The following is a 115,343-nucleotide window of genomic DNA, read 5'->3' as shown; positions in this document are numbered from 1 at the left end:
AGCAGTTTAGCGATAGCGCGGGCACGCACGACGCCACCGATATCCGGAGAAACCACAATCGGGTTGTCCAGGTTCAGCTGCAGCATGTCTTCTAACAGGATCGGGCTACCGAATACGTTATCAACCGGTACGTCAAAGAAGCCCTGGATCTGTTCAGCATGCAGGTCAACGGTGAGGACGCGGTCAACGCCAACGCTGGACAGGAAATCAGCGACGACTTTAGCGGTAATCGGTACACGAGCGGAACGTACGCGACGATCCTGACGTGCATAGCCGAAGTAAGGAATAACGGCGGTGATACGGCCTGCGGAAGCACGGCGCAGCGCATCAACCATAACGACCAATTCCATCAGGTTGTCGTTAGTAGGGGCACAAGTGGACTGGATGATGAAAATATCACCACCGCGTACATTTTCATTAATTTGTACGCTGACTTCGCCGTCGCTAAAGCGACCTACAGCGGCGTCGCCGAGTGAAGTGTACAGGCGGTTGGCAATACGTTGTGCTAGTTCCGGGGTGGCGTTACCAGCAAAAAGCTTCATATCAGGCACGAGAAGAACCTCAGGCATGCGTCCATTGGTGGAAAGAATCTGCCGAAAACTGTGCGGGCCAGGCAGTATCCTCTCCATGCGGTGTATTAAAGAGCGCGATGCAACGTCTGGAACAGGGTGACGTTGTCACCGCAACTCAGCTTGCCCGGCTTACTCTTTATCTTTCGCGTTTCATTTGCGCTGGCATCAATTCCTCACACCAGTTACATACTGAAGTTGTATGCACCTGGCGATTCGTCATTTCGCCATCTTCCTGAAATCCGAAGGATTTAGAGTAACGCTCTGTGCAATGGGGAGAGGTTGACGCCTTTCGCCACAAAGCCTTTGAGCCATTCCGGGGCTTGCTCAAGCACCTGGCGAGCACGAGACTCAGTGTCAAATTCAGCAAAGACACAAGCCCCTGTACCAGTCAGGCGCGACGGCGCGTATTCTAACAGCCAGGAAAGCGCCGCATCAACCTCGCGAAAACGTTTTCTTGCGATAACCTCGCAATCATTGTCGAATTCACATTTTAGTAACGTTTTTATTGACCTTTTTGGCGTGTTGCGCGGGAGGTCGGGATCGTTAAAAATCACCGGTGTCGGAATACTGACTCCCGGATGAGCAACCAGATACCACTTTTCCTCAGGCTCGACCGGCGTCAGAATTTCGCCAACGCCTTCGGCAAAGGCCGCATGGCCGCGCACGAATACGGGAACATCCGCCCCCAGCGTTAAGCCGAGTGCCGCCAGTTCATCAACCGAAAGTCCGCACTGCCAGAGATGATTCAGCGCCACCAGAACGGTTGCCGCATTAGACGAACCTCCGCCAAGACCGCCGCCCATCGGCAGGCGTTTGTCGATACTGATGTCAGCACCGCTCCCTTTGGGAAGGCGATTGCTTTCAGATGCCGCTTTCATCAGCGAACGTGCCGCACGGACGATCAGATTGTCTTCATGCGCAACGCCTTCCACTGGGGTTAACAGGTGAATTTCGCCGTCGCTACGCGGCGTAATATCTATCGTGTCGCCATAATCAAGAAACTGAAATAAGGTCTGCAGCGTGTGGTAACCATCCGCACGCTGTCCGGTGATGTATAAAAACAAATTCAGTTTTGCCGGAGAGGGCCAATGGGTCATCATTTCACAATCCAGTTATCCATTTTCAGCTTAATACGCTGGGAGCCGTCGGACAGCTCCATGTTTGCTGGCATCGCTGGCTGGGTTTTGCTGTCGTAGGCGCTATAGACCACTTTCCAGTTTTTACCGTCTTTGCTGTAGTTCACTTCACTCAGACGATATTGGTCGTCGAGCTTATAATCGGTGGCGTCACCTGGCAGTCCAAGGATCCACTGGCGCAGGCTGTTTAATGGGATAGGCATGCCGGTCAGTTTGCCGATCATCTCTTCAGCGTCGTCGGCGGTGTAATGTTTGCCTTTGTTATCGACCAGTTCGACGTTGCCAGGCTGCGCATTAAGTTCCAGTTCAGTGCTGCCCAGTGGGTTGGTCAGCAGGAGACGATAGCGATCCTGACCGGTTTGCTGCCAGAAAAATCGGGCATACACTTTCTGTTGATCGGAAATATAGGCAAACGCACCACGCGTCTGATACTGGTTCAGGGCGCGAACTTCCTGTTGGTGCTGGCGCCACTGCGGAGAATCGGGGCTTTTACCGGGACCTTTAGGCGCGTTGAGCGTACAGGCAGTAAGAACCAGGGCCGCCAGCGGCAGCAGGCGAATCAGGCGAAAATCAGGCAGGGTCATAATGATGACAAATCCTTGAGATACGTTGCAGTTATAACTCTTAATGCTAGCGCCGCCATCAGACATCGTCTACGTTCAAGTTATCTTAAATCGCTTAAATTTGTGCACTAAGCTATTACTCCAAAAGGGGTCAGTCTCTTTTATTGACCGCACGCATCCTGTATGATGCACCCAGTCTAACCTTATCAACGCTGGTACTATTCCCGCACACATGACCCTTTTAGCGCTTGGTATTAACCATAAAACGGCACCTGTATCGCTGCGAGAACGCGTAACGTTTTCGCCGGATACGCTCGATCAGGCGCTGGACAGCCTGCTCGCGCAGCCGATGGTGCAGGGCGGGGTAGTGCTGTCGACGTGTAACCGCACGGAGCTGTATCTCAGCGTTGAAGAGCAGGATAACCTGCAAGAAGCGCTGGTTCGCTGGCTGTGTGAATACCATAACCTCAATGAAGAAGATCTGCGCAACAGCTTGTACTGGCACCAGGACAACGACGCGGTCAGTCATTTGATGCGTGTTGCCAGCGGTCTGGATTCACTGGTGCTCGGTGAACCGCAAATTCTTGGGCAGGTGAAAAAAGCGTTTGCGGATTCGCAAAAAGGTCACCTGAACGCCAGTGCGCTGGAACGCATGTTCCAGAAATCATTCTCTGTCGCAAAACGTGTACGTACAGAAACTGACATCGGCGCCAGCGCCGTGTCGGTGGCGTTTGCCGCCTGTACGCTGGCGCGGCAGATATTTGAATCGCTCTCCACGGTAACCGTGCTGTTAGTCGGTGCAGGCGAGACCATCGAGCTGGTGGCGCGTCATTTGCGCGAACACAAAGTGAAGAAGATGATCATCGCCAACCGCACTCGCGAGCGTGCGCAGGTGCTGGCGGATGAAGTCGGCGCCGAGGTGATTTCACTGAGTGATATAGACGCGCGTTTACAGGATGCCGATATCATTATCAGTTCTACCGCCAGTCCGCTGCCGATTATCGGCAAAGGAATGGTGGAACGTGCGCTTAAAAACCGCCGCAATCAGCCTATGTTGCTGGTGGATATCGCCGTACCGCGCGATGTCGAGCCGGAAGTGGGTAAATTGTCTAACGCCTATCTGTACAGCGTTGATGACCTGCAAAGCATCATTTCGCATAACCTGGCCCAGCGCAAAGCGGCGGCGGTGGAAGCCGAAACGATAGTGGAGCAGGAAGCCAGCGAGTTTATGGCCTGGCTACGCGCCCAGGGCGCAAGCGACACTATCCGCGAGTATCGCAGTCAGTCAGAACAGATCCGTGATGAACTGACCGCCAAAGCGTTGGCCGCTCTTCAACAGGGCGGTGATGCGCAAGCCATTATGCAGGATCTGGCCTGGAAACTGACCAATCGCCTGATTCATGCACCAACCAAATCACTTCAACAGGCCGCCCGTGACGGGGATAGTGAACGCCTGAATATTCTGCGCGACAGCCTCGGGCTGGAGTAGCAGCACACCAATCTTATTTTTACAGGGTGCATTTACGCCTATGAAGCCTTCTATCGTTGCCAAACTGGAAGCCCTGCATGAACGCCATGAAGAAGTTCAGGCGCTGCTCGGTGATGCGGGTACTATCGCAGACCAGGATCGCTTTCGTGCGCTGTCGCGCGAATATGCGCAATTAAGCGATGTATCTCGCTGTTTTACGGACTGGCAACAGGTTCAGGAAGATATCGAGACGGCTCAGATGATGCTCGACGATCCTGAAATGCGTGAAATGGCGCAGGATGAACTGCGCGAAGCAAAAGAGAAATGTGAGCAGCTGGAACAGCATCTGCAGGTCCTGCTATTACCTAAAGATCCCGATGACGAACGTAACGCCTTCCTCGAAGTGCGCGCGGGAACCGGTGGTGATGAAGCGGCGCTGTTTGCCGGCGATCTGTTCCGCATGTACAGCCGTTACGCTGAATCGCGTCGCTGGCGGGTTGAGATCATGAGCGCCAGCGAAGGCGAGCATGGCGGGTTTAAAGAAGTCATTGCCAAGATTAGCGGCGAAGGCGTTTACGGGAGACTGAAGTTTGAGTCTGGCGGCCATCGCGTGCAGCGCGTACCTGCGACGGAATCGCAGGGGCGTATTCATACCTCTGCCTGTACGGTCGCGGTTATGCCGGAACTGCCGGATGCCGAACTGCCGGACATCAACCCGGCCGATCTGCGTATTGACACCTTCCGTTCATCAGGCGCGGGCGGTCAGCACGTTAACACCACCGACTCCGCAATCCGTATTACCCACTTACCGACCGGTATCGTAGTGGAATGCCAGGACGAACGTTCACAGCATAAAAACAAAGCCAAAGCGATGTCGGTGCTGGGGGCGCGAATTCGTGCGGCCGAAGTGGCAAGACGTCAACAGGCGGAAGCCTCTGAACGCCGCAACCTGTTGGGCAGTGGCGATCGCAGCGATCGTAACCGTACCTATAACTTCCCGCAGGGTCGTGTGACCGATCACCGCATTAACCTGACGCTCTACCGTCTGGATGAAGCGATGGAAGGCAAACTGGATATGCTCATTGAGCCGATTGTCCAGGAATACCAGGCCGATCAACTGGCGGCATTGTCCGAGCAGGATTAATGGATTATCAGCACTGGCTGCGTGAAGCGATTAGCCAATTACAGGCAAGCGAAAGCCCGCGCCGTGACGCCGAGATTTTACTCGAGTTCGTTACTGGCAAAGGGCGCACCTTTATTCTGGCTTTCGGCGAAACAGAGTTAACCGAGGCGCAGCGTCAACAGCTTGATACGCTACTGGAGCGGCGTCAGCGGGGAGAGCCGGTGGCGCACTTAACCGGCGTGCGTGAGTTCTGGTCGTTGCCGCTGTTTGTGTCTCCAGCCACGCTTATTCCGCGTCCGGATACCGAGTGTCTTGTGGAGCAGGCGCTGGCTCGCCTGCCGGCCTCAGCGTGTCGTATTCTTGATTTGGGAACCGGCACGGGTGCCATTGCGTTGGCGCTGGCAACCGAGCGTCCGGATTGTGCAGTGACTGCCGTAGACCGCATGCCCGATGCCGTGGCACTGGCCATTCGCAACAAGCAGCAACTGGGCATCGACAATGTTTGCGTGCTGCAAAGTAACTGGTTTAGCGCATTGCAGGGACAGCAGTTTGACTTGATTGTCAGCAATCCGCCGTATATCGACGAACAGGATCCGCACCTGGCGCAAGGCGACGTTCGCTTTGAACCGCTGTCGGCGCTGGTGGCGGGCGATCAGGGGCTGGCGGACATCGTGCATATCATTGACCAGTCTCAGTGCGTGTTAACGCCCGGCGGCTATCTGTTGCTGGAACATGGTTGGCAGCAGGGCGAGGCCGTCCGTGATGCCTTTACTCGTGCGGGTTACCTGGCGGTTGAAACCTGTCGTGACTATGGCGGCAACGAGCGAATTACGCTTGGACGCATCCCATCATGAGTATCTTCGGTGTGTTACTCAACGTCCATCTCATCAGCATTGCGCTTTCGGTTGGTTTGCTGACGCTGCGATTTTGGTGGCGTTACACCGACTCGCGCCTTGTCTGCGCGCGCTGGACGCGCATCGTGCCGCCGGTTGTCGATACCGTTTTATTACTCAGCGGCGTAGCGTTAATGGTTAAAGCGCACATCCTGCCATTCACTGAGCACGGGACATGGCTGACTGAAAAGCTGTTTGGGGTTATCATTTACATCGTTTTGGGTTTTATTGCGCTCGATTATCGTCGGGCGCGCAGTCAGCAGGCGCGATTAATCGCTTTTCCGCTGGCGTTGGTGGTGCTGTACATCATCATTAAACTCGCCACCACAAAAATACCGTTACTGGGGTAAGCATGAGGTCGTTAGCTGATTTCGAATTTAATAAAGCGCCATTGTGTGATGGGATGATCCTGGCGTCGGAGTCTATCCGTCTGGATTTTCCAACACAAACTGTCTATGACGAACTGGAACGTCTGGTCAGTCTGGCGCAAGAAGAAATTAGCCAGCTCCTGTCTCAGGATGAGCAACTGGAAAAACTGCTGGCACTTTTTTACGGCGAATGGGGGTTTACGGATACCCACGGCGTCTATCGTCTTTCTGATGCACTATGGCTTGATCAGGTACTGAAAAATCGTCAGGGCAGCGCCGTATCCCTGGGTGCGATCTTATTGTGGATTGCCAACCGACTGGAGCTGCCACTGGTGCCGGTGATTTTCCCGACACAACTCATCCTGCGTATTGAATCGCTCGATGGCGAAATGTGGCTAATCAATCCGTTCAATGGCGAAACGTTAAATGAGCACACGCTGGAAGTGTGGCTGAAGGGGAATATCAGCCCGGTCGCGGAGCTGTTTAACGAAGACCTGGATGAGGCGGATAATGCAGAAGTAATTCGTAAGCTGCTCGACACGCTGAAATCATCGCTGATGGAAGAGCGGCAAATGGAGCTGGCGTTGCGTGCCAGCGAAGCACTATTACAGTTTAATCCTGAAGATCCGTATGAAATACGCGATCGTGGATTAATTTACGCGCAACTGGAATGTGAACATGTTGCGCTGACAGATTTAAGTTATTTCGTTGAACAGTGTCCGGAAGACCCGATCAGCGAAATGATTCGTGCGCAGATTAATACTATTTCGCACAAGCAAATTGTATTGCATTGATTAATGACACTTTACCTACCGTTTAAGGCGATCCTATGAAACAAAAAGTGGTTAGCATTGGCGACATCAACGTGGCAAATGACCTGCCGTTCGTGCTGTTTGGCGGAATGAACGTGCTGGAATCCCGCGATCTGGCGATGCGCATTTGTGAGCACTACGTAACCGTTACTCAAAAGCTGGGTATCCCTTACGTGTTCAAAGCCTCCTTTGATAAAGCCAACCGTTCTTCCATCCACTCTTACCGTGGACCGGGCCTTGAAGAAGGGATGAAAATCTTCCAGGAACTGAAGCAGACTTTTGGCGTAAAAGTGATCACCGATGTTCACGAAGCCAGCCAGGCTCAGCCTGTTGCTGACGTGGTGGATGTGATTCAGCTGCCGGCCTTCCTCGCTCGTCAGACCGATCTGGTGGAAGCGATGGCGAAAACCGGTGCCGTTATCAACGTGAAAAAACCGCAGTTCGTAAGCCCGGGCCAGATGGGCAATATCGTGGACAAATTCCATGAAGGCGGCAACGACAAAGTAATTCTGTGCGACCGTGGCGCGAACTTTGGTTATGACAACCTGGTTGTGGATATGCTGGGCTTCAGCGTGATGAAGAAAGTTTCTGGCAACTCGCCGGTGATTTTTGACGTTACCCATGCGCTGCAATGCCGTGACCCGTTTGGCGCAGCAAGCGGCGGTCGTCGTGCGCAGGTTACCGAACTGGCGCGCGCAGGTATGGCGGTAGGTCTGGCCGGTCTGTTTATTGAAGCGCATCCGGATCCAGCCAATGCGAAATGCGACGGTCCATCCGCGCTGCCGCTAGCGAAACTGGAACAGTTCCTGACTCAGATTAAAGCGATTGATGACCTGGTTAAAAGCTTCGACGAGCTGGATACCGAGAACTAAGAAAGTATTGCAGTCCGGAGAGATATCTCTTCGGACTGCTGTTTGAGAAAAGTGTTAAGGGTGGCCGTCAGGCGCCAAACGCACCGTCAATTGTATGCATTGCCCCCGTCACAAACCCAGCCTCAGGGCCTGCAAGCCAGGCAACCATTCCCGCAACTTCCTCTGGACGGCCATGTCGTTTTAGCGCCATAAAACTGTGCATCACCTCTTTCAGTGGGCCATTTTCCGGGTTGGCATCGGTATCAATAGGACCCGGTTGAACCACGTTTACCGTAATGCCCCGCGGTCCAAAATCACGTGCCAGCCCCAGGGCCAGCCCTTGCAGCGCTGATTTGCTCACCGCATAAGAGGCCAGGCCAGCAAGAGGCATGCGGTCGCCATTCACAGAACCAATAATGATAATGCGTCCGCCGTCAGGCATCTGTCGTGCCGCTTCCACGGTCGCATAGTATGGGGAGTGAATGTTGATCCGGAACAGACGCTCCACGTCATCCGGATCCTGCTCCAGCGCATCACCAAACAGAATAATGCCTGCATTAACTACCAGCACGTCCAGCGGGCCGCTTTCGCGTACCCGGTTGATAACGGCGTTACGATCGGCGCTATCGGTTTGCGCTGTCTGGGTACCCGTCTCATCAGCAAGCGCTTTGGCAGCGTCAGGGGAGCCTGAATAGGTAAAGGTAACCGATGCGCCATCCGCGGCAAAACGGCGCACGATAGCCGCGCCAATCCCACGACTGCCGCCAAGAACCAGAACTGACTTGCCGTTAAAAGAAGACATGAGGTACTCCTTGAACAATTATGTAGTGATCGATATATAATTGGTGCACAGTTTTCTGTCAATGGATTTGTAATGAGCACTACAAAATGCACTCGTGCACCTGGACGCCCACGTAATTTTGATCCAGAAATGGCCGTTGCCAAAGTACAACCCTTGTTTCACGCACATGGCTATGACGCCGTTAGCGTGGCGGATGTCACCGCGGCGTTGTCGATCAACCCCCCCAGTTTCTATGCTGCTTTTGGGAACAAAATCGGTCTTTATGAACGTGTTCTTGACCGCTACGTACAAACTGAGGCGATTCCGTTTGATGATATTTTGCGCCCCGACAAACCCGTTTCTGCATGTCTTACCGATCTGCTTGAAGAGGCGGCGCGACGTTATGCCGCAGATCCGCATACGCCGGGATGTTTGGTCCTGGAGGGCACGCACAGTAACGATCCGCAAGCGCGGAAGGTCGCGCGGAATTTCTACTCGGCTGCCGAACATAAAATTCACGACTTTATCGCACAGCGGCATCCTAAAGAGGCTGACAGCCTGACTGATTACGTCAGTACCACAATGCTTGGCCTGTCGGGAAAAGCGCGTTGCGGGCATTCGTTCGAACGTCTGCTAGCCAGCGCACGAATCGCCATCGTAGCGGTGCGGCATCAGCTTTCCAGATGATCATCACAAGATAAGGTAGATAAATATGATGGGGAAAATGGGAACTTAATCAGGCGGTGCCTCATATCAACCCGCATCAGAGCAGGGGGGTATCGTTGTAGGTGGTACGGATGCGACGCGGATTGGCGTTGCAGGAGTATGGCATGCCATTGAATATCATGTAACAGGTAAAGCGCTCGACGGCACGGTACGCCATGATGCGTGCCAGTTAAGCCGAGAAGATGCATTAAAAATGTATACCCTCAATGCCGCCTGGATAGCTTTTGCAGAACAGCAGAGGGGAAGTTTGCAGGCAGGTAAGCTCGCCGATTTTGCGGTGCTTAATCAGGATATTATGGCTATTCCGGCAGACAAATTGCACCAAACGGAGTCGTTATTAACGTTTGTCGATGGTCAACAGGTTTATCCGGAGCTGTGAGCGGTAAAAGAAAACGGCCCTGAGAAGGGCCGTGGGTTCTATCAGAAAGACTAATCAGGCAAATATCGTCATCAGATAGGCGATAAACAGCGCCAGATGCGCCGCACCGTTAAGCACGTTGGTGCGTCCGGTGGAGAAAGAGATGTGACACAGTACCAGTGATGAAACCATCACAATCATCTCTGGTGCGCCCAGCGCAAAGACCAAATCATTCCCGGTTGCCCATGCGATCAGGGTCACTACCGGAACGGTCAGTGAAATGGTGGCTAATACTGAACCGAAGAACAAATTCATCGCCCGCTGTACCTGATTACTCAGAACCGCTTTCAGCGCACCTAGCCCTTCAGGGGAGAGGATCAGCAATGCGACCAGGAAACCGGTAAAGGCGACCGGCGCATTCAGTTCAGTCAGCAATGTTTCCAGCGGGCTGGCGTTCATTTTGGTCACGGCAATAACAGCGATCAGATGAATGATAAGCCAGGCGGCATGCCACATATTGCTGTGGGCTGACGGTTTACCGTGATGCGGATCGTCGTCGTCACCCTCGTCTTCATGCTCATAAATGAACAGGCTCTGATGCGTTTTAGTTTGTATCAGCAAAAATACGCCGTACATCGCCGCAGAAATTAATGCCACTAATAGCGCCTGGGCGGTAGTGAAATTTGCACCCGGTAAAGCCATCGGGAACACCAGTACAATAATGGCCAGCGGAAACAGGGCGATTAAATACTGCTTAATACCAAACAGATTCATATACTGAGTGGCAAATTTACGGCCACCTAACAGTAATGAAAAACCGACCAGGCCGCCGGTTACGATCATAATGATTGAATATAGCGTATCGCGCATGAGCGTAGGCGCTGCATCGCCGGTCGCCATTAATGCGGAGATTAAGCTGACTTCAAGAATAACAACGGACAGGCTGAGGATCAGCGACCCGTAGGGTTCGCCAAGTCGATGTGCTAATACATCAGCATGACGGACAACGCTGAATGCGCTGCTTAATATACCAATAAGGGCCAGCGCATTAATACCGATGACCACTGGTAGTGACTGACTGCTCCCCCAGAAGAACAGTACTACCAGCGCCAAAATCGGGAAGACGAGAGAGGTCTCCTTGTGGCGGGTTTTTACCGCCTCATGTACGTGTGTCATTGAATTAATTCTCCGTCTCTGCAGGTATTTATACCCGTCATACTTCAAGTTGCTTATGCGTTGGCTACGTTCGCTCACTCCAGTCACATAGTTATCTATGCTCCTGGGGATTCACTCCCTTGCCGCCTTTAAGCAACTCGAATTATTTAGGGTATATAATTATAAAAAGTATTAAAGAATGTAAAAAATAACAGAAAACCTGGTTTTGTAGGTGACATTTTACGAAATTTTACTACATCGCTTATTTTTCCTCTCAAAGCGGTCAAAAACAAAATTATTGTTTATAGACTGTTTAATTAACAGAAGGTTACATGAAGAAATTTTCTATAAATGTCCATTATTGGCGCATCGCCGCATTGTTAACCACACTTAAGGTTTAGCCTAAAAAGAGGAGTTCACAATGCCATATAAATCCAAAAGCGATCTGCCTGAAAGCGTGCGGCATGTTCTGCCAGCCCATGCTCAGGACATCTACAAAGAAGCTTTCAACAGCGCCTGGGAACAGTATAAAGATAAATCTGACCGTCGTGATGATGCTACCCGTGAAGAGACAGCACACAAGGTGGCGTGGGCCGCGGTCAAAAATGATTATCAAAAAGGTGATGATGATAAATGGCATAAAAAGGCGTAACAGTATCAATTATAATGCCTTTATGAACTAGCCAGCATCAGGCGTTAGCGAATCGTGCTACGCCGCGCCGTTGCTGGCTTGCAAGCGAGCGGTGAATTGCCTATTGTCCAGCTATTGGTTTCAAAATGAGCAGTAAAAAAGCCCGGAAGGCGTCAAAAAAGTTGTCGCAGGGAAGCAGCAGTGGCGGAGGTGTAAGGTGTTAACGCGTGATTTTTTATTGAATGCCGACTGTAAGACGGCATTTGGTGCTATTGAAGAATCACTACTCTGGTCAGCGGAACAACGGGCAGCCTCACTGGCCGCCACGCTTGCATGCCGACCAGATGATGGACCGGTGTGGATCTTCGGTTATGGATCGTTGATGTGGAACCCGGCCTTAGAATTTGAAGAGTCCTGTACCGGGACGTTAGTCGGCTGGCACCGTGCCTTTTGCCTGCGCCTGACGGCGGGGCGAGGAACGGCGTGTCAGCCAGGACGTATGCTGGCCCTGAAAGAGGGCGGACGCACCACCGGTGTGGCCTACCGTTTACCGGACGCGTCCCTGGAACAAGAGCTTTCACTGCTGTGGAAGCGAGAAATGATCACCGGCTGTTATCTGCCGACCTGGTGTCAGTTGGCGCTTGATGACAGCAGGACGGTGAACGCACTGGTCTTTATTATGGATCCGCGTCATCCGCTGTTTGAGTCAGACACGCGCGCGCAGGTGATTGCACCGCTTATCGCCGCGGCGAGCGGACCTTTAGGCACCAACGCCCAGTATCTGTTCTCACTGGAACAAGAACTGGTGAAGCTGGGAATGCAGGATGATTGTCTTAACGATCTGGTGATCACGGTTAAACGATTGTTGGGAGAGAATCTGCCGGAAGGTGTTATGCGTCCAGGATTTGCCTAATATCGCCCGATGTTGTATGCCCGATAAGCCAGGTGCTTATCGGGCGTTTAACGCTTAGGCTGCAATAAAACTTATCGAATGCTCGAGCGACTGGCTATGGCTGTCGATCAGCACATTCCAGACGCCGGTATACGGTACGGTTAACCATGCGTTATCACGATCCTGCACGCTTAAGATGTCGGACTGCGTGTCTTTGACGTGATTTTTCTCGCTCATCAGGTGGATGTGGCAGCGCTCAGAACAGCGCACTACCACCGTATCGCCACCAAATAACTTTAAACTCGCTTTCACTAATGCCATTTTTCACCCCGTTCTTGAAAACAACGTACTTTCTGTCGAAAGTGCTGCGTGATGTTGTTCACATTTCACTCATTGCATAACACCAAAGGGGGAGCAACAGGATGCTGATTTTGATCAAAAAATGGTATAACGATTAAACAAAAGTGACAAAATCCCTCAAAAGGGTTGAAAGGGCGTGCTAACGTTCAACGAAACCGCGCCCATCTACGATTAAATCCGGAAATTATCGACACTTTCAGTGTGCTTGCCTGAAAACGGTGTATCAGAAAGTCAGCACTTTATCTGCAGCCAGCGTCCATTGAGCCAGTTCTACCAGCGTGCCGACGGCTACTCCGTCAATTAACGGCAGCGTCGTGATCCCGCGGCCATCGGTGCAGGTTTTACACAGTTTGACTGGCACATTTTGCGCCGTCAGGATCTCCAGCATTTGCTGAATATTGTATCCTTCTGCAGGTTTCTGACCTCGTAATCCCGCGGTTACCGCGTCCGACATTAAAAACAGACGCAGGTCGAGATCCGCTTCCTGTTCGCGCAGGGCGATTGCCAGACGCAGGCTGTTAAATAACGATTCGCTTCCATAGGCCGCACCGTTCGCGACGATCACTATCTTTTGCATTTTTACTCCTGTTGTCAGGGGGGGGCATGGATATTGCTTGTCCTCAGGGATAACCCGTTATCGGTGAGGGCAGAGATGATGACAAATGCACAAAATTCCGGCGCGACGCAATGGTTTCGCCATGCCCGCCAGCTTGAGAACACCCAGCTTCGCCAACTGGCACAGTCCGGTAAGTTGGTAATGCGTATTAGCCATCTGGTGCATATGCTACAGTGCGAACGCGGTGCATCCAATATCTGGTTGTGTTCTCAGGGTACGCTTTATGAGCGGGAGGTCCGTGCCAGCCGGGCGCTGGTGGATGAAGAGTGTCGGCAACTGCATATCCTTTTCCAGCACATTATGCCGGTGGCGGGCAGTGCGTTGTGCCACCGCATTGCTGGCACCGTCTGGTGCCTCGATCAGCTAACGACGCTGCGTGAGTCTGTCAGCGGGCAGACTATCGATGCTCAGCAGGCGATGGAGCAGTACAGCCGGACGTTACGCCATCTGCTGGGTATTGTGCCGCAGCTTAACGACAGCATCGATTATCCCCATGTCGCAGGTGGGCTGGTGGCGCTATACAGTTTTATGCAGGGTAAAGAGCTGGTAGGACAAGAGCGGGCGTTAGGGGCCATTGGCTTTACCCAGGGCGAGTTTAACCCTCAAATGCGCCAGGAGCTGGTGGACAGAATAGATGGGCAGCAGCCGTGCTTTGATACCTTTATCTCCCTGGCTTCGCCTGTACTGGTGCAGCATTTTCGTCAGCAATGCGAGGCATCGGGCGCCATCGAACAACTGCGGCGCCAGGCCTGTACGCGACAACCTCAACTTGATAACGGTGAACACGCGCTACGCTGGTTTACCCTACAGACGCAGCGCCTTGAACAATTACGCCATCTCGAAGAGATGTTGATTACCGAATTGCTGAACGCCGTGGCGCGTCGGCTGGCGGAAGAAACCTACGCCTTGCCGCTCGACAACTGGCTTGACGACCGTGCTGACGAACCCCTCTCGCTGCGCCGGGATAAACAATTATTGTGGGTTGTTCGCCAGCAGGCTCGCCAGCTGGAGCAAATGAGCACCCAACTTGCCTCATTGCAGGATGCCTTAGAGGAGCGCAAGGTGATTGATAAAGCAAAAAGCATCCTGATGAATTACCAGCAGGTCAGCGAAGAACAGGCGTGGCAGCTATTGCGAAAAATGGCGATGGATAAAAACCAACGGATGGTCGATATCGCCCGGGCATTGCTTACCGTTAAATCCCTGATGCAGGGATAGCGACTGCACAACAGGCGGGCAGTGTCTGCCATATTTGGGTGCACCGCGGCGTCTGGTACGCGTCGAACCCGCTAAAACCGCCAGTGTAATTCTGGCATCTGAATTGCATTCACTCATACATACAATTTAGCAGCAGGCCAACGGCGGTCTGACTGTTTTGAGGATAAAGGCGTCCCGCAATGCTTCGGCATTGTTGGACGCCTTTTTTTATGGGGAGCATGTATGGGTGACAGAACAGTTTCGTTAACGCGGCGGCGGTTTTTACAGGCAAGTGCCGTGATGGGGGTCAGCTCGCTGATTCCAGGACTGATGTCTTCGGTCTGGGCGGCGGGGTCTGATGCGCCGGAGATGGCTACCGTTCGGGTCGGTTTTATTCCGCTAACCGACTGCGCGCCGCTGGTTATCGCCACGTTGAAAGGTTTTGATAAAAAATACGGCATTACGCTGGTGCCGACCAAAGAGGCCAGTTGGGCTGCAGTGCGTGACAAGCTGGTCTCTGGAGAGCTGGATGCGGCTCATGTTCTGTACGGCCTGTTGTATGGCCTGGAACTGGGTATTGCCAGTAAAGCGCAGCCCATGGCCAATCTGATGACGCTCAATCAGAACGGGCAAGCGATCACGCTCTCCGCAACGCTGCTGGAGCAGGGGATTACCGATGCGTCTGAGCTGAAGAAACTGATCGTCTCGCAGGCGCCTGGAACCTATACCTTCGCGCACACCTTTCCCACTGGCACACATGCCATGTGGCTCTATTACTGGCTGGCCAGCGCTGACATCAATCCTTTCACCGATGTTCGCACCGTTGTGGTACCGCCTCCGCAAATGGTGATGAACATGCGCATTGGCAATATGAGTGGCTTCTGCGTCGGCGAACCGTGGAATGCGCGGGCGATCAATGACCGCATCGGTTTTACCGCGGCGACGTCCCAGGATATCTGGCCCGACCATCCGGAAAAAGTACTCGGTACGCGCCGGGAGTGGGTAGAAAAATATCCACATACTGCCCGGGCACTGGTTAGCGCGCTGCTTGAGGCATCGCGCTGGATAGACGCCAGTGAAGCCAATAAACGCGAAACAGCACAAATTCTGGCGCGCCGGGCCTGGCTCAATACCAAAGAAGGCTATCTGACGGCGAGAATGCTGGGCGAGTACGACAACGGTGCCGGTCGTCGCTGGCAGGATCCGCATGCCATCCGCTTTTTTCGCGACGGCGAGGTGAGTTTCCCCTGGCATTCCGATGGCATGTGGTTTCTGACCCAGTTCCGCCGTTGGGGATTGTTGAAGCAGCAACCGGATTATGCAGCCATTGCCGCGCGCATCAACCGGACCGACATCTGGCGCGATGCGGCAGCGGCGGTTGGAGGGATAACACCTCCTGCGAAATTGCTACGAACCAGTACGCTGATGGACGGTTCCGTATGGGATGGCCGCAATCCAGAAGCCTATGCCAACAGTTTTACCCTCCACCGTACAGGAGCCTGAGATGAAACAAAATACGCAGCTTAAATCCCCTGAGCCGGTAGTCGGTGAGGTCATCACGCTATCAACGATGAAGGTCAGAAAGCGCAAAATGCCATGGTCAATGTGGCTTAGTACATGGCTAAGACGCGCCGTACCCGCTCTGTTGGGGATTGCCTTGCTGGTGGTGTGCTGGCAACTGGCCGCCATCAACAGCAAAGGCTTTCCGACGCCGCTGAGCACCCTGGATTCAGCCCTGACGTTGTTTGCCGATCCGTTCTATAACGGCGGGCCGAATGATATGGGTATCGGCTGGAACGTGCTGGCGTCGTTGCAACGGGTCGCGATCGGTTTCGGATTAGCGGCGCTGGTGGGGATCCCGCTGGGCTTTCTGATTGGGCGTTTCACCTTCTTTTCGCACATGTTTTCGCCGCTGATTGCGCTGTTGCGCCCGGTCAGTCCGCTGGCCTGGCTGCCGATTGGACTGCTGTTGTTTCAAAAAGCGGAACCCGCATCGAGTTGGACCATCTTTATCTGCTCTATATGGCCGATGGTGATCAACACCGCCGAAGGGGTGCGGAGAATCCCTGACGATTACCTCAACGTTGCTCGCGTACTGCAACTCTCTGAGTGGACGGTGATGCGGCGGATACTTTTCCCCGCCGTGCTGCCGGCGATCCTCACTGGCGTACGCCTGTCGATCGGCATCGCCTGGTTGGTGATTGTGGCAGCAGAAATGCTCACCGGCGGGTTGGGGATTGGTTTTTGGATCTGGAATGAGTGGAACAACCTTAATGTCGAAAACATTCTCATCGCTATCGTCATCATCGGCGTTGTCGGTCTGCTGCTTGAGCAGGGGCTAATGCTGGTGGCGCGTCGTTATAGCTGGCAGGAAAAATAAGGAGACAACATGAAACCCATTATTCAGGTCCAGGCGGTCAGCCAACGTTTTTCGACCGCCAGCGGTGAGTTCCTCGCGCTACACAATGTTTCTTTTGATATCCATGAAGGGGAGACCGTGAGTTTGATTGGTCACTCCGGTTGCGGAAAGTCGACGCTTTTGAATCTGATTGCCGGCATTACGCTGCCTACTGAAGGTGGCCTGATTTGCGATAACCGCGAAATCGCCGGGCCGGGGCCTGAGCGGGCGGTCGTTTTCCAAAACCATTCGCTGCTGCCGTGGCTGACCTGTTTCGACAACGTAGCCCTGGCCGTCGATCAGGTCTTTCGCCACACCATGAGTAAAGCCGAGCGACGTGAGTGGATCGAACACAACCTGCACCGCGTCCAGATGGGCCACGCGATGCACAAACACCCCGGTGAAGTCTCTGGTGGGATGAAGCAACGCGTGGGCATTGCCCGGGCGCTGGCGATGAAACCCAAAGTCCTGCTTATGGATGAACCGTTTGGCGCACTGGATGCGCTCACCAGGGCGCATTTGCAGGATACGGTGATGCACATCCAGCAGTCGCTGAATACCACCATTGTGCTGATCACTCACGACGTTGATGAAGCGGTGCTGCTTTCCGACCGGGTTCTGATGATGACCAACGGGCCAGCGGCGACGGTGGGCGAGATCTTGACGGTTGATTTACCGCGCCCACGCAATCGGGTCCAGCTTGCCGATGACAGCCGATACCACCACCTGCGACAACGCATTCTCCATTTTCTGTATGAGAAACAGCCGAAGGCGGCGTAAGGAGGGGAAGATGACGCGACTGGTCATTGTGGGTCATGGCATGGCGGCAACTCGTCTGATTGAGGCGCTTGTTATGTACAAAAACGGCGGCATTTCCGTCACCGTTATTGGAGAAGAGCCGCAGCTTGCCTACAACCGGATCCAACTTTCCCCGGTGCTGGGGGGAGAAAAGCCCTTTGCGCAAACTTTGCTTCATCCGGCGCAGTGGTATCTCGATCACGGCGTGACGGTTCTGAGCGATGAAGCTGTGTTGGCCGTTGATGCCACCAGCCGCAGCCTGACCACCACAAAACGGCTTTTGTTCTGGGATGAGCTGGTATTTGCCACCGGATCGTATCCGTTTATTCCGCCCATTCCCGGCGTCCAACAACCGCATGTTCATGCTTTTCGCACGATGCAGGATGTCGAGGCGATTCTCCAACGGTCTGGGCCAAAGGTGGTGTTGGGTGGTGGCGTTCTCGGTGTGGAGGCCGCGACAGCCTTACGTCTTCACGGTGACGATGTCACGTTGATTCATCGCGCGGGACGGCTGATGGAACAACAGCTTGATCAACAGGCCAGCGATCTGTTGCAGGCACAACTAACAGGACGCGGTATTCGCTGCGAGCTTAGTTCCGGGCTCGTCAGTATCGAAGCCGACTGCGTAACGTTGCTCGATGGCCAGCGTATTGCGGCGAATGGCGTGGTGATTGCCACGGGGGTCAAACCCAATATCACCCTGGCGCAGGCGTGCGGTGTTGTTTGTCAGCAGGGGATCGTGGTGGATGAACAGCTTCGCACCTCAATGCCCGGCATTAGCGCCGTTGGGGAATGCTGCGAGATTAACGGCCAGACGTGGGGACTGGTTGCGCCGTGCCTGAAACAGGCTGAGGTGTTGGCTGCGCGACTGGCGGGTTTTACCGGTGCTGGATTTGGCTGGCAGGCGAGCGGAACGCGCCTCAAGGTGACGGGAATTGATCTGTTTAGTGCAGGCGTAACGGACACGACGGCGACGGATGCCACCCTGAGCACATACGATCCGCTCAGCGGGCACTATCGCCGCTTGCTGACGCGTGATGGAAAACTCCATGGTGTGCTGCTGATGGGCGATTGCCATAGCGCAGCGCCATTAACCGATTTGCTGGCCCAGGGGGCGACAGCCCACTCCGACTGGCTCTTCGACCGCTTTGATACGCAGCCATCGGCTGCAGGACAGATGACGATGACAAAACCGACGCTGGCTGTTGTGGGACACGGTATGGTTGGCCACCATTTTCTTGAGCAATGCGTAAGCCGTAATCTGCATTTGCATTATCACATTGTGGTGTTTGGCGAAGAACGTTATGCCGCCTATGACCGGGTGCATCTGTCAGAGTATTTCGCCGGGCGCAGCGCGCAATCACTTTCGCTTGTCGCTGATGATTTCTTTGCCCGTAGTGGCATAGAGCTACGTTTGGGGCAATGCGTGACCGAGATCGATCGTGAGATGCGCGTCATCCGCAACGCCGACGGACATGAAACCCACTGGGATTCGCTGGTGCTTGCCACCGGATCGTATCCGTTTGTCCCCCCTGTGAAAGGTGGGGACTCACCCGCCTGCTTTGTTTATCGTACGTTGGACGATTTGGATGCCATTGCAGCGAAAGCGAAAAGTGCGCGCCGCGGGGTGGTGATCGGCGGTGGCCTGCTTGGTCTGGAGGCTGCGAACGCGCTGCGTCAGCTTGGGCTGGAAACGCATGTTGTTGAGTTTGCCGCTAATCTGATGGCGGTGCAGCTGGATAACGCCGGTGCCGCGATGTTACGAGAAAAGATAGAGGCGCTCGGCGTTGGCGTCCACACCGCAAAATCGACCACGGAAATTGAAAGCACCACTGACGGACTGGTACTGCACTTTGCCGACGGCGAAAAGCTGGAAACCGAAATGGTGGTTTTTTCTGCGGGTATTCGTCCGCAGGATGCGCTGGCGCGTCGCAGTGGTTTAGATATTGGCGAACGCGGTGGGATTTGTATCGATAGCCACTGTCGCACGTCAGATGACGCCATTTTTGCGATCGGCGAATGTGCGCTGTGGGAAGGGCGAGTCTTTGGCCTTGTCGCGCCGGGATATCAAATGGCGCGGGTAGTCGCCGCACAGCTGGCCGGAGAAGATGTCAGTTTTAGCGGTGCGGATATGAGCACCAAGCTCAAGCTGCTGGGCGTTGATGTCGCTTCTTTTGGCGATGCGCATGCCCGTACGCCGGGCGCGAAAAGCTATCAATGGACGCATGGTCCCGAGCAGATCTACAAAAAGATCGTCGTCAGCGCAGAGGGCAAAACGCTGTTGGGCGGAGTGCTGGTTGGCGATGCTGGCGATTACGCCACGCTATTGCAAATGATGTTGAATGGGATGCCGCTTCCTGGTCAGCCGGAATCGCTGATCCTGCCCGCGCTGGCGGGCGGTGCGCCAAAAGCGCTTGGGGTTGCGGCATTGCCCGATACAGCGCAAATCTGCTCTTGTCATAACGTCAGTAAGGCCGATATATGCCGGGCGGTAAGTGCTGGTGCGACGGACATTGGCGCCATCAAACAGTGCACTAAAGCGGCGACCGGTTGTGGCGGATGCAGCGCGCTGGTGAAACAGGTGATGGAGCACCAACTTGCGGCCCAGGGCGTTGAGGTCAAAAAGGATATCTGTGAACATTTTCCCTGGTCGCGCCAGGAGATTTATCACCTTGTACGGGTGAACCATATCCATACTTTCGAACAGTTGATTAGCCGTTACGGCCATGGTCACGGCTGCGAAATCTGTAAACCTCTGGTGGGGTCAGTGCTGGCGTCCTGCTGGAATGAGTATCTGCTTAAACCAGCGCACTTACCGCTGCAGGACACGAACGATCGCTATTTTGCCAATATTCAAAAAGACGGTTCCTATTCTGTGGTCCCGCGTATGCCTGCGGGAGAGGTCACACCGGACGGCCTGATCGCCATAGGACAGATTGCGAAACGTTATCAGCTGTACAGCAAAATCACCGGCGGGCAACGGGTGGATCTTTTCGGCGCGCGTCTGGAACAGTTACCCGATATCTGGCGCGAACTGGTGGCTGCGGGATTTGAAACAGGACATGCGTACGGGAAGTCGTTGCGAACGGTGAAGTCCTGCGTTGGATCGACCTGGTGTCGCTACGGCGTACAGGATTCAACGGCAATGGCGGTGATGCTTGAAAATCGCTACAAAGGGTTGCGTGCACCACACAAAATTAAAATGGCGGTGTCCGGTTGTACCCGGGAATGTGCCGAGGCACAGAGTAAGGATGTGGGCGTCATTGCGACGGATAAAGGCTGGAATCTCTATCTGTGCGGCAATGGAGGAATGAAACCACGCCATGCCGATTTGTTTGCCAGTGATTTAGATGATACCGCGCTGATGCGCACTATCGACCGTTTCCTTATGTTCTACATTCGCACCGCGGATCGTCTGCAACGTACCAGCACCTGGATGGATAACCTGGAAGGGGGCATTGCGTATTTGCGTGAAGTGATCCTCGACGACAGTTTAGGGATTGCCAGTGAACTGGAACAAGAGATGGCGCGGGTTGTGGAAAGCTACCAGTGCGAATGGCAAACCACGCTCAGTAGCCCGCAGCGTCTGGCGCTGTTTCGTTCATATATCAATAGTGATGAGGCGGATGAGACGGTTGCCCGTGCGCCTTTACGCGGGCAACCGCAGTTGGCTAAACCTGCATCCAGGGGCCGTGAGTCATTACCGACAAAACCCTGGCAGGAGATATGCGCCCTTGATGCTATCCCTGAGCAGGCGGGTATTGGCGCACGTCTGGGAGATGTGCAAATTGCATTATTCCGCTTTGGGCAGACGATTTATGCCCTTGATAACCTTGAACCCGGTAGCGCTGCGCAGGTGTTATCGCGCGGTATTCTGGGGGATGTGCAGGGTGAGCCGATTGTTATCTCGCCGCTGTATAAACAACGTATCCGTCTGCGCGATGGCCGCCAGTATGACAGCGGAGAACAGGCGGTACGCGCCTGGCCGGTGAAAGTGGAGGCGGGCAAAGTGTGGGTGGGAACTCAGGCGTTGATCCTGCGGGCGGAGGCATCATGAGTGAGACTCGTACAACGTGCCCGTACTGTGGCGTTGGCTGCGGCGTGATTGCGCAGGTAGACGATAATGGCGTCACCGTCAGAGGCGACCCCGAACATCCGGCAAACTTTGGCCGCTTGTGCGTCAAAGGCGCGGCGCTGGCTGAAACCACAGGACTTAGCGGCAGGTTGTTGCAACCGATGGTGGATGGCGAAACGGCGAGTTGGTCGCAGGCGCTGGACACCGCCGGTGAACGTCTGCGCGCTATCATCGCTCAGCATGGACCGCATGCCGTGGCCTTTTATGCCTCTGGGCAACTGCTGACGGAGGATTACTATGCGGCGAATAAGCTGATGAAAGGCTTCATTGGCGCGGCCAATATTGATACCAATTCGCGGCTTTGTATGTCGTCTGCGGTGACCGGATACAAGCGGGCGCTGGGAGCGGATGTCGTGCCCTGCAGTTATGAGGACATCGAACGCAGTGATTTGGTGGTATTGGTGGGATCGAATGCAGCATGGACGCATCCGGTGCTGTATCAGCGTCTGGTGCAGGCGCGTAATGCTAATCCGTCGATGAAAGTCGTGGTTATCGATCCTCGTCGCACCGCAACCTGTGATATCGCCGATCTGCATCTTTCCCTGCTGCCCGGTAGCGATGCTGGGCTGTTTGTCGGCTTACTGAACACGATTGTGGCTGAGGGTAATGCGCAAAGTGAATTTGATGACGCTGTAGAAACGTTTGCTATCGCGCACGACTGGAGCCTCGCGCGTGTGGCGCAGTTTTGCGGGCTGGATGTTGCCGATGTTGTCACCTTCTATGACTGGTTTATGCGCGCGCCAACAGCCATCACGTTATACACCATGGGCATTAACCAGTCTGCCAGCGGTAGCGATAAGTGTAATGCGATTATTAACGTGCATTTGGCCAGCGGTAAGTTTGGTCGACAGGGGTGCGGTCCATTTTCGCTGACCGGGCAACCCAATGCGATGGGCGGCCGGGAAGTTGGCGGGTTGGCGACGCAGCTGGCGGCGCATATGAATTTTGAACCCCAGGATCTTGCCCGCCTGTCCCGCTTCTGGGGGACTGAAAGGTTGGCGCAGACGCCTGGTTTGATGGCCGTGGATTTGTTTGAGGCGATCGGTAAAGGCGACGTTAAAGCGGTATGGATCATGGGGACAAACCCTGCGGTGTCATTACCGGACAGCCATGCCGTGTGCCAGGCGTTGGCAGCCTGTCCACTGGTGATCGTCTCTGAAGTCGTGGCAGACACGGACACCAGCCGCTACGCGCATATTCGGTTTCCGGCGCAGGCCTGGGGCGAAAAAAACGGTACGGTGACGAACTCAGAACGACGGATCTCGCGCCAGCGTGCATTTTTACCTGCGCCGGGTGAGACGAGGGCGGACTGGTGGATCGTTGCGCAAATGGCGAAACAGTTGGGTTTTGCCCATGCGTTTGGCTGGCAAAGCGCATGGGAGGTATTTTGTGAACATGCGGCGCTTTCCGGTTATGAAAACAGGGGGGAACGTGCATTTGATATCGGCGCGTTAGCGGAGCTGACGCATCAACAGTGGGATGAGATGACGCCGGTTCGCTGGCCAGTGAGTACCGGCTCATCAACGCTAAATTTTTGGCAGGGGTGGCGTGGTAACCAACGTTTACGCCTGGTATCTGTTACACCACAGGGGATGAAAACGGCCTGTGATGCCCTCTATCCATTGGTGCTAAACAGTGGTCGCATTCGCGATCAGTGGCACACTATGACGCGGACGGGGACGATTTCACGCCTGATGCAGCACATCAATGAACCGCTGGTAGAAATTGCACCAGAGGATGCCTATCGCTTCAAGCTGAATGAAGGTGCGCTATGCCGGGTTAACTCCCCGCTCGGCGTAATGGTTGGTAGGGTGACCATTCACCGTGGACAGCGGCCAGGGAGCGTCTTCACTTCAATGCATTGGAATAATCATTTTGCCCGTCAAGGGCGGGTAAATGCATTGGTGGCGCCGATTTGTGATCCTGACTCTGGACAGCCGGAAAGCAAACAGACAGCGGTGCGCATTATGGCATGGCAGCCCCGGTGGCTGGGAGAGCTGTTTTGTCGCTCCGCGCTGACGTTTCCGGGGTTCGTTCACTGGTGGCGCAAAAGTGCTGACAATGCCTTGCGTTATACGCTGGCGGGCGACAGCGATATTTCTACGTGGCTGCAACAATATTGTGTGACGCAAAGCTGGCAACTTCAGCAGGCGAAATGGGAGCAGGGACTGAATCTGTTGGCCTGGCATGAAGGAAAGCTGATGCTTGGGCTCTGGTCAGCGGCAACGCTGCCGCAGATTGATGATGCGGCGATCCTCAGCGCATTCGTGCAAACGCCGGAAAATGCTCAGACTCGTCACGCACTGTTGGGCGGGAAACCCGGTGGTATTACGGCTGATAAGGGCGCGACTATTTGTAGTTGTTATAGCGTAGGAGAAAAGGCCATTACCCAGGCTATCGCTAACGGTTGTGATACGGTTCAGGCATTGGGAAAAGCGTTACGTTGCGGGAGTAATTGCGGATCGTGTATTCCGGAACTGAAGACATTACTGGCACAAAAAATCACACTCAATGATTAAGGATATTCCTGAAAATTTGAGAAAAAGCTGCAAAGGGGACGTCGGACAGGTAGGATTTACGCTGTGGTCCCCAAATTCAATGATATAAAAGCCAGTAACGATTTGAGTCGTTTTGTTTGCTGCAGATTTTCTCTTCTCCTACTCTTGCCGCTGGCAGGCGGTATTGCCAGCGCGCAGCCATCTTTTGTGCACCAGGCTGAAAACCCTTTCGATAACAATAGTGATGGCTTGCCCGATCTCGGTATGGCGCCGGAGTCGCGGGCAGGCGAAAAGCACTTTGCCGAAATGGTCAAAGCGTTTGGTGAAGCCAGCATGACCGATAACGGGCTTGATACGGGTGAACAGGCGAGGCAGTTCGCGTTTGGTCAGGTGCGTGACACGGTCAGCGAACAGGTTAATCAGCAACTGGAATCCTGGCTCTCTCCCTGGGGAAACGCCAGCGTTGGATTGCAGGTGGATAACGAAGGCAGCTTTACCGGAAGTCGGGGAAGTTGGTTTATCCCATGGCAGGACAATCAACGATATTTAACCTGGAGCCAGTTGGGGCTGACGCAACAAGACGAAGGTTTAGTCAGCAATGCGGGGATTGGGCAGCGCTGGGTACGCGACGGCTGGTTTCTGGGTTACAACACCTTTTATGACAACCTGTTGGATGAAAATCTGCCCCGGGGAGGCCTTGGCGCCGAGGCGTGGGGCGAATACTTGCGCTTATCCGCTAACTATTACCAACCGTTGTCCTCCTGGCAGGAGCGTTCCACAACCCAGGAACAACGGATGGCCCGCGGCTACGACCTGACTGCGCAAATGCGCATGCCGTTCTATCAACACCTCAATACCAGCGTCAGCGTGGAACAGTATTTTGGCGACCGGGTGGATTTGTTTCATTCCGGAACCGGGTACCACAATCCTGTGGCGGTGAATCTGGGATTGAGCTATACGCCGGTGCCGTTGATTACCGTGACGGCACAACATAAGCAGGGCGAAAGCGGAGTCAGCCAGAATAACCTCGGCTTAACGCTGAATTACCGCTTTGGCGTACCGCTAAAAAAACAGCTGATGGTCAGCGAGGTGGCAAACAGCCGATCGCTGCGCGGCAGTCGTTATGACGATCCGCAGCGTAACAATCTGCCGACGCTGGAATATCGCCAGCGTAAAACATTGTCGGTATTTTTGGCCACGCCGCCCTGGGATCTCAAGTCTGGTGAGACGGTGGCGCTGAAGCTGCAGGTGCGTAGTTTGCATGGGATCCGCCATTTGACCTGGCAGGGTGATACCCAGGCGTTGAGTTTAACGGCGGGTAGCGATAACCGAAGCGCGCAAGGCTGGACGATTATTATGCCGAAGTGGGACAGCAGCGAAGGCGCGGCAAACCGCTGGCGGTTGTCTGTGGTGGTAGAAGATGAGCAGGGTCAGCGTGTCTCTTCCAATGAGATCACGCTATCACTGACCGAACCGTTTATTACCGTTTCGGAAAATGATCCTCGTTAGCAATGAAGCATCAACGCGTTATCAGAAAATGCGTTCCTGATGTACCCATACCGCGGCTTCGACGCGTGATTTGAGCTTCATTTTCTTCAACATATGCTTCACATGGACTTTTACCGTACTTTCAGTGATGTCCAGACGACGGGCGATCATCTTGTTCGGCAGCCCCTGGGCAATGAGCTTGAGAATGTCGCGCTCACGCGGTGTCAGTTGGGTGACATCACGGTCCGACGTTGCACGATTAGCACGCAGGCTGGCGGCGAGAACCGGCGTTAAGGCTTCACTCAGCACCATTTCACCGGCCGCTGACTGTTGTAAGGCTTTGAGTAAATCTTCAGGCTCCATATCTTTCAGCAGATAACCGTCAGCGCCGCGTTTCAGTGCGGTAACTACGTCTTCTTCATGATTGGATACGCTAAACACAACGATACGGCCCGACAGTGACTTTTCACGCAGCTTATCGAGAGTTTCCAGACCGTTCATGCCGGGCATGTTGAGATCAAGCAGGATCAGATCGGGATCAAGGGATTCAGCCAGCTCGATACCCTGCTCACCATTGCTGGCTTCGCCGACAACGGTAATATCGGGCGCCATGCTGACAAGCTGTTTTACACCGGTTCGCAGCATCGGATGATCGTCGATCAACAGGATGGTTGCCGGTTCCAGATTACTCATGGGTATCTCCTTGGACTTCTGTGAAGTTTGTTTCGGGAATAAAAGTGACAGCAACTTCAGTACCGCCCGTCTCGCGACGGCGTACGCGGCAATCGCCGCGCAAGCTCTGCGCACGATCGCGCATTATAATCATGCCGTAGTGGTTACTGCGTTCGGCGTTTTCCGGTACGCCGCAGCCGTTATCTTGCACTGTTAGTTTGACCTGCTTGCCATTTTGCACCACCGTCACGACCACTTCATTGGCCTGAGAGTGTTTAAGTGCATTACTCAGGGCTTCGCGCGCAATTTGTAGCAGGTGAATCGCCTGATGCGAAGGGACCAGGCGTGGCGGTAGCTGATAATCCAGCTTAACCGTAAATCCAAAACGGGCGCTGTACTCCTGACAGCTGGCTTCCAGCGCCGGCCGTAATCCAGGTTCCGTGAGCTGTAAACGGAAGGTGGTTAACAGCTCACGCAGTTGTGCCCATGAAGCATTCAGCTCGTTACGAATCTGGCTGAGCAACTCGCGACAGTTATCTGAAAGCGCATCGCCCTGCATCTGCAAACAGCTAACCTGCATCTTCATACAAGAGAGCGATTGTGCAATAGAATCATGAAGTTCGCGTGCAATGGTGGCACGCTCTTCCATCACGATCAACTGCTGCTGACGCTCCTGATGTCTGTCGAGCGCGAGCGTTGCGGTCAGTTGCTCAACCAGGGTATCAACCAGCTGTTGCTGATCGTGGCTGAGATGGCGTCCGTTCGGCAAGGTAGCGAGCAGAATACCATACTGGGTATGCGCATCGGTCAGCCGCCATTTCAATGTGATCCCGCCGTCAATCGCGGGCAGCGTTCCGCGAGGACACAGATGGCAACCTTTTTCATCACAGCTGGCATTGGACTGACAGGTAAATTCCTGATGATTGTCTTCATCTTCCAGGTCGTAAACCCGGAGTTCAATATCATGTAGCAAGGTCAAATTTTGCAGACCGTTCAGCACCGGAGAGAGGCGTTCGCACAACGGCACCTGAGAGTGCAGGCGGCGGTTGGCTTGCCACAGAAAAGAAAGGATCTGATTTTTGTGCTCCAGTCCCGCCGTTTTTTCCTGCACCCGCTGTTCCAGCACGGCATAACTTTCGGCCAGTTCTTCCGACATATTATTCAGTGCCGAGCCCAGAGCGGCCATCTCATTACGCCCGCTGATACGCGCGCGTTGGGTAAAATCACGTTGGCTGACGGCTCGCGCCATCGCCAGCAGCTGCTTCCACGGCTCTAACAGGCGCACGCGCAGCCAGATAATGGTGAAAACCAGCAGCAATGCCATAAATATGGCCATCAGGCGATGCAGCAGGACGACGCGTTCAATGCGTAATTCGGTGGTATGGTCAAAAGCGGTAACCAGCTTATCCAGACCGCCTACAAAGCGCGTCACATCCTGCGCTACCGCATCAGGCGTTTGCGCATGCGCAAGCCCCGGCGCCAGTTCAGTGTGCCAGTAATCCTGTAGTGCTTTTAACTGCGCCTGTTGTCCGTCTCGCTTTGCGGCACGCGTCAACTCCGGGCTAAATGCCGTTTTCTCCATTTCATCCAGAAGCGGTTGATCGCTAGTGTCCAGCGGTACGGCTGCCAGCAGGCGATAACTCTGCATGCGCAGCGATCCCGCTTTGTTGATTGCATGGGCGCTACCCTGAACGCCCTGAACCAGCCAGCCGGAGACAGCCATACCCGCCACGCCGATGGCTGTGGACAATAAAACAATCAGCGCCACCTGGTTGACCAGCGTAAGCGGGGAGAGACAACGTTTAAACATGGTGACTTGTTCCTTCGGGTTTTCGTCGAACAGAAAACCTTATTGAATGACGATTCTGCTGCAGGCAGTGGCGTTATTCTCGGCGATACACTGGAGTATACCCATACCTCAAACGGGCTACCTCTTAATTGCCAGTGGAGGGAGAGATCCTGGGCGAGGGGGAGTAGGGGGCGACAGAAGCGTGAAAAACCACATCTTTTTTACCGAAGTTATGTACTCATTTAGGGTAATGATAAATTTTAGGCATGAATAATGACACCTTTTCCTTTGATTTATATCAACTTACCCCCAGCTGTAAACCCTAATGTTGCAGGCATCGAAACAAGTATCAGAGGTGTCTATGAGTCACTCATCTGCCCCGGAAAGGGCATCTGGAGCTGTAATTACCGAATGGCGGCCGGAAGATCCCGCCTTCTGGCAGCAGCGTGGTCAACGAATCGCCAGCCGTAACCTGTGGATTTCCGTCCCTTGCTTGCTGCTGGCGTTTTGCGTGTGGATGTTATTTAGCGCCGTGGCGGTGAACTTACCGAAAGTCGGATTTGATTTCACCACTGAACAGCTGTTCATGCTGACGGCATTACCTTCGGTGTCCGGCGCGCTGCTGCGTGTACCGTACTCCTTTATGGTTCCCCTGTTTGGTGGACGTCGCTGGACAGCGTTTAGCACCGGTATCCTGATCATTCCTTGCGTATGGTTAGGTTTTGCGGTGCAGGATACCTCCACGCCGTTTAGTACCTTTATTATTATCTCTCTGTTGTGCGGTTTCGCCGGTGCGAACTTTGCGTCCAGCATGGCAAACATCAGTTTCTTCTTTCCAAAACAGAAACAGGGTGGTGCGCTGGGTCTGAACGGTGGCCTGGGCAACATGGGCGTCAGCGTGATGCAGTTGGTTGCGCCGCTGGTGGTTTCACTGTCAATCTTTGCCGCATTTGGTAGCCACGGGGTTGAACAACCTGATGGTACGCAGCTGTATCTGGCAAACGCCGCATGGATTTGGGTACCGTTCCTTGCGGTGTTAACGCTGGCTGCATGGTTTGGTATGAATGAACTGGCAACCTCAAAAGCGTCGCTGAAAGAGCAATTGCCGGTGCTGAAACGTGGGCATCTGTGGATTATGAGCCTGCTGTATCTGGCAACCTTCGGTTCATTCATCGGTTTCTCTGCCGGTTTTGCCATGTTGTCAAAAACGCAGTTTCCTGAGGTACAGATCCTGCATTACGCCTTCTTTGGACCGTTGATTGGCGCGCTGGCTCGTTCAGCGGGTGGCGCAATCTCTGACCGTCTGGGCGGAACCCGTGTAACGCTGGTGAACTTTGTGCTGATGGCTATTTTCAGTGCCTTACTGTTCCTGACGTTGCCATCAAACGGCGTTGGCGGCAACTTTATCGCCTTCTTCGCGGTGTTCCTGGCATTGTTCCTGACGGCTGGTCTGGGGAGTGGTTCAACCTTCCAGATGATCTCCGTTATCTTCCGCAAGCTGACGATGGACAGAGTGAAAGCTGAAGGTGGTTCAGAAGAGAAAGCAATGCGCGAAGCAGCAACCGACACCGCGGCAGCGTTGGGCTTTATCTCAGCCATTGGTGCGATTGGCGGCTTCTTTATCCCGAAAGCATTTGGTACGTCTCTGGCGTTAACTGGTTCGCCGGTCGATGCGATGAAAGTCTTTCTGATCTTCTATGTCGCTTGTGTGGTCATCACCTGGGCGGTATACGGACGTCATTCTAAAAAGTAAAAAAGTAGTAGCAGTTGATTATCCATTGCGCGGTGTTAGACCGCGCTTTTTTTTGCTCTAAATTAGTTACAACATACTTATATGTGAGCTCATGACGAAAGTCTGCGAAAACGGTGCTGGTAATATGCCTGGCAGGGGGGATACCCCTTAATACCCACTTATAAAGAATTTAACATATGTATGATAAGTGAATTATTTAAAATCCTTTAAATTCAGAATATTACGTTAAAAAACAATATCCCACTTTGGGGGTATGTAAAAACCAACCTTCATTTTTCATCCCTGTATGCCTTGATCGTTATCAATTCTCACGCCCTTTCAGAGCGTTACCTTCGCTCTCAATCAAGCAATGTCGATTTATCAGAGAGCCGTCAGGCTCCTACAGGAGAAAACCGATGAGTAAATTCCTGGACCGGTTTCGCTACTTCAAGCAGAAGGGCGAAACCTTTGCCGATGGGCATGGCCAGCTTCTCAATACCAACAGGGACTGGGAGGACGGATACCGCCAGCGTTGGCAGCATGACAAAATCGTGCGTTCAACCCACGGGGTAAACTGCACGGGCTCATGCAGCTGGAAAATCTATGTGAAAAATGGTCTGGTGACCTGGGAGACCCAGCAAACTGACTACCCACGCACGCGTCCAGATATGCCTAACCACGAGCCTCGCGGCTGCCCACGTGGTGCAAGCTATTCCTGGTATCTCTACAGCGCTAACCGTCTGAAATACCCGCTGATGCGCAAACGTCTGATGAAGATGTGGCGTGAAGCAAAAAGACTGCACAGCGATCCGGTAGACGCATGGGCATCCATCATCGAAGACGCCGACAAAGCAAAAAGCTTCAAACAAGCGCGTGGTCGTGGTGGATTTGTTCGTTCTTCCTGGCAGGAAGTGAATGAACTGATTGCTGCATCTAACGTTTACACCATCAAAACCTATGGCCCTGACCGCGTTGCAGGCTTCTCTCCGATTCCGGCGATGTCGATGGTTTCTTATGCTTCCGGCGCACGCTATATGTCGCTGATTGGTGGTACCTGCCTGAGCTTCTACGACTGGTACTGTGACCTGCCGCCGGCTTCCCCGCAAACCTGGGGCGAGCAAACCGACGTACCGGAATCTGCCGACTGGTATAACTCCAGCTATATTCTTGCATGGGGCTCTAACGTACCGCAGACCCGTACTCCGGATGCGCACTTCTTTACTGAAGTTCGCTATAAAGGCACCAAAACGGTAGCGATTACTCCGGACTACGCAGAAATCGCCAAACTTTGCGACCTGTGGCTGGCACCGAAGCAGGGAACCGATGCGGCGATGGCAATGGCGATGGGCCATGTCATGCTGCGCGAGTTCCACCTCGATAACCCGAGCCAGTACTTCACCGACTACGTTCGTCGTTATACTGACATGCCAATGCTGGTGATGCTCGAAGAGCGTGACGGTTACTATGCTGCTGGTCGTATGCTGCGTGCGGCGGATCTGGTCGACTCTCTGGGCCAGGAAAATAACCCAGAATGGAAAACTGTCGCTATCAACAGCAACGGCGAAATGGTTGCGCCAAACGGTTCAATTGGTTTCCGTTGGGGCGAAAAGGGCAAATGGAACCTTGAGCAACGCGACGGTACGTCCGGTGATGAAACCGAACTGCAACTCAGCCTGCTGGGTAGCCAGGACGATATCGCTGAAGTGGGCTTCCCGTACTTTGGCGGCGAAGGTACCGAGCACTTCAGTAAAGTAGAGCTGGAAAATATTCTGCTGCACAAACTGCCGGTTAAACGCCTGCAGTTGGCCGATGGCTCTACCGCGCTGGTGACCACCGTTTACGACCTGACCATGGCTAACTATGGCCTGGAACGTGGTCTGAACGACGAAAACTGCGCGACCAGCTACGATGACGTGAAAGCGTACACGCCGGCATGGGCAGAAAAAATTACAGGCGTATCACGCTCTCAGATCGTGCGCATTGCCCGTGAATTTGCGGATAACGCCGATAAAACGCACGGTCGTTCGATGATCATCGTCGGTGCGGGCCTGAACCACTGGTACCACCTCGATATGAACTATCGTGGCCTGATCAATATGCTGGTGTTCTGCGGTTGTATCGGTCAGAGCGGCGGCGGTTGGGCCCACTACGTCGGCCAGGAAAAACTGCGTCCGCAAACCGGCTGGCAGCCGCTGGCGTTTGCTCTTGACTGGCAGCGTCCGCCTCGTCATATGAACAGCACTTCCTACTTCTATAACCACTCCAGCCAATGGCGCTATGAGACGGTTACTGCGCAGGAGCTGCTGTCCCCGATGGCAGACAAATCCCGCTACAGCGGTCATTTGATTGATTTTAACGTTCGCGCTGAACGTATGGGCTGGTTGCCATCTGCGCCGCAGTTAGGGACTAACCCACTGCGTATCGCCGAAGAAGCGCAGAAAGCAGGTATGACGCCAGTGGATTACACCGTTAAATCCCTGAAAGAAGGTTCTATTCGCTTTGCTGCAGAGCAGCCGGAAAACGGTAAAAACCATCCGCGCAACCTGTTTATCTGGCGTTCTAACCTGCTCGGTTCTTCCGGTAAAGGCCACGAGTACATGCTCAAGTATCTGCTGGGTACTGAACATGGTATTCAGGGCAAAGATCTCGGCCAGCAGAGCGGCGTGAAGCCTGAAGAAGTGGAATGGCAGGATAACGGCCTGGACGGCAAACTGGATCTGGTTGTCACACTGGACTTCCGCCTGTCGAGCACCTGCCTGTATTCCGACATCGTGCTGCCGACCGCAACCTGGTATGAAAAAGACGATATGAATACCTCGGACATGCATCCGTTTATTCATCCTCTGTCTGCGGCCGTTGACCCGGCCTGGGAATCGAAGAGCGACTGGGAAATCTACAAAGCCATCGCCAAGAAATTCTCTGAAGTTTGCGTGGGCCATCTCGGTAAAGAAACCGACGTCGTTACGCTGCCAATTCAGCACGACTCTGCCGCAGAACTGGCACAACCGCTGGACGTGAAGGACTGGAAAAAAGGTGAATGTGACCTGATTCCTGGTGTTACCGCACCGCACATCATGACCGTTGAGCGTGATTATCCGGCAACCTACGAGCGTTTCACCTCCATCGGCCCGCTGATGGAAAAAATCGGTAACGGCGGTAAAGGGATTGCCTGGAATACCCAGAGCGAAATGGATCTGCTGCGTAAGCTCAATTACACCAAGGCTGAAGGTCCGGCAAAAGGCCAGCCTTGGCTTAATACCGCAATTGATGCAGCCGAGATGATCCTGACGCTGGCGCCGGAAACTAACGGTCAGGTAGCCGTTAAAGCCTGGGCTGCGCTGAGTGAATTTACCGGTCGTGACCATACGCATCTGGCGCTGAATAAAGAAGACGAAAAAATTCGCTTCCGCGATATTCAGGCGCAGCCGCGCAAAATTATCTCCAGCCCGACCTGGTCAGGACTGGAAGATGAACACGTGTCTTATAACGCCGGCTATACCAACGTTCACGAGCTGATCCCATGGCGTACGCTGTCTGGTCGCCAGCAGTTGTATCAGGATCATCAGTGGATGCGTGACTTTGGTGAAAGCCTGCTGGTTTACCGTCCGCCAATCGACACCCGTTCGGTGAAAGCGGTGATCGGCGAGAAATCTAATGGTAACCCGGAAAAAGCGCTCAACTTCCTGACGCCGCACCAGAAATGGGGTATCCACTCCACTTACAGCGACAACTTGCTGATGCTGACGCTGTCACGCGGTGGCCCGATTGTGTGGATGAGCGAAGTCGATGCGAAGGATCTGGGAATCGAAGATAACGACTGGGTCGAAGTCTTCAACAGCAACGGTGCGCTGACGGCACGTGCAGTTGTCAGCCAGCGTGTACCGGCCGGGATGACCATGATGTACCACGCGCAGGAACGTATCGTTAACCTGCCGGGTTCAGAAATCACCCAGCAGCGCGGTGGGATCCACAACTCGGTGACCCGTATTACACCGAAACCGACCCATATGATCGGCGGCTATGCGCAGCTGGCCTACGGCTTTAACTACTACGGCACCGTCGGTTCAAACCGTGATGAGTTCGTAGTTGTACGTAAGATGAAGAACATTAACTGGTTGGATGGCGAAGGCAATGACCAGGTACAGGAGAGCGTAAAATGAAAATTCGTTCACAAGTCGGCATGGTGCTGAATCTCGATAAGTGCATCGGCTGCCACACCTGTTCAGTGACCTGTAAAAACGTCTGGACCAGCCGTGAAGGTATGGAGTACGCCTGGTTCAACAACGTCGAAAGTAAGCCTGGCGTTGGCTTCCCGAACGACTGGGAAAACCAGGAAAAATGGAAGGGCGGTTGGATCCGTAAAATCAACGGCAAACTGCAGCCGCGCATGGGTAACAAAGCGCTGCTGTTGGGTAAAATATTTGCTAACCCGCATCTGCCGGGCATGGATGATTACTACGAGCCGTTTGATTTTGACTACCAGACGTTGCATAACGCCCCGGCAGACAGCAAAGCGCAGCCGATTGCTCGTCCGCGCTCGCTGATCACCGGTCAGCGAATGGATAAAATCACCAGCGGTCCGAACTGGGAAGAAATTCTGGGCGGCGAGTTCGAAAAACGCGCCAAAGACCAGAACTTCGAAAACATGCAGAAGGCGATGTACGGTCAGTTCGAAAACACCTTCATGATGTACCTGCCGCGTCTGTGTGAGCACTGCCTTAATCCGGCGTGTGTGGCGACCTGTCCGAGCGGCGCTATCTACAAGCGTGAAGAAGATGGCATCGTGCTGATCGACCAGGACAAGTGCCGCGGCTGGCGTATGTGTATCACCGGCTGCCCGTACAAGAAGATCTACTTCAACTGGAAGAGCGGGAAATCTGAGAAGTGCATTTTCTGCTACCCGCGTATTGAAGCTGGTCAGCCGACCGTTTGCTCCGAAACCTGTGTAGGTCGTATCCGTTACCTCGGCGTACTGCTGTATGACGCAGATGCGATCGAAAGTGCAGCAAGCACCGAGCACGAGAAAGATCTGTACCAGCGTCAGTTGGACGTGTTCCTCGATCCGAACGATCCGGTTGTTATTGAACAGGCGCTGAAAGATGGTATTCCGCTGAGCGTCATTGATGCCGCACAGCAGTCTCCGGTTTACAAAATGGCGATGGACTGGAAGCTGGCGCTGCCGCTGCATCCGGAATACCGCACACTGCCGATGGTCTGGTACGTGCCGCCATTGTCACCGATTCAGTCAGCTGCTGATGCGGGCGAGCTGGGTAGCAACGGTATTCTGCCGGATGTTGACAGCCTGCGTATTCCGGTTCAGTACCTGGCGAACCTGCTGACTGCAGGTGACACCCAGCCGGTACTGTTGGCGCTGAAACGTATGCTGGCGATGCGTCACTACAAACGTGCGGAAACTGTTGACGGCAAAGTTGATACCCGTGCGCTGGAAGAGGTGGGCTTAAGCGAAGCACAGGCACAGGAAATGTATCGTTACCTGGCAATCGCGAACTACGAAGATCGTTTCGTGGTACCGAGCAGCCATCGTGAACTGGCGCGTGACGCGTTCCCGGAGAAAAGCGGTTGTGGCTTTACCTTCGGCGACGGTTGCCACGGTTCTGATACTAAATTCAATCTGTTCAACAGCCGCCGCATCGACGCTGTCGATGTGACCAGCAAAACGGAGCCGCACCAATGATTGAACTCGTCATTGTTTCGCGTCTGCTCGAGTACCCGGATGCTGCCTTGTGGCAGCATCAGCAGGAACTTTTCGATGCACTCGCGTCATCTGAGAACCTGGATAAAGAGGATGCCCAGACTCTGGGCGTTTTCCTGCGCGATCTAACCGCGCAGGACATGCTGGATGTGCAGGCCGCCTACAGCGAACTGTTTGACCGTGGCCGCGCGACATCGCTGCTGCTGTTTGAACATGTTCACGGTGAATCCCGCGATCGCGGTCAGGCTATGGTTGACCTGATGGCACAGTATGAGCAGCACGGTTTACAGCTCGACAGCCGCGAACTTCCCGATCATCTGCCGCTGTATCTGGAATACCTTGCGCAACTGCCGAAAAGCGAAGCGCTAGGTGGCTTACAGGATATTGCGCCGATTCTGGCGCTGCTCAGCGCTCGTTTGCAACAGCGTGAAAGCCGTTATGCGGTGCTGTTCGATTTGCTGTTAAAACTGGCGAATACCGTTATCGACAGCGATAAAGTGGCTGAAAAAATTGCGGATGAAGCCCGTGACGATACTCCACAAGCGCTGGATGCGGTCTGGGAAGAAGAGCAGGTGAAATTCTTCGCCGATCAGGGGTGTGGCGAGTCGGAAATCTCCGCTCACCAGCGTCGTTTTGCCGGGGCCGTTGCGCCGCAGTATCTGAATATCACCACCGGAGGACAGCAATAATGCACTTCCTGAATACGTTCTTCTTTGACATCTATCCGTACATCGCGGGTTCTGTCTTTCTGATCGGCAGCTGGCTGCGTTATGACTATGGGCAATATACATGGCGTGCAGCTTCCAGTCAGATGCTGGATCGCAAAGGGATGAACCTGGCGTCAAACCTGTTTCACATCGGGATCCTGGGTATCTTTGCTGGGCACTTCCTTGGCATGTTGACGCCGCACTGGATGTATGAAGCCTGGCTACCGCTTGAAGTGAAACAAAAGATGGCAATGTTTGCGGGCGGTGCCAGTGGCCTGATGTGTCTGATTGGTGGTGTACTGCTGCTGAAACGTCGTCTGTTCAGCCCGCGCGTGCGGGCCACCACCACCGGGGCGGATATTCTGATCCTCTCACTGCTGGTGATCCAGTGTGCGCTGGGCCTGCTGACCATTCCGTTTTCCGCCCAGCATATGGACGGTAGCGAGATGATGAAGCTGGTGAACTGGGCGCAGACAGTGGTGACCTTCCAGGGCGGAGCGTCTCAATATCTCGATGGTGTTGCGTTCATTTTCCGTATGCACCTGGTGCTGGGTATGACGCTATTCCTGTTGTTCCCATTCTCTCGTCTGGTACACATCTGGAGCGTCCCGGTCGAATATCTGACACGCAAATACCAGATTGTTCGCGCGCGTCACTAATCGTATATTTGAGAATGACAAAACCCTGCTTCGGCGGGGTTTTTTTATGCCTGTTTGCCGGATGGCGGCGCAAGCGCCTTATCCGGCCTACGAAGGTATCAGCGAGCGCTGTAGGCCTGATAAGTGCAGCGCATCAGACAAATAGCGGGCACGTATCGAGTTCGTAGGCCAGATAAGTGCAGCGCATCAGACGAATAGCGGGCACGTATCGAGTTCGTAGGCCTGATAAGCGCAGCGCATCAGGCAAATTGCGGGCACGTGACGAGTTCGTAGGCCTGATAAGCGCAGCAGACAAATTGCGGGCACATGTCGAGTTTGTAGGCCTGATAAGCGCAGCGCAGCAGACAAATTACGGGCACATGTCGAGTTAGTAGGCCTGATAAGCATAGCGCATCAGGCAAATAAAAGGCATTGCTGAGGAATTGAGTGTGTTGCTTTATGAAGTGATGGTGGTGGGGGAAGGATTACTCAGCGCTACGCGCTTCGCCCTTCGGGTCGTTGCCTGTGGCAACGCTTTCTCGCTACGCTCGAATCGAACCTTAGTCGAAACTTCTCATCCTTCCCGCATGGGCGGAATATGGGGCATTAGAGATTGATTTACTGTTGGTGCTTTATGAAGTGATGGTGGTGGGGGAAGGATTCGAACCTTCGAAGTCGATGACGGCAGATTTACAGTCTGCTCCCTTTGGCCGCTCGGGAACCCCACCAGGGGTATACTAATTTTATGAATCTACAGGAATGAATGGTGGTGGGGGAAGGATTCGAACCTTCGAAGTCGATGACGGCAGATTTACAGTCTGCTCCCTTTGGCCGCTCGGGAACCCCACCACGGGGTAATGCTAATTACTGGCCTGCTTCCGTTGGAAGCGGGGCGCATCATATCAAATGATGCGCCCCTGTAAAGCATTCCGTTGATAAAAAAGAACTGGTTGCCTGATTTTTACACGTAAAGATGTAAAGGTAACCAATTAACTTATCAATCGATTACAGAATAATCGTTCGGTTACCGTAAACAAAGACGCGTTGAGCCAGAACCTGATACAGCGCACGGCTTAATACATTTTTTTCAACGTCGCGACCCGCGCGCATCATATCTTCGGCAGTGTAGGTGTGATCAACATGGATCACGTCCTGCATAATGATTGGGCCTTCATCGAGGTTATCATTCACGTAGTGGGCCGTCGCGCCGATGATCTTCACGCCACGCTCATAAGCCTGATGGTATGGACGAGCACCAATGAATGCTGGCAGGAATGAATGGTGAATATTGATAATTTTATTCGGAAAGCGTGAAACAAATGTCGGGGTCAGAACGCGCATGTATTTAGCCAGCACGACATAGTCCGGCTGGTGGGCGTCGATAGCATCAGCCATTTTCTGATCATGTTCGTCACGTGTTAAACCTTCATGGCTCACCAGCTCAAACGGAATATCAAACCGTTCAACCAGAGGACGCAAGGTCTCGTGATTGCCGATCACAGCGGCGATTTCAACATCCAGCCCGCCATAATTGGCCTTCATTAATAAATCGCCCAGGCAATGCGCTTCCTTGGTGACCAAAATGACGATACGGCGGCGGCCTGCTGGGGTTAATTCACGAATCGAGCCTTCAGGTAAGGCGCTGTCCAGATCGGCAAGCAGCGTGACGTCGTTAAAAATGCCCTCCAGTTCGGTGCGCATAAAAAAGCGTCCGGTACGGTGGTCCACAAACTCATTGTTCTGCACGATGTTCAGTTCATGCTTGTAACAGATATTTGTAATGCGCGCGATCAGACCTTTTTGGTCCGGGCAAATAGTACGCAGCACTTTTCGTTGTAATGAATGCATTTGCAGCGGTGATCCTGTTGAGAATGTTTGCAAAATTGATACTGTCGGGCGTTGATTAGCCGCAGCACTTTTTAAATTTTTTACCTGAGCCACAAGGGCAGGTATCGTTTCGTCCAATTTGAGGGCGTGTACCGTCTATATAGTACCACTGACCGTTTTCTTTTAAAAAACGAGAGCGCTCGATAATTGCACCTGTTTTACCTTGTTCAGAAAACCGTGCGACAAAACTGACGTAGCCGATATTTTCTGTGTCTGCCGTCTCTTGTTCAAAAACGGTCAGTCCAAGCCATTCGGTATGAGTAAATCCTGCGATAATGTCGTCGCGAAACTCGGCCGCATGACAATCCGGATGCCAGGTCCTGATAAGGTAATCTGCGTCTTTCATCACAAAAGCACAGTAACGAGAACGCATGAGGTGTGACGGCGTAGGTGCTACTTGCGCGCCGGACACATAACGGTAGCAACATAGGCTATACTCGACAGCGCTACCACAGGGACAAAGCTGAGACACAAAGTACTCCCTGGAATATAAAAACGGCGTAAAAACGCCAGAGTGGCACTATGTTAACTGAGCGGTAGCGATGTTGCTACGTCTGCAAGCCAGGGGAAGTTTGTACGTATAATGAGAAAAATAAAAATTGGGCTGGCGCTAGGTTCCGGCGCGGCGCGAGGTTGGTCGCATATTGGCGTTATTAAAGCCCTTAAGCATATGGGCATTGATGTTGATATCGTGGCAGGGTGCTCCATCGGTTCGTTGGTTGGCGCTGCCTACGCCTGCAATAAGCTGCCTGCTCTCGAAAAGTGGGTCTGTTCTTTCAGCTATTGGGATGTTTTACGGTTGATGGATCTCTCGTGGCGCAGGGGAGGTTTACTGCGCGGTGAACGGGTATTCAATCAGTACCGTAATGTGATGCCGGTAGAAGCAATTGAGCAATGTACTCGCCGTTTCGCAACAGTGGCTACCAATCTGAGTACGGGTCGGGAACTTTGGTTCACCGAAGGTGATTTACATCTGGCTGTCCGGGCCTCCTGCAGTATTCCTGGCTTGATGTCACCTGTGGCGCACAATGGTTACTGGCTGGTCGATGGTGCGGTGGTGAATCCTGTCCCTGTCTCCCTGACTCGCGCGTTAGGGGCCGATATTGTTATAGCGGTCGACCTGCAACACGATGCGCATCTCATGCAACAAGATTTACTCTCCTTCAACGTCAATAGCGATGCCGAATCGGGTGATGATGCTGACGAACTCTCATGGCATGCCCGTTTGAAAGAACGCTTGAGCAATATTACGGCCAGGCGTGCAGTAACTGCACCCACGGCGATGGAGATTATGACGACGTCTATTCAGGTTCTGGAAAACCGACTGAAACGTAACCGCATGGCCGGTGACCCTCCAGACATTCTGATTCAGCCGTTTTGTCCACAAATATCCACGCTGGATTTTCACCGCGCCAGTGCGGCAATTGCTGCCGGGCAGTTAGCGGTCGAGAAGAAAATGGATGAGCTTCTACCCCTGGTGAAAACCAACGTCTAACGCATTTTTTATCAACACTTAAGCTAATTCTGACAGGCGTGAGTGGCAATAGCATGCCACTATTTATTAAAGCCAGTCAGGGGGGAGAATATGACGCAGCCATTGGTCGGAAAACAGATTCTTATCGTTGAGGATGAGCCGGTATTTCGCTCACTCATGGACTCATGGTTTTCCTCTTTGGGAGCGACAACGGCGGTAGCTGGTGACGGACTTGAAGCACTGGACTTGCTTGGGCATTTTAAACCCGACCTGATGATCTGCGACCTGGCTATGCCAAGAATGAACGGTCTCAAACTGGTTGAGTATTTACGCAATCGTGGCGATCAGACCCCGATACTGGTGATTTCTGCGACGGAAAATATGTCCGACATAGCCAAAGCGCTACGACTCGGTGTGGATGACGTCCTGTTGAAGCCGGTGAAAGACCTTAATCGCTTGCGAGAAACCGTCTTTGCATGTCTTTATCCGAACATGTTTAATTCACGCGTGGAAGAAGAAGAACGGCTGTTTCGCGACTGGGATGCGATGGTGGACGATCCTGCTGCTGCTGCGAAGCTGCTAAAAGAATTACAGCCTCCAGTGTCGCAAGTGATCTCGCACTGTCGCATTAACTATCGACAATTGGTGGCAGCCGACCAACCGGGGCTGGTGTTGGATATTGCGCCGCTGTCGGATCATGACCTTGCATTCTATTGCCTTGATGTGACGCGGGCAGGGGATAATGGCGTGCTGGCTGCATTATTACTGCGAGCGCTATTTAATGGTTTACTGCAGGAGCAACTGACACAACAAAATCAACGGTTGCCAGAGCTAGGTACGTTATTGAAACAGGTAAATCATCTGTTGCGGCAAGCCAATTTACCAGGGCAGTTTCCCTTGCTGGTGGGGTATTACCACAGCGGATTAAAAAATCTGATTCTGGTATCGGCAGGGCTGAATGCGACATTAAATACAGGTTCCCACCAAGTGCAAATCAGCAATGGCGTTCCGCTGGGTACCTTAGGTAATACGTATCTTAATCAGCTGAGCCAACATTGTGAGTCATGGCAATGCCAAATTTGGGGGGCGGGAGGTCGCCTGCGCTTGATGTTGTCTGCAGAATGAACAATTGAGAGGCGTGTAAATGAAATTGGTTCACCCTCCCCATGCTGTGAGTGCTACTATCAGCGCCAGTTTTATTCGTATTTATCTTAATTATACCGACGCGCGTCCTTTTCAGACCAGAAGCTTGTCGCTGTACTGATATACTCGGATGCGATACAGAATGATGAACACGTTCAATACATGAACAGTCCAGGAGAGTTTTAAATGGCTGCCCTTAATTCAAAAGTCAAAAAAGCCGTTATCCCGGTTGCGGGATTAGGAACCAGGATGTTACCGGCTACGAAAGCAATCCCGAAAGAGATGCTACCGTTGGTTGATAAGCCATTAATTCAGTACGTCGTAAACGAATGTATTGCTGCGGGCATCACTGAAATTGTACTTGTAACTCACTCGTCTAAAAATTCTATTGAAAACCACTTTGATACCAGCTTTGAACTTGAAGCGATGCTGGAAAAACGTGTAAAACGCCAGCTTCTGGAAGAAGTGCAATCTATTTGCCCGCCACATGTGACTATTATGCAGGTGCGTCAGGGGCTGGCTAAAGGTCTGGGCCACGCGGTATTGTGCGCGCACCCTGTGGTTGGCGATGAACCGGTAGCTGTAATCCTGCCGGACGTAATTCTTGACGAATACGAATCTGATTTATCCCGTGACAACCTTGCCGAAATGATTCATCGTTTTGATGAAACAGGTAGCAGCCAGATTATGGTTGAACCGGTAGAAGATGTTACGGCTTATGGCGTTGTTGATTGTAAAGGCGTTGAATTATCCCCGGGCGAAAGCGTTCCGATGGTTGGCGTGGTTGAAAAACCAAAAGCTGATGTTGCGCCTTCTAATCTGGCCGTTGTGGGTCGTTACGTTCTTAGTGCCGATATCTGGCCTCTGCTGGCTAAAACCCCTCCGGGAGCGGGTGATGAAATTCAGCTGACAGATGCTATCGATATGCTGATTGAAAAAGAGACGGTTGAAGCTTATCACATGAAGGGCAAAAGCCATGACTGTGGTAATAAACTGGGCTATATGCAGGCGTTCGTTGAATATGGTATTCGCCATAATACTCTCGGCGCCGAATTTAAAGCCTGGCTGGAAGACGAGATGGGTATTAAGAAGTAACCTTCTGGTATTATCTGGTCAGAACGGCGCTGTATTAACAGCGCCTTTTTTTTATACCTAATCCGGGTAGGGTTGAACGAAGTACCGGTAAAAAAAATCCCGCCAGTGGCGGGATTTTAAGCAAACTATTTCTGAATTATTCCTTGATCAGGAAATCGTCCAGTTGTTTACCTTGTTCTTCCATCGCTTTTTTGATCACTGCCGGTGTACGACCCTGGCCAGTCCAGGTTTTAGTTTCACCGTTTTCGTCAACATAGCTATATTTAGCCGGACGTGCAGCGCGTTTAGCTTTGGTGCCAGATTTAACAGCAGCCATGCTATTCAGCAATTCGTTCGGATCAATGCCGTCAGCGATCAGCATTTCACGATATTGTTGCAGTTTACGAGTACGTTCTTCAACTTCAGCAGCAGCAGCGCTTTCTTCTTCGCGACGCTCGCTAACTACAACTTCTAATTTTTCCAGCATTTCTTCAAGCGTTTCCAGAGTGCATTCTCTTGCCTGCGCACGAAGAGTACGGATGTTGTTCAGAATTTTAAGTGCTTCGCTCATTGTAGTAATCTCAAACTTATATTGGGGGGGTTTGTTGAGCTAATAATAGAGCGATAAATTCAGTTGTGCAATAGCCAGGAATGTAAGGAATTCAAAATTGCGCTTTATTTAGTATCAGAATTAATTCTCCTGTCTTAAATTCCCCATGATGTTGGGCATAAAAAAGGCTTATTGGCGAGGGGGCTTCTCAGCGGCTGAGAGTAAAAATTCAAGATTCAGGTCACATTTTATGGTGTACAAATAGTATCTCTTTGCAGTGATTTCAACCTTTTGTATTAGTTTTGCTTACGTGAATTCGCTAATACATGGCGACAGTGGGTAGATTCAATAACAATATGGGAAGGGTTTCTTTATTGCCGTATGATGATAAGTGACATTGATAAATTTCATGAGCACTATTTGTGAAAGAGTGTGTATATACGCGTCCGAGCTCAGGCTGTTTGGTCGATGGTTGTATGCTCTCTCACTATCCGTTACTTAAATTCAGGCGGCACTGTGCGAGCTTGCCCGCTCATTTATACGCCTTTGTGGCCAACGCTACACCGACATGTTCGTGAAATATGATACAATCCAGCCCATATTTATTTCCCCTGGTGAGGGCCTTCGGTCAATGGCACAACTATATTTTTACTATTCTGCAATGAACGCAGGTAAGTCAACTGCATTGTTGCAATCTTCGTACAATTATCAGGAACGTGGGATGCGTGCCGTTGTATATACAGCGGAAATTGATGACCGTTTTGGTGCTGGAAAAGTAAGTTCACGTATAGGTCTGTCGTCACCTGCAAAATTGTTTAACCAAAATTCATCATTGTTCGAAGAGATTCGCGCCGAGAATGCGCAGCAAAGAATTCACTGTGTACTGGTCGATGAGTCTCAGTTTCTGACCCGACAACAGGTTTATGAATTATCTGAAGTTGTCGATCAACTGGATATTCCTGTTTTGTGTTACGGCTTACGCACTGATTTTCGTGGTGAGTTATTTGGTGGCAGCGAATACCTGCTTGCCTGGTCAGATAAACTGGTTGAATTAAAGACCATTTGTTTCTGTGGCCGTAAGGCCAGCATGGTATTACGCCTTGATCAGGCTGGAAGACCTTATAACGAGGGCGAGCAGGTGGTTATCGGCGGGAATGAACGCTATGTGTCGGTATGTCGTAAACACTACAAACAAGCGCAGTCTGAGGGCTCTCTGACGGCGATACAAGAACGACACAGCCACGATTAACCCTGTACGCTTCTGAGCGCTTATAAACACAGGGTAGGCCGGAACCTTCGTCAATGTTCTCTACCCTGTCAGACTCTCTTCTGCGGCTAGTCTCACATCTTCCTGAATACATCTCCTACACTGCCATTCTATTCACATGGTTAAATTGTGTACTCCCCGATTTTCATAACACAAGACGAAAAAAACGGCCCCAATTGGGACCGTTTATGATGAAACTAAAACTTATCTGAGCAAATTAAGCGGATTTCTTCGCTTTCTTTTCTGCTTTCGGTGCAGCTACTGCTTCAGTCTTAGCGGCGGTCTGACCTTCGCTATACTCACGACCGTAGTAGGTATCCAGCAGGATCTGTTTCAGTTCAGAAATCAGCGGGTAACGTGGGTTAGCACCAGTACACTGGTCGTCAAACGCATCTTCAGACAGTTTGTCCACGTGTGCCAGGAAGTCAGCTTCCTGAACGCCAGCTTCACGGATAGACTTAGGAATACCCAGTTCAGCTTTGATTTCTTCCAGCCAGCCCAGCAGTTTCTGGATTTTCGCGGCAGTACGGTCACCCGGTGCGCTCAGACCCAGATGGTCTGCGATTTCAGCGTAGCGACGGCGTGCCTGCGGACGGTCGTACTGGCTGAATGCAGTCTGTTTAGTCGGGTTGTCGTTCGCGTTATAACGAATAACGTTGCTGATCAGCAGGGCGTTCGCCAGACCGTGAGGAATGTGGAACTGAGAACCCAGTTTGTGCGCCATTGAGTGACATACACCCAGGAAGGCGTTAGCAAACGCGATACCGGCGATAGTTGCTGCACTGTGTACACGCTCACGCGCTACCGGGTTCTTAGAACCTTCATGGTAAGACGCTGGCAGGTTTTCTTTCAGCAATTTCAACGCTTGCAGAGCCTGACCGTCAGAGAACTCAGACGCCAGTACTGAAACGTAAGCTTCCAGAGCGTGAGTGACCGCATCCAGACCACCGAACGCACACAGTGACTTCGGCATATCCATAACCAGGTTGGCGTCAACAATCGCCATATCCGGAGTCAGCGCATAGTCTGCCAGCGGGTATTTCTGCCCAGTTGCATCGTCGGTAACGACCGCAAACGGAGTCACTTCAGAACCAGTACCGGAAGTGGTGGTAACTGCAACCATCTTCGCTTTTACGCCCATTTTCGGGAACTTGTAGATACGTTTACGGATGTCCATAAAGCGCAGTGCCAGTTCTTCGAAGTGAGTTTCCGGGTGCTCGTACATAACCCACATGATTTTCGCGGCGTCCATCGGGGAACCACCACCCAGTGCGATGATTACGTCTGGTTTGAAGGAGTTAGCCAGCTCAGCACCTTTGCGAACAACGGTCAGAGTCGGGTCAGCTTCAACTTCAAAGAACACTTCGGTTTCAACGCCAGCAGCTTTCAGAACGGAGGTGATCTGGTCTGCATAACCGTTGTTGAACAGGAAGCGGTCGGTCACGATAAGCGCACGTTTGTGACCATCGGTAATCACTTCATCCAGTGCGATTGGCAGAGAGCCACGACGGAAGTAGATAGATTTCGGAAGTTTGTGCCACAACATGTTTTCAGCTCGCTTAGCAACGGTTTTCTTGTTGATCAGGTGCTTAGGACCAACGTTTTCAGAGATGGAGTTACCACCCCAGGAACCACAACCCAGAGTCAGGGAAGGTGCGAGTTTGAAGTTGTACAGGTCACCGATACCACCCTGAGAAGCCGGGGTGTTGATCAGGATACGTGCGGTTTTCATCATCTGGCCGAAGTAAGCAACACGTTCTGGCTGGTTGTCCTGGTCAGTGTACAGGCAAGAAGTATGACCGATACCGCCCATCGCAACCAGTTTTTCAGCTTTAATGACTGCGTCTTCGAAGTCCTTCGCACGGTACATTGCCAGCGTCGGAGACAGTTTTTCGTGAGCAAACGGTTCGCTTTCGTCGACAACCTTCACTTCACCGATCAGAATCTTAGTGGTTTCTGGTACGGAGAAGCCTGCCAGTTCAGCAATCTTGTATGCCGGCTGACCAACGATAGCTGCGTTCAGCGCGCCATTTTTCAGGATAACGTCCTGAACAGCTTTCAACTCTTTACCCTGCAGCATGTAACCGCCGTGAGTTGCAAAACGCTCACGTACAGCATCATATACAGAGTCAACCACGACGACAGACTGCTCAGAAGCACAGATTACGCCGTTATCGAATGTTTTAGACATCAGAACAGATGCAACAGCACGTTTGATATCAGCGGTTTCGTCGATAACAACAGGGGTGTTACCTGCGCCTACGCCGATAGCCGGTTTACCGGAGCTGTATGCCGCTTTAACCATGCCTGGACCACCGGTCGCAAGGATCAGGTTGATGTCCGGGTGGTGCATCAACGCGTTAGACAGTTCAACGGAAGGTTGATCGATCCAGCCGATCAGATCTTTCGGTGCGCCAGCAGCGATTGCTGCTTGCAGAACGATGTCAGCTGCTTTGTTAGTTGCATCTTTTGCGCGCGGATGCGGAGAGAAGATGATGGCGTTACGGGTCTTCAGGCTGATCAGTGATTTGAAGATTGCAGTAGAAGTCGGGTTAGTGGTTGGAACGATACCGCAGATGATACCAATCGGTTCAGCAATGGTAATGGTACCAAAAGTGTCGTCTTCAGACAGCACACCACAGGTTTTTTCATCTTTGTAAGCGTTGTAAATGTATTCAGAAGCGAAGTGGTTTTTAATCACTTTATCTTCGACAATACCCATGCCGGATTCGGCAACGGCCATTTTCGCGAGAGGAATTCGAGCGTCTGCGGCAGCCAGAGCGGCGGCACGGAAGATTTTGTCAACCTGTTCTTGAGTGAAACTGGCATATTCACGCTGGGCTTTTTTTACGCGCTCTACAAGTGCGTTAAGTTCAGCGACATTAGTAACAGCCATGATGCTCTCCTGATAATGTTAAACTTTTTTAGTAAATCATCTGCTCGATACGAGAGTATAGACAGACCGACGAAAATTTGTGTAATGGTTTGAAAATCAAACGGTTAGTTAACGTCCACTTTACTTTGATTTACTAAAAGAGCTTATACGCTAGCGCCAGTTAACTCTAACGCGTTACCTCCAGGTGGCGTAAGAAAGATTACTCACTTCTGAGTAGTAATTGCGTGATCTGGATCAAAAATTCGCAAAGCTGACACCTTTCAGCAGGCCCTTTTAGCGTTTCTCGTTAAGTGTTAATAAATTGACGTAATGAATGCTAATAACATTAGCATATTTAATACATATTAATAACACTGAGTATTGGTAGCGTATTTACATTGATATACGAAGATAGAAGGTGAAGTATGCTGACAAAAGGCGTATCTTCAGCGCGGATTTTATCAATTTTTATGACTCATTTTATCCGGCTAACGCTTCGGAGCTAACCGTGATCCAAACGCTATTTGATTTTCCTGTCTATTTTAAATTTTTCATTGGGTTATTTGCGTTGGTCAACCCGGTAGGGATCATCCCCGTCTTTATCAGTATGACCAGCTATCAAACTGCCGCAGCACGAAACAAAACCAACCTCACGGCAAACCTATCAGTCGCAATCATCCTGTGGACTTCGCTGTTTCTTGGTGATGGTATTCTGCAACTCTTCGGCATCTCAATTGACTCGTTCAGGATCGCTGGCGGCATTCTGGTTGTGACTATCGCGATGTCAATGATTAGCGGAAAACTAGGGGAAGATAAACAAAACAAACAGGAAAAATCAGAAACCGCAATCCGTGAAAGTATCGGCGTTGTGCCGTTGGCATTGCCGTTGATGGCGGGGCCGGGGGCGATAAGCTCAACTATTGTTTGGGGTACGCGATATCATAGTGCGATTAACCTGTTTGGCTTTTTTGTAGCGATTGCGTTGTTTGCCCTGTGCTGCTGGGGGCTGTTCCGCATGGCACCATGGTTAGTGCGCCTGTTGGGCCAAACCGGTATCAACGTCATTACGCGTATTATGGGGCTGCTGTTAATGGCTTTGGGTATCGAATTTATCGTTACAGGCATCAAATCCATTTTCCCTGGTTTGCTGGCCTGAAACCTCTCTTCTGTGCAAACGGAGTCGTGTCCGGCTCCGTTTCCTTTCATTATCAGTAAAACTTCTCACTAAAGTTGAAAATCAGCAGAGCAATAATAAAAAATGCTGATGATTAACTCTCCTGTTAGCCATTGATTCTAAAGATATAACACGTCCCAGTACGCCCGGCGAAGACCGATACTGCTGTTATTTTATTAACATCATACTCTGGGGCTTGCTGAAGGATTATCGAAATGTTATTAGTTATTTCAGCCTTTATTTCAGATGAATGTGCTAATTAATAACCAATTGTTAAATTTATGTGCATTTTGACATGGCGTTGACTTAGGAAAGGATGGTTAACACCATGGTCGACATAATGCATTGATTTTTGTGAACTTCCCATAATAAATCTTCATTCGTAAGACTTTTTAAGTGAGATTTATTTCCAATAAAAGAGAATTGGTTAACAAATTTGTAAAATGTATTGGCGGTTAAGAAACGCATTTGATACTTTCCGGCCAAGTATTATGCAGAAGAATTCACGTTGATGAGAATCATTTGCAGTTAGTTTCTCTCAACAGGGTAATAGCGTGTTTCCGGCAGGGGAGGCACGTAGAGAATCGACGCAAGGCGATCATACGAATCGCCAGAATAAATAAAGTCGGTGATAGCAAGCAGTAAAACAATAAACCACCTGACGGCAGAAAATCTCCGGTGCCGTACAGGGATCCTAACAGGATTAACAGTCTGGTTAAAAAACCAGCCATAATAATGAGGGAGTACAACACAATGACTAACATCACTAAAAAAAGTTTAGTAGCTGCGGGGATCTTAACTGCGCTAGTCACAGGAAATGTTGCCACGGCGGCAGTAGTGCCAGCGGGTGTGCAGCTTGCTGAAAAGCAGACTCTGGTGCGTAATAACGGTTCGGAAGTGCAATCACTCGATCCCCATAAAATCGAAGGTGTACCTGAATCCAACATTAACCGTGACCTGTTTGAAGGTTTATTAATCAGTGATGTCGATGGCAAACCATCGCCTGGCGTGGCTGAAAAATGGGAAAATAAAGATTTTAAAGTCTGGACATTCCATCTGCGTAAAGATGCTAAGTGGTCTGACGGCACGCCTGTTACTGCGCAAGATTTCGTGTATAGCTGGCAACGTTTGGCTAATCCAAATACTGCATCACCGTATGCCAGTTATTTGCAGTACGGTCATATTGTCAACATTGATGATATTATCGCCGGTAAAAAACCGGTCACCGATCTGGGCGTAAAAGCTCTCGACGATCATACTTTTGAAGTTACCCTCAGCGAACCAGTTCCTTATTTCTACAAACTGCTTGTGCACTCTTCCGTTTCACCGGTTCCCAGAGCGGCTGTTGAAAAATTCGGCGAGAAGTGGACCCAGCCCGCTAACATCGTTACTAACGGTGCGTATAAACTGAAAGACTGGGTTGTGAACGAGCGCATTGTGCTTGAGCGTAATACCAACTATTGGGACAACGCCAAAACGGTTATTAACCAGGTAACCTACCTGCCTATTTCTTCTGAAGTGACTGACGTAAACCGCTATCGCAGCGGTGAAATCGACATGACCTATAACAACATGCCGATTGAGTTATTCCAGAAACTGAAAAAAGAGATCCCGAACGAAGTCCACGTTGACCCGTATCTGTGCACCTATTATTACGAAATCAACAACCAGAAAGCACCGTTCAACGATGTTCGTGTTCGTACCGCCCTGAAGCTGGCGTTGGATCGTGACATTATCGTCAATAAAGTGAAAAACCAGGGTGACCTGCCAGCATATAGCTTTACTCCTCCATACACCGATGGTGCGAAACTGGTTGAGCCAGAGTGGTTCAAGTGGTCTCAGGAAAAACGTAATGAAGAAGCGAAGAAACTGCTGGCTGAGGCCGGATATACCGCTGAGAAACCGCTGACCTTTGATCTGCTGTATAACACCTCAGACCTGCATAAGAAGCTGGCTATTGCCGCGGCATCTATCTGGAAGAAAAATCTGGGTGCTAATGTGAAGCTGGAAAACCAGGAATGGAAAACGTTCCTCGATACGCGCCATCAGGGCAACTATGATGTTTCACGTGCGGGCTGGTGTGCGGACTATAACGAACCGACGTCCTTCCTGAATATGGTGCTGTCCGACAGCTCCAATAATACCGTCCACTATAAGAGCCCGGCATTTGATAAGCTGATTGCGGATACGCTGAAAGTGACGGATGAAGCGCAGCGCAGCGAACTGTATTCGAAAGCGGAACAGCAGCTGGATAAAGATTCTGCGATTGTACCGGTTTATTACTATGTTAACGCCCGCCTGGTGAAACCATGGGTTGGCGGATACTCCGGTAAAGACCCGATGGATAATATCCACGTTAAAGACTTGTATATTATCAAGCATTAATGGCAAGACGTGGGGCAATCATATTGCCCCACAGTGTCTTTTTCTTCGAACTATATATACCTCTTTAGACAAAGAGAGGTATACCCTAAATAATTCACGTTGCAGGAAGGCGGCAACGCAGCGAATCGCCAGGAGCTTACTTAAGTAAGTGACTGGCGTGAGCGAGCAAAGCCAACGCACTTGCAGCTTGAAGTATGACGGGTATAAAGGCACACGCCAGAAGGTACGGGCAATGTTAAAATTTATATTACGTCGCTGTCTGGAAGCGATTCCGACGCTGTTTATTCTTATTACGATTTCATTCTTTATGATGCGCCTTGCGCCGGGTAGCCCATTCACCGGGGAACGCGCATTGCCGCCAGAAGTGCTGGCGAATATTGAAGCGAAATATCATCTCAACGATCCCATCTCGACGCAGTACTTCAGCTATCTGAAACAGCTGGCGCACGGCGATTTTGGACCATCCTTTAAATATAAAGACTACACGGTTAACGACCTCGTTGCCTCGAGCTTCCCGGTTTCTGCGAAGCTGGGTGCGGCAGCCTTTATTCTGGCGGTGCTCGTCGGTGTTAGCGCCGGAGTGATAGCCGCGCTGAAGCAAAATACACGTTGGGACTATACGGTGATGGGGGTGGCAATGACCGGGGTGGTTATCCCCAGTTTCGTGGTCGCTCCCTTATTGGTCATGATATTTGCCATAACCTTGAAATGGCTACCCGGCGGGGGCTGGAACGGCGGGGCGCTGAAATTTATGATCCTGCCGATGGTAGCCTTGTCACTGGCCTACATCGCCAGTATCGCCCGTATTACTCGCGGTTCGATGATTGAAGTACTGCACTCTAACTTTATTCGTACCGCACGCGCTAAAGGGCTGCCGATGCGGCGGATTATTTTCCGTCATGCGTTAAAACCAGCGCTGTTGCCAGTGTTGTCCTATATGGGACCGGCATTTGTCGGCATTATCACCGGTTCGATGGTTATTGAAACCATTTATGGTTTGCCGGGTATTGGCCAGTTGTTCGTCAATGGGGCGTTAAACCGCGATTATTCGCTGGTTCTTAGTCTGACCATACTGGTGGGTACGCTGACCATCGTGTTTAACGCGATTGTCGATGTGCTGTATGCCGTTATCGACCCGAAAATTCGTTACTGATACTGGAGCTCGCTATGATGTTAAGTAAGAAAAACAGCGAGGCGCTGGAGAATTTCAGTGAAAAGCTGGAGGTCGAAGGCCGCAGCCTGTGGCAGGACGCGCGTCGACGCTTTATGCATAACCGCGCGGCGGTAGCAAGCCTGGTGGTGCTGGTAATTATTGCGCTGTTCGTGACGCTGGCACCGATGCTGTCGCAGTTTACCTACTTCGATACTGACTGGGGCATGATGTCCAGTGCGCCGGATACGGAATCAGGCCACTATTTCGGTACTGACTCGTCGGGACGCGACCTGTTGGTGCGCGTGGCAATTGGCGGGCGCATTTCGCTGATGGTCGGTATTGCGGCGGCGCTGGTCGCGGTAGTTGTTGGTACGCTGTACGGTTCTCTGTCGGGCTACCTCGGCGGAAAAATTGACTCGGTAATGATGCGTCTGCTGGAAATCCTCAACTCCTTCCCGTTCATGTTCTTCGTGATCCTGCTGGTCACCTTCTTTGGGCAAAATATCCTGCTGATTTTTGTCGCTATCGGGATGGTCTCCTGGCTGGATATGGCGCGTATCGTGCGTGGGCAAACGCTGAGTCTCAAGCGCAAAGAGTTTATTGAAGCGGCGCAAGTGGGTGGGGTGTCTACCGTGCGTATCGTTATCCGCCATATTGTGCCGAACGTGCTGGGTGTGGTGGTGGTTTACGCTTCATTGCTGGTGCCGAGCATGATCCTGTTTGAATCCTTCCTGAGCTTTTTGGGACTAGGTACGCAGGAGCCGTTAAGTAGCTGGGGCGCGCTGCTCAGTGATGGTGCCAACTCTATGGAAGTCTCACCATGGCTGCTGCTGTTCCCGGCTGGTTTCCTGGTGGTCACTTTGTTCTGTTTTAACTTTATTGGCGATGGCCTGCGTGATGCCCTCGACCCGAAAGACCGTTAAGGAGTGCAGCCATGAGCGTAATTGAAACCTCAACCGCGCCGCTCGCGCAACAACAGGCTAACGCACTGCTGAACGTAAAAGATCTGCGCGTGACGTTTGCTACCCCCGACGGCGATGTAACTGCGGTCAACGATTTAAACTTTTCTCTGCGAGCCGGAGAAACGCTGGGTATTGTCGGGGAATCCGGTTCGGGTAAATCGCAGACGGCCTTTGCCCTGATGGGGCTGCTGGCGGCGAATGGTCGTATCGGGGGCTCCGCAACGTTCAACGGGCGTGAAATTCTGAATTTACCGGAACGTGAACTGAACAAACTGCGCGCCGAGCAAATCTCGATGATTTTCCAGGACCCGATGACGTCTCTCAATCCGTACATGCGGGTCGGGGAGCAGTTGATGGAAGTTCTGATGCTGCATAAAGGCATGAGCAAAGCGGAAGCTTTTGAAGAGTCGGTCAGAATGCTGGATGCGGTGAAGATGCCGGAAGCGCGTAAGCGTATGAAAATGTATCCTCATGAATTCTCCGGTGGTATGCGTCAGCGCGTAATGATCGCCATGGCGCTGCTGTGCAGGCCCAAATTACTGATTGCCGATGAACCAACCACTGCGCTCGATGTGACGGTACAGGCGCAAATTATGACGCTGCTGAATGAACTGAAAAGTGAATTCAACACCGCGATTATCATGATCACCCACGATCTGGGGGTTGTTGCCGGTATTTGCGATAAAGTCCTGGTGATGTATGCCGGACGTACTATGGAATACGGCAGTGCACGGGATGTCTTTTATAAACCCGTTCATCCGTATTCGATTGGTTTGCTAAATGCCGTACCTCGTCTGGATGCCGAAGGGGAAGAGATGCTCACTATCCCTGGCAACCCACCGAACCTACTGCGTCTACCAAAAGGTTGTCCATTCCAGCCGCGTTGCCCGCATGCGATGGAAATCTGTAGCAGTGCTCCGCCACTGGAGGAATTTAGCCCAGGCCGTCTGCGTGCCTGCTTTAAGCCGGTGGAGGAACTGGTATGAATACGGTGACCGAACAACGTAAAGTGCTCCTTGAGATTGCCGACCTTAAAGTCCATTTCGATATTAAAGATGGCAAACAGTGGTTCTGGCAACCGTCTAAAACCCTGAAGGCGGTTGATGGCGTAACCCTGCGACTGTATGAGGGCGAAACCCTGGGCGTGGTCGGTGAATCAGGCTGCGGGAAATCGACCTTTGCCCGTGCGATTATCGGCCTGGTGAAGGCCACCGATGGAAAGGTTGCCTGGCTGGGTAAAGATTTACTGGGTATGAAACCCGATGAGTGGCGGGAAGTGCGCAGCGATATCCAGATGATTTTCCAGGATCCTCTGGCATCGTTAAACCCGCGCATGACCATTGGTGAAATCATTGCCGAACCGCTGCGAACTTATCATCCGAATCTTCCTGGTCAGGAAGTCCGCGACCGTGTGAAGGCGATGATGATGAAGGTTGGATTACTGCCCAACCTGATTAACCGCTACCCACATGAGTTTTCCGGTGGCCAGTGTCAGCGTATCGGTATTGCCCGCGCGCTGATCCTTGAACCAAAGTTGATTATCTGCGATGAACCGGTTTCGGCGCTGGATGTATCAATCCAGGCCCAGGTGGTTAATCTGCTGCAACAGCTTCAGCGCGAAATGGGATTATCGTTAATCTTCATTGCTCACGACCTCGCGGTGGTTAAACACATCTCCGACCGTGTGCTGGTTATGTATCTCGGACATGCGGTGGAATTAGGGACTTATGACGAGGTGTACCATAACCCGCTGCATCCTTATACCAAAGCGCTGATGTCTGCGGTGCCGATCCCCGATCCGGATCAGGAAAGGAACAAGGTTATCCAGTTGTTGGAAGGCGAATTACCGTCCCCGATTAATCCTCCTTCCGGTTGCGTGTTCCGTACGCGCTGTCCGATTGCTGGACCGGAATGCGCAAAAACGCGCCCGGTTCTGGAAGGAAGTTTCCGACATGCAGTTTCCTGCCTGAAAGTAGACCCGCTATAATCCTGAGGGCTGACAAAGGTCAGCCCTTTTTTTGGTGAGGTATCTGTGCCAGGTTTAGTCTCTTCTGTCCGCCGTGCGCTCTATCGCAAATTATTTGATTTAAACACCCGTTCAGGGCGTCGCTTTGAAGGTATGTGTGCGCTATTTGCCTTGCTCAGCGTTATCGTTATCTTCATTGAGTCCGGAGTAGGGACGCAATACCATTTAACCTTTGAGGAATGGCGCGTTTTTGTCTGGCTGGAGATCTTTATTACTCTGGTCTTCACCCTCGAATATCTTCTGCGCTTATGTTGCTGGGCTAACCCTGCTAAATATGTGTTCAGCTTCTGGGGGATAATTGACCTTGCCACCATTCTGCCGCTGTATGTGATGTGGCTATGGCCGGAAATCAGTCTGAGCTATGTTTTCGCCTGGCGAGCGATGCGTGTCCTGCGCGTCCTGCGTATTCTCAAGCTGCTGCGCTTTATGCCTTCTCTACGGGTGTTCTGGAATGCGTTAAAAAGCGCCCGACATCAGCTGATGCTGTTCTATTCCTTTATCGCCATCCTGATGGTGGTTTTTGGCGCGATGATGTATCTGATTGAAGGGCCAAAATATGGGTTTACTACGCTGAATGCGTCGGTGTATTGGGCGATTGTTACTGTAACCACCGTCGGCTATGGTGATATCACGCCGCACACACCGTTGGGGCGCATGGTGGCGTCTGTGCTTATCCTGATTGGTTACTCGGTGATTGCAATACCGACGGGATTGATTACCACGCACATGAGCAGTGCGTTCCAGCAGCGCGGGCACCAACGAAAATGTCCGCAGTGCCAGCAGGCGCAGCACGAACATAGTGCGCAATTTTGTAACCGCTGTGGAAGTAAACTGCCGGGTTAAAAATGAAAAAAGCTGCGAGAGCAGCTTTTTTGTTTGATTATTCGCGCCAGAGAATATGGCAGAGCTTATGATCTTTTTCGCGACATAATAAAACGCGCGCGAAAATATCGTTAATCTCGCCGTCTTCTGTATCTGCCAGACCAATCACCACCTCGGCAAAGAAGTCAGGGTTCAGGTCAAAATCAACATGCTCCTGCCAGTCTTCTGCCGGATCGAACAACTCGGCACCGCCACGCTCTTCAAACTGCAAATTGAACAGAATGATGTCGGCTGGATCCAGATTGTCCGCAGCCAGTTCGAGAAAAATGTCGTAAGCCTGCTCAAGCGTTTCGTCTTCGGTCAGGCGATTGTTCAAATCCATATCCATAATGACTACCTGTTTACTGTCTGATGGGCACGTTTTACAGCAACGGACTAAAGAAGTAAAACAGTCGCTCTGCTATCCGCTGCCAGAGTGGTCGTTTTACCCACAAACGGGCATCAAGCAGGCGGGAACGCGAAATATAATCATCCTGCACTGCCGCGAGATCGCCACCGAATCCGGCATCATCAATGACCAGCGTGATTTCAAAATTGAGCCACAGACTGCGCATATCCAGGTTAACCGTACCGACCAGGCTCAGCTCGCCATCGACCAGTACGCTCTTGGTGTGCAGCAAGCCACCTTCGAACTGATAAATTTTAACGCCAGCCGCCAGCAGCTCGGTGAAAAAGGCCCGGCTTGCCCAGCCAACCAGCAGGGAGTCATTTTTACGTGGAAGAATGATACTGACGTCAACCCCACGCTGCGCTGCCGTGCAGATCGCGTGCAACAGATCGTCGCTGGGGACGAAGTAGGGGGTGGTCATAATTAAATATTCACGCGCTGAATAAGCAGCGGTTAGCAGCGCCTGATGAATCAAATCTTCAGGGAAACCAGGACCCGAGGCGATAGTGTGAATGGTGTGGCCGCTGGCCTGCTCAAACGGCATGATATTGACGTCCGGTGGCGGAGGCAAAATGCGCTTTCCGGTCTCAATTTCCCAGTCGCAGGAATAGACAATGCCCATAGCAGTGGCGACAGGACCTTCCATTCTCGCCATTAAATCAACCCATTGCCCGACGCCCGCATCTTGTTTGAAGAAACGCGGGTCGACCATGTTCATGCTGCCGGTATAAGCAATGTAGTTATCGATCATGATCATTTTGCGGTGCTGACGCAGGTCCATACGGCGTAAAAATACACGCATCAGGTTCACCTTCAGCGCTTCTACAACCTCGATACCTGCGTTACGCATCATCGCCGCCCAAGGGCTGCGGAAAAACGCCACGCTGCCGGCGGAGTCCAACATCAGGCGACAGTGAATGCCACGCCTCGCGGCAGCCATTAACGACTCGGCTACCTGATCGGCCATACCGCCTGGCTGCCATATGTAGAACACCATTTCGATGTTGTGGCGCGCCAACTGAATATCACGGATCAGCGCCTGCATCACGTCATCTGAACTGGTGAGCAACTGCAGCTGGTTTCCCTTTACGCCAGCTATACCCTGACGACGCTCGCACAGTTTAAATAACGAAGAGGCGACGCTGCTGTTTTCCTGGGCAAAAATATGCTTGCAGGCCTTGAGGTCGTTCAGCCATTTGGCGGTTGAAGGCCACATCGCCCGGGCGCGTTCGGCACGTCGCTTGCCCAGGTGAAGTTCACCAAAGGACAGATAAGCAATAATTCCTACCAATGGCAGAATGTAGATGATCAACAGCCAGGCCATTGCGGAGGGCACTGCGCGTCGCTTCATCAGAATGCGTAACGTTACGCCAGCAATGAGTACCCAGTAACCCAGAATGACCAGCCAACTCACCACGGTGTAGAAGGTTGTCATAAATTTAAAAATCCTTTTGAAAGCGTATTGTTAAGAGTTTACGCATCAGGATTAATCTGGCAAATAAAAACACGGGAAAACCACTGGTCTGCATTCGGTCTGGCGTTATAATGGCCGCTCAGTGACTGGAAGAGTAGTTAACATGAAGCGTAGTAGAACGGAAGTGGGACGCTGGCGGATGCTGCGTCAGGCTAGCCGCCGTAAAGCACGTTGGCTTGAAGGACAATCGCGTCGTAATATGCGTATCCATACCATCAGGAAATGCGTTCTCAACCACCAGCGTAACTCGTTGTTGTTTGCGATCCACAGCATCTGATCCCAAAAGGGCACCGCTGGCGGTGCCCAATGTCTGTTTTCCCGTATTGATTCTTAAATACTTTCCTGCCGTCATTATTGTTTTTGGTCCAGGTAAGAGATAACCATTTCATTATTTATATTATTGTCATCTTTCAGGTGCCGTATCTACTCGAAAAGAAGAATGCTGGTGACAAGAAAATATGTTTTTATTTCAGTGAGAACTGATACATTTTAACGATTAAACAACGAGACAGTATGATGGCATTCGACAAAATTAAAGCCGATACCCACCGTGAATTTGGTTATTTCTCATGGAGTAAACTAATAATTGGTACAGTAATTAGCAGAACATTCCGTATCATTGTGATGATGCGTTTATGCCAATACTGTGCGGTTTCGCGCACACCGCTGCGTATCATGCTCTATCCATTTAAGATCTTGCATCGGTGTGCTGCTCACATGGGCTCGATGGATTTTCCATCGAGCACACAGGTTGGTGCCGGGTTGGCTATCACTCATGGCTGGGGGATAGTGATATCGCCGAGTGCAAGAATTGGAAAGAACGTTACCTTATTTCATGGTGTAACTATCGGTCAGCGAGATACTATTCAGGGAGCAGGAACCCGCATCACGGGTTATCCCATTATTGAAGATGAAGTTTGGATTGGTCCAAATGCTGTCATCGTCGGCGGGGTTATCATTGGGCAAGGGAGTAAAATTGCTGCCGGGGCGTTTGTGACCGAAAGTATCCCGCCTTTTTCTGTCGTTGTTGGTAATCCTGGTGTGATTGTTAAAACCGGGTGCATCCCAGACGTAATGAATAAAGCACCGTTGTTTCAAGAAAGAACTGTTGAAAAAACGGCAGCGTAAATTTCTCGCTGATTATACTTTTCTTTTTATTATCAATGCGATGATTCTACTTTCTGGGGCTAATGGTTCATAATAGTGTGGTCAGGTATTACCCGTTATCCTATTCTGTTATTTTATTGTCTTTTGAGGGAAGCCATTATGTGTACAAATCTTTTTGACAACGCTCGTCGCTACACTGACGAGAAAAAGTAACAACCAAAGCCGCTATCTGCGGCTTTTTTACTTGAGTGAATATTAGTATCCGAATGGATATGATTCCCATATTTCTGGTCAAGCATCAAAGTTGCAGGGCGTTAGTTGCCTCGGTATGTTCTGCTTGTTTAAATGCGCGTTGAAACATGGGGAGTAAAAGCGTACTGCCAAATGCACTTAGGTGGTTACTGTCTGAGTAAAGTGGACGTCCACCAGCATCTCCCCAACACCGCCCATCCTTGCAAAGATAGGGTAACGGATTGAGAATATTGACGCCGCAGCGCAGGGCCGCCTCATCTTGTGCTGCCCAAATGGCTGTTTGTCGCTGGTAATATTCATCGAGAGAAATAGATACTGTACTGTCTGACTTACCAAACATCAGTGCCCTAGCCATTGTATTAGGCACATCGACTGCCATTTCAGGAATAGGGCGGACCAGAAATACCCTCTGACTATTCTCTATGGAACACAGAGTTTTTACGAGTTGCTGGCTAAACTGCTGTGTTAAATTCTGATTGGGGTGTTCATTCGGTGTATCAAAAAATCCCATAGGAATATTAAAAAAATCGTCCTTTTCATTTTGTCCCAGGATAGCGAGGCTACTTCTGTTGGCGATAAAGACGAGTTTATTTTTATATTCATTATTTAGTAAATTAATAGCTCGATCATTAAATAGTTTACAGTCATCATTAATATCTTCTCTTCGTTTCATGCCTAACACTGTCGGACAGCTCGCATAGGTCATCTCAACAACCGCACCGGGTGCAGCCTCTGCGACAGCTGAAACCAGCATGCTTGCATGACTGTCTCCCAGGACAATGGCCGTTAACTCTCCTTTGCCATATCTGCACATAGGAGACTCGCTTCCTTTACCCGGCGCGAGCAGACATTTTTCAAATCGGACTGCGTAATCAAGTTTCGGGATCATCGCTAATTCAATTGCCGGGTTAATTCTGCCATCGACTTGCTGATAACGAGCCCCTGCGGCCATTCCACCAGTGCTCAAAATTAACAGTAATAGTACCCAGCTCTGTTTGCGTGCAGGGGTTAGCGCAAGCTGTTTGCGTGTCGGAATCTCTACGAGCAATAAAGAGATCTTTCCCAATAGCACACTCATTACAATGCCAGTAGCAATCCACCAGGGATTGTGATGTTTGTCGGCATAACTAAGCAGCACCGCAAGCGGCCAGTGCCACAGATAAATTGAATAAGAACTGGCACCTATCTGGCGAAAAATTGCCGTAGATGTAAAAAATGATCGCTGGCGATTAGCCGCAAGAACCAGCACGGTCCCCAGCACAGGGACCACGGCATAACTTCCCGGCCATGGTCGTGTCGCATCCAGGAGTGTGACTGACAGGGCAATTAAAATAAAACCCACCAACTCTAGTATCCGGGCTGGGCGTTGCGACATAGAATGCCGACGAGTTAGCCACCATACACCTCCTCCAGCTAATAATTCCCAAATGCGGGTGGGGAGTAGATAAAACGCACTACCTGGGAGTCGAGGGCTCACGTAAATTGATAGAGCTAATGACAGTACGCCTGCGGCGATAAGTGCAAACTTAACACCCTGCCGGCCAAACCAGCGCCAGAGTAAAATGCAGCCAACAGGCAACAAAATGTAAAATTGCCACTCCACCGAAAGAGACCATGTGTGCAGCAACCAGTTTTCTCTGGAAGTGATATCGAAATAACCCGCTTCACGCCAAAACTTGAGATTGGAAACAAAAGTAAGCGCTGTGATCGCATTGATTGCCAGCACATGATAATCAGCGGTGGGCAACCAAAACCAACCCAAGAAAAGTAACGTGCTGCAAAATGCAATTAAGGCAGGAATAATTCGTCTGGCACGTGCCAGATAGAAACTCCATAATGAAAAATTGCCACGTTCAAGGCCGTTCACGATGATGGCGGTCATCAGGAAACCTGATATAACAAAAAAAACATCAACGCCGATAAAGCCACCGCTAAATCCGGGTACGCCAAAGTGATAAAATACGACCGCTAATACAGCCCATGCTCGCAGTCCATTGATATCATGGCGGAATGTTTTAGGAGAGGGAGAGGCGGGACGGAACGAATCAAAAGCCATAATTGACTAAAATCCCGTATATCGTGACAACGCAGCCTGTCTGCATTGTGACAAATTAATCTCGACAGATAATAAAATACACTGAGGTTGAGTAAGAAACAATCAATGACACGCTAATAAACGGTCGTAGCTACCTTTTATAAGGGTACTTATCATTGCTTTGATATGCTGAATTAATGCATAGATACGAGAAGTGAGGGCGTTTAGACTAATGTGCACCTAAATGCGCCCTCAATGGCTATGTATTTTGCTTACTGTTCAGTATTTTTATAAATGAAAATGGCTTTTTGTTTTGTCAAAATACTTTCTTGTAAGGTTTTACTGAAACCTGCGCATAAACGCCCGCCGCAACATACGGATCGGCATCTGCCCACGCCTGTGCCGCCTCCAAAGATTCAAATTCGGCAATCACCGTCGAGCCGGTAAAACCCGCCGCACCGGGATCGTTACTATCGACCGCTGGCATGGGGCCTGCCGTGAGCAAACGACCTTCGTCATGAAGGAGTTGCAGGCGAGCCAGATGAGCAGGGCGCACGGAAAGACGTTTTTCGAGAGAGTCTGCGATATCTTGAGCGTAAATAACATACAGCACGGGTAGAGCTCCTTGAACGGTAAAAGTCGTTAATAACGTTATTGGAAAGGCCTAACAACTGCAACGGAAAGATAACTGATATGTTAAGGCCATACTCTGAAAGTGGTTTTTTATCATAAAATCGCGTTTTAAATGTCAGTTAGCATCACGGGCTTATTGAATATGATTGCTATTTGCATTTAAAATCAGGGTCTGGTTTTTTTACTGAAACGATTATGACTTCAATGACCCTTGATTTACCTCGTCGCTTTCCCTGGCCAACGTTACTGTCTGTCGGCATTCATGGTGCCGTAGTGGCTGGTTTGCTGTATACCTCGGTACATCAGGTTATTGAACTACCTGCGCCAGCGCAGCCGATCTCTGTCACGATGGTCGCGCCTGCCGATCTCGAACCGCCTCAGGCCGTTCAGCCGCCGCCGGAACCCGTTGTCGAGCCTGAACCGGAACCTGAACCGATTCCAGAGCCACCAAAAGAGGCGCCGGTGGTGATTGAAAAACCGAAGCCCAAGCCTAAACCGAAGCCAAAACCGGTGAAAAAGGTGGAAGAGCAACCGAAACGCGATGTTAAACCAGCAGAACCGCGCCCGGCCTCCCCAGTGGAAAATACGGCACCTACGCGCACAATGACCAATACCGCGCCGGCAACTACCAGCAAACCGGTGGTCAGTGCGCCATCGGGTCCACGCGCTTTAAGCCGTAATCAGCCTCAGTATCCGGCGCGAGCTCAGGCGCTGCGCATTGAAGGCCGGGTAAAGGTCAAATTTAACGTAACGCCGGATGGTCGGGTTGAAAATGTGGAGATCCTGTCTGCACAGCCTGCCAATATGTTTGAACGTGAAGTGAAAAACGCGATGCGTAGGTGGCGTTATGAGGCAGGTAAACCCGGTTCCGGACTCGTGGTGAATATTGTTTTCAAATTAAACGGCACTACGCAGATCGAGTAAGCATCAGGCCGTCCGGCAATGATCAAGAGTGATGATTGCCGGATAGCATTACTGGCGTGTGCTATCAGGCCAAAGTGGGAATTGGACGCGGTTTCCCGTCTTTATCAACGGCAACGTAGATAAACAGAGCTTCGGTGGCCTTATAGCGCTGCCCAATTGGTTCAGAAGCGACTTTCTTCACCCAAACTTCAATATTGATGCTGATTGAGGTTGTCCCGCGTTTCACACAGCGCGCATAGCAACACACTACATCACCTACGGCGACCGGGCGCAAAAAGCTCATTCCTTCAACCCGCACCGTTACCACACGACCATGTGCGATCTCTTTGGCCTGAATCGCGCCACCTATATCCATTTGCGACATCAGCCAACCGCCAAAAATATCACCGTTCGCGTTGGTATCTGCAGGCATGGCCAGAGTACGTAAAACCAGTTCACCCTGGGGAGTGTTATTCGTTGTTGTCATTGTAGAACCGACTATAGAGAATGATTACAGGCGCGATGCTACTAGAATTTGTGCGTTGAGAACAGAGGGGATGCGGCGTGCAGAGCAGATGTAAGTCAGGTTGTCAGCACAATGGAACGCGAGGGGATAAAAATTCGCCAGATCCGCAGATCTGGCGAGCATGTATTACGATTTATCTTCTTGCGGCAGATGACGGTAAATATAGACTCCACTCAGCAGCGTAAAGAATAAAGTCAGGGCGGTCAGGCCGAACACTTTGAAGTTGACCCAAATGTTCTGCGGTAGCCAAAATGCAATATAGATATTCGCCAGGCCACACAGGATGAAAAAGACGGCCCAGGCTAGATTAAGTTTCGACCACACCGGCTGCGGCAGGGTCAGCTCTTTACCTAACATGCGTTGAATCAGCGGCTTTTTCATCACCCACTGGCTAACCAGCAGAGCACCAGCAAACAGCCCGTAAATCACCGTTACTTTCCACTTAATGAATTCATCGTTGTGGAAAAAAATAGTCAAACCACCAAATACGGCCACCAGGACAAAGGTGATTAACGCCATCTTCTCGACCTTGCGATAGCGAACCCAGCTGTAAATCAACACCACAGCCGTCGCGACAATCAGCGCCGAGGTCGCCGCATAGATGTCGTAAAGCTTATAAAAAGCAAAAAAGACAACCAGCGGTAAAAAATCAAGAAACTGCTTCATTCTTCGATTCCGTAATCAAAAGCACCGGGTACAAGCCCGGAATGCGTTCAGGGTTTATTGGCGAATCAGCATGTACAGGCGGAACAAATAGATCAGCAACACGGCGGAGATCATATTGCTCAGCGTATTCGCCAATACCGCGCCTACATTCGGCGTAAGTACTGCAAAACTTGGCGCAAAAAGCAACAGCAACGTTTTTGCCAGCAACCAACCGATCACTGCCGGCGCAACTAGTCGCATATTCGACCACGCCAAACGCATACTGTTGCGCATCGCGGCAAAGACACCCATTTTGTCCTGTACCAACATCACCGGTGCGAGTGCCAGCAGGATCGCCAGCAGAATACCGGGAACAACAACCAGCATAATACCGATTTGCACTAGCAGAGTAGTCAAAAAAATCAGAATAAACAGCTTCGGTAACACTGGCGCACTGGCGCCGATAGCACGTAATGCGCTGACGCGATGACCTGCTGAAATCAGCTGAATCATCAGGATGACGCCCCCGGCGAGGATGGCATTACCAATCAGACCGGAAAACGTCGACGCCGCGGAAGCGCGTAGCAAAATTTGCTGTTGCTCCGGGGTCATGTTTTGCACCAGATCGAACAGCCCCACGCTGCTGGTTAACTGATCGCCTTCACTGAGTTGCGCAATTTGTGCGTCAGTGGGGGAAAAGGCATGCCCTAACACCACTGTGATAAACGCGCACAACAACGATACCAGCAAGATGGTAATGAATTGATTACGGAAAAAGTTTCCCGTGTCACGGTAAACGGATTTCGCCGTGATAGACATGCACTCTCCTTGAGTTTTGCAGGTGTTCATTTGCGGGCAATTGTACCCTGGATAACTCTACAGTGGCAGCATCGCGCGATGTATGGAAAAGCATATCTTTGTAAAGCTGCAGTAATTTTTGGCTACGACTTCAGCGTCGTGCATGAACGCTGTTTGTTATCTGCACATCACGCGCAGATATCCATCACCCATCAGCAATGTGCTGGAGGTACTTGCACATTGAAAATATATCAAAATTGATCTGAATTAATTTAACCTAGATTTTGAATGCAAGTTCTAACTTAATCTGGATCAATAAATGTTAAATTATCAAAGTCAATGTGATCCATGTTAGATCACTTATTACTCCAATGTGGGTATATTCGTTCCGCTTTTATAACCATAACGATGGAGCGGACATGAAAAAATTAACAGTTGCAGCATTGGCTTTAACAACTCTTCTCTCTGGTAACGCATTTGCGCATGAAGCTGGAGAATTCTTTATTCGTGCAGGTTCAGCCACCGTCAGGCCGACGGAAGGTGCAGGTGGTACGCTGGGCAGCTTAGGTGGCTTTGATGTCAGCAATAACACGCAGTTGGGTCTGACATTTACCTACATGGCAACCGACAATATCGGTGTTGAATTACTGGCAGCTACGCCGTTCCGCCATAAAATCGGCACTGCTGCAACGGGTGATATTGCCACCGTACATCATTTACCGCCGACGTTAATGGCGCAGTGGTACTTCGGTGACTCCAGCAGTAAACTGCGTCCGTACGTAGGTGTTGGGGTGAACTACACGACCTTCTTCGATGAAGGCTTTAACGATAACGGCAAAAAAACGGGGTTATCGGACCTGAGCCTGAAAGATTCCTGGGGTGCAGCAGGGCAAGTCGGTATGGACTATCTGATTAACCGCGACTGGCTGATTAACATGTCGGTCTGGTACATGGATATCGATACCACCGCAAGCTATAAAATGGGTGGCGTCCAGCAGCGAGACAGTGTACGCCTCGATCCGTGGGTGTTTATGTTCTCTGCGGGTTATCGTTTCTGATATTTACTGTAAAACACTTCTGCAAAACTGGTCGTCAAATGGCCAGTTTTTTTCCATTCTTTTCCTCGCGTATCGTTGTCTTGATCGGCCATTATTTTGCTCATCTGGCCTGACAAAATTTGTGTGTCGATACCTCGCTATAAGCAGTGCAGTAGCAACTTTAATAGTAGAAGTGTTTGTCTGGAATATTACTTTTGTTTCTCTTTTCTTATGCATTATTGCTGCGGACCATTTATTAAGAACAAAAAAGAACCAGAGGATAATTTATCAATAATGTTAACTATTGATAAATTTAAAGTAACATATCGTAAAATTCGAATATTTTTATTTTTAATAGACGAGGATTTATACGTCATGATATAATGTAATGCTAGGTTATTTACCTGTCGGCTATGTAAATGAATTTTTGAGGAGATCATTCCAGTGGGACGTAAGTGGGCAAATATTGTTGCTAAAAAAACAGCTAAAGACGGTGCAACGTCTAATGTATATGCAAAATTCGGTGTCGAAATTTATGCTGCTGCTAAACAAGGCGAACCAGACCCAGAATTAAATACATCTTTAAAATTCGTTATTGAACGTGCTAAACAAGCGCAGGTTCCAAAACACGTTATTGATAAAGCCATTGATAAAGCCAAAGGCGGCAGTGATGAAACGTTCGTGCAAGGGCGTTATGAAGGCTTTGGTCCCAGTGGCTCACTGATTATCGCTGAAACATTGACTTCAAATGTTAACCGTACGATTGCTAATGTCCGCTCAATTTTTAATAAAAAAGGCGGGAATATCGGAGCGGCTGGTTCTGTCAGCTATATGTTTGACAATACCGGAGTGATTGTTTTTGAAGGGACAGACCCTGACCACATTTTTGAAATTTTGCTTAATGCTGAAGTAGATGTTCGTGATGTAACCGAAGAAGAAGGAAACATCGTTATTTATACAGAATCTACAGATCTTCACAAAGGCATTGCAGCTTTAAAAGCCGCAGGGATTACTGAATTCTCTACCACAGAATTAGAGATGATTGCTCAATCAGAAATTGAACTTTCACCAGAAGATTTAGAAGTCTTCGCAGGGCTTGTTGATGCCCTTGAAGATGACGATGATGTTCAAAAAGTATATCATAACGTTGCAAATCTCTAATGATAGATTAAAAGAATCTGTCAATATGGCAGATTTTTTTAACTCATAAAGTTGTTATGGATAAGAATGTCTGGCCAGGTATGGCAATTCTAAAAAACAGATAAAAACCACTATCTTAAAAAATGTAATAATTAAAACCTCTGGTCTTAACTTCTTAGGTACGCGATAAACGTTATACGTCCAATATGCCCCGCGATATCCTGCATCCACTCAGCGCCGCTATGAACAATTGAGATGTTAACTCCATCATTCCAGATAATCCTGGTGTAAGCACAACGTGAGTTTCTCACTCATCACTGTCCCGACATTATCAGTGAAGCTTTACATCAGATTATGTGGTCCGCTTCTTGCTCAGAATAGTCCAATGATTGACAGTCTCAGACAGTATGGAAAAAATGAGTGCACCATTATTACAAACTCGGATATTTTCCATCGTCATCAACTAAATTTTCTGATCTTCGCCAGAGATTCGCACGGAGCTGTCTGTTACCGTTTTCAGACAATATCCTTACCTCGACCCATCGTTTAAACAATCCCATCCTACCTTTCTCCCTTTGATGTAGTGCTACTCTTTAAGCAAAACAACTTTGAGGGTATTGCTGATGATGTTGACCCGTCATCTGCTACAGCAAAAAATCACACTTCTGGAACCGTTCTCCGAAGATCAAACGGCAGCGTTTGCCGTGAGTGCTGCTCGTGAGTTATTGCTTTGCATGGATAAAATTGAGGCGCTGGAGAAACTTATTGCGACTCCGGTTACACTACCTTATTGCAGCGCCAGTCCGGTTTGTGAGATTGAGGCGGGCTATGCCGCAGGCGTAAACGACTGCCGCGAGGCCATTCGACGGGCAGGGTATCCTATTGAAGGTGATGATTAGTTTGCGAGTATGTTAACAAATATGTGCTTTTGTTGTATAAAACTGTAACCTAAGCGCGCGACTGCGGGCTGCATCAACTTACCTGCTTCGGGGTGGCGAACATTCTCTATCAACGTACAACGCTGTTATGCAACAACATAAACGGGTAACCGATTTGGCAATACTGTTAACTATCAGGGTGGACTCGTGAAGATTGTGCAGGATAAGCTCAGAAACAGGCAGGCACTGCTGGTATCAGGGCTCATTACGTTGGTATTTACGTCGTTGTTTCTGTTTATTATTTATGAACAGCGAATGGCCGCTGCCAGCGAAGGTGTCAACCGCCTGCAAGCGCGCATGATGGACATTTTTAACGATAATGAGCTGATCGCTGATGCGATTGGTGAGCGCTATCACCACATCAAAAATGGCGAGCAATGTGGCGATATGTCTCGATTTGTTCCTCGGAATGATCAGGAATGGGGAATTAACGCCGACCCAAAGCGGCTGCATTCAGCGACCGGGACAATGGTTGCCCAGCAAACCAGCCACAATGCGCTGTGTATGTATACAGCGGCTGAATTTATTCGTGGTATGGTCAATGAGCTAAACCCGGGCAGTTTTGATGCACATCGTTATATTATCGCCAAAAACTCAGATTATTTTTACTGGTTTATGGCTTCCGATTCGCGCAATTTCAGTTTCTCTAATTCTGAAATGGCACGGGATATCACCAACTTTTTCTATCCTCCGGTCGATTTCTATACTCGATTACTGCAAAAAAACGTCAAAAACAAAGCCCTTAGTTCGACGAATTTTTATACCGATAAAATTACCGGTGAAAAAGCTTATAGCGTGGTGAGTTATATCTACGATCTGTCTGGCAAAGAGATATCAGACCAAATCGTAGCCTATCTGGTCTATGACCATTCAAAGCCCGAATTGCAGGAAGCGTTAGCCCAGGCATTTGACAACCAAATTCCACCGGAGCTGAATGTGGAGTTGGTGAATTTAACAAACCATGAGAGTCTCTGTTTATCCGGTAAATGTACCGGTCAATCCCGCTTTATGGTGCGCAATTTTTCGGAGAAATATGCGCTGCACTATTCGCTTTCATTAGGCCGTTTTATGGCGCGCGACGCACATGCCGGGATTGTTATCCTGCTGGCGCCGTTCTTTTTCATCATCATTAGCTTCTCGTTAAAGTCATGGCTAAACGAAAGCGACCTAAAAGTTTATATCGATACTCTGACCGGCTGTTTTAACCGCCGAATTCTCGACATCATCAAGCGTCGGGATTTATCACACTGCTCGGTGGTGCTACTTGACTGTAATAAGTTCAAGGCCGTCAATGACACCTGGGGCCACGCGGCAGGCGATCGTGCGCTGCAAATTATCGCCAACAGAATGCTGTCAAACACCCGCACCAGTCACGATATTGTGATTCGTACCGGCGGGGATGAATTTATGATCCTGCTGTTTCGATCGCAGGCAACTGACGCTATAGCAATCGCGCAACGTATTAGTGGGCAGGTGACCAGCCATGTGTTTGTGGTGGATGGCCATACCGTGCCATTGTCAGTATCGTGGGGGATTGCAGAGGTGAATGGTGAACTTGATGTGGCCATTCAGAATGCGGATAGCGCTATGTATAGAATGAAGCACACGAAAGAAGGATAAAACCGCCAGAAATTTCTGGCGGTTGATTTAGCTTATTGGTGGGTGGCGGCTTTCATCGCGCTGACAAACGCTTTCAGCTCAGCCAGCATCTGTTCCGGTGCCGCAACATTTTTCTCAATGATTTTCACAATTGCCGAGCCGGAAATTGCACCGGAAGCACCGGCTTCAATAGCACCGGCTACCTGTTCAGGCGCAGAAATACCAAAGCCCTGTAAAGAAGGTGGAGCATCATATTGTTTCAGCTTTTCAACCAGATGATGCAGCGGTAATGCCGCACGATTTTCGGCACCGGTCACGCCTGCACGTGAAAGCAGATAAGTGTAGCCACGACCATAAGAGGCAATCTGGCGTAGCAGTTCTTCATCAGCGTTCGGCGGGCAGATGAAAATTGGTGCAATATTGTGACGGAGCGCTGCAGTTCTGAATGGTGCAGACTCTTCAACGGGAACATCGGCCACTAACACAGAATCCACACCCACTTTTTCGCACTGGGCGTAAAACTCGTCAATGCCCTTGCTGAAGACCAGGTTGGCATACATCAGCAACCCAATGGGAATCGTCGGATGCTTCTGGCGAATCAGCGCCAGCATTTCAAAGCATTGCGACGGTGTAACGCCGGCGGCAAACGCACGCAGGGTGGCTTCCTGAATAGTTGGGCCATCTGCCAGCGGATCGGAGAACGGAATGCCGAGCTCAAGCGCGTCGGCACCGGCTTCAATCAGCGTATCAATGATTTTCAGTGACTGCTCAACAGACGGATCGCCCAGGGTTACGAAGGGGACAAAAGCGCCTTCTTTGCGGTCCTTCAGCTGTGCAAACAGGTTTTCGTAACGTTCCATCAGATTTCCCCTCGCGCTTTCAAAATATCGTGTACGGTGAAAATGTCTTTGTCGCCGCGACCGGAGAGATTAACCACCAGCAACTGCTCTTTTTCTGGATTCTCACGCATCATTTTCAACGCGTGCGCCAGGGCATGGGAGGACTCCAGTGCCGGAATAATTCCCTCGTGCAGACACAGCGTTTTGAAGGCTTCCAGTGCTTCATCATCGGTGATTGAAACATAATCGGCGCGACCAATGCTGTTCAGGTATGCATGCTGTGGCCCGACCGATGGGAAATCCAGCCCTGCAGAAATAGAGTAAGACTCTTCAATCTGTCCTTCTTCAGTCTGCATCATTGGGGACTTCATGCCGAAGTAAATCCCGACACGACCATGCTTCAACGGTGCGCCGTGTTCTCCAGACTCAATCCCGTGACCGCCTGGCTCTACGCCAATCAGACCTACGCTGGTTTCATTAATAAAATCGGCGAACATCCCGATGGCGTTAGAACCGCCGCCTACGCAGGCGATAACGGCGTCCGGCAGACGACCTTCTTTTTCCAGAATCTGCGCCTTGGTTTCTTCACCGATCATGCGCTGGAACTCACGCACAATGGTCGGGAAGGGGTGCGGACCAGCCGCCGTACCGAGCATGTAGTGCGCGGTATCGTAGCTGCCAGACCAGTCGCGAAGCGCTTCGTTACAGGCATCTTTCAGCGTTGCGGAACCGCTGTGAACGGGGATAACTTCAGCGCCCATCAAACGCATACGGAAAACGTTAGGCGACTGACGTTCAACGTCTTTCGCACCCATATAAATACGGCATTTCAACCCCAGCAGTGCGCTGGCGAGAGCAGATGCAACGCCGTGCTGACCCGCGCCGGTTTCGGCGATGATTTCCGTTTTCCCCATACGCTTCGCCAGTAACGCCTGACCCAGCACCTGGTTGGTTTTGTGCGCACCGCCGTGCAGTAAGTCTTCACGCTTGAGATACAGCGTCGTGTTGGTGCCTTGAGTAATGTTCTGGCACTTGGTCAGTGCGGTTGGGCGACCCGCATAGTTTTTCAGCAGATCTGTAAACTGCGCCTGAAATTCAGGATCCTTTTGTGCGCTGACAAAAGCTTCTTCCAGCTGGCGCAGGGCAGGCATCAGAATCTGTGGCACATACATACCGCCAAATTCACCAAAGTACGGATTGAGTAATGTTGTCATGTCCTTTTCCTTAATATGCGCGCAGCGTCTGAAAGACCGAAGCCAGAAGACGTGCATCTTTGATGCCCGGCTGTGACTCTACGCCAGAATTGAAATCGAGACCGGCACAGCCGGTTTTTGCCGCGTCAACGCAGTTATCTGCGCCGAGTCCGCCAGCCAGTAAAACGTTATCCAGCGATTGTCCGCCTAAAAGTGACCAGTCGAAGCGTTGACCGCTGCCGCCCTGGCCGTTGTCGAAGACGTATTTATCGACATGCTGATAATCACGGGCTGGCAACGTCTCGCTGACGCTGAGTGCCTTCCAGATTTGCACCTGTGCGGGCAGTAAGTCGCGCAGGGCGTCAACATAGGACTGGTCTTCGTTACCGTGCAGTTGCACGGCAGTTAGTCCCAGCTCCGCCGCTGTTGCGCTCACGTCGGTAATATCTGAGTTGCGAAACACCCCGACGTATTGCAGCGGCGCGCCGGTCATGACCTCTCGCGCTTGTTCAACGTTGACCGCGCGCGGTGATGTGGGGACAAAAATCAAGCCGCCGTAAATGGCACCCGCTTCGTATGCCGCATTTGCATCCTGAGCCCGGGTTAAACCGCAGACTTTATTCTCGCCGAGCAGTACGCGTCGCACGGCGGCGTGCAGATCAGCATGCGACATCAGCGCGGAGCCAATCAGAAAACCGTTAGCGAAGTGGCTGAGCTCGCGCACCTGACCGTAAGTATTGATGCCGGACTCGCTGATGACGGTCACACCATGACCCAGTCGCGGTGCCAGTTGACGGGTGCGATTCAGATCAATCGACAGATCGCGTAAGTCACGGTTGTTGATACCAACGACTTTGGCGCCCAGTGCGATAGCACGCTCCAGCTCTTCTTCGTTACTGACTTCGGTCAGTACGCCCATTTTCAGGCTGTGGGCGACGGCGGCGAGTTGACGATATTGCTCATCATCGAGCACCGACAGCATCAGCAAACAGGCGTCCGCCTGGTAGAAACGCGCCAGGTAAATCTGGTAAGGATCGATAATAAAGTCCTTACACAGAATCGGCTGCGGTGCGATGCGGCTGACGATAGGCAGGAAATCAAAGCTCCCCTGGAAATACTTCTCATCGGTCAGTACGGAGATCGCGGAAGCATAATGTTTATAGATGCTCGCAATCTGTGCAGGGTCGAAGTCATCACGGATCACGCCTTTTGATGGAGATGCTTTTTTGCATTCCAGAATAAAGGCGGTGCGTGCACCTTGCAGCGCATCGTAGAAATCACGTGAGCCAGGCTGAACATCATCTTGAAAGCTGGCCAGCGGTTGTTGCTGTTTGCGGGCTTCTACCCAAATCGCCTTGTCTGCGACAATTTTCGCTAAAACGGTTTGCATCATTTACCCTCTTGCTGCCAGTGCAGTGACGCGGTCATAGGCCGCACCGCTACGCAGTACATTAATCACGGTTTGCGCATTGGCTTTTAAATCTTCTTCACCGTGCAGGCGCATTAACATGGCGACATTCGCGGCAACAGCAGCTTCATGAGCGGCTTCACCTTTACCTTGTAACAAGCGACTAAGAATGTCACGGTTTTCTTCCGGCGTGCCGCCAGCCAGCTGTTCCTGGTGGTAAGGCGTCAAACCAAAGTCTTCTGCCGTCAGTTGATAACTCTTGATTTCCCCATCGTGCAGCTCTGCCACAATGGTCGGCGCATGCAGCGAAACTTCGTCCATGCCACCACTGTGCACCACGGCTGCTCGTTGATATCCCAGCACGCGCAGCGTTTCAGCAATCGGTAGCACCAGTTCCGGGCTGTAAACACCGATCAGCGCCAGCGGCGGATGCGCCGGGTTAATCAACGGGCCGAGCACGTTAAACAGCGTGCGGGTTTTCAACTGCTGACGTACCGGCATGGCATGGCGAAAACCGGTGTGATATTTCGGCGCAAACAGGAAACACACCCCGAGGTCGTCTAGCGCCTGACGGGATTTATCAGCGTTCATATCCAGATTGATGCCAAATGCCGCTAACAGATCCGAAGAGCCAGACTTGCTGGAGACGCTGCGGTTGCCGTGTTTGGCAACTTTCAGTCCGCAAGCCGCCGCAACAAAGGCGCTGGCGGTAGAAATATTGATGCTGTTGCTGCCGTCGCCGCCGGTACCGACAATATCGGCGAACAGATAATCAGGGCGCGGGAACGGGGCGGCGTTTTCCAGCAGCGCGGTTGCCGCACCGGCAATTTCATTCGGGTGTTCGCCACGAATTTTCATGCTCACCAGCGCCGCAGCCAGTTGTTCCGGCTTCAGTTCACCGCGAACGACTGCGGAAAACAGCTGGTGACTTTCCTGCTGGGACAGCGTCTGGGCCTGATACAGTTTCTCCAGAATGGGTTGCAGCGTATTGGTTTGTTCAAGCTTCTGTTGCGCCCAGGCCAGCGTTTGTTCCAGCAAACGCGCGCCCTGGGTGGTCAGAATTGATTCCGGATGGAACTGGAAGCCGCAGACGCGATCGGTATCGTGACGTACCGCCATCACCATGCCGTTAAAGTGGGCGTTAATGGTCAACCCAGCAGGTACGTTGCTGCCAACCAGTGAATGATAGCGTGCCACCGGCAGCGGATTCGCCAGACCGGCAAACATCGCCTGACCGTCGTGTTCAATGCTGGACGCTTTGCCGTGAAGGATCTCTCCGGCCTGACCCACATATCCACCATAGGCTTCAACAATGGCCTGGTGTCCCAGACAAATACCGATGATTGGCAGCTTGCCGCGCAAACGGGTTAACAGCTCCGGCATGCAACCTGCCTCGCTTGGCGCGCCTGGTCCTGGAGAAAGCATCAGCACCGGATTTTTCATGGTTGCTAAGCGGTCAATCAACGTCTGGGCCGGAATATGGTTGCGGTAAATCACCACATTGTGACCATTAGTACGCAGCTGATCCGCCAGGTTATAGGTAAAAGAATCGATGTTATCAAGCAGCAGAATGTCAGCCATTAGAAGGTCTCCTGTGCGTGGTGCGCGGTAGCGATAGCACGCAGAACCGCGCGCGCTTTATTACGGGTTTCATCGGCTTCAGACTGCGGTACAGAATCCAGAACAATCCCAGCACCGGCTTGTACGGTGGCAATACCGTCTTCCACGAGGGCGGAGCGAATGACAATACAGGTATCCAGATCGCCATGCGCCGTGAAGTAACCTACCGCACCGCCGTAGCTGCCACGGCGACGACCCTCGGCCTCGGCGATAAGCTGCATGGCGCGAACTTTTGGCGCTCCGCTTAACGTGCCCATATTCATACAGGCGCGGTAAGCGTGCAGCACATCCAGATCGCTACGCAATTCGCCGACCACGCGCGAAACCAGGTGCATAACGAAGGAGTAACGATCGACTTTTGTGAGGTCAGCAACATAGCGGCTGCCAGGCGTACAGATGCGCGCCAGGTCGTTGCGCGCAAGGTCAACCAGCATCAGGTGCTCAGAAAGCTCTTTATGGTCGGTACGCATCTCCAGCTCGATACGGCTGTCGAGATCGCGATCAAGCGAACCGTCCGCACGACGACCGCGCGGGCGAGTACCAGCAATCGGGTAGATCTCAATCTGGCGGCTGGTGGCATCGTATTTCAGCGAGCTTTCCGGGGAGGCGCCAAACAGTGTGAACTCGTTGTCTTGCATGAAAAACATGTATGGGCTGGGGTTACTTTTCTTCAGCACATAGTAGGCCGCCAGCGGAGATGGGCAGGGCAGCGAGAAACGGCGGGATGGCACCACCTGGAAAATTTCGCCCGCGCGAATCGCTTTTTGCATGCCACGAACTACGGCGCCAAACTCTTCATCGCTCTGATTGCACTCGCAGCGCATCTGCGGGACTTCAGTGACCGGCAACGGCGGCGCAGGCTCGGTAAGCTGCTGGCTCAACTGCGCCAGACGAGCGTTAATACGCTGTTTTTCCGCATCATTGGGGGTAAAAATACTGGCCTGAATACGGGTGCTTTTTTTCTGGTGGTCGATAACCATCAGCGTTTCTGCCAGATAGAAGCAGTAGTCAGGGCAACGGTTGCCCGCTTCAAGCTGTGGCAACTCTTCAAAACCCGCAACCAGATCGTAAGAAAACAGACCGCCGAAGAACATTGCTTCACGTTCTTGCGCTGGAACATTAACCAGCTCCTGCAATAAACGGAATGCATCAAATACGGACAGGGAGCATAAGCGGGCGTCTTCATCGAGCAGTGGGCTGACGGCAGGGAATCGCAGATGACGACCATTCGGCTGTTGTTCGTTCTCAACGCCAGCGGGCAGGGCAACATCCAGCAGCGACAGCAGCGATGCGCCGTTTGCGGACAATGCCTGAATAGTGACAGTGTCACCGAGAGCGGTAATGCGTAATGCGCTGTCGACCAGCAGCAGGCTCTTCAGATCGTCTTTGCTGTCGATATCTGCAGATTCCAGCAGCAGTGTTGCTGGACGTGCGCCACACACTTGATGAAACAGCGCCGTCGGATTCTCACGGTAGGCGGCATCACAGGCAAGCAGTTCGAGTGTCGGTTTTTGAGTTTGCATCGTTATTCTCATTAATTTTGTTCAAAAAAAAGCCCGCTCATTTGGCGGGCCGGGTATCTGGTTGCATATTGCAGACGTAAGACACTGCCCGAAATCAGGAAGTGCGCCACCAACCGTGCAGAACAAATGTTGCTTTCATCTCAGATACCTTCTTCATGTGAACTTGCGTACTAGTTAACTAGTTCGATGGAATAAAGTCAACACCTGATTTCAGTATATTTGTCGAAACCGCTATGATGGGCGTGATACGACATTTATTGAAACGGGAGCCGCCTTGAGCGACACGAATTACGCAGTGATTTATGACCTGCACAGTCATACTACAGCCTCCGATGGGCGATTAACGCCAGAAGCCTTAGTACACCGTGCGGTAGAAATGCGAGTCGGTACACTGGCGATCACCGATCATGACACCACGGCCGGCATTGCGGCGGCAAGAGAAGAAATTTCACGTTCAGGTTTAGCCTTAAATTTGATCCCTGGCGTCGAGATATCAACGGTCTGGGAAAACCATGAGATCCATATAGTGGGTCTGAACATTGATATCGCCCATCCCATGATGTGCGAGTTTCTGGCGCAACAAACGGAACGTCGTCAGCAGCGTGCACGCCTGATTGCCGAACGACTCGACAAAGCGCATATCCCCGGCGCTTGGGAAGGGGCGTTACGCCTGGCCGATGGCGGGGCGGTTACGCGGGGCCATTTTGCGCGTTTCCTGATGGAATGTGGAAAAGCCACAACCATGGCGGATGTCTTTAAAAAATATCTTGCCCGTGGGAAAACCGGTTACGTTCCGCCACAGTGGTGTACAATAGAACAAGCTATTGATGTCATTCATCATTCTGGCGGTAAGGCTGTTCTGGCTCATCCAGGGCGGTACGATCTTAGCGCTAAGTGGCTGAAAAGACTGGTTGCGCATTTTGCTGAACATCGCGGCGACGCGATGGAAGTAGCACAGTGCCAGCAGTCTCCCAATGAACGCACCCATCTGGCGACGCTTGCGCGTTCGCATCAACTGTGGGCATCGCAAGGGTCTGATTTTCATCTACCCTGCCCATGGATTGAGTTGGGTCGTAAACTTTGGTTGCCCGCAGGTGTAGAAGGCGTCTGGCAACTTTGGGAGCAGCCCGAGACCACAGAGAGGAAAGTATGAGCCAGTTTTTTTATATTCATCCCGAAAACCCGCAGCAGCGACTGATCAATCAGGCCGTTGAAATCGTGCGTAAAGGTGGGGTGATCGTCTATCCAACCGATTCCGGCTATGCGTTGGGCTGCAAAATTGAAGATAAAGGCGCCATGGAGCGCATTTGCCGCATCCGTCACCTGCCGGACGGACACAACTTTACGCTGATGTGTCGTGACCTGTCCGAACTGTCGACCTATTCGTTTGTCGACAACGTGGCATTCCGTTTAATTAAAAACAACACGCCGGGTAACTACACCTTCATCCTGAAAGGGACGAAAGAAGTTCCGCGCCGTTTGTTGCAGGAAAAACGTAAGACTATCGGCCTGCGTGTGCCATCGAATCCGATTGCGCTGGCGCTGCTGGAAGCACTGGGCGAGCCGATGCTCTCTACATCGCTGATGCTGCCGGGCAGTGAATTTACTGAGTCAGACCCGGAAGAGATCAAAGACCGTCTGGAAAAACTGGTGGATTTGATTATTCACGGTGGCTATCTCGGTCAGCAGCCGACCACGGTCATCGATTTAACCGACGATTCCCCGGTGGTGTTGCGTGAAGGCGTCGGCGACGTTAAACCTTTCTTATAAGGGCGCGAACCGCTATACTACGCGGCCTTAAAATGGCGCTGACTGGCGCCGTTGATTCTCCTGTTCGACGCCTGTGAAGGCGACATCTAAAGGAAGCTCTATGAGCGAAAAGTTACAAAAAGTGCTGGCGCGCGCTGGCCACGGTTCTCGCCGTGAAATCGAATCTATTATTGCCGCGGGTCGCGTGAGCGTTGATGGCAAAATTGCCACGCTCGGCGATCGCGTTGAAGTCACTCCGGGTCTGAAAATCCGTATCGACGGTCATCTGATTTCGGTTAAAGAGTCTGCAGAGCAAATCTGCCGCGTTCTGGCCTATTACAAGCCAGAAGGTGAACTGTGTACCCGCAACGACCCGGAAGGTCGTCCGACCGTGTTCGATCGTTTGCCAAAACTGCGTGATGCGCGCTGGATTGCCGTAGGGCGTCTGGACGTGAATACCTGCGGTTTACTGCTGTTTACCACCGATGGTGAACTGGCTAACCGTCTGATGCACCCAAGCCGTGAAGTTGAACGTGAATATGCGGTACGTGTGTTTGGTCAGGTTGATGATGCAAAACTGCGCGATCTGAGTCGTGGCGTACAGCTGGAAGATGGTCCGGCGGCATTTAAAACGATCAAGTTCAGCGGTGGTGAAGGGATCAACCAGTGGTATAACGTCACGTTGACCGAAGGGCGTAACCGTGAAGTCCGTCGCCTGTGGGAAGCTGTAGGTGTACAGGTAAGCCGTCTTATTCGTGTTCGTTACGGTGATATCCCGCTGCCGAAAGGCCTGCCGCGTGGTGGCTGGACCGAGCTTGACCTCGCGCAGACCAACTATCTGCGTGAACTGGTGGAGCTGAAGCCGGAAACGACCTCTAAAGTTGCCGTCGAGAAAGATCGTCGTCGCATGAAGGCAAATCAGATCCGTCGTGCGGTGAAGCGCCACTCACAGGTCGGTAGCAGCCGTCGTCCGGGTGGTCGTAGCAACAACGGTTAATTATGAGTAGGCCTGATGAGCAAAGCGCCATCAGGCGTTAGCGTGGAGCCGGATGCGGCGCAAGCGCCTTATCCGGCCTACTGTCAGTAATCGATCCCTATCTGGGCCTTTACGCCCGCTTCAAACGCATGCTTGACCGGGCGCAACTCGCTGACCGTATCCGCTAACTCCAGAATATCGCGATGACATCCACGGCCGGTGATAATCACCGTTTGATGGGCAGGGCGCGCGTTTAGGGCAGTGATGACCTCTTCAAGCGGCAGATAGTCGTATGCCACCATATAGGTCAGCTCGTCCAGCACCACCATATCCAGTTCATCGTCGGCCAGCATCCGCTTACCATGTTCCCACACGGCCATACAGGCCGCGGTGTCGGACTCACGGTTTTGCGTTTCCCAGGTAAATCCTGTCGCCATAACCTGAAACTCTACTCCGTGGGGTTCAAGTAAGTTACGTTCTCCGTTTGGCCACGTACCTTTAATAAATTGTACGACGCCGACTTTTTTACCGTGGCCCACCGCGCGCGTGGCGGTACCGAATGCGGCGGTAGTTTTACCCTTACCATTTCCGGTGAATACGATGATGATCCCGCGCTCGTCCGTAGCGGCGGCAACGCGTGCGTCAACCCGATCTTTTACGCGCTGTTGACGTTGCTGATAGCGTTCTTCACTCATTGGGCAATTCCTGGTTTACGGCCCGGCTGGGCGTCAAAAGTCATACCGGTTTTACGGCGGCTGTCATCGCCCATCAGCCACAGGTAGAGCGGCATAATATCGGCGGGAGTTTTCAATTTTTGTGGATCTTCCGTGGGGAATGCGCTGGCTCGCATGCCAGTTCGTGTTCCACCAGGATTGATACAGTTTACGCGCAGATGACGGTTTTGATACTCATCAGCCAGAACCTGCATCATCCCTTCGGTAGCAAATTTTGAGGTGGCATACGCCCCCCAATTGGCGCGTCCCTGGCGGCCGACGCTGGAAGAGGTAAAGACCAGCGATCCGGCATCGGATTTGAGTAACAACGGCAGCAATGCCTGAGTCAGCATAAAAGTGGCATTCACATTTACCTGCATCACATCCTGCCAGACCTGCGGGTTTTGTTCACTCATTGGGCAAATATCGCCGAGTAATCCGGCGTTATGCAGTACGCCATCCAGACGTGGGAAATGTGCGGCAATGCGCTGTGCAAGCTGGTGACATTCTTCAGAGGTACAGGTCAGTAAATCCAGTGTAAACCACTGTGGTTGTGTTCCGTTTTCATCGGCGATAGTGCGGGCAACCTGACGCAGTTTTTCTTCGTTACGCCCAAGCAGGATAACGGTCGCGCCATAGCGTGCATAGGTCTGCGCGGCTTCGCGTCCGATACCATCGCTGGCACCGGTGACAAGAATAATGCGGTCCTGTAAAAGGTCTTGTTTAGGTTGGTAATGCACGGCTACTCCTCGGCGACGCCCTGGCCATCTCGTTCGCAATAACTTTTGGGCTTTATGCCTTAAACCCTGTTCTTTTTCAATCAGCCAAAGGCAATAACACCGCAAAATGAACGCTTTGTCATGCTTTTTACTGATTCAGCACTGGATGTATGAAGCAAGACGAGGTGACACGCCTGTTGTACACTGAGCGGAAGTCGCGTTGTTTAACCAAGGTGGGTCTCGTGGAATTGTTGTCTGAATATGGGTTGTTTTTGGCAAAAATTGTCACTGTCGTGGTGGCTATTGCAGTGGTGGTGATGCTGATCGTAAACGCGACACAACGCAAACGTCAGCGTGGGGAATTGCGGGTTATTAACCTCAGCGATCAATATAAAGAGATGAAGGAAGACCTGTCGCTGGCCTTATTGGATGGGCATCAGCAAAAATTCTGGCATAAGGCGCAGAAAAAGAAACAGAAGCTGGAGGCGAAGGCCGCCAAGGCAAAAGCGAAACTGGGTGACAGTACGTCATCAGATAAACCCCGTGTATGGGTGCTTGATTTTAAAGGCAGTATGGATGCCCATGAGGTCAGCGCATTACGCGAAGAGGTGACGGCGGTGCTGGCGGTTGTTAAACCTCAGGATCAGGTGGTGGTTCGTCTGGAAAGCCCGGGCGGTGTGGTACATGGTTATGGCCTGGCTGCGTCCCAGTTACAACGCCTGCGCGATAAGCAGATCCCGCTGACCGTCACGGTAGATAAAGTCGCTGCGAGCGGCGGATATATGATGGCCTGCGTGGCAGATAAAATTGTCTCGGCGCCGTTTGCTATCGTCGGCTCAATTGGCGTGGTAGCGCAGATCCCGAACTTTAACCGCTTTCTGAAAGGGAAAGATATTGATATCGAACTGCACACCGCCGGACAGTACAAGCGTACGCTGACGCTGCTTGGCGAGAACACGGAAGAAGGGCGGCAGAAATTCCGTGAAGATCTGAACGAAACGCATCATTTGTTTAAAGATTTTGTCCATCGTATGCGCCCGACTCTGGACATTGAGCAGGTTGCCACGGGTGAACACTGGTTTGGTCAACAGGCGCTGGCAAATGGGCTGGTGGATGAGATCAATACCAGCGATGAGGTGATCCTCGGGCTGATGGAAGGTCGTGAAGTGTTGAACGTTCGCTATCTGCAGCGTAAAAAGCTGATGGATCGTTTTACCGGTAGTGCGGCGGAGAGCGCCGATCGTTTGCTGATGCGCTGGTGGCAGCGGGGGCAGAAGCCACTGATGTAAAATTGTCATTGCCGGATAGCGATGCTCACATATCCTATCCGGCCTACAAATAGGCATCAATGTAGGCTGGATAAGGCGTTGCCGCCATCCGGCAAATTATTTCTCGAGTTAATCGATCAAGTGATACTTTTCAGAAAGTACGTGCGCCAGGTGTTTAAACATATTAAACACAGCCGTACTTTTGGGCGTTGGTAGCCCTTGCTCGTCTAAAAAGTAATCTCCGCTGAAAACCAACACGCCGTTTCGCTGCGTAACGCCGGTGGCGACAATCCCCGCCAGCGTGTCCTCATGCTCACGAATGATTTTGTTGGCTTCAATCAGCAGTGTTTCGCGATCGATGGGTTGAGTGTCTTTATGCATGATTTACTCCTTAAACAAGGACATTAGTCTACGCTGAGCCCGCCTTATGGGCAAATATTCCCTGACATAAATGAAGGTTTTACGACAGTGTTACAACTGGCGAGATTTGTTTTTGCATGCTAATAAAGTTGCGTAACGCATTTTATCAGGTACAGTGTGACGCTTTCGTCAATCTGGCAACAGATTTGCTTGACATTCGACCAATACTTCGTCGTGCTAGAGCGTTTGTGAGAAAAAAAGCCTGTTAACTCAGTTACATGAGAGTTACATTACAAGCGCGAAACAGTTTAAGGGGTTGATATCCGCCGACGCAGAGACCATATCGATGTCTCGTCGCCAGTGGAAGGTGAATCAACGTGCGACGCATTCTGGAAGAATCAAATTAGGTAAAGGTGAATATGGGTAAAGCTCTTGTCATCGTTGAGTCCCCGGCAAAAGCCAAAACGATCAACAAGTATCTGGGTAATGACTACGTGGTGAAATCCAGCGTCGGTCATATCCGTGATTTGCCGACCAGTGGCTCAGCAACTAAAAAGAGCGCCGACTCAACCTCCACCAAAACGGCTAAAAAGCCCAAAAAGGATGAACGTGGCGCTCTCGTCAACCGTATGGGTGTTGACCCGTGGCACAACTGGGATGCGCGCTATGAAGTGCTGCCTGGTAAAGAGAAAGTTGTTTCTGAACTGAAGCAACTGGCTGAAAAAGCCGACCACATCTATCTCGCAACCGACCTTGACCGCGAAGGGGAAGCCATTGCATGGCACCTGCGGGAAGTCATCGGTGGCGACGACACCCGCTACAGCCGCGTGGTGTTTAACGAAATTACCAAAAATGCTATTCGCCAGGCGTTTGAAAAACCGGGCGAGTTGAACATCGATCGTGTTAATGCGCAACAGGCGCGCCGCTTTATGGACCGTGTTGTGGGCTATATGGTGTCGCCACTGCTGTGGAAAAAAATTGCGCGTGGTCTGTCTGCCGGTCGCGTACAGTCTGTGGCTGTGCGTCTGGTGGTTGAGCGTGAACGCGAAATCAAAGCATTTGTTCCAGTAGAGTTCTGGGAAATTGATGCTAACACGACCACGCCGGGCGGTGACGCGTTGCCGCTTGAGGTGACGCATCAAAATGATAAACCGTTCCGTCCTGTAAATCGGGAACAAACGCTTGCCGCGGTTAGCCTGTTGGAAAAAGCGCGCTATAGCGTCCTGGAACGTGAAGATAAACCGACCAGCAGCAAGCCGAGCGCACCGTTCATTACCTCCACGCTACAGCAGGCTGCGAGCACTCGTCTGGGCTTTGGTGTGAAGAAAACCATGATGATGGCGCAGCGCTTGTATGAAGCGGGTTACATCACTTACATGCGTACTGACTCAACCAACCTGAGCCAGGATGCTGTCACCATGGTTCGCGATTACATCAGTGATAATTTTGGCAAAAAATATTTGCCGGAGAGCGCGAACCAGTACGCCAGCAAAGAGAACTCGCAGGAAGCACACGAAGCTATCCGTCCTTCCGATGTCGCCGTACTGGCGGAGTCGCTGAAAGATATGGAAGCCGATGCGCAAAAACTGTATCAGCTGATCTGGCGCCAGTTTGTTGCTTGTCAGATGACGCCAGCGAAATATGACTCTACCACCCTGACCGTGGGTGCGGGTGATTTCCGTCTGAAAGCGCGTGGTCGTATTCTGCGCTTCGATGGTTGGACCAAAGTGATGCCAGCGCTGCGTAAGGGCGATGAAGATCGCATCTTACCGGCGGTGGACAAAGGCGATACCTTGACGCTTATCGAGCTGACACCTGCGCAGCACTTCACCAAGCCGCCTGCACGCTTCAGTGAAGCTTCGCTGGTTAAAGAGCTTGAAAAGCGTGGCATTGGTCGTCCATCCACCTATGCGTCGATCATTTCTACGATTCAGGATCGCGGTTATGTTCGCGTTGAAAACCGTCGTTTCTACGCTGAAAAAATGGGTGAAATCGTCACCGATCGTCTGGAAGAAAACTTCCGCGAACTGATGAACTACGATTTTACCGCGCAGATGGAAGACAGCCTCGACCAGGTGGCGAATCACGAAGCCGAATGGAAGGGCGTACTCGACAACTTCTTCACTGATTTTACTCAGCAGTTAGATAAAGCCGAGAAAGATCCTGAAGAAGGCGGTATGCGTCCGAACCAGATGGTGCTGACCAGCATTGATTGCCCGACCTGCGGACGCAAGATGGGTATTCGTACCGCCAGTACCGGCGTTTTCCTTGGTTGCTCCGGCTACGCACTTTCCCCGAAAGAGCGTTGCAAAACCACCATTAACCTGGTGCCGGAAAACGAAGTATTGAACGTGCTGGAAGGCGATGACGCGGAAACGAACGCATTGCGCGCCAAACGCCGCTGCCAGAAGTGCGGTACGGCAATGGACAGTTATCTCATCGATCCTAAGCGCAAATTGCATGTGTGTGGTAATAACCCAACCTGCGACGGCTACGAGATCGAAGAGGGTGAATTCCGTATCAAGGGTTATGACGGTCCTATCGTAGAGTGCGAAAAATGTGGTTCTGAAATGCACCTGAAAATGGGACGTTTCGGCAAGTACATGGCGTGTACTAACGACGAGTGTAAAAACACCCGTAAGATCCTGCGTAACGGTGAAGTTGCTCCGCCGAAAGAAGATCCGGTTCCGCTGCCGGAACTGCCGTGTGAAAAATCTGACGCGTATTTCGTGTTACGTGATGGTGCTGCAGGTATCTTCCTGGCGGCCAATACGTTCCCGAAATCACGTGAGACTCGTGCGCCGTTGGTGGAAGAGTTGTACCGCTTCCGCGATCGCCTGCCGGAAAAACTGCGTTATCTGGCAGATGCGCCGCAAACAGACCCGGATGGTAACAAGTCTATGGTTCGTTTCAGCCGTAAAACCAAGCAGCAATACGTTGCCGCTGAGAAAGACGGTAAGGCGACAGGCTGGTCCGCGTTCTTCGTTGACGGTAAATGGGTAGAAGGGAAGAAATAACAGCGTTTCGGCTGAATTTCTCCTCAAAGGGTCGCGAAAGCGGCCCTTTTTGTTTCTGGCATATTATTTTTTGTCATACCTATACAGCGGACATATAAATGATATAGTGGTTATAGTTAACAGTCTTTTTATTATTAAATCGTATTAGCAGCGCCCACGAGCCTGCACTGAAACGATGATTTGATGGCGCGAATCGGGATGGCATAACATGAAATTACAGCAGCTTCGCTACATTGTTGAGGTGGTGAACCACAACCTTAATGTCTCCTCAACGGCGGAAGGGCTTTATACCTCTCAGCCCGGTATCAGTAAGCAAGTTCGTATGCTGGAAGATGAACTTGGCATCCAGATTTTCGCCCGTAGTGGTAAGCATCTGACCCAGGTTACGCCAGCGGGGCAGGAAGTCATCCGTATTGCGCGCGAAGTACTGTCTAAGGTAGATGCTATTAAGTCCGTTGCTGGCGAACATACCTGGCCGGATAAAGGCTCGCTATATATCGCCACCACGCACACCCAGGCACGTTACGCTTTGCCGAACGTGATTAAAGGTTTTATTGAGCGATATCCTCGTGTTTCATTGCATATGCATCAGGGATCGCCGACGCAAATTGCCGAAGCCGTCTCGAAAGGGAATGCGGATTTTGCCATCGCGACGGAAGCCCTGCATCTGTATGACGATCTGGTGATGTTACCTTGCTACCACTGGAACCGTTCGATTGTCGTCACGCCGGATCATCCGCTGGCGGGAAAATCTTCGGTTTCTATTGAGGAACTGGCACAGTATCCACTGGTGACCTACACCTTTGGATTTACCGGGCGTTCGGAGCTGGACACCGCGTTTAACCGTGCGGGTCTGGAGCCGCGTATTGTTTTTACCGCGACCGATGCCGATGTTATTAAAACCTATGTCCGTCTGGGTCTCGGCGTGGGTGTAATTGCCAGTATGGCGGTTGATCCTGTTTCCGATCCTGACCTGGTACGTGTGGATGCGCACGATATCTTCAGCCATAGCACCACCAAAATTGGTTTTCGTCGCAGCACCTTCTTACGTAGTTACATGTATGATTTCATTCAACGTTTCGCGCCGCATCTGACGCGTGATGTGGTGGACACGGCGGTGGCACTGCGTTCCAACGATGATATTGAAGCCATGTTTAAAGATATTAAATTGCCTGAGAAATAATAACGGTTGTTACCTCGTCGGTATCCGTAAGCATAAAGTGATACCGACGGGAGAGTCTGAATTTATTCATTATTTCTCCTCCTATATATTAACCATATATTATTTATGGAAAAAGTTCTCTAAAGTAGTTTCAAATTAGTCAGCTTGCCAAAAATCACTCTCAAATATTCATAATTGATCAAACAATTGATTTATTTATCAGATCGAATCCGAAAATTAACTGGCTTTTTTTCGCCTTTTTTATTAGGATTTCTCCTATCTGATGATTAATTGTACCAATTGTTTGGTGCCTAAATGATAAGTGATTTCGATAGTATGAGGTTAGCGATGCCTTCAGGAAACCAGCCTGCACGCCGGGATCCCGCGATGAAACGTAAAGCCTGGTTCGCCGTGTTTCTTGGCTCTGCGATATTCTGGATTATTGTCGCACTCGTGGCCTGGAACGTGTGGGGGTAAGTATGTCCGCACCGGAGCAGCACTCTACCGTGACGCCAGCGTCTCATGACCATGAGCAAGAGAGCAAAACCGTAGCCGAGAAAGATCCAAAGATACCCGAATCCTGGAATCTTTCTCCTGAACAACGGGCGTTTATTGATCTGTTAACCGATGATGATAAACAGAAACAATAATTCGTACGTATTTTATAATAATAACGATTACCTAGTGGCCTTAAATATCGAATCGTTTATCCCATGTATTCACCATCAGCCACCTAATCAACGTATTATCGATTGCGCTATTGCCTGCTGAATATTCATCCTATTCATCTACACGGCTAGACCTTACTCCCTACCATTGACCTCACTTCGCGCTTTTGTATCGCGCGCTACTTTTATCAATTTGAGTTGTTATCAAAGCGTTACATTTTGTTTGTGTTATCTTTAATACTAACCCTGAGGAAATCAGGGGATCCAACCCTGTCATTTAAGGAGGAGCTATGTCGTCGACCCTACGAGAAGCCAGTAAGGACACATTGCAGGTTAAAGATAAAACCTACCGCTACTACAGTTTACCTCTGGCCGCTAAATCACTGGGTGATATCACCCGACTACCAAAATCGCTGAAAGTGTTACTGGAAAACCTGCTTCGTTGGCAGGATGGTAATTCCGTAACCGAAGATGATATTCATGCGCTCGCGCATTGGCTGAAGACTGCCCATGCCGATCGTGAAATTGCCTATCGACCCGCTCGTGTTCTGATGCAGGATTTTACCGGCGTGCCGGCGGTGGTCGATCTGGCCGCCATGCGCGAAGCGGTGAAACGTTTGGGCGGAGATACAGCAAAAGTGAATCCGCTTTCGCCAGTGGACCTTGTCATTGACCACTCGGTAACGGTGGACCGTTTTGGTGATGATGATGCTTTCGAAGAAAACGTACGCCTGGAAATGGAACGTAACCATGAGCGTTATGTGTTCCTGAAATGGGGACAGCAGGCATTTAGTCGCTTCAGCGTTGTGCCGCCGGGAACGGGGATTTGCCACCAGGTTAACCTTGAATACCTCGGCAAAGCCGTCTGGAGCGAGTTACAGGACGGTGAGTGGGTGGCTTACCCTGACACGTTGGTCGGAACCGATTCCCATACGACAATGATTAATGGTCTCGGTGTGCTGGGATGGGGCGTTGGAGGCATTGAGGCCGAAGCAGCAATGCTGGGTCAACCCGTCTCTATGCTTATCCCGGATGTTGTGGGCTTTAAACTGGTGGGCAAGCTGCGGGAAGGTATCACCGCGACTGACTTGGTTCTGACCGTCACCCAGATGCTGCGTAAGCACGGCGTGGTCGGTAAATTTGTTGAATTCTACGGTGATGGCCTGGACACCTTACCGCTGGCCGACCGGGCAACCATTGCGAATATGTCACCGGAATACGGCGCAACCTGCGGTTTCTTCCCGATCGATAGCATCACTCTTGAATATATGCGTCTGAGTGGGCGCAGTGAGGAGCAGGTTGAGCTGGTCAGCGCCTATGCCAAAGCGCAGGGCATGTGGCGTAATCCTGGGGATGAACCCGTATTTACCAGTTCACTGGAGCTGGATATGGGCAGTGTAGAAGCTAGCCTTGCCGGACCGAAGCGTCCGCAGGATCGGGTGGCACTGGCTGATGTCCCGAAAGCGTTTTCGGCGAGTAATGAACTCGAAGTGAATAGCTCACTGAAAGATCGCCAGCCAGTGGACTATACAATGAACGGTCACCAGTACCAGCTGCCGGATGGTGCTGTGGTTATTGCAGCGATTACTTCCTGTACCAACACCTCTAACCCAAGCGTATTGATGGCGGCGGGGCTGCTGGCGAAAAAAGCAGTGACGCTGGGTCTGAAACGTCAGCCATGGGTGAAAGCCTCGCTGGCGCCAGGATCGAAGGTGGTGTCTGATTATCTGGCGCAGGCAGGGTTCACGCCGTACCTTGATGAGCTGGGATTTAACCTTGTAGGTTATGGCTGTACCACCTGTATCGGTAACTCGGGTCCGTTACCCGATCCTATCGAGACTGCTATCAAAAAAGGCGACCTCACCGTTGGTGCTGTGCTTTCCGGCAACCGAAACTTTGAGGGGCGTATCCATCCGCTCGTGAAGACCAACTGGTTAGCGTCTCCGCCGCTGGTGGTGGCCTATGCGCTGGCGGGGAATATGAATATCAATCTGACGAAAGATCCGTTAGGGCATGACAGAAAGGGCGATCCTGTATATCTGAAAGATATCTGGCCGACGGCTCAGGAAATTGCCCGTGCCGTGGAGCAGGTCTCTACCGCCATGTTCCATAAAGAGTATGCTGAAGTGTTTGAAGGCACGCCGGAATGGAAAGCAATCCAGGTTGATCGGGCTGATACCTATGGCTGGCAGTCTGACTCAACCTATATCCGCTTGTCGCCGTTCTTCGATGGTATGCAGGCGACGCCGGATCCGGTCCAGGACATTCATGGTGCGCGTATCCTTGCAATGCTTGGAGATTCCGTCACCACCGACCATATTTCTCCTGCCGGCAGTATCAAGCCGGATAGCCCGGCAGGTCGTTATCTGCAAAGCCACGGCGTGGAGCGTAAAGATTTTAACTCCTACGGTTCACGACGCGGGAATCATGAAGTGATGATGCGTGGCACCTTTGCCAATATTCGTATTCGCAATGAGATGGTACCCGGCGTGGAAGGTGGGATGACGCGTCATTTGCCGGGAACTGAGGTAGTGGCTATCTATGATGCGGCTATGCAATATCAACAGGAGAATATCCCTCTGGCGGTTATTGCCGGGAAAGAGTATGGCTCCGGCTCCAGCCGCGACTGGGCGGCGAAAGGCCCGCGCTTGCTGGGGGTTCGCGTGGTTATTGCTGAATCCTTTGAGCGAATTCACCGTTCTAACCTGATTGGTATGGGGATTTTGCCGCTGGAATTCCCACAGGGCGTCACGCGTAAAACGCTGGGACTAACCGGTGAGGAAGCGATCGATATTACGGATCTGCAAAACATCAAACCGGGTGCAACAGTGCCGGTGAGTATGGTTCGCTCGGATGGACGTAAAGAAGTTGTTTTATGCCGCTGCCGTATCGATACCGCGACGGAGCTAACGTACTACCAAAACGATGGCATTCTGCACTACGTGATTCGTAATATGTTGAGCTAGAAGTAAAAAGCCTGCGAGAGCAGGCTTTTTTATCGACGGTAACAATTATTACTTGCCCAGCAAATGTCCCATCTTGGCGGCTTTGGTGTCCAGGTAATGTTCATTGTTCGGGTTACGACCCACAATCAGCGGCACGCGTTCAACAATGTTGATTCCCGCTTCGGTCAGAATTTCCACTTTTTTCGGGTTATTGGTCAGCAAACGAACTTCGTCCACACCAAGCAGCTTGAACATATCCGCACACAGCGTGAAATCACGCTCATCTGCCGCAAAGCCCAACTGATGGTTAGCTTCAACGGTATCATAACCCTGGTCCTGCAACGCGTAGGCGCGGATTTTATTGAGCAGGCCGATATTGCGTCCTTCCTGACGATGATAAAGCAGGATACCGCGCCCTTCTTCAGCAATATGGGTGAGAGCCGCTTCGAGCTGGAAACCGCAATCGCAACGCAGGCTAAACAATGCATCGCCAGTCAGACATTCAGAGTGGACACGCGCCAGGACAGGCGTTTGGCCTGTGATATCGCCAAAAACCAGTGCGACGTGATCGTGTCCGGTTGCCAGTTCTTCAAATCCCACCATCAGGAAATCACCCCAGGGGGTTGGCAGTTTGGCTTCTGCCACACGTTTAAGCTGCATGTAATTCTCCAGATTATGCTGGCACTGTCGTGCCGTCGCCTGTTGGCTTCTGTTCTATATTGCACTATTTTGCCATAAGGCAACGATGTTCACCTAATCGCGACAACGGATTCGCTTTTGGAATGGCACAAAATTGTCAATTTCCCCGGCATGCGCTTTTTTCAGTTATGATTGTGAGACTTATCGACGAAAGGAGAGGCAATGCTGTCAATTGCAAAGCGCACTGCGGTCGGGGCCGGGCTGCTACTTATTATGCCGGTTGCCGTATGGGTATCGGGCTGGAGCTGGCAGCCGGGACATAACGTTTGGTGGCTAAAATCTCTGTACTGGATAACGGAAACGGTGACGCAGCCGTGGGGTATTATCACTCACGTTGTTCTCTGTGCATGGTTTCTGTGGTGTCTGCGTTTTCGTCTGAAAGCTGCGGTAATGCTGTTTGCGATCCTGGCTGCGGCAATTTTAGTCGGTCAGGGCGTGAAGTCCTGGGTTAAAGACAGGGTGCAGGAACCTCGGCCCTTTGTCGTGTGGCTGGAAAAAACGCACCATATCCCTGTTGATGAGTTCTACACTTTAAAACGTAAAGATCGTGGTCACTTAGTTAAAGAGCAATTGGCCGAACAACAGGATATTCCGACGTTTCTACGTAAGCACTGGCAAAAAGAAACAGGGTTTGCCTTTCCGTCAGGGCATACGATGTTTGCCGCCAGTTGGGCTTTACTGGCTGTAGGGCTGTTATGGCCACGCCGACGTACGCTGACGATTGTGTTTTTACTTATCTGGGCTACGGGCGTTATGGGCAGCCGCTTGCTATTAGGCATGCACTGGCCCCGTGATTTGGTCGTTGCAACACTGATTTCATGGTTGCTGGTAACACTGGCGACATGGCTTGCGCAGCGGGTATGCGGACCATTAACGCCGCCTGTGCAGGAGGAAAAAGAAATCGCTCAGCGTGAACAAGAAAGTTAGCCATGATTGATTTTTCGAATTTTGCCCTTAAATCAGAAAGGGGAAAGCGCTTTTCCGTTTCGCACTCGTTGTGAAAATGGTAATTTAAAGGGCTCAACGCGGTAAGTTGTACACGATTTATTCGCTCAAACCACATAACGGGAAGTAATGTGAAATATTTACTCATTTTCTTACTGGTGTTGGCGATTTTTGTTATTTCGGTGACATTAGGTGCGCAAAACGATCAACAGGTTACGTTTAATTACCTGCTGGCTCAGGGCGAGTATCGTATCTCTACGCTGCTTGCTGTATTGTTTGCCGCAGGTTTCGCGATTGGTTGGTTAATTTGCGGCCTTTTCTGGCTGAAGGTTCGTGTGTCTCTTGCGCGTGCCGAACGTAAAATCAAACGACTGGAAAACCAGCTTACGCCTGCGACCGACGTTGCGGTTTCTGCCGATTCGTCGGTTGTGAAGGAATAATTATTTATGTTGGAGTTGTTGTTTCTGCTTTTGCCTGTAGCCGCTGCCTATGGGTGGTATATGGGTCGCAGAAGTGCGCAACAAACCAAGCAGGATGAAGCTAACCGTCTTTCCCGTGACTATGTCGCCGGGGTTAACTTCCTCCTGAGCAACCAACAAGACAAAGCGGTGGATCTGTTCCTCGATATGCTAAAAGAGGATACGGGCACCGTTGAGGCTCATCTCACCCTCGGAAACCTGTTTCGCTCGCGCGGTGAAGTCGACCGTGCAATCCGCATCCATCAAACGTTAATGGAAAGTGCTTCGCTAACCTACGAGCAGCGTTTGTTGGCCGTACAACAGCTGGGGCGCGACTACATGGCCGCAGGTCTGTACGACCGCGCGGAAGACATGTTTAATCAGCTTACCGATGAAACAGATTTTCGCGTCGGTGCATTACAGCAACTGCTGCAAATTTATCAGGCGACCAGCGAATGGCAGAAAGCGATTGATGTTGCAGAACGCCTGGTGAAGCTCGGTAAAGATAAACAACGTATCGAGATAGCTCACTTTTACTGCGAACTGGCCTTACAGCAGATGGGCAGCGACGATATGGATCGCGCCATGACGCTGTTGAAAAAAGGGGCTGCGGCAGACAAAAACAGTGCACGTGTTTCCATCATGATGGGCCGTGTGTACATGGTGAAAGGCGATTACGCGAAGGCCGTTGAAAGTCTGCAACGCGTGATTTCTCAGGATAAAGAACTGGTCAGCGAAACGCTGGAAATGCTGCAAAGCTGCTACCAGCATCTGGGGAAAAACGATGAGTGGGCCGAGTTTTTACGTCGGGCCGTTGAGGAGAATACTGGCGCCGCCGCAGAGCTGATGCTGGCCGATATTCTTGAAGCGCGTGAGGGGACTGATACCGCTCAGGTTTATATTACCCGCCAGCTACAACGCCATCCTACGATGCGCGTGTTCCACAAGTTGATGGATTACCATCTTAACGAAGCAGAAGAAGGGCGCGCGAAAGAGAGCCTGATGGTTCTGCGCGATATGGTCGGGGAGCAGGTGCGCAGCAAGCCTCGGTATCGTTGCCAGAAGTGCGGATTTACCGCATATACACTGTACTGGCACTGCCCATCCTGTCGCTCATGGTCAACCATTAAGCCTATTCGCGGACTTGATGGGCTGTAATTTTTAAAAAAAACTTCACTTTAGTTACAACATACTAATGAACTGTAACCAATCCATCCTCAGCCACCGTTGCCAAATTCGCCTGGCAGAAATGTAATCGCGCCTGTTAATTTTCTATTGCCGCAGGTAGAATGCACGCCGTTTACCCATTTTGCGCCGCCGATGGCGCCCATCCTCAGGAAGGTCTGGTCATGACGTTTACTGCTTCATCTTCTTCTCGTGCTGTTACTGATTCTCCTGTCGTTGTCGCTCTCGATTATTCCAATCGTGATAAAGCATTAGCTTTTGTCGACAGAATTGATCCTCGTGATTGCCGTTTGAAAGTGGGCAAAGAGATGTTCACGCTTTTTGGACCTCAGTTGGTTCGCGATTTACAACAGCGTGGCTTTGACGTTTTTCTTGATTTGAAATTTCATGATATTCCCAACACTACCGCACATGCCGTTGCGGCAGCTGCCGAGCTTGGCGTGTGGATGGTTAACGTTCATGCTTCAGGTGGGGCGCGTATGATGACCGCTGCACGTGAAGCCCTGGCGCCTTTTGGCAAGGATGCGCCGCTGCTGATTGCAGTAACAGTTCTGACCAGTATGGAAGCCAGCGATCTTGCCGACCTAGGCGTGACGTTGTCACCTGCGGAGCATGCGGAAAGGCTGGCGCGCTTAACCCAACATTGTGGTTTGGATGGCGTCGTATGCTCCGCGCAGGAAGCAGTGCGATTCAAGCAGGCATTTGGCCAGGCATTTAAACTGGTTACGCCGGGTATTCGCCCTGAAGGCAGCGAGGCAGGCGACCAGCGTCGCATTATGACGCCGGAACAGGCACAGTCAGCTGGCGTGGATTATATGGTTATTGGTCGTCCGGTCACACAGTCGGCAGATCCGGCTCAGACGCTGAAGATGATCAATGCCTCCCTGAAACGAGGTGCGTAAATGAACGACTCAAATTCTCGTCTGGTCTACTCAACTGACACCGGGCGTATTGATGAACCGAAAGCCGTCCCAGAGCGTCCCAAAGGCGACGGCATTGTCCGTATCCAGCGACAGACCAGTGGCCGCAAAGGTAAGGGCGTGTGCCTGATTACTGGAATAGATCAGGACGATGCTGAACTGACCAAATTAGCTGCGGAACTGAAGAAAAAATGTGGTTGCGGCGGGGCAGTGAAGGATGGCGTGATTGAGATACAGGGTGATAAACGCGACCTGATTAAATCGCTGCTGGAAGCCAAAGGAATGAAAGTTAAATTGGCTGGCGGTTAATAAAAAAAGCCACGGAATTTTTCCGTGGCTTTTTAATAATACAGACCTGAAAAAGTAAACGTATTATTATATCGAGCCGTTTAACCGTAAATTATTTACCCACCTGGTGGCCAATAATACCACCTACTGCAGCACCACCCAGCGTGCCTAGCGTGCTGCCGTCAGTCAGGACTGCACCACCGATTGCACCAGCACCAGCACCAATTGCGGTGTTACGGTCACGTTTGGACCAGTTAGAGCAGGCACTCAGCGACATTGCCAGAGTAATCGCCAAAATGGCAGCGGTCATTTTTTTGCTCGTTACTAACATAATACTTTCTCCTGAATTATTGATTCACGGAATCCAGTGTTCTTTAAGAATAGCGCTAAATTTAGGCTAACGAAGATATTTCCGTGAAACCGTTTAGCGAAGGCATGACAAACACTATCCTGAGATTGGAGGTTCGTTCCTGTTATATCGCTAACATTAATTTTACGACTTAATCCTATTAACGACAGGTAAAAAGTCTTAATTGGACTGTCAGATAACTCTCAGAGAGGAGATGATTTGCCGACTGACAAATCATCTGCTGAAGATTTTATGCGTTCGCATCAATGATATTGACGGTTAATCCTGAATGCTCAAGCTGCATTTGTACGCTGGCGCTGAGTCTGGAATCCGTGACTACGCGGCTGAATCGCTCTAATGGACCTAGTGTGTAAGGGTGAATGGCTTCGAATTTTGAGCTGTCAGTAAGCACAATAACTTCTGCACCTTTTTCCAGCACCGCGTTAACCACATCAGAACGCATCATGTCACGTCCGGTGAAGCCGGTGTCAGCCTGCCAGCCATCAATGCCGATAAAGGCCTTACTGAAGTGTACCTGCTGGATAAACTGGCGAGTTAAGGGCCCCACCATGCTTTCGCTTTTTTTCTGATAGATCCCGCCAAGGAGAATCACTTCGCAGGGGGTTTCTTTCAGCAGATGGGCTATATAACTGCTGACGGTAATGATGGTGACATCTTTTTGCTCCGCCAGCGTTCTGGCCAAGAGCGCATTGCTGCTGCCGTTTTCAATGAATACGGACTCGCCAGGGCTTACCAAAGATGCGGCAAATTCTGCCAGTTCACGCTTCAGCGTAAAATTAGTCATCATGCGCGTTTCCACATCATCACTGTTCAATGAAACAGCAAAACCGTGCGCACGGCGTAAATAGCTCTGTTTCTCCAGTGTGTTCAGATCCTGTCGAATCGTCACTTCTGAGACACCGGTGATTTTTGCCAGTTCGGCAACGCTCATCTGACCTTTATCAGTCACCATCTGCAAAATAGATTGTTGTCGGGAATTCATAATATTAATTTTATTGCAATATTGTATCGGAAATTAAACGGAAACTGCCTCATATGCAGTTTGCTTATAGCAGCGATATTAAAGGGTTAATGTCATCAGATCTCCCAGGGAGCCTTGTGCTTTTTGGGCAAAGACTCGGCATCTTCTTTGGCCGTGTCTAGCAGCTCAGCCTTCAGAATTTCGAGATTGTGGATGGCTGAGTGGTAATCACCTGCAACGAGGATATCCAGCACGGTATCAATGCGTTCGGCCAGACGCTGAGCGTCGATATCAGACATGGTTATCATCCTAATAGCAATAGAGTTTGAATTTCATGATGCAGAATTTCATGGCAAAAGAGAAGGGAAAAATAGTATTAACTATCAATGATAGAAGAATATTATATATTCTGTTATTACATGCAGATAGGATCGTTACGTAATGTCCATTTATGGCTATTAATGACGTTTGATCCCACAGCATTAGCGCGTTTTTTTATTCAGATGTCGTCGATACCAACGTTCAAATGCAGCCGCTGGCATTGGTTTGGCAAACAAAAAACCCTGACGTTCGTTGACGCCATTTTTGGTTAAAAAGGCATCCTCTTTCGCGCTTTCAACACCTTCGGCGATGACCTGCAGATTGAGTGCTTGTGCGACCGCAACAATGGCACGTACCAGCGACTGCGAAATAGGTTGTTTGTGTACATCCCTGACAAAGGTCTGATCCAGTTTAATTGCATCAAGCGGGAAGCGGGCCAGTTGAGACAGTGACGAATATCCAGTACCAAAATCATCCAAATGGATTTGCGCCCCCAACTGGCTAAACTGCTGAATGACGGACAGTGCCAACTGCTCATTTTCAATCAAACTGCTTTCCGTTAACTCGACATCGATGGGGCAATATTCAAAGTCGAGTTCATGAAGCACCTGTTTGAGATCGGTAAATAGCGTCTGATCGGCGAGCTGGCGGGCAGAAACGTTTACCGCCACGCGCAGATTGATTCCCTTGGCGCGCCATTTTGCGACCTGACGCACAACGTCCAGAATAACCCAGCGACCCAGCGGAACGATAAGCCCTGATTCTTCGGCGTAGGAGATAAATTCCAGTGGTGGAATGAGGCCGCGTTCCGGAGACTGCCAGCGTACCAGCGCCTCCAGGCTGCGCACTTCGCCTCGCCAGGTTATCTTTGGCTGATAATGGATAACCAGTTGATCGTTTTCCAGCGCCTTGCGCAGGTTAGTATCCAGCCACAGGTATTCAAATACCCGCTGATTCATTTCCGGAGAGAAAACACAAAACTGTCCGCGGCCGCCTTCTTTCGCGGTGTACATGGCCGTATCGGCGTTACGAATGACGCTCTCGCAGTCCTGACCATGCTGTGGAGCGAGGGAAATACCAATAGAGCAGCCTGTATAGACTTCAATCAGGCCAATGCGAAAGGGTTGACGCAGGCGTGTCAGAATGCGTGATGCGGTAGCTTCCAGAGTGCTCTGGGACGTTTCGGTGGCAAGGACGATAAATTCATCACCGCCAAACCGAGCCAATAGCTGGTTGTCGTCAAGACAACTGAGGATTGCAAGCGACACACTCTGTAATAGCTGATCGCCAAACATATGCCCGTAGGCATCGTTCACCTTTTTGAAGTTATCCAGATCGAGATATACAATCCCAACCTGAGTATCACCTGCGTTCTCAATCGCGTCGCTTATCAGCTCATGAATGGCGTTACGGTTCGGTAATCCGGTGATGGAGTCGGTATTAGCCAACATACGCAGGCGTTCCTGCGCGCGGCGTTCTTCAGTGATATCGGTGCCGGAACAGATCAGAAATATTTCGTTCTTGCCGCTACCGTTATGTACAAACTTATTGCGAAAAAGAAACAGGCGCTGACCTTTGCAGGTCTTCACCCAACGTTCGACTTCATATGAGTTGCCTTCGCGAAAAAAGACCTCGATGTTGCGTCTGGAGGCTGCGGCTTCACGTCGACTCATAAACAGTGTGAATACGCTTTGGCCAATGACTTCACGTTCTCTGAGTCCGGTGTACTCTTCGCACAGACGGTTAAAACGCTGAATATTGCCCATGCGGTCAAGAATGACAATAACGGAATTGGCTTCTGAAACCACCTGTTCGGCAAAAGAGAGACCTTGAGCCAGGTCGCGTGCGACGGAAGGGGTGTCATCCCAGGCTGATGCGCTGCCGGCCCATTCGCGCTTATTGATTTTCCGCCCGACCAAATGTACCGGAATATCGTCATCTTCAATGGGTAACGTCATCAACAGGCTTGACGTAATTACCGTCATCTCGCGAATGCGGTCGGCCTGCTCGGGTGATAATTCGATGGTCTGCTCAGCGTCTGCTGTTTCGTCAATAGAGAAATGCAGGATGTTGCAATCCTCTGACAAACGCCAGTAGGGGTTATGAGTGCCCACATAGCTATACAACGTAACCAGCTCCCGGACGTCTTTCATGATGTGTACTATCCCGTTTAAAGCGCATAAAGCCTCAAAAGTAAGGGTAGCCATGATTCATTCAGGGTGATTATGGCTGAACGTATTGTTTTATTTATATATTTATATGTAATCCAGAATCCATAAAAAGCAAAGCCAGCCGAACTGAAAAATAGTAAAAAAAAATTTTGACTGGATAAGAGAAGTGTAGTGTGTGGTTGAAATTTGGCCGCTAAAAAAAGAAAACGACCTTTCAAAAAAGAGAAAGGTCGTTGGATTTGTCAGTTTACGCTGCTGGACGCGCGATAACGCTACGGGTTTCCATGCGAACTTCGGCGATAGTTACGTCAATCACATCAGTGACTTTGTAAACCACTTCACCTTTGATTTGTACGGTACCACTTTCCTGGCTGCAGACCAGTTCATCACGCACGGCGTGCAGGAAGGGGGCAGGAATAAAGGCAACAGCGCCATTATCAACCAAACGTACGCGCATGCCGCCGCGGCTGACGTCGATGATCTCGGCCGCAAAGCGGGTGTCGGTTCCGGCTTTATCACTCAGGAAACGGGCGTATAGCCAGTCACCCACGTCACGCTCAGCCATCCGGTTCAGGCGACGACGTTCTGCCATTTGCACGGTGGTATCATCCTGAGGTCGAGCGACGGTTTCGCCTTTGATGACAGCCTTAAGCAGACGGTGGTTGATCATATCGCCGTACTTACGGATTGGGGAAGTCCAGGTGGCATATGCCTCCAGACCCAACCCAAAGTGTGGACCTGGCTCAATACTAATTTCAGCGTAAGACTGGAAGCGGCGAATTCGGCTGTCGAGGAAGCCGGATGGCTGTGCATCCAGTTCGCGGCGCAGTTTGCAGAAACCTTCCAGTGTCAGTACTTCTTCGGCATCGACGTGCATACCGTGGGTTTTCAGCAGCGCGGCCAGAGCATCGGCGTTGGCCGGGTCGAATCCCATATGGACGTTATAAATACCGAAGCCCAGCTTGTCGCGAAGCACACGGGCGGCGCAAATATTTGCCGCAATCATGGATTCTTCCACGATACGGTTTGCGATGCGGCGTGGCTCAGCGACGATGTCCAGTACTTCACCTTTTTCACCGAGAACGAAACGGTAATCCGGGCGATCTTTAAAGACCAGCGCGTGGTTATGACGCCACTCTCCTCGGCTCAGGCAAATACGATGCAGCAGACGGATTTGTTCCGCAATCGCGTCGTTTTCTGGTTGCCACTCGCCAGTACCTTCCAGCCAGTCGGAAACATAGTCATAGGCCAGCTTCGCTTTAGACTCGATGGTTGCGGCGAAGAAGGTGATGTTGTCTTCAATCGTGCCATCGGCGGTAATGCTCATACGACAAGCTAAAACCGGGCGCACTTCGTTCGCGCGCAGAGAGCAGAGATCGTCAGACAATTCACGTGGTAACATCGGGATATTGAACCCCGGTAAATAATTGGTGAACGCGCGAATTTTTGCCGTTTTATCCAGCTTACTGCCTTCTGCAATCCAGGCTGTTGGGTCGGCAATGGCGACGGTTAATTGTAGCGTGCCGTCAGCTTGTTCTTCAGCATACAGCGCATCGTCCATATCTTCGGTGCTGGCGCTGTCGATGGTGACGAAATTGAGGGCGGTTAAATCTTCACGAACCAGGCCTTCGTCCAGCATTTCGGTTGCTACACCGTCTGGGGCTTCTTTTTCCAGATTATGGCGTGCCAGTGTGACCCACCACGGGACAAAGTGGTCATCAGCAAAAGTGATAAATTGGGTTAACTCGGCGTAGAAGGTGCGATCGCCTTTCAGCGGATGGCGGCGCATTTCTGCAACAGCCCAGTCGCCTTCTTTAAATTCATGTTCAACGCCGCGGGCTGCACGACAAGGAATAGCATCTTTCAGTAACGGATGATCCGGCACAATGGACAGACGGTCATTTTTGCCCTGAACTTTACCCACGAAGCGCGTCAGGAAGGGTTCGATCAGTTCTTCCGGCTCAGCAGACTCACGATCTTTTTCTGTATGGATAACCGCAACAATACGGTCGCCATGCATCACTTTTTTCATCTGCGGCGGTGGAATGAAATAGCTTTTTTGTGCATCGACTTCCAGGAAGCCAAAGCCTTTTTCCGTGGCTTTTACCACCCCTTCAGCACGTGGCGTCTGGGAATGTAGTTGCTGTTTAAGCTGCGCTAGCAGCGGGTTGTCCTGAAGCATAATTGTCTATTTTCGTGGCTAAAAGAGCGGCTGACAGTTTTACGCGATTCTGCCAGTTGCAGCAAGCGCTCTTTCAGTAAGTGGATCGGTTAATCAGTGTCGCCCAGCGCGATTTTCAAGCGATTCAACCATCCGCACAATCCACTCCAGGCTAGCAGGTTAATGGCCTGCTCTGAAGAGATTCCCTGATCGAACAAAGGCGTTAACAGTGCGGTGCTAAAGCGGTCGGGCGCCCGGGTCAGCCATTGTACCGCCTGTAGGGTGACGCGCTCAACCGGATGTCGTTGTTCCCACCGTTGTAATTCACGTTCATCCTGACGAAGAACGGTAATGGCCTCGGTTAATTCATGAGTTGAATACGCATGTTCATTAAAACAGGCCACGCTGCCATTAATCCGTGAAGTCATCAGCGTCGCCAATGAAAATGCCTGTACCGGTATCCCGCTACGTTGCGTGCTGGAAATGAGCGACCCGAGTAAATCCAAAATGACGGGGGAATGTATCAGTAATGGCAGTAACGCTTGCAGTTCCTCGGGATAACGTCTGTCTATCGACTCATCATGATTAAGATGTTTTTCAATCGGAAATGGCGAAGCGTGCCAGGTAGCGTTTGCTGCACTAAATGGTGAAGCGTGAGCGAATTGTTGTATATCGAGACCCGGAATTCGGCGCACCGGATGTCCACACCAGGCCTGAAACAGGGCCACGATACGGGCCTGAAAACCGACGAATCCGATAATTTGATTCATCAGAATACTATCGCTGGTGGTCAGCCCGACTGCATCCAGATGCTGGCGATCGCGCGCGCCTATCACGGCAGGAGAGCTGGCAAGTTGACGAGCATATTGGGTGATTTGCGCCAGTCGATGGTTACTTTCCCGCGAGGAGTCCGGCCCAGGAAGCGGTGTTAGACGCGCGGCATAGTGATTACATAATCGCTGGACGCCATATACCTGAGCGACGGTTAACGCCGTACTCATCCGTTCATAGGCGCTGAATGTGTGCATCTGACTCAGGTTTACGTGGGTCGGGAAGAGGATCTGTGCAAGTTTACGGGCAGGGATTAACCAGGATTGAAAAGGTAAAAGGGCGTCATCAGATATCGCCAGATCCAGTAAAAAGCAGTCGTCGACATGAGCGGCTTCCGGCACCAGCGGCAGAACATCTTGTGGATACATGCTGGATTGCGTCTCATGATACCAGTGGCTTTTGCCTTCAATTCGGCGTTGTTCCATGGGCGGTCCTTGGTCTAAAAAGTGGCGACCCGGACACGTCGTCATACCACTACGCCGGATCGTTTGCGCTGCAATATCCTGACGTAAGCAGAAGAGGGGATGAAAGATTGTTACGTGATAATAAATATCAGAAAAGCATATATGGGACAGGGTAGAGGGGAATTAAAAACGAGCATCACGGGCGACGGTGGGCCGCCCAGAGAAGAGTGGATGATTATTTCAGTTCTAGTTCATTCATTGCAGCGATGCTGAAACCACCGTCAACGTGTACAACTTCACCTGAGATACCGGCAGAAAGATCGGAACACAGGAATGCCGCAGAGTTGCCCACATCTTCAATGGTAACAGTGCGGCGAATCGGCGTAACAGCTTCGCAATGGGCCAGCATTTTACGGAAATCTTTGATACCGGAAGCGGCGAGGGTGCGGATTGGACCTGCGGAAATTGCGTTTACGCGTACGCCTTCAGGCCCCATTGCGTTAGCCATATAACGGACGTTTGCTTCCAATGAGGCTTTCGCCAGGCCCATCACGTTATAGTTAGGGATTGCACGCTCTGCGCCCAGATAGGACAACGTCAATAGCGCAGAGCCAGGGTTTAGCATAGAACGACATGCTTTTGCCATCGCAACAAAGCTATAAGCGCTAATGTCATGCGCAATTTTAAATCCTTCGCGGGTAACTGCATTCACATAATCACCATCCAGTTGGTCAGCAGGTGCGAAGCCGATGGAGTGTACGAAACCGTCGAATTTCGGCCAGGCTTTGCTCAGTTCAGCAAACATGGCGTCAATGCTGGCATCTTCAGCTACATCACACTGCAAAACAATGTTGGAGCCTAATTGCGCTGCAAATTCTTCCACACGACCTTTCAGCTTGTCGTTCTGGTAGGTGAACGCCAGTTCGGCACCTTCGCGATGCATCGCCTGAGCGATTCCCCATGCGATAGACAATTTACTGGCAAGGCCTGTCACCAGAATGCGCTTACCTGATAAAAAACCCATGGCTTTAATCCTTTTGGTTAACACTTATCTTTTATCAATCAATGAGTTATGATTGACGCATCAAACACACTCGAAATTGGCCTGAAATTATATCCCACGCTTTTTCCCTTGAGAATGGTTATCCGCCTCACGTGACCTGTCACGTTATTACATGTGAGGAGTATATCATCCCCCTCCGCTTATGCTTCGTTCAGGCATCTAACGTCGGTGAATCAGAGAAAATACGAGGTTTCAAAGGCATTGAAATGGTATTATTTCATTGCTAGCTGATGTTAATAAACATAGCAAGGTAGGAACTTTCTTAAAACATAAAACATGACAATATTCAGCTTGTTATGATATATTGTTTTTATCGATCAATATCGATTCATTGATCGATATTATTGATTGATTGTGATTAGAAGTGCATTATCAGGATGTTATGATCAATTGGAGTGGTCTTATGCACTATCATTTCATCGCGGAACCGATGAGAGACACAACAGATAAATTACTGGGTGTAGAGATTAACGCCCGGTTTACTTCAGATACGGTTCACCCGTTGCATCCAGATTTCATCATTTCAGCGTGGGATAGCGAACAAAAGCGTAATTTCATGCTCGAGCAAATTCGACTAATTGCCGAAAAGCGTGACTGGTTTGAGCGCAACAGCCTTATTTGCACCCTGAACCTCATTGACGAAATGGCACTGCTGGCGATTGGTGATCCAGCCATCAAGTCGGCCTTACATGCTCTACCATTTATTGCACTGGAACTTTCAGAACGTTTTCTGTCGAATACCGTGTGCCTGAATAATCTGCTGATTAATTCACTTCGCGACGGCCCAAACGCATTGTGGTTGGGCGATCTTGGCTCCGGCAGCGTAGGGGCCAGTCCGCTGGTTTGCGGTCATTTTGACGTTGTGAAACTGGATCGCGGTTTCTTCCTGGAACAGGTAGAAAAACCGATGTTCCCGGTGCTGATCAAAAATATCAGGGAATATTGCGACCGTGTTGTGGTGAAGGGAGTAGAAACAGTACGACTTATCGACGAGGCCAGTACCGCAGGTGTCTGGGCAATGCAAGGTGGTGCCCTTTACCCGTCAGTCGCGTTTACCGAAGTTGATACGCTGCTCTTACCCACGTTGTGTCACTGATGACAGATTGCCCCCCGGTTGAGGAGGGCAGCCGTTTGCTAACGATCTTTTCGCCAGGCATCAGCGGTGAGCGCTTCGCCGAAATGACCTGCAATCAGGCGGCGGGTAAGCTCATGAAGCGGGGACGCCAGAACATCCGCTGTACTGCCGCGTTCTACCACTTCGCCCTGATGCATGACTAATACCTGATCGCTGATGTGCTTCATCATGCCAATATGTTGGGTCACATAGATATACGAAATCCCCTGTTTTTCCTGCAATTCCAGCATCAGATTGATGAGCTGTGAACGCATCGACATGTCCAGAGAGGCCAGGGCTTCGTCGGCGATAATGACTTTGGGGCGTAAAATGAGCGCACGGGCAAGGCCCAGACGCTGTTTTTGCCCTGGGGCCAACATATGTGGGTAATAGCTTACGTGATCGGGCAGCAGCCCGACCATGCGCATGGTCTCCACGATCTGTTTACGACGCTGCTCAGGCTCGAGGTCGGTATTCAGACGTAGCGGAAAATCAAGGATCTGCGAGATACGTTGCCGCGGATTAAGCGATGTTGACGGATCCTGGAAAATCATACGGATCCGCTGGCTACGAAATGAATAATCGCCATATTTTAACGGATGATCGTCAATCAGCAGCTCACCGCTGGTGGGTTCAATCATACCCGCCAACATTTTTGCTAGCGTAGATTTCCCCGAACCGTTTTCACCAATGACGGCGAGCGTCTGACGTTCACGCAGGGTGAAACTCAGGGGCTTAACGGCCTCAACGGTCTGGCGGCGAAATAAACCTGTCCGGTAGCGAAAGGTTTTGCTCAGATTACGAACTTCGAGCAGGGTTTCTACCATCTCACTCTCTCTCCATGTTCAGCGGGAAATGACAGGCGTAGAGATGATTCTTTGCTCCGGTCAGTCTTGGGGTTTCAATACATTCGCGTTGTGCATAAGGGCAGCGTGGCCCCAGACGACAGCCGATGGGTAATTGTTCCAGCAATGGAATAGCTCCTGGCATGGTATTCAGGCGGCTTTTGTGCGGCATTGCGCTACCAAAATCAGGAATAGCGCGAATCAACGCTTGAGTGTAAGGATGATGAGGAATGGTCACCAAATCTTTACTTGGCGCGGTTTCGACCGTTTGCCCGCAGTACATCACGTTGATTTTGTCAGCCCACTGGCTGAGCATTTGCAGGTCATGGCTAATCAACAAAATGGTGGTATTGCTGTTTTGATTCAGACGGGTTAGCAGACGGAAAATTTGCGCCTGGGTGGTTGGCTCCATCGCGTTCGTTGGTTCATCGGCAATCAGCAAACGCGGCTGATTCGCTAATGCGATAGCGATCATGACCTTCTGGCATTCGCCATCGGTCAGCTCATATGGAAAGCTGCGCATGGCGTCTTTATGGTCTTTTATCCCGACGCGGTGCAAGAGTTCAATCGCACGGCGTTTGCGCCAACCGATGCGCTGCCACCAGCGACCTTTGTAGGTCCATGCCGGAATATTTTGCATCAGTTGACGTCCGATACGCTCGGACGGATCGAGACATGACTGCGGCTCCTGAAAGATCATGGAGACGTTATGACCGACCAGTTTGCGTCGTTCACGCGCCGAAAGGCGTAGCAGATCGATATCATCAAAACGCATACGGTCTGCGGTTACGCGCCAGTTATCTTTAGCGACGCCACAAATGGCCTTAGCGATCAGACTTTTGCCGGAGCCAGATTCGCCGACCAGCCCGCGGATTTCACCCTCATTCAAGGTCATGCTGACACGATCAACAGCCTTTACCCAGTCGTCACCGGTCCTGAATTCAATGGTCAGGTTGCGGATATCCAGTAATGGCATTACTCCACCCCCGCAATAATTGCGCGGCGCACGCCGTCACCCAGTAGGTTAACCAGCAACACGCTTATCATAATTGCCGCGCCTGGCAGCATCACCGTCCACGGTGCGACATAAATCAGCTCCAGTGCGTCGCCGAGCATGGCTCCCCATTCCGGGGACGGCAGCTGTGCGCCAAGGTCGAGAAAACCCAGCGCGGCGATATCCAGAATCGCCATCGACAGTGCGCGGGTGATTTCAGTAATAAGGCCAGCGGTAATATTGGGCAGAACGGCGAACCACAGAATATTCAGTGTGGTTGCACCGTCCAGGCGAGCGGCAATGACGTACTCTTTCTCCAGCTCGTCATGCACCATGCTGTAAACGGAGCGCACCATGCGCGGCAGCAGCGCCAGCCAGACGGCAAACATGGCGTGTGTCAGATGCGGCCCGGCAAACGCCACCACAATAATCGCCAGCAGCAGAGAAGGGATCGACAGCAGGGTGTCCAGAATGTGGTTCAGCACCGCAGAGCGCAAGCCGTGCGTCGCACCGGCAACTACACCCAATACCAGACCACACAGCGTGGCGGCAAGAGTAACGACAAACGCGCCGCCAACGGTCGGGGCCGCACCGCTGAGCAGACGACTTAAAACGTCACGTCCCAGATCGTCAGTCCCGAGGAAGAATGAGACTTCGCCATAGCGCGACCATGACGGCGGTAAAAGCTGATAGCCGAGAAATTGCTGATCGATGCCGTAAGGGGCAAACCAACCACCAAAAATACACAGAATAGCCAGTCCCGCACAGCCGTACAGGCCGATCATCGCAGTCGCATCGCCATAGAAATTGCGCCATGCGGTGCGCAACGTACCTGGCGGGCGTTTTTCGCTGTAGACGCTATCGTAAGGCATACCATTCCTTATGTTTCAGAGGGTTAGCCATAGCACCCAAAATATCAGAGATGACGTTAACGATAATAACCAGTGAGCCAATCACCATCACGCCCGCTGAAATCGCCGCGTAATCCTGCTGGCGAATCGCGTTAATCAGCCAACGACCAAGACCGGGCCAGCTAAAGACCATCTCGGTGATCATCGCCAGCGTCAGCATGGTGGAAAACTGTAATCCCAGACGCGGGATCACTGGCGGAAGGGCATTGTGCAGGACGTGACGACGCAGAATCGTTAATCGTGACAGACCGCGCGTGGCCGCCGCTTTGACGTAGTTCTGGTCAAAGACCTCAATGGTGCTGATACGCATCAGGCGGATAACTTCTGTGGTGGGCGCAACGGAGAGCGTCAGCACCGGGAGCACCATATGACGGATAGCGCTGACCAGCATTTCATCGCGCCAGGGCGAGTCGGAGATCCACGCATCAATAATGGCAAAACCGGTAACAGGTTTCACCTCGTAGAGAAGATCAAAACGCCCGGAAACGGGTAACCAGCCGAGGGTCAGCGAGAAGAGCAATGTCAGCAGCAGCGCCAGCCAAAAAACGGGGATAGAAAACCCCATCAGAGCCAATGCGCTGATGCAGCGGTCCTGCCATTTGTTCCGCGTGATACCGGCCAGCATACCAACGGGGATCCCAACCATTAGTGCAAAACCAAAGGCAAGAATGCACAGCTCCATTGTGGCCGGGAACACCTCTTTCAGCTGCTCTGAGATCAACTGGCCGTTGATACTGGATACGCCGAAATCCCAGTGAATGAGACCATTGAACCAGAATACCCATGCGTTCCACAGCGATGCACCCTGTAACGGCGCATGAGGCGTGAAGTAGCTCAGGCTGAAGCCAATAAAGGTCAGGAAGAACAGGGTTACCAGTAGCAATAAAAATCGACGCAAGGTGAAGATAATCATGGTTTTTTCACCTCATCTTTCTTTTCCCTGGACACGCCGGCAAAAGAGGCATTACCGAATGGACTGAGCACCAACCCTTTGATGTCGTAGCGGTAAGCCTGTAGACGCAGTGAAGAGGCCAGTGGCAGGATCGGTAACTCTTGGGCAAGAATATTTTGCGCTTCGTCATAGGCATCAATTCGCGATGAAAGCTGCTGCGAAGAGAGAGCCTTGCGCAGAATACTGTCAAACTGCGGATTACACCAGTGGGCAAAGTTGGTCTGTGAATTGATGGCGGCACAGCTGAGCAACGGCCGGAAAAAACTGTCAGGATCGTTACTGTCCGTCGCCCAGCCGGATAACGTCAGATCATGGTTCATATCCATTAATCTCGCCTCCTGAAAACGACCTTCTACCGGGATGATCTTCACTTTCACACCCACCTGAGCCATATCTGCCTGAATCAGCTCGGCGGTTTTCAGCGGACTGGGGTTCCAGGCCTGAGAGCTGGTAGGGACCCAAAGTTGTAACGTCAGATTCTCCAGCCCCAGCGCTTTTAGCTGCTCGCGCGATTTTGCCGGGTTGTATTCTGTAATTTTAGCTTCGTTATCATAAGCCCACGAGGCGCGAGGCAAAATAGATGCCGCGGTTTCTGCCGTCCCGTAGTAGATAGACTGCATTAAGCGCTGGTTGTTGATCGCTAGCGCCAGCGCATGCCGCACGGCAGGGTTATTCAACGGCGGTTTATTGGTGTTGAACGCCAGATAGGCAATGTTCATCCCCGGGCGCAGCGTCAAACGCAGGCGAGGGTCATCACGCAATATGCTGAGCTGGCTGGCGGCAGGCCAGGCAAGGACGTCACATTCGCCAGTGAGTAATTTCGATAAGCGTCCGGTTCCACCAGAACCGAGATCCACTACGACCTGCGGCATCAGGGGGGTACCACGCCAGAATTTTTCATGTCGCTGCAACCGAATATATTGGCCGGCACGATTCTCCGAAAGCTGGTACGGGCCTGTGCCGACGGGTTGTCTGTCGAGCAACTCCTGGCGATCCTGTTTTGCCAGATTAGCGGCATATTCCGCCGACATTACGGAGGCATAGTGTGTGGCAAGGTGCCACATAAAGGAGGCATCCGGTTGCGTTAAGCGGAATTCAACGGTGTTGTTGTCCAGTTTGCGCACGCTTTGGACGTTATCGGCAAACTGCAGGCTGTCGAAGTAGGGGAAACTGCTGCCGTTCACATTGTGCCACGGATGGTGGCGATCAAAGATGCGCTCGAAGGTAAACACCACATCGTCTGCATTCAGTTTGCGGGTGGGGGTGAACCAGGCCGTCTTCTGAAACTGAACGTCACGACGCAGATGGAAGCGGTAGGTTGCGCCGTTATCCAGCACCTCCCAGCTTTCAGCAAGCTCAGGCACCAGCCGATAGGTGTAGGGATCTACATCAAGCAGTCGGTCATACAATTGGGCCGCTAACGTATCGACGATGAGACCGCTGCTCGTTTTTTGTGGGTTGAACGTATTGACTTGCCCGCTGACGCAATAGACAAACCCACTGTCACGGATATCAGCGTGCGGAGCTTGCTCAGGCGCAGCAGCAGCCTGACCACTCAGAAATCCAGCCATCACGATCAGAGATGATAAAACCAGGCGCATAATTTTAATGGATTATATAAAGAGGCTATCTTACTAATACTTAATGACATTTGCCATTACCGTTTGTTTTTGGGAGTAACAGGCTCGATAAGCTCGAGTTCAACACCGCGACATGGTCAAAATTCATACCTGCTATCCACTTTGAATCTACTCTGTTAACTATCTTAGCATTTTCATGGCCCATCTGACTTGCTATAAACGTGTGATTCGCGGGTAGAAAGAAAAATGTGAGGGGAAAGAGGGGGAAATGACCATGACGGGCAGAAGAGAGCATTCGCAAAATCGTGGGAATAAAGAAAATCAACCGGGAAGAGCGGCTTTCTTCCCGGTTATTGCGTTACTTCTGGATCTTATTTACGCGTACTACTGGTGGTTGCATTTTAGCGTCGAGGCTACCGTTAATACTGATCATTTGATCGGGTTTAACCGTTCGACCATCGAAAACCGCGTGTGGAATTAAAGTCAGGATACTGCCGGTTTTATCACGAAAGACAAATTTGTCTCCGTCTTGATCCTCGATGAGATTACCTCGCAGAGAAATGGTCGCACCGTCATGCATCGTTTTGGCCTGTTCGACAGTCATGATTCTTGCATCTTCAGTCCCACGATAACCTTCATCCAGAGCGTGGGCTGGCGGTGGAGCTGTATCATTTTTCAACCCGCCGTTATCATCAGCAAGCGCTGGCGACAATAAAAAACAACATAATAATGGCGTTATGGATAATTTCATATGTTCTCCTTTTGCCAAGGTTGAGATGTTAAGTGTGGTTGCTATTTATTAATACTGCGAACTGGATAAGTCTCAAATAATATTGTTTAAATTAAATCTAACGTTGGTGGGGATATAAGCGTAACGGTAGAGGAAAGTAGGGGGGTAATATTCCGAGAAAATTAAGTGCAGCTGGATAATATAGGTCATGCCATTCATTTTGGTCTACGCTTATTAGTCTTTGTGATAAATAATGAGAGGTAATTGAATGGCTGGCTTAAACAAGGAAAAAAAGACCATCAATAAAACCAATTCTGCGCGTTTTCCGGCGCCGCCTTTTCAACAGCAGCAGCAGCCCTTTCCCGGGCTGGCGGGGAAAATGCAACCGCGCCCCGATCATGGAGAAGACAGCTATCAGGGAAGCGGTCGCCTGAATGGGCGCAAGGTATTAATTACCGGTGGGGATTCAGGGATTGGTCGTGCTGTTGCTATTGCCTATGCTCGTGAAGGCGCTGATGTTGCGATTAACTATTTACCTGAAGAAGAAGATGATGCGCGTGAAGTGGTCGACCTGATAAAAAAAGCAGGCAGAAATGTTTTGGCCATCCCCGGAGATATCCGTGATGAAACTTTTTGCGGCCATCTGGTAAAACAGGCGGTAAAAGGGCTGGGAGGGTTGGATATCCTCGTCAATAATGCGGGTCGTCAGCAATTTTGTGAGTCAATTGAGGAACTCACCACAGAAGATTTCGACGCAACTTTTAAAACCAATGTTTACGCTATGTTTTGGATCACCAAAGCGACCATACCCCATCTTTCACCAGACAGCGTGATAATTAATACCTCCTCCGTACAGGCTTATGAGCCAAGTGAAATCTTGCTTGATTATGCTCAGACTAAAGCAGCTATCGTGGCATTTACTAAATCGCTGGCGAAACAGCTGGCCCCGAAAGGGATCCGTGTCAATGCCGTCGCGCCGGGTCCATACTGGACTGTACTGCAGTGCTGTGGTGGTCAACCGCAGGAAAAGGTGGAGAAATTTGGGGCAAATGCGCCGCTGGGACGCCCTGGTCAACCGGTGGAAATCGCGCCGCTTTATGTCACCCTGGCCGCTCGGGAGAACAGCTATACGTCTGGTCAGGTCTGGTGTTCTGATGGGGGGACCGGAACCCTCTAACGTTTACGCTCTGTGCGTCGAAAGTGACTTTTAAGGCAAGGGCGGACACTATTGTATAAGGGCGGGAGCGGTACTTACCGCTCCGTGAATGCTAACCAATCACCGCGATGCCAAGCCGCTCCATGAGCAACGACGCCTGGTAGTTGTCCAGCTTAACGCCTTGTAAATCAACGCCCCGAATATCTAAGTCACCCAACTCCGAATTGGTCAGATCGCAATGTGTGAAGTTTGCTGCTCGCCAGTCGAAAGTCGAAAACTCGCCGCCGGAGAGATCTGAACCACTGAACGTCGCGCCCAGTACCTGGGCACCCATCCAACGGTTTTCCCACAGCTCACACTTTTCCAACACGACTTTCGAAAAATTGGCGTAGCTTAGATTGGTATTCGTGATATATGCGCTACAAAACCAGGTGCGCGTGGTGATCATATTCATAAAGCTTGCGCCGCGGAAATCTGCGCCTTGTGCGCGGCAGTGGCGAATTTCAATGCCCAGCGCACTGGCATTGCGAAAATCCGCCATGGATAAATCACAGCTTTTAAAAATGGCATCTTTCAGCATCGCACGACTAAAATTGCACCCTTTCTGGCTTTCACGATCATAGAACTGACAGCCGATAAATTCAGTGCCGCTCAGGTCGGCACCTGAAAAATCACAGTTAAAAAATGTACTATTTTCAATTTTCTCACCGGTGAAACGGTTTCTGTCAATTTTTTCGCCAACGAGTGCCAGAGCCATATTTGTACCTGTTTTTTTATACAGTAATGGCGTCATGGTAAACCCTGATGGGGTTATGCGTCAAATCCGCCAATATGACATCTGCAAATGTGCGTTAAATCTGGTGTTTTTTCAGCAAAGCGCGAAGCTGATGGTAAGTCAGCCCCAGTAATTCAGCGGCTTTTTTCTGGTTAAATTTTGCCTGCTGTAAGCTGGTTTGTAGAAAGTCTTTCTCTTGCTGCTGCTGGAATTCACGCAGATCCAGCGGTAACCCTACAGACATCGGTTTAGTTTCCGGCGCCTGCGGCTGCGTAGTGTGGCGGCGGAAGGGGTCAATGATTATCTCATCCAGCGGGTAATCACTGGTTCCATGCCGGTAAACGGATCGCTCCACGACGTTTTTCAGTTCACGAATATTGCCCGGCCAACGGTAGTGGAGGAGCGTTTCTCTGGCCTCGGCACTAAAACCCGGAAACAGAGGTAATCCGATCTCGCGGCACATCTGAATGGCAAAATGTTCGGCCATTAACATAATGTCACTTTGACGCTCGCGTAACGGTGGGAGTTGCACCACGTCAAAGGCCAGGCGATCCAGCAGGTCCGCGCGGAAAGTGCCTTCGCTAACCATGCGAGGTAAGTCAGCATTGGTCGCACAAACAAGTCGTACGTTAACCTGTAATGGTTGGCTACCACCTACGCGCTCCAGCTCGCCATATTCAATAACGCGCAGCAATTTTTCCTGTACCAACATCGGGGCAGTTGCCAGTTCATCGAGAAACAGCGTACCGCCGTCGGCGCGTTCGAAACGTCCTGGATGGCGTTTTTGCGCGCCGGTAAAGGCACCCGCTTCGTGACCAAACAGTTCGGAATCAAGCAAATTTTCGTTTAGCGCCGCGCAGTTAAGCGAAATAAACGGGCCTTGCCAGCGGGTGGAGAGGTAGTGCAGGCGGTTGGCGATAAGTTCTTTCCCGGTCCCGCGCTCACCTATAACCAGTACTGGTTTATCCAGCGGCGCGAGATGAGAAACCTGCTCCAGCACTTCAATAAAGCTGTTCGCTTCGCCCAGAAGATTATCTTTGTATCCTGCCATGATGAAATTCACCATTTGTTAGTGTTATTCACCAATTTACCCTAATTTTCGCAACAGGTAAAATTAGATATAATTATTAGAATCAATTAGATAAAAAGTTGGCACGCCCCGTGCATTACGAAAACAGCAGGGCATTGCCCGATATCAGAACAGTAAGTGAGGATTACATTATGGGTATTTTTTCTCGTTTTGCCGACATCGTGAACGCCAACATTAACGCGTTGCTGGAAAAGGCTGAAGATCCGCAGAAGCTGGTGCGTTTGATGATCCAGGAAATGGAAGACACGCTGGTTGAGGTACGTTCCAACTCAGCGCGTGCGCTGGCAGAAAAGAAACAATTATCTCGCCGTATTGAACAGGCCAGCGCGCAACAGGCAGAGTGGCAGGAAAAAGCTGAACTGGCGCTGCGTAAAGAGAAAGAAGATTTGGCGCGTTCTGCGTTAATTGAAAAGCAGAAACTGACCGATTTAATTGCCTCTCTGGAGCATGAGGTGACACTGGTTGACGATACGCTGGCGCGTATGAAAAAAGAGATCGGTGAGCTGGAAAATAAACTCAGTGAAACCCGTGCTCGTCAGCAGGCGCTGATGCTGCGTCATCAGGCAGCGAGTTCTTCGCGTGATGTTCGTCGTCAACTGGACAGCGGTAAACTTGATGAAGCGATGGCGCGTTTTGAATCTTTCGAGCGTCGAATCGATCAGATGGAAGCCGAGGCTGAAAGCCATAACTTCGGTAAACAGAAGTCTCTGGATCAGCAATTTGCTGACCTGAAAGCAGATGATGAAATCAGCGAGCAGCTGGCGCAACTTAAAGCCAAAATGCAGCAAGACAAGCAATAATAACATCTGGCGGCGCCCGAACGCGCCGCCGCTCATCACCTGTAAGGAGTACTCATGAGCGCGCTATTTCTGGCCATCCCGTTAACCATCTTTGTGTTGTTCGTTTTACCGATTTGGCTCTGGCTGCATTACAGCAACCGTTCCAGCCGTGGCGAACTGTCGCAAAGTGAACAGCAACGCCTGGTTGAACTCAACGATGACGCACAGCGGATGCGCGAGCGCATTCAGGCGCTGGAAGACATTCTTGATGCTGAACATCCAAACTGGAGGGACCGCTAATGGGAGGCGTTAATCTGAACAAAAAACTGTGGCGTATTCCGCAGCAGGGCATGGTGAAGGGGGTTTGCGCTGGGATTGCGCATTATCTCGATGTGCCTGTGAAGCTGGTACGGATCCTGGTGGTGTTGTCAGTCTTTTTTGGCCTGGCCTTTTTCACCTTCGTCGCCTACATCGTGCTGACCTTTGTGTTGGATCCGATGCCGGATAATGTGGTTTCCGGCGAGCAGCAGCCATCAAGCGGTGAGCTGTTGGATGCCGTCGATCGCGAGCTGGCGGCTAGTGAAAAGCGTTTACGTGAAATGGAGCGTTATGTGACGTCCGATACTTTTTCCTTACGTAGTCGCTTCCGTCAATTGTGAGGACAGAAATGAACAATCGCTGGCAACGTGCCGGGCAAAGGGTTAAGCCGGGCTTTAAAATAGCAGGTAAGCTGGTGCTCCTGACCGCGCTGCGCTACGGCCCGGCGGGTGTAGCAGGGTGGGCGGTGAAGTCCGTCGCCCGACGCCCGCTAAAAATGCTGCTGGCGTTGGTTCTGGAACCGGTGTTGAGTCGGGCTGCGGCAAAATTGTCGAAACGCTATTCAGGTAATCAACCCTGATATTTGAATCAGCAAATGCAAGCAACAATTAATCAACATTCCCTCAGTTAATTTGCGGCAGCTCACAAATATAATTTTGGGGCTGTCAGAATTCTTTTGGGTCGTTACCACGGGTATTGAGGGTGAACTAAAAAATCTATTTCGCAGAGCATTAATACCCAGGTTTTATATCAGGAAGTCGGTCAGCAATATTTGTGTTCCTATCGTGATATTCTGTAATCCTTTCTCACCTGCAATCGGATTAAATAATAAATTACAGCTTTGCTCACCTAATTGTTGGGTAGGAACATCAAATGCGGGTAGAAAAATCAACAGGCTAACTGCAGCATGGGTAACCTGAGGAATAATCGTCCGCGCCTGCATACGGTGATAATGCGGTCGCAATATTTTCTTAAGAACTGGCGTATAGTGTAGAGGTAAATCCAACTATCAGTCAGGAAGATATTATGTTGAAAAAAGGTGTATTAGCGTTGGCTCTGGTCATCGGCATGCCGGTTTACGCAGCCGAACACTGGATCGATGTTCGCGTTCCTGAACAGTACCAACAGCAGCATATTCAGGGGGCCGTCAATATTCCGTTAAAAGAGATGAAGGCACGTATTGCAGCTGAAGTTCCTGATAAGAACGACACTGTGAAGCTGTACTGCAACTCCGGGCGTCAATCGGGACAAGCGAAGGATATGTTGACTGAAATGGGCTATACGCAGGTGACGAATGAAGGTGGCATCAACCAGATCTCGCTTCCTAAAGTAGAGAATAAATAAGCCGTACGCAGTTCTTCTGCTCCTGGCGGTAAGAATAATGCCGCCAGGTACCGCCCAGGTAGTTGATAAGTAAGAATTGACCCCTATCTTTACTTCCTGTTTGTTATAATTTCTTCGGTTCCTTCAGCAAAACGGGATGGCGATGAAGCGACTTAAAAATGAACTCAATTCGCTGGTTAATCGCGGCGTAGACCGGCATTTACGCCTGGCTGTCACCGGACTTAGCCGCAGCGGTAAGACGGCGTTTATCACCGCGATGGTAAATCAGTTACTCAATGTTCATGCCGGTGCGCGTCTGCCGTTGCTCAGCTGCGTGCGCGAAGAGCGTTTGCTCGGCGTGAAACGGGTTCCTCAACGCGATTTTGGCATTCCGCGCTTTACCTATGATGAGGGACTGGCGCAACTGTACGGCTCTCCGCCA

General features: G+C 51.1%; 107 protein-coding genes, 2 tRNA genes, 1 other RNA gene, 2 pseudogenes and 1 other annotated feature (2 of these 113 only partly in view). Of the genes and pseudogenes, 62 read left to right on the top strand and 50 right to left on the bottom strand.

Annotation, left to right across the window (positions count from 1 at the left end):
• From prs to lolB, 3 genes are all read right to left on the bottom strand, one after another.
• Positions 1-551, bottom strand: partial view of a ribose-phosphate diphosphokinase gene (gene prs / locus OGY10_RS13220; protein ID WP_001518537.1) — the 5' portion only. The gene continues 397 nt to the left of window position 1, outside the view; the window shows 551 of its 948 coding nt (coding positions 1-551); it begins with the start codon at positions 549-551; its stop codon lies beyond the left edge, outside the window.
• A gap of 269 nt (positions 552-820) precedes the next feature.
• Complete coding sequence (ispE, locus tag OGY10_RS13215) at positions 821-1,672, bottom strand: 4-(cytidine 5'-diphospho)-2-C-methyl-D-erythritol kinase (RefSeq protein ID WP_191227119.1); 852 nt, start codon at positions 1,670-1,672, stop codon at positions 821-823.
• Positions 1,669-2,292, bottom strand: coding sequence for a lipoprotein insertase outer membrane protein LolB (gene lolB / locus OGY10_RS13210; protein ID WP_003833422.1), 624 nt, complete (start codon positions 2,290-2,292; stop codon positions 1,669-1,671). Before lolB ends, ispE begins: the two co-directional genes overlap by 4 nt.
• A gap of 211 nt (positions 2,293-2,503) precedes the next feature.
• Here lolB and hemA point away from each other — a divergent pair, with 211 nt between their 5' ends.
• From hemA to kdsA, 6 genes are read left to right on the top strand one after another with little or no spacing between them, the layout of a single operon-like run.
• Positions 2,504-3,760: a glutamyl-tRNA reductase gene (gene hemA, locus OGY10_RS13205; RefSeq protein WP_003833420.1), complete on the top strand. Its 1,257-nt coding sequence runs from the start codon at positions 2,504-2,506 to the stop codon at positions 3,758-3,760.
• Positions 3,761-3,800: 40 nt separating this feature from the next.
• Positions 3,801-4,883, top strand: a complete 1,083-nt coding sequence (prfA, locus tag OGY10_RS13200; RefSeq protein ID WP_003020786.1) for a peptide chain release factor 1 — start codon at positions 3,801-3,803, stop codon at positions 4,881-4,883.
• Entirely contained in the window at positions 4,883-5,716 is an 834-nt protein-coding gene (gene prmC / locus OGY10_RS13195) for a peptide chain release factor N(5)-glutamine methyltransferase (protein WP_235127397.1), read from the top strand. The genes prfA and prmC overlap by 1 nt, the downstream gene beginning before the upstream one ends.
• The gene (gene sirB2 / locus OGY10_RS13190; protein WP_125362582.1) at positions 5,713-6,105 is read left to right on the top strand and encodes an invasion regulator SirB2; all 393 of its coding nucleotides are present in this window, start codon (positions 5,713-5,715) and stop codon (positions 6,103-6,105) included. Before prmC ends, sirB2 begins: the two co-directional genes overlap by 4 nt.
• 2 nt (positions 6,106-6,107) lie before the next feature.
• Positions 6,108-6,917: an invasion regulator SirB1 gene (sirB1, locus tag OGY10_RS13185; RefSeq protein ID WP_003020775.1), complete on the top strand. Its 810-nt coding sequence runs from the start codon at positions 6,108-6,110 to the stop codon at positions 6,915-6,917.
• Positions 6,918-6,952: 35 nt separating this feature from the next.
• Complete coding sequence (gene kdsA / locus OGY10_RS13180; RefSeq protein ID WP_003020772.1) at positions 6,953-7,807, top strand: 3-deoxy-8-phosphooctulonate synthase; 855 nt, start codon at positions 6,953-6,955, stop codon at positions 7,805-7,807.
• A 67-nt stretch (positions 7,808-7,874) separates the two neighbouring features.
• On the opposite strand, the gene bdcA is transcribed toward kdsA, so the two are convergent.
• Positions 7,875-8,588, bottom strand: coding sequence for an SDR family oxidoreductase (bdcA, locus tag OGY10_RS13175; RefSeq protein ID WP_191227120.1), 714 nt, complete (start codon positions 8,586-8,588; stop codon positions 7,875-7,877).
• A 72-nt stretch (positions 8,589-8,660) separates the two neighbouring features.
• Between bdcA and OGY10_RS13170 the strand changes: the two genes are divergently transcribed.
• Both OGY10_RS13170 and OGY10_RS13165 read left to right on the top strand, forming a co-directional pair.
• Positions 8,661-9,254: a TetR/AcrR family transcriptional regulator gene (locus OGY10_RS13170; protein WP_191227121.1), complete on the top strand. Its 594-nt coding sequence runs from the start codon at positions 8,661-8,663 to the stop codon at positions 9,252-9,254.
• 91 nt (positions 9,255-9,345) lie between these two features.
• Entirely contained in the window at positions 9,346-9,672 is a 327-nt protein-coding gene (locus tag OGY10_RS13165; protein ID WP_353655383.1) for an amidohydrolase family protein, read from the top strand.
• Positions 9,673-9,726: 54 nt separating this feature from the next.
• Here OGY10_RS13165 and chaA read toward each other — a convergent pair whose 3' ends face one another.
• Complete coding sequence (chaA, locus tag OGY10_RS13160; protein ID WP_003833407.1) at positions 9,727-10,827, bottom strand: sodium-potassium/proton antiporter ChaA; 1,101 nt, start codon at positions 10,825-10,827, stop codon at positions 9,727-9,729.
• 400 nt (positions 10,828-11,227) lie between these two features.
• Between chaA and chaB the strand changes: the two genes are divergently transcribed.
• Positions 11,228-11,458, top strand: a complete 231-nt coding sequence (chaB, locus tag OGY10_RS13155) for a putative cation transport regulator ChaB (RefSeq protein WP_191227122.1) — start codon at positions 11,228-11,230, stop codon at positions 11,456-11,458.
• Positions 11,459-11,654: 196 nt separating this feature from the next.
• Entirely contained in the window at positions 11,655-12,350 is a 696-nt protein-coding gene (locus OGY10_RS13150; RefSeq protein ID WP_174771497.1) for a gamma-glutamylcyclotransferase, read from the top strand.
• 54 nt (positions 12,351-12,404) lie between these two features.
• Here the strand turns inward: OGY10_RS13150 and OGY10_RS13145 are convergent, their stop codons facing one another.
• Positions 12,405-12,650, bottom strand: a complete 246-nt coding sequence (locus OGY10_RS13145; protein ID WP_038641131.1) for a DUF1883 domain-containing protein — start codon at positions 12,648-12,650, stop codon at positions 12,405-12,407.
• A gap of 262 nt (positions 12,651-12,912) precedes the next feature.
• Positions 12,913-13,266 carry a DsrE/DsrF/TusD sulfur relay family protein gene (locus OGY10_RS13140; RefSeq protein ID WP_003833402.1) on the bottom strand — a complete coding sequence of 118 codons (354 nt, stop codon included), beginning with the start codon at positions 13,264-13,266 and terminating at the stop codon, positions 12,913-12,915.
• Positions 13,267-13,341: 75 nt separating this feature from the next.
• On the opposite strand from OGY10_RS13140, the gene nasR reads away from it, so the two are divergent.
• From nasR to OGY10_RS13105, 7 genes are all read left to right on the top strand, one after another.
• Complete coding sequence (gene nasR / locus OGY10_RS13135) at positions 13,342-14,523, top strand: nitrate regulatory protein NasR (protein WP_191227123.1); 1,182 nt, start codon at positions 13,342-13,344, stop codon at positions 14,521-14,523.
• A gap of 222 nt (positions 14,524-14,745) precedes the next feature.
• Positions 14,746-16,005, top strand: coding sequence for a CmpA/NrtA family ABC transporter substrate-binding protein (locus OGY10_RS13130; protein ID WP_267458502.1), 1,260 nt, complete (start codon positions 14,746-14,748; stop codon positions 16,003-16,005).
• 1 nt (position 16,006) lies between these two features.
• Positions 16,007-16,882 (top strand): nitrate ABC transporter permease, encoded by an 876-nt coding sequence (gene ntrB / locus OGY10_RS13125; RefSeq protein WP_008784966.1) that lies wholly within the window; start codon positions 16,007-16,009, stop codon positions 16,880-16,882.
• Positions 16,883-16,891: 9 nt separating this feature from the next.
• Complete coding sequence (locus OGY10_RS13120) at positions 16,892-17,680, top strand: ABC transporter ATP-binding protein (protein WP_003833396.1); 789 nt, start codon at positions 16,892-16,894, stop codon at positions 17,678-17,680.
• Between the two features lie 10 nt (positions 17,681-17,690).
• Positions 17,691-21,755: a nitrite reductase large subunit NirB gene (gene nirB, locus OGY10_RS13115; protein WP_191227126.1), complete on the top strand. Its 4,065-nt coding sequence runs from the start codon at positions 17,691-17,693 to the stop codon at positions 21,753-21,755.
• Entirely contained in the window at positions 21,752-24,352 is a 2,601-nt protein-coding gene (locus OGY10_RS13110) for a nitrate reductase (protein WP_008784964.1), read from the top strand. The genes nirB and OGY10_RS13110 overlap by 4 nt, the downstream gene beginning before the upstream one ends.
• A gap of 102 nt (positions 24,353-24,454) precedes the next feature.
• On the top strand, positions 24,455-25,840 hold the full coding sequence (locus OGY10_RS13105) for a YchO/YchP family invasin (RefSeq protein WP_060683719.1): 1,386 nt from the start codon (positions 24,455-24,457) through the stop codon (positions 25,838-25,840).
• Positions 25,841-25,861: 21 nt separating this feature from the next.
• On the opposite strand, the gene narL is transcribed toward OGY10_RS13105, so the two are convergent.
• On the bottom strand, positions 25,862-26,512 hold the full coding sequence (narL, locus tag OGY10_RS13100) for a two-component system response regulator NarL (protein ID WP_003833392.1): 651 nt from the start codon (positions 26,510-26,512) through the stop codon (positions 25,862-25,864).
• Positions 26,505-28,301: a nitrate/nitrite two-component system sensor histidine kinase NarX gene (gene narX / locus OGY10_RS13095; protein ID WP_060682118.1), complete on the bottom strand. Its 1,797-nt coding sequence runs from the start codon at positions 28,299-28,301 to the stop codon at positions 26,505-26,507. The genes narL and narX overlap by 8 nt, the downstream gene beginning before the upstream one ends.
• Before the next feature lie 340 nt (positions 28,302-28,641).
• Here narX and OGY10_RS13090 point away from each other — a divergent pair, with 340 nt between their 5' ends.
• The 5 genes from OGY10_RS13090 (at position 28,642) to narI (ending at position 37,091) form a co-directional block, all read left to right on the top strand.
• Positions 28,642-30,033: a NarK family nitrate/nitrite MFS transporter gene (locus OGY10_RS13090; RefSeq protein WP_003833390.1), complete on the top strand. Its 1,392-nt coding sequence runs from the start codon at positions 28,642-28,644 to the stop codon at positions 30,031-30,033.
• Between the two features lie 395 nt (positions 30,034-30,428).
• Positions 30,429-34,172, top strand: a complete 3,744-nt coding sequence (locus OGY10_RS13085) for a nitrate reductase subunit alpha (protein ID WP_286576870.1) — start codon at positions 30,429-30,431, stop codon at positions 34,170-34,172.
• Positions 34,169-35,707 carry a nitrate reductase subunit beta gene (narH, locus tag OGY10_RS13080; protein ID WP_286576868.1) on the top strand — a complete coding sequence of 513 codons (1,539 nt, stop codon included), beginning with the start codon at positions 34,169-34,171 and terminating at the stop codon, positions 35,705-35,707. Before OGY10_RS13085 ends, narH begins: the two co-directional genes overlap by 4 nt.
• Positions 35,704-36,414 (top strand): nitrate reductase molybdenum cofactor assembly chaperone, encoded by a 711-nt coding sequence (gene narJ / locus OGY10_RS13075; RefSeq protein WP_008784959.1) that lies wholly within the window; start codon positions 35,704-35,706, stop codon positions 36,412-36,414. Before narH ends, narJ begins: the two co-directional genes overlap by 4 nt.
• Entirely contained in the window at positions 36,414-37,091 is a 678-nt protein-coding gene (narI, locus tag OGY10_RS13070; protein ID WP_003833386.1) for a respiratory nitrate reductase subunit gamma, read from the top strand. Before narJ ends, narI begins: the two co-directional genes overlap by 1 nt.
• Before the next feature lie 447 nt (positions 37,092-37,538).
• Here narI and OGY10_RS13065 read toward each other — a convergent pair.
• The 5 genes from OGY10_RS13065 to OGY10_RS13045 form a co-directional block, all read right to left on the bottom strand.
• Positions 37,539-37,669, bottom strand: a non-coding RNA gene (locus OGY10_RS13065) — RtT sRNA.
• A gap of 44 nt (positions 37,670-37,713) precedes the next feature.
• Positions 37,714-37,798 (bottom strand) — tRNA-Tyr (locus OGY10_RS13060).
• Between the two features lie 36 nt (positions 37,799-37,834).
• Positions 37,835-37,919: transfer RNA gene (locus OGY10_RS13055), tRNA-Tyr, on the bottom strand.
• Positions 37,920-38,075: 156 nt separating this feature from the next.
• Positions 38,076-38,918 carry a formyltetrahydrofolate deformylase gene (gene purU / locus OGY10_RS13050; protein WP_003020737.1) on the bottom strand — a complete coding sequence of 281 codons (843 nt, stop codon included), beginning with the start codon at positions 38,916-38,918 and terminating at the stop codon, positions 38,076-38,078.
• A gap of 55 nt (positions 38,919-38,973) precedes the next feature.
• Complete coding sequence (locus OGY10_RS13045; protein ID WP_008784957.1) at positions 38,974-39,429, bottom strand: YchJ family protein; 456 nt, start codon at positions 39,427-39,429, stop codon at positions 38,974-38,976.
• Positions 39,430-39,540: 111 nt separating this feature from the next.
• Here OGY10_RS13045 and rssA point away from each other — a divergent pair, with 111 nt between their 5' ends.
• The 3 genes from rssA to galU all read left to right on the top strand — a co-directional run bounded on the left by rssA (position 39,541) and on the right by galU (position 42,669).
• Positions 39,541-40,452 carry a patatin-like phospholipase RssA gene (gene rssA / locus OGY10_RS13040; protein ID WP_008784956.1) on the top strand — a complete coding sequence of 304 codons (912 nt, stop codon included), beginning with the start codon at positions 39,541-39,543 and terminating at the stop codon, positions 40,450-40,452.
• 90 nt (positions 40,453-40,542) lie between these two features.
• On the top strand, positions 40,543-41,556 hold the full coding sequence (gene rssB, locus OGY10_RS13035) for a two-component system response regulator RssB (protein ID WP_032943688.1): 1,014 nt from the start codon (positions 40,543-40,545) through the stop codon (positions 41,554-41,556).
• Between the two features lie 204 nt (positions 41,557-41,760).
• Entirely contained in the window at positions 41,761-42,669 is a 909-nt protein-coding gene (gene galU / locus OGY10_RS13030) for a UTP--glucose-1-phosphate uridylyltransferase GalU (protein WP_003020727.1), read from the top strand.
• Between the two features lie 136 nt (positions 42,670-42,805).
• Here galU and hns read toward each other — a convergent pair whose 3' ends face one another.
• Positions 42,806-43,219, bottom strand: coding sequence for a histone-like nucleoid-structuring protein H-NS (hns, locus tag OGY10_RS13025; protein WP_003020723.1), 414 nt, complete (start codon positions 43,217-43,219; stop codon positions 42,806-42,808).
• Positions 43,220-43,829: 610 nt separating this feature from the next.
• On the opposite strand from hns, the gene tdk reads away from it, so the two are divergent.
• On the top strand, positions 43,830-44,447 hold the full coding sequence (gene tdk / locus OGY10_RS13020; protein WP_008784954.1) for a thymidine kinase: 618 nt from the start codon (positions 43,830-43,832) through the stop codon (positions 44,445-44,447).
• Between the two features lie 235 nt (positions 44,448-44,682).
• Here tdk and adhE read toward each other — a convergent pair whose 3' ends face one another.
• Complete coding sequence (adhE, locus tag OGY10_RS13015) at positions 44,683-47,361, bottom strand: bifunctional acetaldehyde-CoA/alcohol dehydrogenase (protein WP_008784953.1); 2,679 nt, start codon at positions 47,359-47,361, stop codon at positions 44,683-44,685.
• 487 nt (positions 47,362-47,848) lie between these two features.
• Here adhE and ychE point away from each other — a divergent pair, with 487 nt between their 5' ends.
• The 7 genes from ychE to OGY10_RS12980 all read left to right on the top strand — a co-directional run bounded on the left by ychE (position 47,849) and on the right by OGY10_RS12980 (position 55,883).
• Positions 47,849-48,496, top strand: coding sequence for an NAAT family transporter YchE (gene ychE, locus OGY10_RS13010; RefSeq protein WP_003020714.1), 648 nt, complete (start codon positions 47,849-47,851; stop codon positions 48,494-48,496).
• Positions 48,497-49,267: 771 nt separating this feature from the next.
• Entirely contained in the window at positions 49,268-50,899 is a 1,632-nt protein-coding gene (gene oppA / locus OGY10_RS13005) for an oligopeptide ABC transporter substrate-binding protein OppA (RefSeq protein ID WP_286576866.1), read from the top strand.
• Between the two features lie 232 nt (positions 50,900-51,131).
• Positions 51,132-52,052, top strand: coding sequence for an oligopeptide ABC transporter permease OppB (gene oppB, locus OGY10_RS13000; protein ID WP_003020708.1), 921 nt, complete (start codon positions 51,132-51,134; stop codon positions 52,050-52,052).
• A 14-nt stretch (positions 52,053-52,066) separates the two neighbouring features.
• Positions 52,067-52,975, top strand: a complete 909-nt coding sequence (gene oppC / locus OGY10_RS12995) for an oligopeptide ABC transporter permease OppC (protein ID WP_003020701.1) — start codon at positions 52,067-52,069, stop codon at positions 52,973-52,975.
• Between the two features lie 11 nt (positions 52,976-52,986).
• Positions 52,987-54,000, top strand: a complete 1,014-nt coding sequence (oppD, locus tag OGY10_RS12990) for a murein tripeptide/oligopeptide ABC transporter ATP-binding protein OppD (protein WP_003833364.1) — start codon at positions 52,987-52,989, stop codon at positions 53,998-54,000.
• The gene (gene oppF, locus OGY10_RS12985; RefSeq protein ID WP_008784949.1) at positions 53,997-55,001 is read left to right on the top strand and encodes a murein tripeptide/oligopeptide ABC transporter ATP-binding protein OppF; all 1,005 of its coding nucleotides are present in this window, start codon (positions 53,997-53,999) and stop codon (positions 54,999-55,001) included. The genes oppD and oppF overlap by 4 nt, the downstream gene beginning before the upstream one ends.
• 45 nt (positions 55,002-55,046) lie before the next feature.
• Positions 55,047-55,883 (top strand): ion transporter, encoded by an 837-nt coding sequence (locus tag OGY10_RS12980; RefSeq protein WP_003833361.1) that lies wholly within the window; start codon positions 55,047-55,049, stop codon positions 55,881-55,883.
• Between the two features lie 37 nt (positions 55,884-55,920).
• Here OGY10_RS12980 and OGY10_RS12975 read toward each other — a convergent pair whose 3' ends face one another.
• A complete protein-coding gene (locus OGY10_RS12975; protein ID WP_003020691.1) occupies positions 55,921-56,250 on the bottom strand; it encodes an HI1450 family dsDNA-mimic protein in 330 nt (109 codons plus the stop codon).
• Positions 56,251-56,284: 34 nt separating this feature from the next.
• Positions 56,285-57,745: a cardiolipin synthase gene (gene cls / locus OGY10_RS12970; RefSeq protein WP_003020687.1), complete on the bottom strand. Its 1,461-nt coding sequence runs from the start codon at positions 57,743-57,745 to the stop codon at positions 56,285-56,287.
• Positions 57,746-57,887: 142 nt separating this feature from the next.
• Between cls and OGY10_RS12965 the strand changes: the two genes are divergently transcribed.
• Positions 57,888-58,061, top strand: coding sequence for a YciY family protein (locus OGY10_RS12965; RefSeq protein WP_122984013.1), 174 nt, complete (start codon positions 57,888-57,890; stop codon positions 58,059-58,061).
• A gap of 236 nt (positions 58,062-58,297) precedes the next feature.
• On the top strand, positions 58,298-58,912 hold the full coding sequence (locus OGY10_RS12960) for a serine acetyltransferase (RefSeq protein WP_286576865.1): 615 nt from the start codon (positions 58,298-58,300) through the stop codon (positions 58,910-58,912).
• A 277-nt stretch (positions 58,913-59,189) separates the two neighbouring features.
• Here OGY10_RS12960 and OGY10_RS12955 read toward each other — a convergent pair whose 3' ends face one another.
• Both OGY10_RS12955 and OGY10_RS12950 read right to left on the bottom strand, forming a co-directional pair.
• Entirely contained in the window at positions 59,190-61,199 is a 2,010-nt protein-coding gene (locus tag OGY10_RS12955) for an acyltransferase family protein (protein ID WP_286576864.1), read from the bottom strand.
• 295 nt (positions 61,200-61,494) lie between these two features.
• Positions 61,495-61,791, bottom strand: a complete 297-nt coding sequence (locus OGY10_RS12950; protein WP_048211485.1) for a YciI family protein — start codon at positions 61,789-61,791, stop codon at positions 61,495-61,497.
• A gap of 215 nt (positions 61,792-62,006) precedes the next feature.
• Here OGY10_RS12950 and tonB point away from each other — a divergent pair, with 215 nt between their 5' ends.
• Entirely contained in the window at positions 62,007-62,735 is a 729-nt protein-coding gene (gene tonB / locus OGY10_RS12945) for a TonB system transport protein TonB (RefSeq protein WP_170974248.1), read from the top strand.
• A gap of 64 nt (positions 62,736-62,799) precedes the next feature.
• Here the strand turns inward: tonB and yciA are convergent, their stop codons facing one another.
• The 4 genes and pseudogenes from yciA to OGY10_RS12925 all read right to left on the bottom strand — a co-directional run.
• A complete protein-coding gene (gene yciA / locus OGY10_RS12940; RefSeq protein ID WP_003020670.1) occupies positions 62,800-63,201 on the bottom strand; it encodes an acyl-CoA thioester hydrolase YciA in 402 nt (133 codons plus the stop codon).
• 165 nt (positions 63,202-63,366) lie between these two features.
• Positions 63,367-63,906: a septation protein A gene (locus OGY10_RS12935; RefSeq protein ID WP_003020667.1), complete on the bottom strand. Its 540-nt coding sequence runs from the start codon at positions 63,904-63,906 to the stop codon at positions 63,367-63,369.
• A gap of 54 nt (positions 63,907-63,960) precedes the next feature.
• Positions 63,961-64,704 (bottom strand): YciC family protein, encoded by a 744-nt coding sequence (locus tag OGY10_RS12930; RefSeq protein ID WP_003020663.1) that lies wholly within the window; start codon positions 64,702-64,704, stop codon positions 63,961-63,963.
• 28 nt (positions 64,705-64,732) lie between these two features.
• Positions 64,733-64,810, bottom strand: a pseudogene (locus tag OGY10_RS12925) (YkgJ family cysteine cluster protein); the annotation flags it as partial.
• Positions 64,811-65,102: 292 nt separating this feature from the next.
• Here OGY10_RS12925 and ompW point away from each other — a divergent pair.
• From ompW to OGY10_RS12905, 4 genes are all read left to right on the top strand, one after another.
• Positions 65,103-65,741 carry an outer membrane protein OmpW gene (gene ompW, locus OGY10_RS12920; RefSeq protein WP_071446265.1) on the top strand — a complete coding sequence of 213 codons (639 nt, stop codon included), beginning with the start codon at positions 65,103-65,105 and terminating at the stop codon, positions 65,739-65,741.
• A 423-nt stretch (positions 65,742-66,164) separates the two neighbouring features.
• A complete protein-coding gene (locus tag OGY10_RS12915) occupies positions 66,165-66,881 on the top strand; it encodes a YebC/PmpR family DNA-binding transcriptional regulator (protein WP_003020658.1) in 717 nt (238 codons plus the stop codon).
• A 602-nt stretch (positions 66,882-67,483) separates the two neighbouring features.
• Complete coding sequence (locus OGY10_RS12910; protein WP_032943616.1) at positions 67,484-67,759, top strand: hypothetical protein; 276 nt, start codon at positions 67,484-67,486, stop codon at positions 67,757-67,759.
• 186 nt (positions 67,760-67,945) lie between these two features.
• Positions 67,946-69,418, top strand: a complete 1,473-nt coding sequence (locus OGY10_RS12905) for a GGDEF domain-containing protein (protein WP_079935304.1) — start codon at positions 67,946-67,948, stop codon at positions 69,416-69,418.
• A 32-nt stretch (positions 69,419-69,450) separates the two neighbouring features.
• Here OGY10_RS12905 and trpA read toward each other — a convergent pair whose 3' ends face one another.
• The 6 genes from trpA to trpL all read right to left on the bottom strand — a co-directional run bounded on the left by trpA (position 69,451) and on the right by trpL (position 76,119).
• Positions 69,451-70,257 carry a tryptophan synthase subunit alpha gene (trpA, locus tag OGY10_RS12900; RefSeq protein ID WP_032943613.1) on the bottom strand — a complete coding sequence of 269 codons (807 nt, stop codon included), beginning with the start codon at positions 70,255-70,257 and terminating at the stop codon, positions 69,451-69,453.
• Entirely contained in the window at positions 70,257-71,450 is a 1,194-nt protein-coding gene (trpB, locus tag OGY10_RS12895) for a tryptophan synthase subunit beta (protein WP_003020645.1), read from the bottom strand. Before trpB ends, trpA begins: the two co-directional genes overlap by 1 nt.
• A 10-nt stretch (positions 71,451-71,460) precedes the next feature.
• Positions 71,461-72,819, bottom strand: a complete 1,359-nt coding sequence (trpCF, locus tag OGY10_RS12890; protein WP_079935308.1) for a bifunctional indole-3-glycerol-phosphate synthase TrpC/phosphoribosylanthranilate isomerase TrpF — start codon at positions 72,817-72,819, stop codon at positions 71,461-71,463.
• 3 nt (positions 72,820-72,822) lie between these two features.
• Entirely contained in the window at positions 72,823-74,418 is a 1,596-nt protein-coding gene (gene trpD, locus OGY10_RS12885) for a bifunctional anthranilate synthase glutamate amidotransferase component TrpG/anthranilate phosphoribosyltransferase TrpD (RefSeq protein WP_003020639.1), read from the bottom strand.
• Entirely contained in the window at positions 74,418-75,980 is a 1,563-nt protein-coding gene (locus OGY10_RS12880; protein WP_286576859.1) for an anthranilate synthase component 1, read from the bottom strand. Before OGY10_RS12880 ends, trpD begins: the two co-directional genes overlap by 1 nt.
• 23 nt (positions 75,981-76,003) lie before the next feature.
• Positions 76,004-76,098, bottom strand: a sequence feature (Trp leader region).
• Entirely contained in the window at positions 76,075-76,119 is a 45-nt protein-coding gene (trpL, locus tag OGY10_RS12875) for a trp operon leader peptide (protein ID WP_012905981.1), read from the bottom strand. Its footprint overlaps the feature before it by 24 nt.
• 135 nt (positions 76,120-76,254) lie before the next feature.
• Between trpL and rnm the strand changes: the two genes are divergently transcribed.
• The 3 genes from rnm (at position 76,255) to rluB (ending at position 78,726) form a co-directional block, all read left to right on the top strand.
• On the top strand, positions 76,255-77,133 hold the full coding sequence (rnm, locus tag OGY10_RS12870; protein WP_208744248.1) for an RNase RNM: 879 nt from the start codon (positions 76,255-76,257) through the stop codon (positions 77,131-77,133).
• Positions 77,130-77,750 carry an L-threonylcarbamoyladenylate synthase gene (locus tag OGY10_RS12865; protein ID WP_003833336.1) on the top strand — a complete coding sequence of 207 codons (621 nt, stop codon included), beginning with the start codon at positions 77,130-77,132 and terminating at the stop codon, positions 77,748-77,750. Before rnm ends, OGY10_RS12865 begins: the two co-directional genes overlap by 4 nt.
• 100 nt (positions 77,751-77,850) lie before the next feature.
• The gene (gene rluB, locus OGY10_RS12860) at positions 77,851-78,726 is read left to right on the top strand and encodes a 23S rRNA pseudouridine(2605) synthase RluB (RefSeq protein ID WP_003020625.1); all 876 of its coding nucleotides are present in this window, start codon (positions 77,851-77,853) and stop codon (positions 78,724-78,726) included.
• A gap of 83 nt (positions 78,727-78,809) precedes the next feature.
• Here the strand turns inward: rluB and cobO are convergent, their stop codons facing one another.
• Positions 78,810-79,400 (bottom strand): cob(I)yrinic acid a,c-diamide adenosyltransferase, encoded by a 591-nt coding sequence (gene cobO / locus OGY10_RS12855; RefSeq protein WP_003833333.1) that lies wholly within the window; start codon positions 79,398-79,400, stop codon positions 78,810-78,812.
• Positions 79,397-80,158 carry a YciK family oxidoreductase gene (locus OGY10_RS12850; RefSeq protein ID WP_267454972.1) on the bottom strand — a complete coding sequence of 254 codons (762 nt, stop codon included), beginning with the start codon at positions 80,156-80,158 and terminating at the stop codon, positions 79,397-79,399. The genes cobO and OGY10_RS12850 overlap by 4 nt, the downstream gene beginning before the upstream one ends.
• Positions 80,159-80,379: 221 nt before the next feature.
• On the opposite strand from OGY10_RS12850, the gene sohB reads away from it, so the two are divergent.
• Positions 80,380-81,426 (top strand): protease SohB, encoded by a 1,047-nt coding sequence (sohB, locus tag OGY10_RS12845; RefSeq protein ID WP_032934465.1) that lies wholly within the window; start codon positions 80,380-80,382, stop codon positions 81,424-81,426.
• A gap of 108 nt (positions 81,427-81,534) precedes the next feature.
• Here sohB and OGY10_RS12840 read toward each other — a convergent pair whose 3' ends face one another.
• Positions 81,535-81,786, bottom strand: coding sequence for a YciN family protein (locus OGY10_RS12840; RefSeq protein ID WP_003020616.1), 252 nt, complete (start codon positions 81,784-81,786; stop codon positions 81,535-81,537).
• A 398-nt stretch (positions 81,787-82,184) separates the two neighbouring features.
• Between OGY10_RS12840 and topA the strand changes: the two genes are divergently transcribed.
• From topA to acnA, 5 genes are all read left to right on the top strand, one after another.
• Positions 82,185-84,782: a type I DNA topoisomerase gene (gene topA, locus OGY10_RS12835; RefSeq protein WP_286576855.1), complete on the top strand. Its 2,598-nt coding sequence runs from the start codon at positions 82,185-82,187 to the stop codon at positions 84,780-84,782.
• A gap of 208 nt (positions 84,783-84,990) precedes the next feature.
• Entirely contained in the window at positions 84,991-85,965 is a 975-nt protein-coding gene (gene cysB, locus OGY10_RS12830; RefSeq protein WP_003020610.1) for an HTH-type transcriptional regulator CysB, read from the top strand.
• A gap of 315 nt (positions 85,966-86,280) precedes the next feature.
• The gene (locus OGY10_RS12825) at positions 86,281-86,421 is read left to right on the top strand and encodes a YmiA family putative membrane protein (protein ID WP_213732144.1); all 141 of its coding nucleotides are present in this window, start codon (positions 86,281-86,283) and stop codon (positions 86,419-86,421) included.
• A gap of 2 nt (positions 86,422-86,423) precedes the next feature.
• On the top strand, positions 86,424-86,594 hold the full coding sequence (locus OGY10_RS12820; protein ID WP_165612489.1) for a YciX family protein: 171 nt from the start codon (positions 86,424-86,426) through the stop codon (positions 86,592-86,594).
• A gap of 308 nt (positions 86,595-86,902) precedes the next feature.
• The gene (gene acnA, locus OGY10_RS12815; protein WP_100272385.1) at positions 86,903-89,578 is read left to right on the top strand and encodes an aconitate hydratase AcnA; all 2,676 of its coding nucleotides are present in this window, start codon (positions 86,903-86,905) and stop codon (positions 89,576-89,578) included.
• A gap of 48 nt (positions 89,579-89,626) precedes the next feature.
• On the opposite strand, the gene ribA is transcribed toward acnA, so the two are convergent.
• The gene (gene ribA, locus OGY10_RS12810) at positions 89,627-90,217 is read right to left on the bottom strand and encodes a GTP cyclohydrolase II (protein ID WP_003020601.1); all 591 of its coding nucleotides are present in this window, start codon (positions 90,215-90,217) and stop codon (positions 89,627-89,629) included.
• 201 nt (positions 90,218-90,418) lie between these two features.
• Here ribA and pgpB point away from each other — a divergent pair, with 201 nt between their 5' ends.
• The 5 genes from pgpB (at position 90,419) to yciH (ending at position 94,073) form a co-directional block, all read left to right on the top strand.
• A complete protein-coding gene (gene pgpB / locus OGY10_RS12805) occupies positions 90,419-91,183 on the top strand; it encodes a phosphatidylglycerophosphatase B (RefSeq protein WP_003833318.1) in 765 nt (254 codons plus the stop codon).
• Between the two features lie 149 nt (positions 91,184-91,332).
• A complete protein-coding gene (locus OGY10_RS12800; RefSeq protein ID WP_003020595.1) occupies positions 91,333-91,641 on the top strand; it encodes a LapA family protein in 309 nt (102 codons plus the stop codon).
• Between the two features lie 6 nt (positions 91,642-91,647).
• Positions 91,648-92,817 carry a lipopolysaccharide assembly protein LapB gene (gene lapB / locus OGY10_RS12795; RefSeq protein WP_008784929.1) on the top strand — a complete coding sequence of 390 codons (1,170 nt, stop codon included), beginning with the start codon at positions 91,648-91,650 and terminating at the stop codon, positions 92,815-92,817.
• Positions 92,818-93,008: 191 nt separating this feature from the next.
• The gene (pyrF, locus tag OGY10_RS12790; RefSeq protein ID WP_020996371.1) at positions 93,009-93,746 is read left to right on the top strand and encodes an orotidine-5'-phosphate decarboxylase; all 738 of its coding nucleotides are present in this window, start codon (positions 93,009-93,011) and stop codon (positions 93,744-93,746) included.
• Positions 93,747-94,073 (top strand): stress response translation initiation inhibitor YciH, encoded by a 327-nt coding sequence (yciH, locus tag OGY10_RS12785; protein WP_003833315.1) that lies wholly within the window; start codon positions 93,747-93,749, stop codon positions 94,071-94,073.
• A 91-nt stretch (positions 94,074-94,164) separates the two neighbouring features.
• Here the strand turns inward: yciH and osmB are convergent, their stop codons facing one another.
• The 7 genes from osmB to fabI all read right to left on the bottom strand — a co-directional run bounded on the left by osmB (position 94,165) and on the right by fabI (position 102,295).
• The gene (osmB, locus tag OGY10_RS12780; protein WP_003020583.1) at positions 94,165-94,383 is read right to left on the bottom strand and encodes an osmotically-inducible lipoprotein OsmB; all 219 of its coding nucleotides are present in this window, start codon (positions 94,381-94,383) and stop codon (positions 94,165-94,167) included.
• Positions 94,384-94,651: 268 nt separating this feature from the next.
• On the bottom strand, positions 94,652-95,404 hold the full coding sequence (yciT, locus tag OGY10_RS12775; protein ID WP_032943602.1) for a DNA-binding transcriptional regulator YciT: 753 nt from the start codon (positions 95,402-95,404) through the stop codon (positions 94,652-94,654).
• A 95-nt stretch (positions 95,405-95,499) separates the two neighbouring features.
• Complete coding sequence (locus OGY10_RS12770) at positions 95,500-95,682, bottom strand: YciZ family protein (RefSeq protein ID WP_003833313.1); 183 nt, start codon at positions 95,680-95,682, stop codon at positions 95,500-95,502.
• A gap of 183 nt (positions 95,683-95,865) precedes the next feature.
• Positions 95,866-97,857, bottom strand: coding sequence for a cyclic di-GMP phosphodiesterase (gene pdeR / locus OGY10_RS12765; RefSeq protein ID WP_008784927.1), 1,992 nt, complete (start codon positions 97,855-97,857; stop codon positions 95,866-95,868).
• A 265-nt stretch (positions 97,858-98,122) separates the two neighbouring features.
• Positions 98,123-100,057, bottom strand: a complete 1,935-nt coding sequence (locus OGY10_RS12760; protein WP_191227136.1) for an exoribonuclease II — start codon at positions 100,055-100,057, stop codon at positions 98,123-98,125.
• Between the two features lie 89 nt (positions 100,058-100,146).
• On the bottom strand, positions 100,147-101,292 hold the full coding sequence (locus OGY10_RS12755; protein ID WP_191227137.1) for a carboxymuconolactone decarboxylase family protein: 1,146 nt from the start codon (positions 101,290-101,292) through the stop codon (positions 100,147-100,149).
• Positions 101,293-101,506: 214 nt separating this feature from the next.
• The gene (fabI, locus tag OGY10_RS12750; RefSeq protein WP_020996373.1) at positions 101,507-102,295 is read right to left on the bottom strand and encodes an enoyl-ACP reductase FabI; all 789 of its coding nucleotides are present in this window, start codon (positions 102,293-102,295) and stop codon (positions 101,507-101,509) included.
• 442 nt (positions 102,296-102,737) lie between these two features.
• On the opposite strand from fabI, the gene OGY10_RS12745 reads away from it, so the two are divergent.
• A complete protein-coding gene (locus tag OGY10_RS12745) occupies positions 102,738-103,430 on the top strand; it encodes an EAL domain-containing protein (protein ID WP_032943595.1) in 693 nt (230 codons plus the stop codon).
• Between the two features lie 38 nt (positions 103,431-103,468).
• Here the strand turns inward: OGY10_RS12745 and sapF are convergent, their stop codons facing one another.
• The 6 genes from sapF to OGY10_RS12715 all read right to left on the bottom strand — a co-directional run bounded on the left by sapF (position 103,469) and on the right by OGY10_RS12715 (position 109,481).
• On the bottom strand, positions 103,469-104,275 hold the full coding sequence (sapF, locus tag OGY10_RS12740; protein WP_003020558.1) for a peptide ABC transporter ATP-binding protein SapF: 807 nt from the start codon (positions 104,273-104,275) through the stop codon (positions 103,469-103,471).
• 1 nt (position 104,276) lies between these two features.
• The gene (gene sapD / locus OGY10_RS12735; RefSeq protein WP_003020556.1) at positions 104,277-105,269 is read right to left on the bottom strand and encodes a peptide ABC transporter ATP-binding protein SapD; all 993 of its coding nucleotides are present in this window, start codon (positions 105,267-105,269) and stop codon (positions 104,277-104,279) included.
• Positions 105,269-106,159 (bottom strand): peptide ABC transporter permease SapC, encoded by an 891-nt coding sequence (sapC, locus tag OGY10_RS12730; protein ID WP_003833291.1) that lies wholly within the window; start codon positions 106,157-106,159, stop codon positions 105,269-105,271. Before sapC ends, sapD begins: the two co-directional genes overlap by 1 nt.
• Positions 106,146-107,111 carry a peptide ABC transporter permease SapB gene (gene sapB / locus OGY10_RS12725; protein ID WP_003020545.1) on the bottom strand — a complete coding sequence of 322 codons (966 nt, stop codon included), beginning with the start codon at positions 107,109-107,111 and terminating at the stop codon, positions 106,146-106,148. The genes sapC and sapB overlap by 14 nt, the downstream gene beginning before the upstream one ends.
• Entirely contained in the window at positions 107,108-108,751 is a 1,644-nt protein-coding gene (gene sapA, locus OGY10_RS12720) for an ABC transporter substrate-binding protein SapA (RefSeq protein WP_003833288.1), read from the bottom strand. The genes sapB and sapA overlap by 4 nt, the downstream gene beginning before the upstream one ends.
• A gap of 337 nt (positions 108,752-109,088) precedes the next feature.
• Positions 109,089-109,481, bottom strand: a complete 393-nt coding sequence (locus OGY10_RS12715) for a YdeI family stress tolerance OB fold protein (protein ID WP_008784920.1) — start codon at positions 109,479-109,481, stop codon at positions 109,089-109,091.
• Positions 109,482-109,728: 247 nt separating this feature from the next.
• Here OGY10_RS12715 and OGY10_RS12710 point away from each other — a divergent pair, with 247 nt between their 5' ends.
• A complete protein-coding gene (locus OGY10_RS12710) occupies positions 109,729-110,637 on the top strand; it encodes an SDR family oxidoreductase (protein ID WP_191227138.1) in 909 nt (302 codons plus the stop codon).
• 91 nt (positions 110,638-110,728) lie between these two features.
• Here OGY10_RS12710 and OGY10_RS12705 read toward each other — a convergent pair whose 3' ends face one another.
• Complete coding sequence (locus OGY10_RS12705) at positions 110,729-111,373, bottom strand: quinolone resistance pentapeptide repeat protein QnrB6 (protein ID WP_001749994.1); 645 nt, start codon at positions 111,371-111,373, stop codon at positions 110,729-110,731.
• A 94-nt stretch (positions 111,374-111,467) separates the two neighbouring features.
• Positions 111,468-112,457 (bottom strand): phage shock protein operon transcriptional activator, encoded by a 990-nt coding sequence (pspF, locus tag OGY10_RS12700; RefSeq protein ID WP_161495982.1) that lies wholly within the window; start codon positions 112,455-112,457, stop codon positions 111,468-111,470.
• 155 nt (positions 112,458-112,612) lie between these two features.
• Here pspF and pspA point away from each other — a divergent pair, with 155 nt between their 5' ends.
• Genes pspA through pspD form a run of 4 tightly spaced genes read left to right on the top strand, consistent with a single transcriptional unit; the run spans position 112,613 to position 114,158 of the window.
• Positions 112,613-113,281: a phage shock protein PspA gene (pspA, locus tag OGY10_RS12695; RefSeq protein ID WP_003020532.1), complete on the top strand. Its 669-nt coding sequence runs from the start codon at positions 112,613-112,615 to the stop codon at positions 113,279-113,281.
• Positions 113,282-113,335: 54 nt separating this feature from the next.
• Entirely contained in the window at positions 113,336-113,560 is a 225-nt protein-coding gene (gene pspB / locus OGY10_RS12690) for an envelope stress response membrane protein PspB (protein ID WP_003020509.1), read from the top strand.
• A complete protein-coding gene (pspC, locus tag OGY10_RS12685; protein WP_003020497.1) occupies positions 113,560-113,919 on the top strand; it encodes an envelope stress response membrane protein PspC in 360 nt (119 codons plus the stop codon). Before pspB ends, pspC begins: the two co-directional genes overlap by 1 nt.
• An 8-nt stretch (positions 113,920-113,927) precedes the next feature.
• Positions 113,928-114,158: a phage shock protein PspD gene (pspD, locus tag OGY10_RS12680; RefSeq protein ID WP_003833267.1), complete on the top strand. Its 231-nt coding sequence runs from the start codon at positions 113,928-113,930 to the stop codon at positions 114,156-114,158.
• 165 nt (positions 114,159-114,323) lie between these two features.
• Here pspD and OGY10_RS12675 read toward each other — a convergent pair.
• Positions 114,324-114,449 (bottom strand): annotated as a pseudogene (locus tag OGY10_RS12675) (LacI family DNA-binding transcriptional regulator); the annotation flags it as partial.
• 155 nt (positions 114,450-114,604) lie between these two features.
• On the opposite strand from OGY10_RS12675, the gene pspE reads away from it, so the two are divergent.
• Both pspE and OGY10_RS12665 read left to right on the top strand, forming a co-directional pair.
• Positions 114,605-114,922 (top strand): thiosulfate sulfurtransferase PspE, encoded by a 318-nt coding sequence (gene pspE / locus OGY10_RS12670; RefSeq protein WP_008784913.1) that lies wholly within the window; start codon positions 114,605-114,607, stop codon positions 114,920-114,922.
• Positions 114,923-115,064: 142 nt separating this feature from the next.
• A protein-coding gene (locus OGY10_RS12665) for a YcjX family GTP-binding protein (protein WP_191227139.1) crosses the window boundary here: on the top strand, positions 115,065-115,343 show its 5' portion. The gene runs 1,119 nt beyond the window's last position; only the first 279 of its 1,398 coding nucleotides appear in the window; the start codon lies at positions 115,065-115,067; the stop codon falls past the right edge of the window.

Source organism: Citrobacter sp. Cpo148, assembly GCF_030332375.1.
Taxonomy (GTDB): Bacteria; Pseudomonadota; Gammaproteobacteria; order Enterobacterales; family Enterobacteriaceae; genus Citrobacter; species Citrobacter portucalensis.
The sequence above is the reverse complement of the archived record's forward strand: the minus strand, read 5'-3'. Positions and strand labels throughout refer to the sequence as shown.

What these genes read in the sequence shown, in the direction of transcription:
- galU (WP_003020727.1), top strand. Translation starts at nt 41,761, where the DNA reads ATGGCTGCCCTTAATTCAAAAGTCAAAAAAGCCGTTATCCCGGTTGCG.
- trpA (WP_032943613.1), bottom strand. Translation starts at nt 70,257, where the DNA reads ATGGAACGTTACGAAAACCTGTTTGCACAGCTGAAGGACCGCAAAGAA.
- osmB (WP_003020583.1), bottom strand. Translation starts at nt 94,383, where the DNA reads ATGTTAGTAACGAGCAAAAAAATGACCGCTGCCATTTTGGCGATTACT.
- sirB1 (WP_003020775.1), top strand. Translation starts at nt 6,108, where the DNA reads ATGAGGTCGTTAGCTGATTTCGAATTTAATAAAGCGCCATTGTGTGAT.
- yciH (WP_003833315.1), top strand. Translation starts at nt 93,747, where the DNA reads ATGAACGACTCAAATTCTCGTCTGGTCTACTCAACTGACACCGGGCGT.
- OGY10_RS13170 (WP_191227121.1), top strand. Translation starts at nt 8,661, where the DNA reads ATGAGCACTACAAAATGCACTCGTGCACCTGGACGCCCACGTAATTTT.
- OGY10_RS13090 (WP_003833390.1), top strand. Translation starts at nt 28,642, where the DNA reads ATGAGTCACTCATCTGCCCCGGAAAGGGCATCTGGAGCTGTAATTACC.
- prmC (WP_235127397.1), top strand. Translation starts at nt 4,883, where the DNA reads ATGGATTATCAGCACTGGCTGCGTGAAGCGATTAGCCAATTACAGGCA.
- pspE (WP_008784913.1), top strand. Translation starts at nt 114,605, where the DNA reads ATGTTGAAAAAAGGTGTATTAGCGTTGGCTCTGGTCATCGGCATGCCG.
- pdeR (WP_008784927.1), bottom strand. Translation starts at nt 97,857, where the DNA reads ATGAAAGACGTCCGGGAGCTGGTTACGTTGTATAGCTATGTGGGCACT.
- sapC (WP_003833291.1), bottom strand. Translation starts at nt 106,159, where the DNA reads ATGCCTTACGATAGCGTCTACAGCGAAAAACGCCCGCCAGGTACGTTG.
- yciT (WP_032943602.1), bottom strand. Translation starts at nt 95,404, where the DNA reads ATGAATTCCCGACAACAATCTATTTTGCAGATGGTGACTGATAAAGGT.
- narJ (WP_008784959.1), top strand. Translation starts at nt 35,704, where the DNA reads ATGATTGAACTCGTCATTGTTTCGCGTCTGCTCGAGTACCCGGATGCT.
- OGY10_RS12930 (WP_003020663.1), bottom strand. Translation starts at nt 64,704, where the DNA reads ATGTCTATCACGGCGAAATCCGTTTACCGTGACACGGGAAACTTTTTC.
- OGY10_RS12755 (WP_191227137.1), bottom strand. Translation starts at nt 101,292, where the DNA reads ATGGAACAACGCCGAATTGAAGGCAAAAGCCACTGGTATCATGAGACG.
- OGY10_RS12960 (WP_286576865.1), top strand. Translation starts at nt 58,298, where the DNA reads ATGATGGCATTCGACAAAATTAAAGCCGATACCCACCGTGAATTTGGT.
- hns (WP_003020723.1), bottom strand. Translation starts at nt 43,219, where the DNA reads ATGAGCGAAGCACTTAAAATTCTGAACAACATCCGTACTCTTCGTGCG.
- narX (WP_060682118.1), bottom strand. Translation starts at nt 28,301, where the DNA reads ATGTTTAAACGTTGTCTCTCCCCGCTTACGCTGGTCAACCAGGTGGCG.
- sirB2 (WP_125362582.1), top strand. Translation starts at nt 5,713, where the DNA reads ATGAGTATCTTCGGTGTGTTACTCAACGTCCATCTCATCAGCATTGCG.
- cls (WP_003020687.1), bottom strand. Translation starts at nt 57,745, where the DNA reads ATGACAACCTTCTACACCGTGGTGAGTTGGCTGGTCATTCTGGGTTAC.
- rluB (WP_003020625.1), top strand. Translation starts at nt 77,851, where the DNA reads ATGAGCGAAAAGTTACAAAAAGTGCTGGCGCGCGCTGGCCACGGTTCT.
- sapB (WP_003020545.1), bottom strand. Translation starts at nt 107,111, where the DNA reads ATGATTATCTTCACCTTGCGTCGATTTTTATTGCTACTGGTAACCCTG.
- OGY10_RS13085 (WP_286576870.1), top strand. Translation starts at nt 30,429, where the DNA reads ATGAGTAAATTCCTGGACCGGTTTCGCTACTTCAAGCAGAAGGGCGAA.
- trpD (WP_003020639.1), bottom strand. Translation starts at nt 74,418, where the DNA reads ATGGCTGACATTCTGCTGCTTGATAACATCGATTCTTTTACCTATAAC.
- OGY10_RS12715 (WP_008784920.1), bottom strand. Translation starts at nt 109,481, where the DNA reads ATGAAATTATCCATAACGCCATTATTATGTTGTTTTTTATTGTCGCCA.
- rssB (WP_032943688.1), top strand. Translation starts at nt 40,543, where the DNA reads ATGACGCAGCCATTGGTCGGAAAACAGATTCTTATCGTTGAGGATGAG.
- OGY10_RS12705 (WP_001749994.1), bottom strand. Translation starts at nt 111,373, where the DNA reads ATGGCTCTGGCACTCGTTGGCGAAAAAATTGACAGAAACCGTTTCACC.
- fabI (WP_020996373.1), bottom strand. Translation starts at nt 102,295, where the DNA reads ATGGGTTTTTTATCAGGTAAGCGCATTCTGGTGACAGGCCTTGCCAGT.
- trpCF (WP_079935308.1), bottom strand. Translation starts at nt 72,819, where the DNA reads ATGCAAACCGTTTTAGCGAAAATTGTCGCAGACAAGGCGATTTGGGTA.
- OGY10_RS12840 (WP_003020616.1), bottom strand. Translation starts at nt 81,786, where the DNA reads ATGCATAAAGACACTCAACCCATCGATCGCGAAACACTGCTGATTGAA.
- chaA (WP_003833407.1), bottom strand. Translation starts at nt 10,827, where the DNA reads ATGACACACGTACATGAGGCGGTAAAAACCCGCCACAAGGAGACCTCT.
- chaB (WP_191227122.1), top strand. Translation starts at nt 11,228, where the DNA reads ATGCCATATAAATCCAAAAGCGATCTGCCTGAAAGCGTGCGGCATGTT.
- oppA (WP_286576866.1), top strand. Translation starts at nt 49,268, where the DNA reads ATGACTAACATCACTAAAAAAAGTTTAGTAGCTGCGGGGATCTTAACT.
- pspA (WP_003020532.1), top strand. Translation starts at nt 112,613, where the DNA reads ATGGGTATTTTTTCTCGTTTTGCCGACATCGTGAACGCCAACATTAAC.
- pgpB (WP_003833318.1), top strand. Translation starts at nt 90,419, where the DNA reads ATGCTGTCAATTGCAAAGCGCACTGCGGTCGGGGCCGGGCTGCTACTT.
- nirB (WP_191227126.1), top strand. Translation starts at nt 17,691, where the DNA reads ATGACGCGACTGGTCATTGTGGGTCATGGCATGGCGGCAACTCGTCTG.
- oppC (WP_003020701.1), top strand. Translation starts at nt 52,067, where the DNA reads ATGATGTTAAGTAAGAAAAACAGCGAGGCGCTGGAGAATTTCAGTGAA.
- sapD (WP_003020556.1), bottom strand. Translation starts at nt 105,269, where the DNA reads ATGCCATTACTGGATATCCGCAACCTGACCATTGAATTCAGGACCGGT.
- OGY10_RS12825 (WP_213732144.1), top strand. Translation starts at nt 86,281, where the DNA reads ATGAGGTTAGCGATGCCTTCAGGAAACCAGCCTGCACGCCGGGATCCC.
- adhE (WP_008784953.1), bottom strand. Translation starts at nt 47,361, where the DNA reads ATGGCTGTTACTAATGTCGCTGAACTTAACGCACTTGTAGAGCGCGTA.
- cysB (WP_003020610.1), top strand. Translation starts at nt 84,991, where the DNA reads ATGAAATTACAGCAGCTTCGCTACATTGTTGAGGTGGTGAACCACAAC.
- sapA (WP_003833288.1), bottom strand. Translation starts at nt 108,751, where the DNA reads ATGCGCCTGGTTTTATCATCTCTGATCGTGATGGCTGGATTTCTGAGT.
- nasR (WP_191227123.1), top strand. Translation starts at nt 13,342, where the DNA reads ATGATGACAAATGCACAAAATTCCGGCGCGACGCAATGGTTTCGCCAT.
- OGY10_RS12820 (WP_165612489.1), top strand. Translation starts at nt 86,424, where the DNA reads ATGTCCGCACCGGAGCAGCACTCTACCGTGACGCCAGCGTCTCATGAC.
- yciA (WP_003020670.1), bottom strand. Translation starts at nt 63,201, where the DNA reads ATGACAACAACGAATAACACTCCCCAGGGTGAACTGGTTTTACGTACT.
- lapB (WP_008784929.1), top strand. Translation starts at nt 91,648, where the DNA reads ATGTTGGAGTTGTTGTTTCTGCTTTTGCCTGTAGCCGCTGCCTATGGG.
- OGY10_RS13145 (WP_038641131.1), bottom strand. Translation starts at nt 12,650, where the DNA reads ATGGCATTAGTGAAAGCGAGTTTAAAGTTATTTGGTGGCGATACGGTG.
- pspF (WP_161495982.1), bottom strand. Translation starts at nt 112,457, where the DNA reads ATGGTGAATTTCATCATGGCAGGATACAAAGATAATCTTCTGGGCGAA.
- oppF (WP_008784949.1), top strand. Translation starts at nt 53,997, where the DNA reads ATGAATACGGTGACCGAACAACGTAAAGTGCTCCTTGAGATTGCCGAC.
- OGY10_RS12880 (WP_286576859.1), bottom strand. Translation starts at nt 75,980, where the DNA reads ATGCAAACTCAAAAACCGACACTCGAACTGCTTGCCTGTGATGCCGCC.
- narL (WP_003833392.1), bottom strand. Translation starts at nt 26,512, where the DNA reads ATGAGTAATCTGGAACCGGCAACCATCCTGTTGATCGACGATCATCCG.
- trpB (WP_003020645.1), bottom strand. Translation starts at nt 71,450, where the DNA reads ATGACAACATTACTCAATCCGTACTTTGGTGAATTTGGCGGTATGTAT.
- OGY10_RS12770 (WP_003833313.1), bottom strand. Translation starts at nt 95,682, where the DNA reads ATGTCTGATATCGACGCTCAGCGTCTGGCCGAACGCATTGATACCGTG.
- OGY10_RS12910 (WP_032943616.1), top strand. Translation starts at nt 67,484, where the DNA reads ATGATGTTGACCCGTCATCTGCTACAGCAAAAAATCACACTTCTGGAA.
- acnA (WP_100272385.1), top strand. Translation starts at nt 86,903, where the DNA reads ATGTCGTCGACCCTACGAGAAGCCAGTAAGGACACATTGCAGGTTAAA.
- narI (WP_003833386.1), top strand. Translation starts at nt 36,414, where the DNA reads ATGCACTTCCTGAATACGTTCTTCTTTGACATCTATCCGTACATCGCG.
- hemA (WP_003833420.1), top strand. Translation starts at nt 2,504, where the DNA reads ATGACCCTTTTAGCGCTTGGTATTAACCATAAAACGGCACCTGTATCG.
- oppB (WP_003020708.1), top strand. Translation starts at nt 51,132, where the DNA reads ATGTTAAAATTTATATTACGTCGCTGTCTGGAAGCGATTCCGACGCTG.
- topA (WP_286576855.1), top strand. Translation starts at nt 82,185, where the DNA reads ATGGGTAAAGCTCTTGTCATCGTTGAGTCCCCGGCAAAAGCCAAAACG.
- lolB (WP_003833422.1), bottom strand. Translation starts at nt 2,292, where the DNA reads ATGACCCTGCCTGATTTTCGCCTGATTCGCCTGCTGCCGCTGGCGGCC.
- OGY10_RS12760 (WP_191227136.1), bottom strand. Translation starts at nt 100,057, where the DNA reads ATGCTTCAGGACAACCCGCTGCTAGCGCAGCTTAAACAGCAACTACAT.
- cobO (WP_003833333.1), bottom strand. Translation starts at nt 79,400, where the DNA reads ATGAGTGAAGAACGCTATCAGCAACGTCAACAGCGCGTAAAAGATCGG.
- ribA (WP_003020601.1), bottom strand. Translation starts at nt 90,217, where the DNA reads ATGCAGCTTAAACGTGTGGCAGAAGCCAAACTGCCAACCCCCTGGGGT.
- ompW (WP_071446265.1), top strand. Translation starts at nt 65,103, where the DNA reads ATGAAAAAATTAACAGTTGCAGCATTGGCTTTAACAACTCTTCTCTCT.
- ispE (WP_191227119.1), bottom strand. Translation starts at nt 1,672, where the DNA reads ATGATGACCCATTGGCCCTCTCCGGCAAAACTGAATTTGTTTTTATAC.
- OGY10_RS12975 (WP_003020691.1), bottom strand. Translation starts at nt 56,250, where the DNA reads ATGGATATGGATTTGAACAATCGCCTGACCGAAGACGAAACGCTTGAG.
- OGY10_RS12965 (WP_122984013.1), top strand. Translation starts at nt 57,888, where the DNA reads ATGAAGCGTAGTAGAACGGAAGTGGGACGCTGGCGGATGCTGCGTCAG.
- OGY10_RS12955 (WP_286576864.1), bottom strand. Translation starts at nt 61,199, where the DNA reads ATGGCTTTTGATTCGTTCCGTCCCGCCTCTCCCTCTCCTAAAACATTC.
- OGY10_RS12935 (WP_003020667.1), bottom strand. Translation starts at nt 63,906, where the DNA reads ATGAAGCAGTTTCTTGATTTTTTACCGCTGGTTGTCTTTTTTGCTTTT.
- prfA (WP_003020786.1), top strand. Translation starts at nt 3,801, where the DNA reads ATGAAGCCTTCTATCGTTGCCAAACTGGAAGCCCTGCATGAACGCCAT.
- OGY10_RS12710 (WP_191227138.1), top strand. Translation starts at nt 109,729, where the DNA reads ATGGCTGGCTTAAACAAGGAAAAAAAGACCATCAATAAAACCAATTCT.
- OGY10_RS13110 (WP_008784964.1), top strand. Translation starts at nt 21,752, where the DNA reads ATGAGTGAGACTCGTACAACGTGCCCGTACTGTGGCGTTGGCTGCGGC.
- OGY10_RS12865 (WP_003833336.1), top strand. Translation starts at nt 77,130, where the DNA reads ATGAGCCAGTTTTTTTATATTCATCCCGAAAACCCGCAGCAGCGACTG.
- oppD (WP_003833364.1), top strand. Translation starts at nt 52,987, where the DNA reads ATGAGCGTAATTGAAACCTCAACCGCGCCGCTCGCGCAACAACAGGCT.
- narH (WP_286576868.1), top strand. Translation starts at nt 34,169, where the DNA reads ATGAAAATTCGTTCACAAGTCGGCATGGTGCTGAATCTCGATAAGTGC.
- pyrF (WP_020996371.1), top strand. Translation starts at nt 93,009, where the DNA reads ATGACGTTTACTGCTTCATCTTCTTCTCGTGCTGTTACTGATTCTCCT.
- pspB (WP_003020509.1), top strand. Translation starts at nt 113,336, where the DNA reads ATGAGCGCGCTATTTCTGGCCATCCCGTTAACCATCTTTGTGTTGTTC.
- tdk (WP_008784954.1), top strand. Translation starts at nt 43,830, where the DNA reads ATGGCACAACTATATTTTTACTATTCTGCAATGAACGCAGGTAAGTCA.
- OGY10_RS12745 (WP_032943595.1), top strand. Translation starts at nt 102,738, where the DNA reads ATGCACTATCATTTCATCGCGGAACCGATGAGAGACACAACAGATAAA.
- OGY10_RS13120 (WP_003833396.1), top strand. Translation starts at nt 16,892, where the DNA reads ATGAAACCCATTATTCAGGTCCAGGCGGTCAGCCAACGTTTTTCGACC.
- sapF (WP_003020558.1), bottom strand. Translation starts at nt 104,275, where the DNA reads ATGGTAGAAACCCTGCTCGAAGTTCGTAATCTGAGCAAAACCTTTCGC.
- pspD (WP_003833267.1), top strand. Translation starts at nt 113,928, where the DNA reads ATGAACAATCGCTGGCAACGTGCCGGGCAAAGGGTTAAGCCGGGCTTT.
- bdcA (WP_191227120.1), bottom strand. Translation starts at nt 8,588, where the DNA reads ATGTCTTCTTTTAACGGCAAGTCAGTTCTGGTTCTTGGCGGCAGTCGT.
- rssA (WP_008784956.1), top strand. Translation starts at nt 39,541, where the DNA reads ATGAGAAAAATAAAAATTGGGCTGGCGCTAGGTTCCGGCGCGGCGCGA.
- OGY10_RS13130 (WP_267458502.1), top strand. Translation starts at nt 14,746, where the DNA reads ATGGGTGACAGAACAGTTTCGTTAACGCGGCGGCGGTTTTTACAGGCA.
- purU (WP_003020737.1), bottom strand. Translation starts at nt 38,918, where the DNA reads ATGCATTCATTACAACGAAAAGTGCTGCGTACTATTTGCCCGGACCAA.
- ntrB (WP_008784966.1), top strand. Translation starts at nt 16,007, where the DNA reads ATGAAACAAAATACGCAGCTTAAATCCCCTGAGCCGGTAGTCGGTGAG.
- kdsA (WP_003020772.1), top strand. Translation starts at nt 6,953, where the DNA reads ATGAAACAAAAAGTGGTTAGCATTGGCGACATCAACGTGGCAAATGAC.
- pspC (WP_003020497.1), top strand. Translation starts at nt 113,560, where the DNA reads ATGGGAGGCGTTAATCTGAACAAAAAACTGTGGCGTATTCCGCAGCAG.
- tonB (WP_170974248.1), top strand. Translation starts at nt 62,007, where the DNA reads ATGACTTCAATGACCCTTGATTTACCTCGTCGCTTTCCCTGGCCAACG.
- OGY10_RS13140 (WP_003833402.1), bottom strand. Translation starts at nt 13,266, where the DNA reads ATGCAAAAGATAGTGATCGTCGCGAACGGTGCGGCCTATGGAAGCGAA.